The following is a 115,107-nucleotide window of genomic DNA, read 5'->3' on the forward strand; positions in this document are numbered from 1 at the left end:
GGATTAAGCACGCCTCAACATCGGTCCCATAGTCTCGCCTCACTCACTTTTCGCAAACAACGGTGGCCTATCCTGCCGGGCGAAGTGACATCAGGGGGTTCATCATGCGCATTGCGTTGCTGCTGACCGCAACCATCGTCGGCGCGCTCTTCGCCAGTCCATCCAGTGCCGGATCGCTCGATGCCGATGCAGCGCAGCCGCTGCCGCCGGGCTTCCAGAGCTACCGCGGCTACATGTTCGACGTGTCCGAGAACCGCGACCGCAAGGACGTCGACAAGCTCATGGACAATCTGAAGAGCCAGATCGACGTCGTCGAAGGCGCCGGCCTCTCGCCGCGCGTGCTGCGCTTCTTCCATACCGTTCCGATCGTTGCGAGCGAGCTCGCCTGTCTCGACGAAGGCGCCGCGACCGCGTGCTACGGCCGGGTCACGCCCGACATCCAGCGCACCGCTCCCCGGACGTTGACGGTCTGGGACCCCAGCAAGCAGCGCTGGAGCAATCCCAATGCCGTCGACCTCGCGGTCGATTCGGGCCTCGGCGTGATCATGCTGCGCCCCGACATGATGCGCTACGAGAAGGAAGCCGTGCTGCTGCACGAGATGCTGCACGCGTTTCACGCGCGGCTGCTGCCGGACGGCTACGCCAACAAGGGCGTGATCGGCTATTACGCCCTGGCCAAGTCCAAGGACCAGCTGCCCAAGGACTCCTATACGATGAAGAATCCGATGGAATTCTTTGCCGTGACCTCCAGCATCTTCCTGGCGGGAAAGAGCGAATTCCACGACCCGAAGTCGCGTGAGGCGCTCAAGGAGAAGATGCCGGACTATTACAAATATCTGGTCGGCGTGTTCGGCTTCGACCCCGAGCCGGCGGCGTCAAACGGCCCGGTTGCCTCGCTGAAGTAAGGCGCCTGCGCCAACTCACCCCGAAAGCCGCGCGAAAATGCGCGGCTTTTTTGTTTTGCCAACCGGAAGCTGCGGATGACGCCCCGCCGGGAATTGCCAAGCCGGGGCCCGATCTGCATAGTCCCGCCCGCATCGATACCGTTTTCAAGAGGATACAAGAACATGGCGGACGCCGACCTGGATGTCGTGATCCGGCAACTGGCCAGACAGCTGCATACGGGCCTGATGACCCGCGCCAAGGAGCGGCGGGATCGCTTCAACGGCCTCGCGGCCAAGGCCAAGGGCAAGGAGACGGGCGAGCGCTTCAAGATGCTGGCCAGGGCCAGCATGGAGCAGGCCACCGCCGCCGCCAAGCGCCTGCAGATGTCCGCCGACAACGTCGCCGACAGCTACGCCCGCGCGATGCGCCTCGCCGCCAGCACGCCTGTTCCGGTGAAGGCGGAAAAGAAGGCGAAGGACAAGCCTGCGAAGAAGGCCGCCAAGTCGAAGAAGGCCAAAGCGAAGAAGGCGAAGTAGGCGCGAGGTTCTTCCCTCTCCCACAGGGAGAGGGTTGCAGCGGCGAATGCAGCTCTAGATATCGTCACCGCCGCGGCGCGGCCCCCTGGGTCGGCTCGGCGCTCGCGAGTTCGGCGAGTTTGGCGCGTGCCGCATCGCGGGTGCGGGCGTCCTTGCCGGCCGGCAGCGCAAGTGCGGCTTCGAAATCGGCGCGGGCATCGTCGGCCTGGCCGCGGGCGAGGAAGGCGAGACCCCGATCGAGGCGGGCCTGGGCAACCGACGGATCGAGGCGGATCGCCGTGTTGTAGCTCAGGATCGCGCGATCGAGATCGCCGGTGCCGGCAAGCGCCAGACCGCGCTCGTGATAGGGCGCGGCGAGCTTTGGATTATGCGCAATCGCCTCGTCGTAATCCTCGATGGCGAGCGCGAGGTCGCCGTTCTGCCGGCGCGCCAGCGCCCGGTCGCGATAGAGCGTGGCGCGGTTGGGATTGAGGTGGATGGCCTCGTCGAAATCCGCGATCGCCCGCCGCCAGTCGCCATGGCGCAGCGCGATCCGGCCGCGTCCCTCATAAGCGAAAGCGATCAGCGAGCCGCGCAGCGGCGAGAAGCCGATCACGGCCGAGCAGATGTCGGGCTCGTCCTCGTCCCCGCAATTGACGACCGTATGCGTGGACAGGCCAATGAGCACGCCCAGGACGATCAGCAATGGTACCGCAGCTTTGGTCATCGTCGACGGCGACCGGCATTGGGCCGGCCACGCATCCCCTTTCGAAGAAACAGTCTCGTCGTGCTGTTACCACCGCTGCGGGCGATTCTGTGTGCGCCAGGTCACAAAGCCTGGCGCGATTTCTGGCCTGTTGCATCACCCCCAGGGTCCGCGAGCAGGACCACGCGACGACGAGCGACCCCATGGTCCCCGCGGCGGATAGTTTTCGTTGGCGCCGACGGACGGCGCCGCCCGCGCGCCGAGCTCGCCCGCGAGCTGCCGGAGCGCCGCGACGCGGTTCTGCGTCGAAGGATGGGTGGCGAACAGATTGTCCACGCCATGGCCCGACAGCGGATTGATGATGAACATGTGCGCGGTCGCGGGATTCCGTTCGGCATCATAGTTCGGCACCTGATGCGCGGCGCCTTCGATCTTCACCAGCGCCGACGCCAGCCACATCGGCTGTCCCACGATGCGCGCGCCGAGATCGTCGGCTGCGTATTCGCGCGTGCGGCTGATCGCCATCTGCACCAGCATGGCCCCGAGCGGGGCGAGGATCATCATCAGGATTGAGCCGACGATCCCCGGGCCGCTGTTGTTATCGCGGTGGCCGCCGAAGAACATGCCGAACTGCGCCAGCATCGAGATCGCACCCGCGATGGTGGCGGTGATCGTCATCAGCAGCGTGTCGTGATTCTTGACGTGGGCAAGCTCATGCGCGATCACGCCGGCAAGCTCCTCGCGGCTGAGCTGACGCATCAGGCCGGTGGTGACCGCCACAGCCGCGTTCTCGGGATTGCGGCCGGTCGCGAACGCATTGGGCTGCGCCTCGTCCATCAGGAACACGCGCGGCATCGGCAGCCCTGCGCGGCCCGCAAGCTCGGCGACGAGACCGACCAGTTCGGGCGCACTGTTCCGGTCGACCTCATGGGCGCCGTACATCGAGAGCACCATGCGATCGGAATTCCAGTAGGTGAAGAGATTGGTCGCGGCGGCAATGACGAGCGCGATCATGGCGCCCGAGGCACCGCCGATCAGATAGCCCACGCCCATGAACAGGGCGGTGAGGCCTGCGAGCAGCATTGCGGTACGAAGATAGTTCATGGCCGTCTCCTGGGGCGGCCGCGGGCGAGCCTTTGGCCGGCGCTCTTCAGGTAGGAATGACCCCGGCACCCGCGCAAGGTTTCAGGGTGCGTCGCGGAGCCGCGGCACTGGTTTGCGCTCGATCATTCCATTAAACTTCGTCAAGAATCCAAGCGTCTCCCTCCCCCGGAAACCTCATGCTCCAGATCCGATTTGCGATCGCGGCCGCCGCTCTGCTCACGCTCGCCCTTCCCGCCTCCGCCCAGTTCGTGCCGCCGTCCGGCAAGCCCGCCGTTCCCAAAACCACGGCCCCGAAGGCCACCGCCCCCTCGCCGCGCGCGGCGTCGTGCCACAATGGTGCGAGCTTCGATCGGTTCCTCGCCGACGTGAAACAGCAGGCTGTTGCCGCCGGCGTGTCGCAGCGGACGATCGCGGAGGCCTCGCCCTACCTCGTCTACGACCAGGGCATCGTCAACCGCGACCGCGGCCAACGCGTGTTCGGCCAGCTCTTCACCGAATTTGCGGGCCGCATGGCCGCGCCCTATCGCATGCAGAACGGCCAGCAGCACATCAAGACTCACGCGGCCGCGTTCGCGCGCGCGGAAAAGGAATATGGCGTGCCGCCGGCGGTGATCGCGGCATTCTGGGGCCTCGAAAGCGATTTCGGCGTCAACATGGGCAATCTGCCGACGCTGAAATCGCTGGTGTCGCTGGCCTATGACTGCCGGCGCTCGGAGATGTTCGTGGGCGAGACCATCGCCGCGCTGAAGATCATCGACCGCGGCGATCTCACACCCGACGAGATGATCGGCTCCTGGGCCGGCGAGCTCGGCCAGACACAGTTTTTGCCGGTCCACTACGTCAACTATGCCGTCGACTATGACGGCGACGGACGGCGCGATCTGCTCCGCAGCGAGGACGACGTGATCGGCTCGACCGCGAACTACATCGCCAACGGCCTGAAGTGGCGGCGCGGCGAGCCGTGGCTGGAGGAGATCAAGGTGCCGCAAAATCTGCCGTGGGATCAGACCGATCTCACCGTACAACTGCCGCGCTCGAAATGGGGGCAGCTTGGCGTCACCTATCCCGACGGACGGCCGCTGCCGAGCGACAACCTCGCAGGCTCCGTGCTGCTGCCGATGGGACGCTTTGGGCCGGCCTTCATGGCCTATCCAAATTTCGCGGCCTACACCGAATGGAATAACTCGCTGATCTATTCGACCACCGCTGGCTATCTCGCCACCCGCATCGCGGGCGCCGCACCGATGCGCAAGCCGGCACAACCCGTCGCACAACTGCCGTTCAACGAGCTCAAGCAATTGCAGCAGCTGCTGGTCCAGGCCGGCTTCAATGTCGGCAAGGTCGACGGCGTACTGGGCCAGCAGAGCCGGGCGGCGGTGAAAGCGATGCAGATCAAGTACGGCCTGCCGGCGGATTCCTGGCCGACCGCCGAGCTCCTGGCCCGGATGCGCGGCGGCACGGCGCAGGCCCAGCCGGCGGCGACGGTGCGGTAAACGACCGTACTCGCGGCTGTGCCCTCTCAGTCATGCCCCGCGAAGGCGGAGCATCCAGTATTGCAAAGGCGGCGAGATTCATCACGACCGCCGCAGCGTACTGGATCGCCCGCTTTCGCGGGCGATGACAGCGAGGGTGTGGCGCCAGCCGGCACGGTAGAATTTTCGCATCGCACAAGCCGCTTTTGCGATTGTATTTTTCCATGAGGCTCCCATGTGAGTGGCTCAGGTTTTCTCCTGAGGTTTCCCATCCATTCAAGCGAGCATCACATGTCCTTCCACGACGCCGTCGTCCCCGCGTATCTGCAAATGCTGAACAGCCTCACCGGCCTGCTCACCAAGGCTGAGGCGCATTGCGCGGCGAAGAAGATCGACCCGAGCGTCCTGCTCGGCTCCCGCCTCTTCCCGGACATGCTGCCGCTGTCGAAGCAGATCCAGATCGTCAGCGATTTCGCTGCCAAGGGCTGCGCCCGGCTGACCCATAGCGAAGTGCCCTCGACGCCCGACACCGAGACCAGCTTTGCGGACCTGAAGCAGCGGCTGGCGAAGACCATCGACTATGTGAAGTCGTTCAAGCCCGAGCAGTTCGAGGGCGCCGAGGCCAAGAATGTCACCTTCCCGGCCGGTCCCGACAAATCCATCACGATGACGGGCCAGCAATTCCTGAGCTCGTTCTCGCTCCCGAACTTCTATTTCCACGCCGCGACTGCCCACGGCCTCCTGCGTCACGCTGGTGTCGAGATCGGCAAGCGCGATTTCCTCGGCGCTAACTGACGTATCGCGCGACCGGGCAGTCGAAATTTGCTGCCGTAGCCGAAACTGCACATGAATTATGCTACGCGGCCGCCGCCGCGTAGCTCGCCTGCAGTTTCCGTATGGCTCGTCCCTTGCGCTGATTGCCGCGATGCACAAGTGTTCCGGACCTCTCACCGCCTGAAAGCATTCCCATGAGCCGTCCGACCAAATTGTTTGAGACCTACAAGCTTGGCCCGATCACGCTGGCCAACCGCCTCGTGATGGCACCACTGACGCGCAACCGCGCCGTTCCCGGCACTTTCGTACCGGGTGCCCTCGCCGCCGACTATTACGCCCAGCGCGCCTCCGCGGGGCTTCTGATCACCGAGGCGAGCCAGGTCTCACAGCAGGGCCAGGGCTACCAGGATACGCCCGGCATCTACACCAAGGACCAGGTCGCCGGCTGGCGCAAGGTCACCGACCAGGTGCATGAGCGCGGCGGCAAGATCTACATCCAGCTCTGGCATGTCGGCCGCATCTCGCATGTCGATCTCCAGGCCAACGGCGCGGCCCCGGTGGCGCCGAGCGCGATCCGCGCCAAGGGCAAGACCTTCGTCAATGGCGGCTTCGCCGACGTCTCCGAGCCCCGCGCGCTAGAGCTCTCTGAAATTCCGGGCATCATCGACGACTTCAAGCGGGCGACGAAGAATGCGCTCGAAGCCGGCTTCGACGGCGTCGAGATCCACGGCGCCAACGGCTACCTGCTCGACCAGTTCGCCAAGGACGGCGCCAACAAGCGTACCGACACCTACGGTGGCTCCATCGAGAACCGGGCGCGGCTGATGCTGGAAGTCTCCAAGGCAGTTGTGGCGGAAGCCGGCGCCGACCGCACCGGCATCCGCATCTCGCCGGTGACGCCCGCCAACGACATCGTGGATTCGAATCCGCAGCCGCTGTTCGATCACATCGTCGATGGCCTCAATGCGCTCAAGCTGGTCTATCTCCACGTCGTCGAAGGCGCCACCGGCGGCCCGCGCGACTTCGCGCCGTTCGACTATGCGAGCCTGCGCAAGCGCTTCTCCGGCGCCTACATCGCCAACAACGGCTACGACTTCGAGCTCGCCACCAAGGTGCTGGACGCCAACGCCGCCGACCTGATCGCCTTCGGCAAGCCCTTCATCTCAAACCCCGATCTGGTCGAACGGCTGAAGACGGGCGCGGCGCTGAACGACTGGGACAAGAACACGTTCTACGGCGGCGGCGCCAAGGGATATACGGATTACCCGACGCTGGCGGCGGCGAAGTAGGGGCGGCAGCGGTCCACGCGCAATCCCAATCCGTCATCCTGAGGCGTGAGCCATGCGACGCGAAGCGGCGCTTGGCGAGCCTCGAAGGATGAGCGGCCGGGATGCAGCCGGGCCTGTCGTCCTTCGAGGCTCGTCCTGCGCTGCAGGACGAGCACCTCAGGATGACGGCGATAGCTCGGCATCTCCCGCAAACGTGGCGCGGTAAAAAGAAAAAGGCCGGGATCGCTCCCGGCCTTTCGTCGTTCTGAGACCTCTGCTTACTGCAGCGAGGCGCGCTTGGGCGGGGTTGCCGGCCACGACTTGATCAGCGTGTCGTAGTCGACCGTCTCGCCCTTCGGCTTCTCGTTGGCGAGCTTGCGCTGCGGAGCGAGAGTGCCGTCCTTCTGGGCCTTGGCGTACCAGTACTCGGCCGACTCCTTCTTGTGCAGCTTCGGACCGCACTCCTTCTGCACGCCCGATTTCTCCAGACGCTCCATGACGGAGTCCTGGGCGGCGGCAAGCGAGTCCATCGCGGCCTGCGGCGTCTTCGCACCGGACGACGCATCGCCGATGTTCTGCCACCACAGCTGAGCCAGCTTCGGATAGTCGGGCACGTTGTTGCCGGTCGGGGTCCACTGCACGCGCGCGGGCGAGCGGTAGAACTCGATCAGGCCGCCGAGCTTCGGCGCACGCTCGGTGAACGACTTGTCCCAGATGTCGGATTCACGGATGAAGGTGAGACCGACATGACTCTTCTTCAGCGACACCGTCTTGGAGACGATGAACTGGAGATAGAGCCAGGCTGCCTTGCGGCGATCCGCCGGAGTGGACTTCAGCAGCGTCACGGAGCCGGCGTCCTGGTAGCCGAGCTTCATGCCTTCCTTCCAGTACGCGCCGTGCGGCGACGGAGCCATACGCCATTTCGGCGTACCGTCCGCGTTCATCACGGCGATGCCCGGCTTCACCATGTCGGCGGTGAAGGCGGTGTACCAGAACATCTGCTGGGCGATGTTGCCCTGCGCCGGCACGGGACCGGACTCGGAGAAGGTCATGCCCTGGGCTTGCGGCGGAGCATACTTCTTCATCCACTCGAGGTACTTGGTGATCGAGTAGACCGCGGCCGGACCGTTGGTGTCGCCACCACGCTCGACCGAGGAGCCGACCGGGCGGCAGCCTTCCATGCGGATGCCCCACTCGTCGACCGGCAGGCCGTTCGGAATGCCCTTGTCGCCGTTGCCGGCCATCGACAGCCAGGCGTCGGTGAAACGCCAGCCGAGCGACGGGTCCTTCTTGCCATAGTCCATATGGCCGTAGACCTTGACGCCGTTGATCTCCTTGATGTCGTTGGTGAAGAACTCGGCGATGTCCTCATAGGCCGACCAGTTCACGGGAACGCCGAGCTCATAGCCGTACTTGGCCTTGAACTTGGCCTTGTAGTCCGGGTTGGTGAACCAGTCGTAGCGGAACCAGTAGAGATTGGCGAACTGCTGGTCGGGCAGCTGGTAGAGCTTGCCGTCCGGCGCGGTGCCGAACGACTTGCCGATGAAGTCGTTGACGTCGAGCATGGGGTCGGTGACGTCTTTGCCCTCGCCGGTCATGTAGTCCGACAGCGCGATGGTCTGGCCGTAGCGGAAGTGGGTGCCGATCAGGTCGGAATCGTTGATCCAGCCGTCATAGACGTTCTTGCCGGACTGCATCTGGGTCTGCAGCTTCTCGACGACGTCACCTTCCTGGATGATGTCGTGCTTGAGCTTGATGCCGGTGAGCTCGGAGAACGCCTTGGCCAGCGTCTGCGATTCATATTCGTGGGTGGTGATGGTCTCGGAGACGACGTTGATCTCCATGCCCTTGAACGGCTCGGCCGCCTTGGCGAACCACTCCAGCTCCTTCTTCTGGTCGTCCTTCGACAAGGTCGAGGGCTGGAATTCCGCAATCCACTTCTGGATCGCGGCATCATCGGCGGCGCGAACGGGCGCCGAGACGGCGAACGCTACCGCAATGATGGCTGCCGCACTTGATACGCTCAGCAAGCTGACTTTGGTCAGCGGACCTTTGCTTCTAGACCGTCGCATGTTGTTTCCTCCGTTGCAGCGACAAACTTTTGTACAGACCCGGGTTGGTCCCGGATCTGGCCGTCCCTTCGCGAGTTTCAGACCGTGCGGAAAATGAGCGCGGCCGTGACCAGCGAAATTCCTGATGCGAGCCACAGGCTCGAGATTTCAAAACCTTCCTCGCCGATCGGCACCGTCGCAAGCGCATCGGTGCCCATGAAAGCGATCCACAAGAGGTGAATGACGGCGGCCGTGATCAGCGAGATGAACAGGCGGTCGCCGCGCGTGGTCGGGATGCTGAGCACGCCGACACGCTCGGCTTCGGGATAGACCGCCGCCAGATACGTCATCACGGCAAGCGTGCAAGCGAGCGCGACGAAGAAGATCGCCGTCGGCAGCGTCCAGGCCATCCATGCGATGGATTCCATTGATGCCTCCTCAGACCCGACCCAGCGCGAAACCGCGCGCGATGTAATTGCGGACGAACCAGATCACGAGCGCCCCCGGAATGATGGTGAGCACGCCGGCCGCGGCCAGCAGACCCCAATCCATGCCGGCCGCCGACACCGTGCGCGTCATGATCGCGGCGATGGGCTTGGCCGAGACCGATGTCAGCGTGCGTGCGAGCAGCAGCTCGACCCAGGAGAACATGAAGCAGAAGAAGGCGGCAACGCCGATGCCGCTCGCGATCAGCGGCACCAGGATCTTGATGAAGAAGCGCGGGAAAGAATAGCCGTCGAGGAAGGCGGTCTCGTCAATCTCGCGCGGCACGCCGGAGACGAAGCCTTCGAGGATCCAGACCGCCAAGGGCACGTTGAAGATGCAATGCGCGAGCGCGACCGCCCAGGGCGTATCGAACAGGCCGATCGCCGAATAGAGGTTGAAGAACGGCAGCGCATAGACCGCGGCCGGCGCCATGCGGTTCGACAGCAGCCAGAAGAACAGATGCTTGTCGCCGAGAAAGCGGTATCGCGAGAAAGCGTAGGCCGCCGGCAGCGCCACCGAGATCGAGATGATGGTGTTGAGGACGACGTATTCCAGCGAATTGATGTAACCGGAATACCAGCTCTCATCGGTGAAGATGCGCTTGTAGTGCTGCAGCGTCGGGGTATGCGGCCATAGCGTCATCGTCGAGACGATCTCGGCATTGGTCTTGAAGCTCATGTTGACGAGCCAGTAGATCGGCAGCAGCAGGAAGATCAAAAACAGCGCCATGATGACGCGTCGGCCGGGGATCGAATGCATCACACGGCTCCTTCCTGCGGCTTACGTTCGGCGCCGGCATTGGTCATGACGGTGTAGAAGATCCAGCAGACGATCAGGATGATCAGGTTGTAGACCAGCGACAGCGCTGCCGCCTTGCCGAGGTCGAACTGGCCGAGCGCGATCTTGACCAGCTCGATCGACACGAAGGTGGTGGAATTGCCGGGGCCGCCGCCGGTGACGACGAACGGCTCGGTGTAGATCATGAAGCTGTCCATGAAGCGCAGCAGCACGGCGATCAGCAGCACGCGGTTCATCTTCGGCAGCTGGATCGCCTTGAACACGGCCCAGCGCGAGGCGCCGTCGATCTGGGCGGCCTGATAGTAGGCTTCCGGGATCGACTTCAGCCCGGCATAGCACAGCAGCGCAACGAGGCTGGTCCAGTGCCAGACGTCCATCACGATGACGGTAACCCAGGCGTCGAATTCGTTGGAGACGTAATTGTAGTCGATCCCGATATGGTTGAGGACATAGCCGAGCAGCCCGATGTCGGGCCGGCCGAAGATCTGCCAGATGGTGCCAACCACGTTCCACGGAATCAGCAGCGGCAGCGCGAGGATGACGAGACAGGCCGCCACCGTCCAGCCCTGCCGCGGCATCGACAGCGCGACGACGATGCCGAGCGGCACCTCGATGGCGAGGATCACCAGCGAGAAGAACAGGTTGCGGCCGAGCGAGGCGAGGAAGCGGCCGCCGAGGTCGGTCGAGGGATCGAGCAATTCCTTGAACCAGCCGACACCATTCCAGAAGAACTGGTTGTTGCCGAACGTGTCCTGCATCGAATAGTTCACCACCGTCATCAACGGCAGCACCGCCGAGAAGGCGACGACCAGGAACACCGGCAGCACGAGGAACCAGGCTTTTTGGTTGACGGTCTTGTCCATCAGGCGGCTCCCTCCACCAGAAGGCTGTCGGCATAGACGTGGATATGCGACGGGTCGAATTTCAGCCCGGCGGTGCCGTCCGAACTGGTGAAGCCCGCCGGCGCGCGCGCCGCGAGCTTGGCGTCGCCGAGGCGCGTGCGGGCGAAACGGATGCGGCCGAGATCGTCGATGCGCTCGATCTTTGCCGAGAGCAGGCCGGGCGCGGGCGCGACCGCGTCGACGAATTCAGGACGAACGCCGATTTCGATTTTCGCGCCGGCCGGAAGCTTGTCATAGCTGCGGCCCAGCGCAATGACGTGTCCGCCGACCCTGGCTTCGCGGCCCCTCACCTCGGCTGGAATGATGTTCATGCCGGGCGAGCCGATGAAATAGCCTACAAATGTGTGCGCCGGCTTGTCGAACAGCTCGGCCGGTGTGCCGCTCTGCACGACGCGGCCGTCATGCATGACGACGACGGTGTCGGCGAAGGTCAGCGCCTCGGTCTGGTCGTGGGTGACGTAGATCATCGTCAGGTCGAGCTCGCGATGCAGCGCCTTCAGCTTGGAGCGCAGCTGCCATTTCAGCTCGGGATCGATCACCGTCAGCGGCTCGTCGAACAGCACGGCGGCGACGTCTGATCGGACCAGGCCGCGGCCGAGCGAGATCTTCTGCTTGGCGTCGGCGGTGAGCCGCGTCGCCTTGCGGTTCAGATAGGGTTCGAGATCGAGCAGGCGGGCGATCTCGGCGACGCGCTTGTCGATCTCGGCCTTCGGCACGCCGCGATTCTTCAGAGGAAACGCCAGGTTCTGCCCCACCGTCATGGTGTCGTAGATCACCGGGAACTGGAACACCTGGGCGATGTTGCGCTTCTGGGTTGACAGCGGTGTGATGTCCACACCGTCGAACAGGATTTTTCCCCGCGACGGCGTGATGATGCCGGAGATGACGTTGAGCAGCGTGGTCTTGCCGCAGCCGGAAGGTCCGAGCAGCGCATAGGCGCCACCCTGCCGCCAGGTCATGGTCACCGGCTTGAGCGCAAAGCTGTCCTGCGGCGCGTCATTGCCTGCGTAGGAGTGGGCGAGATCGACGAGGTCAATGCGGGCCATGTCGCGTCTCCCTCAAGAGCTTGGTGCCGCGACCAAACGGTCGGCGGCATCGAAGACGAAGACATCGTTGGGATCGAGCACGGCATCGAGCGTCTGGCCGGGCTCGAATTCGTGCACGCCATGCAGCACCGCAACCCAGTTCGATCCGTCGCGGGTCAAATGCACGAAGCTCTCCGAACCGGTGATTTCGGTGACCGTCACCGTGGCGTGGAAGGCGTGGCGGTCGGCCTCACCGTTGGCGAGCGCGAGCTGATGGGCGCGAAAGCCGACGCGATAGGCGCCGTCGGCCAGCGACGAATAGAGGCCGGAGGCCGGCGACGCGGCGCCACCGGCATATTGCACCGAGCCGTTCCTCTTCTCGATGCCGACGAGGTTGAGCGGCGGATCGGAGAACACCTGCGCGACGCGCAGGGTCTGCGGCTGGCGGTAGACATTCGGCGTCTCGCCGATCTGGAGCGCCTGGCCTTCCCACATGCAGACCGTGTTGCCACCGAGCAGCAACGCTTCGGTCGGCTCGGTGGTGGCATAAACGAAGATCGCGCCCGAGGCCTCGAAGATGCGCGGCAGCTCAGCACGCAGCTCCTCGCGGAGCTTGTAGTCGAGATTGGCGAGCGGCTCGTCGAGCAGCACGAGATCGGCACCCTTGACCAGCGCGCGCGCCATCGCGGTGCGCTGCTGCTGACCGCCGGAAAGCTGAAGCGGCGTACGCTTCAGGAACGGCTCGAGCCGCAGCAGTCTTGCGGCTTCCGCCACGCGCGTTTCGATCTCGTCACGTGGCTTGCCCTGCACGCGCAGCGGCGAGGCGATGTTCTCGTAGACCGTCAGCGAGGGATAATTGATGAACTGCTGATAGACCATCGCGACCGAACGCTTGCGCACATCGACGCCGGTGACGTCCTTGCCGTTGACCAGCACCTTGCCCGCGGTCGGCTTGTCGAGACCCGCGAGCAGCCGCATGATCGAGGTCTTGCCCGACAGCGTCGGCCCGAGCAGCACGTTGAGCGTGCCGCTCTCGAGCGTCAGCGAGACGTCGCGGATGTGCTCGATACCGTCGACGGTCCGGGTCACGTGATCGAGTGTCACGGTCATGAGCGGCCTCCTGCTTCCAGCAGGGGACTTTGCCGCACACCATGGGTTGCAATCCAGTCGCTCAACGCCGCGATCTCGTCGGCAGATAGTCGCAGCCCCAGCTTGGAACGGCGCCAGACGATGTCCTCGGCGGTCACGGCCCATTCGTTGGCCATGAGGTAGCGGACCTCGCGCTCGGTCAACGTCGCGCCAAAGGCCTGGCCGAGATCGGCGGCCGATTTCGCATCGCCGAGCAGCTTTGCCGCCCTGGTGCCATAGGCGCGCGCGAGGCGCCGCGCGTGCTCGTGGCTGAGGAAGGGATAGCCGCGCTGGAGCTCGGCGATCAGGCCGTCGACGTCGGACACGCCCATGTCGCCGCCGGGCAGCGGCGCCTTGCCGGTCCAGCCCTCGCGCGCTTTCGCACTGCGAAGATAGGGCGCGAGCCGTTCCAGCGCCTCTTCGGCAAGCCGGCGATAAGTCGTGATCTTGCCGCCATAGATCGACAGCAGCGGCGCGTTGCCCGGCGTGTCGAGCTCGAACACGTAGTCGCGGGTTGCAGCCTTGGCTTCGCTGGCGCCGTCGTCATAGAGCGGACGCACGCCGGAATAGGTCCAGACCACGTCCTCTGGCGTCACCGGCTTGGCGAGATATTCGCTGGCGGCCTTGCAGAGATACTCGATCTCCTCGGGCGTCGCCTTCACCTTGGAAGGATCGCCGTCATAGTCGCGGTCGGTGGTGCCGATCAGCGTGAAATCGTCTTGGTACGGGATGACGAAGATGATGCGGCCGTCCGCGTTCTGGAACATGTAGGCGCGGTCGTGGTCGTAGAGCTTTTTCACGACGATGTGCGAGCCCTGCACCAGGCGCACCTTGGCCTTTGCATTCACACCGGCGCCGCGGCCGAGCACGTCCTCGACCCAGGGGCCGCCGGCATTGACCAGCGCGCGGGCCTGGACCTGCGAGCGCGCGCCGGTCAGCGTATCGACCATGCTGACCGTCCAGACGCCTTCGGACTGGTGGATTTCGGTGGCGCAGGTGCGGGTGCGGATCTCCGCGCCCTTGTCGGCGGCGTCGCGTGCGTTGAGCACGACGAGGCGGGCATCATCGACGAAGCAGTCGGAATATTCGAAGGCGCGGCTGTAGCGATTCGGGATCAGCGGACGGCCGACCTCGTCACGCCGCAGATCGACCGAGCGGGTCGCGGGCAGCAGGTGACGGCCACCGATGTGGTCATACAGGAAGAGGCCGAGGCGCAGCAGCCACGCCGGGCGCAGGCCGGCGTGATGCGGCAGAACGAAACGCAGTGGACGTATGATGTGGGGCGCGATGCCCCAGAGGATCTCGCGCTCGATCAGCGCCTCGCGGACCAGGCGAAATTCGTAATATTCGAGATAGCGCAGCCCGCCATGCACCAGCTTGGTCGACCAGGACGACGTCCCGCTCGCCAGATCGTTCATTTCGCACAGGAAGACACTGTTGCCGCGGCCCACCGCGTCGCGCGCGATGCCGCAGCCGTTAACACCGCCTCCAATGATGGCGAGGTCGAAAATCCGCTCCAACAGACGCATCCCCCGGCGACCGCTCGTTCCTTCGAGCAGCTACTTTCGCTTTCGATTAAATCATACCGAAAACCGAAAGCAAGATGAAAGACAAGAGACGGGAAGTGAAAGCGAAACATTTTTATCGGGCAGCCGACGACGAAATCGGCAGAGGAACGGCCAAATTCGAGAGCAAATGGTCCGGATTGATCGGCAGGGGGCATGACCGGCCTCGCGGCCCGATGGGGATATTGAATGTAGAAACATATCTACATATAATTCGCGCTCGTAAGCCTAACCACGTCGTGGAGGAGCTGAAGATGGTGACCACCCTGACAAGCCGAGAGTTCAACCAGGATACAAGCGGCGCCAAGAAAGCCGCCTCGCAGGGACCCGTCTTCATTACGGATCGTGGCCGCCCGGCTCATGTCCTGCTGACGATCGAGGATTATTTGCGCCTGAGCGGCGGGCACATGAGCCTTGCCGAAGCTCTGGCGCAGGCGAACACGGACTTCGAGTTCGATCCGCCCCGCATGTCCGGCGGAGTCTTCAAGCCCGCCGATCTCGACTGATGTTTCTGCTGGACACGAATGTCATCTCCGAACTGAGGCGACCTGACAAAGCGGATCGCAATGTCGTCGCCTGGGCCGATGCGATTCCCGCTGCGAATTTTTTCATGTCGGCGATCTCGATTCTCGAAATCGAACTTGGCGCGCGCCTGATCGCGCGCAAGGACGCGGCGCAGGGGGCTGTCTTGCGCACGTGGATCGACGATCAGGTTCTAGCTCGTTTCGAAGGGCGAATCCTGGCCGTTGATACGGTAGTGGCCCAGCGTTGTGCGCAACTTCACGTTCCCAATCCGAAGGCTGAACGCGACGCTCTCATCGCGGCAACCGCGCTTGTTCACGGCTTGACGGTTATTACGCGTAATGTGGGAGATTTCGAACCTACGGGTGTGACGCTATTCAACCCGTGGAAACCAGCAGCAGGGTAGGACGCCTCCCGCTATCGCAGGCGGACGACCGAACCCGGGTCTTGAGGTGGCTCCGCTGCTGCCTCATCCGATTCCCCCGCCCCTTTCGGCATTGCCGCCATCACCTCGATGCCTTTGCTGTGGCAAATCGTGGCGAGGCGCTCGGGCAGTTCCTGATCGGTGACGAAGGTCTGGATCTGGCTGATATGGGCGATGCGCACCGGCGCGCTGCGGCGGAGTTTCGTGGAATCGGCGACCAGCATGACGCTGCGGGCGTTGGCGATGATGGCTTGCGCGACCTGCACCTCGCGATAGTCGAAGTCGAGCAGCGCGCCCTCTTCGTCGATCGCGGACGCGCCGATGATGGCGTAGTCGACCTTGAACTGCCCGATCAGCTGCGTCGCGGTCGAGCCGACCACGGCGCCATCGGCACGCCGCACCGTGCCGCCGGCGACCACCACCTCGATGCGGGGATGTCGGTAGAGCAGCATCGCGACGTTGAGGTTGTTGGTGATGACGAGGAGATCCTCGTGCGAGGTCAGCGCGCTCGCGACCTCCTCGGTCGTGGTGCCGATGTTGATGAAGAGGGAGCAGCCGTTCGGGATCAGCGAGGCGGCCGCAACCCCGATCGCCTTCTTCTCGTCGGCGGCGACGAAGCGGCGAGCTTCGTAAGCGAGGTTCTCGACACCGGACGCGATGATCGCGCCGCCATGGATGCGGGTCAGCGAGCGGCGCTCGCAGAGATCGTTGAGATCCTTGCGGATGGTCTGCGCCGAGACCTCGAACTTGCGCGCCAGCTCCTCGACCATGACGCGGCCCGAAGCACGCGCGATGTTGAGGATTTCGGCTTGGCGATGGGTCAATCCGGTCACGGCGATGGCCTCAAATCAGAAGGCCGCATGGTGCGGCGGTTCGCGGCTGCGGTCAATGCGGACGCCAATCACGATTAACGGCCGAAGCCTCTCACCACGCCATCGCGGCGGCGAGACGCGCGAGCAGATCCGGGTCGTCGAAGGCGCTGGCGGACGCGACGGCGCCTGATCCAACAAGGTCAGCATGGCTGAGGCTGGTGCGGATGCCGATGGTCGGAATGCCGGCGGCCGACGCAGATTGCACGCCGGAGCGGGAATCCTCGAACGCGACCGAGGCCGCCGCGCTGGCGCCGACGAAGCGCAATCCTTCCTGATAGGGCAGCGGATGCGGCTTGCCGTGGGGCAGTTCGTCACCGATCACGATCGCCTTGAAGCGATGCGTGATGCCGAGACCGGACAGCAGCAGCTCGGCATTGAGACGCGGCGCGTTGGTCACCGCGGCCATGGGAATGCCAGCGCCATCTGCCTTGTCGAGCAGCGCCATCAGACCAGGCAGCGGCTCGATCTGCCCGGCGACGAGCGTGCGGAAGACATGCTCCTTCTCGCCGAGAATCTCGGCGCGCTTGTCCAGCGCCTCATCGGGCAGGAAGCGCTCGCCGATCGACACATTGGAGAAACCTTGCAGCTCCCTGGAGAAGCGCGCGTGATCGAACACGTGGCCACGCGGCCCAAGCACCTGGTTGAAGGCCTTCAGGTGCAGCGGGTCGGTATTGGCGAGCGTACCGTCGATGTCGAACAGCAATGCCTTGCTCATGTGCTTGCCGAGAGCCTCGATCATTTCCGTACTTTCCCCGATGCGCGATGCATCAATGCGAAAGACGTATCAATACAGCCTCCATCGCGCAATGACGCATCGACATGACCGTCACGGACACTCGACAAAGCCGCGCGCGGCTGCAACACTCCATGCAAGATCAAGAACGGAGGAAACGATGACGATCAATCGACGCGATCTGGCTCTCTCGACCCTTGCCGTCTCAGCGCTTGCCGTCTCAGCGCTCGCTGTCACGACACCGGCGCTGGCCGCGTCAGCGGACGAGGACGCCGTGGCGAAGAAGGTCGAGGCCTTCCGCCTCGCCCAGATCGCGGCAGACCCCAAGGCGCTCGGCGCGCTGTGCTGGGACGATCTCAGCTACAGCCATTCCAGCGGCAAGGTCGAGGACAAGGCCACCTTCGTCGCCAACGCGACCGACGGAAAATCGAAGTTCCTGTCGATCGCGTATCAGGACCCCACCATCAAGGTCGTCGGCTCCGCCGCGATCGTGCGCTTCCACTGGGTCGCGGAACAGGAGATGGCGGCAGATGGGAAAAAAGTGCCGACCAACCTTCACATCCTGATGAACTGGCAGAAGCAGGGCGACGACTGGAAGCTGTTGTCGCGAGCTGCGACGAAGTTGTGATGACGATTCTGCCCCCTCCCGTTGCGGGAGAGTGTAGCTCGCCGCATGGCGGCAAGAACGGAGGATACGATGACACTGAATCGCGATCATGCTGCCACGACGGACCATGAAGCGGTGGCAAAGAACGTCGAGGCATTTCGTCTTGCCCAGATCGCGGCCGACCCGAAGGCGCTCGGCGCGCTGTGCGCGGACGATTTGAGCTACAGCCATTCCAGCGGCTTCCTCGAGGACAAGGCGGCCTTCATCGCCAACGCCACCGACGGCAAGACCGAATTCCTGTCGATTACGTACAAGGACCCGACCATCAAGATCGTCGGCCCCGCCGCGATCGTGCGCTTCCACTGGCTGGCCGAGATGATGACCGGCGGACAGAAAGTGGCGAACAGCCTTCATATCCTGATGAACTGGCTGAATATCCTGATGAACTGGCTGAAGCAGGGCGACGATTGGAAGCTGTTGTCGCGCTCCGCGACAAAGCTGTGATGAACGGCGTCATTCCGGGATGCGCCGAAAGGCGCGGGCCCGGAATCCATTCATCCACTTGTTATGTCGCATAATGGATTCCGGGTTCGCGCTATGCGCACCCCGGAATGACACCGGGACCTACGCCGCTTCCCTCACATCGCCGTTAACCAGCTTGCGGGCGGCGCGTTCGGCTTCGCGGGCGTTGCGGAAGAGCTGGCCTTCGAGGCGGTTGAACTCGTGGGACGAGGCGAAGAAGCAGTAGCCGCCCTGGCCGCGAACGACGATGCCCGCGGTCTGTGAATTGACTTCGATGATGTAGCTGTCCGGCATGGCCCGTAGATTCCTCAATGCGGGCAAATAACGACGATTTTGCCCAAAGGTTCCTGAGCGCAAATCAGTCGTTTCCACCCCGAATCGATGCGCATCTGAGTACGCCGGGACCTCATCCGTTTTATGACTGGTTGTTGGCGAAGCCGCGACGCGTTGACTCACTCGCGCCGCGTTTGGCCACGCTGCACATTTTCGTGAGATGGGGCAGAGCGCCGCGCGCGGCTACGTCGCGATCGTCGGATCGTCTCGGCGGATCGCTTGCGGACGGCCCTCGTCGTCGATCGAGACATAGGTGAAATTGCCGTCGGTCACCAGGATCGGCTGAAGCTCCCTGCGCCGCAGCGCCCAGGCTTCGAGATGCACGGTCATCGAGGTGCGGCCGACCCGCACGAGATTGGCGTAGACGGAAACGAGATCGCCGACATAGACCGCTTTGCGAAAATTCATCGCCTCGATCGCCACCGTCACGGTGCGAGATCGCGCCACCTTCGATGCGAACACGCCGCCGCCGACGTCCATCTGGCTGAGCAGCCAGCCGCCGAAGATATCGCCATTGGCGTTGGTGTCGGCGGGCATCGCCAGCGTGCGGATGCAGAGATCGCCGCTCGGTTCGGTGTCGGGCTCGTCGGTCATATGGCTCTCATTTGAAATTGTCCCAGCCCGGATCGGGCGCGAAGCGCGCGCCGAATCGCTCGGCCAGCGCACGCAGGGTGGATACGACATTCTCCACCCCGCGCGTGCGCGCATAATTCAGCGGCCCGCCACGGAAGGGCGCATACCCGGTGCCGAAGATCATCGCGCCATCGACGGCGTCGGGATCATCGACGATGCCTTCGCGAAGGGCCGCGACGCAGACGTTGGACATCGGCAGCACCAGCCGGTCGATCATCTGGTCGGTGACGCCCGGGCCGGTCCTGGGCAGCGGCGCCTTCTCCGCCTTACCGTCCTTCCAGGTGTAGAAGCCCTTGCCGGTCTTGCGACCAAGTTCGCCCCTGGCGACCTTGTCGCGCAGCCAGGCCGGCGTCGGCGGCAACAGGTCGCCGAACCTGGTGCGCAGCATGTCGCCGACGTCGAGGCAGATGTCGAGCCCGACCTGGTCGGCCAGCTCGATCGGCCCCATCGGCATGCCGAACTGTTCGGCGGCGGCGTCGATCAGGCGCTGGTCGGTCTTCTCGTCCAGCATCACCATCGCTTCCAGCATGTACGGCGTCAGCGCGCGGTTGACGAGAAAGCCGGGCGAGCTCTTCACGGGCAGCGGCAAACGGTCGATCGCGCCGACGAAGGCGAGCGCCTCCTTCATTACCTGCGCATCGTTGCCGTCATGGCTGACAACCTCGACCAGTTGCAGCCGCGACACCGGATTGAAGAAGTGAAGGCCGACGAGCCGCTCCGGCCGCGCCAGCGTCGTGCGCAAATCCTGAAGCGGAATGCTCGACGTGTTGGTCGCGAGAATCACGCCCGGCTTCATCTTCGGCTCGAGGCCGGCATAGACTTTCTGCTTGAGCTCCAGCTTTTCCGGCACCGCCTCGATGATGAGATCCGCGTTGCGGACACCCTCCCCGTCCATGTCGGGGATCAGCCGATCGAGCGCGTCACGCACCTCGGTCGGTTTGCGGATGATCTTGCCGTAGAGCTCGGCGGCGCGCCTCACCGCGCCGGCGATCGGCTCCGGCTTCATGTCGGCGAGCGAGACGCGTATCCCCTGCCCGGCTATCCAAGCAGCGATGTCGCCGCCCATGGCGCCGGCGCCGATGACGTGGACGTGCCTGATCGTATTGCCGCTACCTGCCGCCTTCTTCATCTGCTCGCGCAGGAAGAACACGCGGATCAAATTCTGCGCGGTCGGCGTCACCATCAATTTGGCGAAGGAAGCCTGCTCGGCCTTCAGCATCGCGGCCTTGCTACCGCCATGGCTCTCCCAGAGATCGATCAGCGCGTAAGGCGCGGGATAGTGCTCGCGGGGTGCGGCCTTCGCCGCCTCCGAGCGCATCCGCTTGGCCAGCAGTCCGCGCACCGGTCCGAGATTGGCCGCGCGCGTAAGCAGGCCGGGCTTGGCCCGCTTCAGCCGGCCGAACAGAACGTCTTTCACCGCGCTGCGGACATGGCGCTCCTGCGTCACGGCATCGACGAGGCCGAGCGATTTGGCGCGGCGCGCATCGATGGTGCGGCCGGTCAGCATCAACGCCATCGACTGGGTCGGATTGACCAGCGCGGTGAAGCGCGCGGTGCCGCCCAGACCGGGATGCAGGCCGAGCATCACCTCGGGGAAGCCGAATCGCGCGCCGTCGATTGCGATGCGCGACTGGCAGGCGAGCGCGACCTCGAGGCCGCCGCCGAGGCAGAAGCCGTGGATCACCGCGACCGTCTGCAGCTTCAGCGCCTCAAGATGATCGACCACGGCATGCGCGGCGCGGATCCGCGTCTCGACCAAGCCGGCGTCGGTTGCGCCGCGGAACTCGTTGACGTCCGCGCCCGCAATGAAGCCGGAAGGTTTGGCCGAGCGGATGACGAGGCCGGCGGGGCGCTCGGTCTCGATCGCCGCCAGCACGGCGTCGAATTCCTCCATCACGTCCGAGGAGAGCGTGTTGGCGCTTGCATCGGCGCGGTCGAACAGCAGCCAAGCGACACCGTCGTCATCGCGCGTCAGCTTGAAATGCTTGTAGGGGCCATCGGCCGCCGGCTGAGGCCCGAGCGTCAGCACGCGATCGCCGAGCGCGGTCATGATCTTCGAATCCATCGTCACACCGCCTCGATCAGCATGGCGCCGCCGAGCCCGCCGCCGATGCATTCGGTGGCGACGCCGCGCCGCGTGCCGAGCCGCTTCATCGCGTTGACGAGATGCAGCACGATGCGGTTGCCGGAGGTGCCGACGGGATGGCCGAGCGAGATGGCGCCGCCGTCGACGTTGAGCCTCTCACGGTCGATCTCGCCGGCCGCGCCGTCGAAGCCCAAAATCTCGCGGCAGAATCTGTCGTCGTTCCAGGCGGCGAGACAGCCGAGCACCTGCGTCGCAAAAGCCTCGTTCAGCTCCCAGGTCTCGACGTCCTGAACCGTGAGACCGTTGCGTTGAAGCAGCGGGGTCGCCGACATCACAGGACCGAGCCCCATGATGCTGGGATCGAGCGCGGCCCAGTTGCTGTCGACGATCGCGGCCTTCGGTGTCAGTCTGTGCTTTGCCACCGCCGCGTCGGAGGCGAGGATCACCCAGGAGGCGCCGTCGGTGATCTGCGAGGAATTGCCGGCGGTGACCTGGCCCCAAGGGCGCTCGAACACCGGCTTCAGTTTTGCCAGCGTTTCCGCCGTCGAGTCCGGCCGTACGCCGTCGTCGTGGTCGAAGAATTTTCCATTACGGGAGAACGCGGTCTCGACCTCGCCCTTGAGATAGCCCTGCGTCTGCGCATGCGCGAGCCGGCGGTGGCTCTCGGCGGCGTAAGCGTCGGACTGCGCGCGCGTAATGCCGAAGAGATGGCCGACGACTTCGGCGGTCTGACCCATGTTCAGATCGGTGATGGGGTCGGCCAGCCCGCGCTCCAGGCCAATGATGGGCTTGAGATCGCGCGGCCGCAGCCTGAAGGCGGCGGCGGCCTTCGCGGCGATGCCCTTCGCCATGGCAAGGCCGGCGAACCAGCGCACGCCCGAATTCGGCCAGACCAGCGGTGCGTGACTGAGCGCCTCGGCGCCGCCGGCGAGGATCATGTCGGCGTGCCCCTCGCGAATGTAGCGGTAGGCGGTATCGATCGACTGCATGCCGGAGCCGCAATTGATCTGCACGGTGAAGGCGACCATGTCCTCGCCCATACCGAGCCGGAGCGCGGCGACACGGGCCGGATTCATCTCGTCCGCGATCACGTTGACGCAGCCGAGAATGACCTGGTCGAAATCATCCGGCGAGAACGGCTGGCGCGCCAGCAGCGGCCGTCCGCATTGCACGGCAAGATCGACCGGCGTGAACGGCCCCGGCCCCGAGCGCGCTTTCAAGAACGGCGTCCGGCTGCCGTCGACGATGAAAACCGGTCGTGCCATCAGCTCGCCGCCCTCTGTTCACCGAGTTCCTGGAAGAACTGATGCACATCTCCGGTTTTCTTGTAAATCGGCGACAGCGCCTCCGGCGCGAAATCGTCGACCTCGATCACTTTTGTGACGGCTTCATGAGCCTCGGCAAGCTGCTCGCCTTCGGCTTGCGTGATCACGCCCTTGGCCACGGCGTCCTTCCAGTCGCGGACGTGCGCGGCGCGCATGCGCTTGGCGATCGCGTCGGTACCCGTGACCAGCTTGAACGCTCGCTCCAGCCGGGCGAAGCCGCCGTCGTCATCGACATGGGCGAGATCCGGCGTGAGACGCTCACGCGCGGCCGAGGGCTCCAGCACGATGCCAGCGCATTGGTGCACGACGCGGTCGGACGGGCCGAGCACGCGGGCGCCGAATGGCTGGATCACGAGCTTGAGGAAGCCGGCGACGAAGCGATTGGGCAGATTGGCGAGGATTTCCGCAAGCCTGTTTTCGATCGTCTTGAAGCCGCTCGCCATGCACCATTGCAGCACGGCAAAATCGTCCTTCTGCCGGCCCTCGTCCTGCCAGCGTTTTAGCGCGGCCGAGAGCAGGTACAGTTCGGAGAGAATGTCGCCGAAGCGCGCCGACAGCATCTCCTTGCGCTTGAGCGCGCCGCCGAGCGTGAGCAGCGCCATGTCGGCGCAGAGCGCAAACGCCGCCGAATAGCGCGAGAGCTGGCGATAGAACGGCGTGGCGTCACCTGCGTTCGGTGCCGGCGCGAAGGCACCGAATGTCCAGCTCCGGCCGAAAGCCCGCAAGAGCGTCTCGAAACTATGGCCGACGTGTTTCCAGAACGCCTTGTCGAACGCGGTGAGCCCGCGGTCGCGGTCGGTATCGGCAAGCGCGGTCATCTCGGCGAGCAGATAAGGATGCGCGCGGATCGCGCCCTGCCCGAACACGATGAGGTTACGAGTCAGGATGTTGGCACCCTCCACCGTGATGCCGACGGGGACGGCGCGGTGGAGATTGCCGAGATAGTTTTGCGGACCGTCGATCACGGCCTTGCCGCCATGGATATCCATGGCGTCGTCGACAGCGGTGCGCATCCGCTCGGTCGCATGCAGCTTCATGATGCCCGAGATGACGGCGGGATGAACGCCGGCGTTCAGCGCCGCGCAGGTGAGCCGCCGTGCCGCATCAAGCTGATAGGCGGTGGCGACGATGCGCGCCAGCGGCTCCTCGACGCCTTCGAACTTGGAGATGGAGATGCCGAACTGCTCGCGGATGCGGGCATAGGCGCCTGTGGTGCGCGCTGCGTAGACGGCACCGGCCGCCGACAGCGACGGCAGCGAGATGCCGCGGCCGGCGGCGAGCGCCGTCATCAGCATCTTCCAGCCCTGCCCCAGCCGCTCCTGCCCGCCGATGACATAGTCGAGCGGAATGAAGACATCGCGGCCCCGGTTCGGGCCGTTCTGGAACACCTGCATCGACGGCAGATGGCGGTGGCCGATCTCGACGCCGGGCAGATGAGTCGGGATCAACGCCACGGTGATGCCGAGCTCTTCCTCGTTGCCCACGAGATGATCGGGATCGTAGGCCTTGAACGCCAGCCCCAAGAGTGTCGCGACGGGACCGAGCGTGATGTAGCGCTTGTGCCAGTTCAGCTTGAGGCCGACGACCTCGCGACCTTCGAAAGTGCCCTTGCAGATGATGCCGGTGTCGACCATCGAGGCGGCATCGGAGCCGGCCTCGGGGCTGGTGAGGCCGAAGCAGGGAATATCACGGCCATCGGCGAGGCGTGGCAGCCAGCGCTCCTGCTGCTCCTTGGTGCCGAAGCGCATCAGGAGCTCGCCGGGTCCAAGCGAGTTCGGCACCATCACGGTGACGGCGGCCGCGATCGAGCGGGTCGAGATCTTGCGCACGACTTCCGAATGCGCATAGGGCGAGAAGCCGAGGCCGCCGAACTCCTTCGGGATGATCATGCCGAAGAACTTCTCGCGCTTGATGAAAGCCCAGACGTCCTGGGGCAAGTCGCGCCATTCCCAGAAGATCTTCCACTCGTCGAGCATGGTGCAGAGCGCGTCGACGGGACCGTTGAGGAAGGCCTGCTCCTCGTCGGTCAATTTGGCCGGCGCGATCTTCAGCAGCTTCGACCAGTCGGGATTGCCGGTGAAGAGATCGGCGTCCCACCAGACGTCACCGGCCTCCAGCGCCTCGCGCTCGGTGTCGGACATCGCCGGCAGCACGCCGCGCGCCCAGGAGAAGATCGGCTTGGTGATGGTGTCGCGGCGGAAGCTCATGGCGGACCTCATGCAACGGCGCGGTTGTCAGGCATTTTAGCGGAAAGTGGCTGGGGTGAGTGAACACTTCGCCGGCAAAAAGAAGCGAATTGACGCGGCCGGGCGGCCGCCCCGGGGACCTAACGGCCGGGGCGTGGGGGCAGTTCCGGGGAGGGGTTGGGGCGGGATGCCTCCACATCGTTATTCCGGGGCACGCCTCTTGGCGCGAGCCCGGAATCCATACTCCCGATCGTGGTTATGGATTCCGGGCTCGACGCTGACGCGTCGCCCCGGAATGACTGTGGCCCAGCCTTAATCCGGCCGGACCATCTCGAACATGTTTTCCGGCTTGATCTCGAAATAGTCGCCGCGGCGCCCCGCGCGCACGATCGGGCGGGCGGCAGCGGTCTGGTAGACGCCGTCCTTGATCATGGCCTTGTCGATGTGGACGGCGACGACCTCGCCGAGCGTCAGCCAGGCATCGGCTTCCTTGCCGTCGGCGCCCTTGAGGCGGACGATGTCGGACACCTTGCACTCGAAGGCGACCGGGCTCTCGGCCACACGCGGCACGTTGACGAGCTTGCCGGGCACGGCGGTGAGGCCCGCGATCTCGAACTCGTCGACTTCGGGGCCGACATGCGCGGCGGTCGCATTCATCTGCTTGGCGAGGTCCATGGTGGTCAGATTCCAGACGAACTCCCTGGTCTGCTCCATGTTCGAGACCGTGTCCTTCCAGTTGGTGGAGGAGAAGCCGATGATCGGCGGCACGTAGCAGAAGGCGTTGAAGAAGCTGTAGGGCGCCAGATTGACTTGGCCCTTGGTGTCGCGTGAGGAGATCCAGCCGATCGGCCGCGGCGCGATGATTGCGTTAAAGGGATCGTGCTTGAGGCCGTGGCCCTTGGAGGGCTCGTAGAAGTACAGGTCTTTGTCGGTCACGCGCTGTTTCTCCGTTTTCCGTCATTCCGGGGCGGTCCGCAGGACCGAAACCGGAATCTCGAGATTCCGGGTTCGATGCTTCGCATCGCCCCGGAATGACGGTCAACTCAAAACATGGGTCAGGGGCGCGGGGACAGACCCGCGATGACGAAATCGATCATCTGGTCGATGGTCGGGCCGGGCTTGGTGGTGCACTGGGCGATCATCTGGGGGTGGAAGAAGCGCATCATCGCGGTGCAGGCGCACATCGAGGCCAGCTCCAGATCCGGCGCCACGAACTCGCCGGAGGCCGCGCCCTGCGCGATCATCTGGCCGACCGCCGTGGTGATCAGCTCCATATGGGCGACGCAGACCTCCCAGTCCTCCTGCATCGCGATCTCGACCATCTCATGCAGCTTGTTGTCGCCGACATAGCGCTCGGTGTTCATGCGATGGATGGTGGTGAGCAGCTCGCGGAAGCGCGGGAGCACGGGACCCGGCCGCGCCACGATCCGCTGCGCCTCCAGCTCGACCTCGCCCATCAGCGAACGGGCCACCGCCTGATGGATCGCCTTCTTCGATTCGAAGAAGCGATAGACATTGGCGGGGCTCATCCTGAGCTCCTTGGCGATGTCCCCAACCGTGGTCTTCTGGTAGCCGATCTGGCGGAACAGCCGCTCGGCCACCTCGAGAATACGGTCCCGGGTGTCGCCTTCGATATGTTCCGAAATAAGGGCCATCAGTCAGGACTCGTTCGTCAGCAGTCTTCTCATTTATTCAGCCGCTTCAGCAAGCGGAATTGCGGAATGCTCATCGCTGCCATGCTGCGACGCAGCGGACTGGTCGGGAGTCCCCGCCTCATCCAGGCTCTTCCTGAACCAAAGTGCATAGAGGCCCGGCAGGTACAGGAGGGTCAGGAAGGTCGCGACGAACAGACCGCCCATGATGGTGATCGCCATCGGACCCCAGAAGGCCGAGCGCGACAGCGGGATCATGGCGAGGATCGCGGCGAGCGCCGTCAGCACCACCGGACGGGCGCGGCGGACGGTTGCCTCCACGATCGCCTCACGCCGGGTCAGGCCGTGCGAGACGTCAGTCTCGATCTGGTCGACCAGGATGACCGTGTTGCGCATGATCATGCCGGCGAGCGCGATCAGGCCGAGCAGAGCCACGAAGCCGAACGGGGCGTTGGCGAGGTTGAGGCCGAACGAGGCGCCGACGATGCCGAGCGGCGCGGTCAGGAACACCAGGATCAGGCGCGAGAAGCTCTGCAGCTGGATCATCAGCAGCGTCAGCATCACCATGACCATCAGCGGGAAGAGGACGAAGATCGAGGCGTTGCCCTTGGCGGATTCCTCGAACGCGCCACCCGGCTCGATGCGGTAGGCCGGCTCGAGGTGATCCTTGATCGCCTTCAGCTTCGGCGTGATCTGGCCCGTGACGTCGGGCGCCTGCACGCCGTCGACGACGTCGGAGCGCACGGTGATCGCCATGTCGCGGTTACGCCGCCACATGATCGGCTCCTCGTGGGCATACTCGATCTTGGCGATCTGCTGCAGCGGCACGGCAACGCCGTTGCGGGAAGTGATGGTGAGATCGCCGACGCCGCCGAGATCGAGGCGCTCGGACGGGATCGCGCGGGCGACCACAGCGACCTTCTCGATACCGTCGCGGATGGTCGTGACCTGCGCACCCGAGATCAGCATCGCGAGTGCCTGCGACACGTCCTGCGGGGTCAGGCCCATGGCGCGGGCGCGGTCCTGGTCGACGACCAGCTTGAGGTAGGGCGACCGCTCGTTCCAGTCGAGCTGGACATCCTTGACGTTCTTGTTCTGCCGCATGACGTCGCGAACCTGATAGGCGATCTCGCGCACCTTGTTGGCATCGGGCCCGATCACACGGAACTGGACGGGGAAGCCGACCGGCGGACCGAAATTGAAGCGATCGACGCGCACGCGCGCCTCCGTCAGCATGCCGTCGGCGACCGCGCCCTCGATCTTGGCCTTGACCCGCTCGCGCGCTTCGACGCCCTTGGCGACGACGACGATCTCGGCAAAAGCCTCGTTCGGGAGTTGCGGGTTGAGGCCGAGCCAGAAGCGCGGCGAGCCCTGGCCGACATAGGAGGTATAGGTCTCGATGTCCTTGTCGTCCTTCAGCAGCGTCTCGGCCTTCTTCACCGCCTTCTCGGTGACGTTGAAGGCGGTGCCCTCCGGCAGGCGCAGCTGGAGGAACAGCTCGGGCCGTTCCGACAGCGGGAAGAACTGCTGCTGGACATGGCCGAAGCCGACGATCGAGGCGATGAACACACCGACGGTCGCGACCACCACGGTGATGCGGTGGTTGACGCACCACTGCACGATGGCGCGCAGGCCGCGATACATCCGGGTCTCGTAGACCGCGTGCGGATCGTGATTGTGGTGCACCTTGATGTTGGGCAGCAGCATGACGCCGATATAGGGCGTGAAGATCACCGCCACGAACCAGGAGGCGACCAGCGCGATCGCCACGATCCAGAAGATGCTGCCGGCATATTCGCCGACCGCGGAATTTGCAAAGCCGATGGGGAGGAAGCCGGCGGCCGTGACCAGCGTTCCCGTCAGCATCGGAAACGCGGTCGATTCCCAGGCAAAGGACGCAGCCCGGAAGCGGTCCCAGCCCTGCTCCATCTTCACCACCATCATCTCGACCGCGATGATGGCATCATCCACCAGAAGGCCAAGCGCGATGATCAGCGCGCCGAGCGTGATGCGGTGCAGGTCGAGCGACATCGTGTTCATGACGATGAAGACGATGCCGAGCACCAGCGGGACCGACAGCGCGACCACGATGCCGGTGCGCCAGCCGAGTGCCAGGAACGAGACGAACAGCACGATGACGAGCGCTTCCATGAAGGAGTGCACGAACTCGCCGACGGCGTGCTCGACCACCTTGGGCTGGTCGGCGATCAGCTTGACGTCGATGCCCTGCGGCACGGCCTTCATGAACTCGGCGGTGGCCTTCTCGACCTCCTTGCCGAGCTCGAGGATGTTGGCGCCCTTGGCGGTGACGACGCCGATGCCGATCGCGGCCTTGCCTTCCTGGCGCACGATGAAGCTCGGCGGGTCGACATAGCCGTGGGTGACGGTGGCGATATCGCCTAAGCGGAACACGCGGCCGTTGCTCTCGACCGGCGTTTCGGCCACGGCCTTGGCACCGTCGAGCGCGCCGGTGACGCGCAGCGGCACGCGCTGCGACGAGGTCTCGACCGTGCCCGCCGGCGTCACGTTGTTCTGCTTGGCGAGCGAATCGAACAGCGCCTGCGGCGTGATGCCGAGGGTGGCGAGCTTGGCGTGGCTGAATTCGACGAAGATGCGCTCGTCCTGATTGCCGTAGACGTCGACCTTGGTCACGCCCGGCACCTTCAGCAGGCGCTGGCGGAAGCCTTCGGAGACCTTCTTGAGCTGGGCGTAATCGGCGCCGTCGCCGGTCATCATGTAGAGAATGGAATCGACGTCGGAGAACTCGTCGTTGACGACGGGCCCGAGGATGCCCGAGGGCAACTGGCCCTGCACGTCGGCGAGCTTCTTGCGCAGCAGATAAAACAGATACGGCACGTCCTTCGGCGGCGTGGAGTCGCGGAAGGTGACCTGGAGCGCGGTAAACGCGGGCTTGGAATAGGTCTGCACCTTCTCGAAATAGGGCAGCTCCTGGATCTTCTTCTCGATGGGATCGGCGACCTGCGTCTGCATCTCCTGCGCGGTCGCGCCCGGCCATATCACGGAGACGTTGACCACCTTCACGGTGAAGAACGGATCCTCGGCTCGGCCGAGCTTCTGATAGGAGAAGAAGCCGGCGACGCCGAGCACCAGCATCAGGAAGAGAACCAGCGTCTGATGGCTGACGGCCCAGGCCGAAAGGTTGAAGCGCTTCATCGCTCTCTCCGAAAAACGATCCAGTTGCAAAAACGACAGCCACTCTGTTCAGCCGTCGTCGCGAGGCAGCGAAGCAATCCAGGGGGCTGGGCAGGTTCTGGATCGCTTCGCCGCTTCAGCCTTCGCATTTGCGCTCGGGCCGAAACTCACCTCACACGACGAAACTCGTAAAAACGCCTTAGAACGAAAGGGACGACACGATACGCACCTTCTGGCCCGGATCGAGCTTCTGAACGCCGAGGGCCACGATCTTGGCACCCTCGTCCACACCGCTGGTGATGATGACGTCGTTGCTCTCGTAGGACTTCACCACGACCGGCTTCAGCGTGACGGCGCCATTGTCGTCGACGACGTAGAAGGAGGGCTTGCCGCCTTCGTTGAACAACGCCGACAGCGGCAACCGCGCGACGCGTTCGGTGGCGGCATCCGACAGCGTCAGCGTCGCGGTCATGCCGAGCGACACCTTGTCGTCGGCCTCGGGCAGCGAGAACTTCGCGAGATAGGTCCGCGTGGCGGAATCCGCGGTGGGCGCGATTTCGCGCAGCTTGGCCGCGTACTTCTTGCCCGGCTCCGACCAAAGAGTGACGCTGGCGGCGCCCGACTTGGCACGTCCGACCAGCGTCTCAGGGATCGCGACGACCGCTTCCTTTTCGGCAAAGCGGGCGACGCGGATCGAAGTCTGGCCTGCGGCAACCACCTGGCCGGGCTCGATCAGCGTTGCGGTGACGACGCCACGGGCGTCGGCGTTGAGCGTCGCGTAGGAAAGGGAATTCTTGGTCAGTTCGACCGAGCGCTCGGCCCGGTTCAGACGCGCGCGGGCCTCATCGGCGGCGGCGCGGCTCGAATCCAGCTGGGCATCGGTGGTCCAGCCCTTGGCCTTCAGATCCTTGGCGCGCTGCTCGGCAGCGGCGGCCTGGGCCAGCACGCCGGTCGCGGCGGTCTGCTCGGCGACGGACTGCTCGGCCTGGAGCTTCAGATCGACCTCGTCGAGGGTCGCGAGCGGCTGGCCAATCTCAACGGTCTGGCCGACTTCGACCAGGCGCTTGGCGACCTTGCCGGCAACGCGGAAGCCGAGATCGCTCTCGATCCGGGGCCTGACGGTACCTACGAAGCTGCGCTCCGGCGTCTCGGCATCATAATGCGCGGTCGCGACCAGAACCGGCCGTGGCGGCTCGGCCTTTTCAGCGACGGTGTCATTGCACCCAGCCAGCGCGGCGGCCATCAAGGCCAGCGACACACCCGCCAAGAGCCTGGAATAGCTGGATAAAACTGACCGAACGAACATCGGAGGACACTCCTGCGGCTGCAATGCATGGAATGTCGACTAATCACTGACGAAAGTCAATAATCGTCAGTCATCAGGAAAGCGTGATCGTTAACGCATAGTAACGTCTGCATTCGACCGAGCCGCTAGCCTCAGGAATGGTCGATTGAAGGCTCAAGCTACATGCCGCGCATGACGCAGGCGTTCACGCTGGCGAAGGTCCGATTGTTCCGGCCCGTCTTGCCGTTGTTGGAGCATTTGGACCAGAGAGCTTCGACGTCCTTGACGCCGCGCTTCTGCCCGGGGCTCGCCGATGGCGGGGGTTCGCTCGCCGCGCTTGAGATCGACGAACTCGAACCCGGCCGCTTTCAACGCGGCGGCCATTGCCTCGGCGTCGTTGGAGGGGTTGGTGAGCTTGACGACGTTCTGATAGGACGAATTGCCGATAACGAGCGCGACGCGTTTGGCCGCCAGCGCCGGTTCGGCAAAAAGCATCAGAGCGCAAAGCGCCGACGCGACAATGCTCGCGCCCCACATCAAAGAAAAATCTCCCTCACCGGCAATGTCCCGACCCTAGCACCGAGACTCACGGAACGCGACACATCCTGTGAAAAAGTGTGAGCGCCATCACATTGCGAGGCGCTCATCTCCACCGTTCAGGCCGCTCGGGGTGGCGGCGGGCGTCCTCAGCCTCCCTGTCCGGCAAACTCGTGCTTGCTGTCGTGGCCGCCGATGAAGACAAGAATGCCGGCCAACAGCGGCAGCACGGCAAGCACGAGCAGGCCGGTCGAGGTCTGCCCGGTGGCTTCCTTGACCCAACCGATCAGATAGGGCCCGCCGAAGCCGGCGAGATTGCCGATCGAGTTGATCAGCGCGATGCCGCCGGCGGCGGCCGTTCCGGAGAGCCAGGCGGTCGGCAGGGTCCAGAACACGCCGAAGCAGCAGAACACGCCGATCGCGGCCACCGTCAGCACCACCATCGTCATGGTGGGATCGGTGAGATAGGAGGACACGCCAAGCGCAACGGCGGTCAGCAGCAGCGGCGCGCCGACATGCATCACGCGCTCGCGCGTGGCATCGGAATGCCGTGCCCACAGGATCATCGCGATGGTGCCGAACAGATACGGGATCGCGGTGACGAAACCGGTCTGCGCGTTGGTGAGACCGAACGCTTTGACGATCTGCGGCAGCCAGAACTGCATGCCGTAGAGCGCGCCGACGAAGCCGAAATAGATCAGGCTGAGCGCGATCACCTTGGGCGACGACAGCGCCTCGCCGAGCGACAGGTGCTTTACCGCCTGCTTGGCCGCGATTTCGGAATCCAGCTTCGCCTTCAGCCAGGCCTTCTGCTCGGCCGAGAGCCAGTCCGCCTTCTCCGGCTTGTCAGTCAGGTAGAACCAGGTGACGATGCCGAGCAGCACGGAGGGGATGCCCTCGATGATGAAGAGCCATTGCCAGCCTTTGAGACCCATCGCGCCATCGAGCCCGAGCAGGAGACCCGAGACCGGCGCACCGATCACGGTCGAGACCGGCACGGCGATGGCGAAGGCCGCGAGGAAGCGGGCCCGATATTCGGCCGGATACCAATAGGTGAGATAGAGGATGATGCCGGGAAAGAAACCGGCCTCTGCCACGCCGAGCAGGAAGCGCAGCACGTAAAAGCTGGTGACGCCGCTCGTGAGCGCCATCAGCGCCGAGATGATGCCCCAGGTCACCATGATGCGGGCGATCCAGCGGCTGGCGCCGAACTTCTCCAGCGCCAGATTGCTCGGCACCTCGAAGATGAAATAGCCGATGAAGAAGATGCCGGCGCCCCAGGAGAAGATCAGCGGCGTGAACTTCAGCTCGGCGTTCATGGTCAGCGCGGCGAAGCCGAGATTGACGCGGTCGAGATAGGAAAAGAAGTAGGCCAGCACCAGGAACGGAATCAGGCGCCAGGAGATGGCGCGGATGGTCGAGGTCTCGATGGCGCTCTTGGCAGCGCCGGAATAGGTCGTGGTCTGGCTCATGGCTTTCCCCCGGGGTTGTTGCTTTTATGGGCTGATCCGGGGTTTTCAGCATCGCGGGCAAAGAGTCAATGGAGCAAGGGGGGCAAAGGCGCGCTAGCGCCATGCCCACCATTTCTCTTCACTTGCTACGATGGTGGGCACGCTCCGCTTTGCCCCCACCAGTCCGACGCCGTGGCGAGCAGCCTTCACTCCGCCAATTGAAACCGCGCAAAGCGATCGAGTTCTTCCTCGATCACGCGCTTTAGCTCCCTGCGCCCCGCGGTCTTCTTCCCCTGCCCGACCCAGGTCCATTTCTGCATCAGCAGCTTCTTTGCCTGCCGGTCGGTCTTGAGGTCGAGCGCGGCAACGATCTCGTCGCCGACCAGCACGGGCAGTGCGAAATAGCCGAGCTTGCGCCTGGCCTTCGGCACATAGGCTTCGAACAGATGGTTGTAGCCGAAGATGAGATTGGTGCGCTTGCGCTGGATGACCAGGGGATCGAACGGAGAGAGGATGTGGACGAGGTCCGGCGACACTTCGCCGGGCTCCAGCGCCGCGGGCGCTGCCCAATGCTCCTGCCTGCCGGCGCCGTCGATCGCGACATGCACGAGCTCGCCGCGGCGGACGCGTGAGGCGATCAGGCCCGCCACCGCCGGCTTGCTGGGCGCATCGAGGTGGCAGATCGAATCCAGGCTGACCACGCCCTGTGACCGCAGCGCGCGATCGAGCAGATAGGCCGTGATCTCCTTTGCCGACGCCGGCTTCGGCAGCCTGTCCCAGCCGAAATGGCGCGTCATCAGCTCATAGGTCTTGAGCATGCCCTGGCGCTCGCTGACGGTCGCGACGCCGGTATAGAAGGCGAGCTGCAACGCGCGCTTCGAGGGCTTTCGGCTCTGCCAGAGATGCTCCTTCTCGGTGAGCACGTCGTCCTCGATGTCGCGGATCGTCAGCGGGCCGGCGCGCAGGAGCCGCATCACCTTGCGCGTGTCGGCCGGCGTCACCGAGGCGTACCATCTGTGGCCCTCGCGCCGGTGCTCGCGCATCGCCGGCAGGAAGAAGCGAAAATCGTTCGAGGGAACGTAGGACAGTGCATGCGTCCAATATTCGAATACGCTCCGGTCGACGCTCTGGGCCCGGCGCAGGTCGTCGCGGCGGTAGGACGGAATACGGCTGAACAGGATGTGGTGATGACAGCGCTCGATCACGTTGATGGTGTCGATCTGCACATAGCCGAGATGGGCGACTGCATCCGTCACGGCAGCCGCGCCTTCCCCAAACGGAGCGCGCGCATCCAGCCGCTGGGCATGCAGCCAGATCTGCCGGGCCTGTGTCGTGGTGAGCGGGATCGGTTTCGGCGCGCGTGACATTGCGGGAGATAATGTAGCCGGATTCGCGCCGGGGAAAAGCAGACGCCGAAGAAGCGGCCAAGGAAAACCGCGCTGCCAGCTGCTGACAGCGCGGCCTGATGGTGTGCTTCGCGCTTACTTCATCATCATCGACTTCTGCGCCTTCATGTAGTGCACGCAGGCGCTCTTCATCTTGCCATTGCTCATGTCGGTGTTGGCCATGGCCATTTCCTTGTTCGCCGCCATCTTGGCCGGCGTGTCGGCTGTGCCGCCCATCATGGCGGCCGACTTCATCATGTTATCGCTGGTGCACGCCATCATCGCGGCGGATGCGGGTGAAAATGAAAGAGCGAACGCGACAAAGGCTGCGGACGTGAGCAAGATCTTCATCGAAAAGTCTCCTTGAGTAAGACGAAACCGACGTGGCGTCGGCTATCGCAACTACGTATTTTCCAGCAATTTGTTTCGTGGAGGAAATATTTTCCTTGGTGCGGTGCGAAGGCGAAGGGATCGGCGACCGCCTTTTGGCGGTCTGCGCGCGAGGTTCCGAAGCAGAAGCGGCCCGAGCTCGGGCCGCTTCGCACCTTGCGGCTTCTCACGTCACCGCCGGAACAGGCCGCCCATCATGTGACCGAAGAGATTGCCGGGGCCAGCCATGCCGCCTCCGCCATGCGCGCGGCGGCTGCCACCGCCGGAGGAGCGGCGGCGCGCGGGCTCGTCAGTGGAATCCTCAGAGGCCACGCGGCTGGAGACGATCTCCGACTGCATCGCCTTGTGCTGGAGCTTGTTGAGATAGCCGGTCGTGGGATAGCCGCGCGCGGCCTGCCAGCGCCTGATCACGGACCGGGTCTCCTCGTCGAACTTGCCGGTCACCTTGATGTCGAAGCCGAGACCGGTGAGGCGGCGCTGCACGTCGCGGCGCTGGTTCTTGTCGAGGCCGATCTGGTCTTCGGCGACCTGATCGGCCATGTCCGTGAAGGTCGCGGGATCGATTCCTGCGGTGAGATTGCGCGTCGTCGTGGACGGGCCGTCCTGAAGCGCGGCGATGCGGGCGAGCGCCAGCGGCTTGAAGGTGCCGTTCGGATAGTTGGTGAGATAGGCGTTGAGCTCCTCGACCTTGTTGGTGTCCTTGATCGAGCGCCAGAACTCGAGCTCGACTTCGCCAGCCTGGGCGACGGTCGCGGGCGCAGCAGCGTCCGACGCGGGCGCGGCGGCCGGGTTGAGAAAAACCGCGCCGGTGAGATTGGTGTGGCCCCAGGGCAGCTGCGCCTTGTTGGTCTCGTCGTTGACCTGGGCACGAACCTTGGTCATGGCCTGCTGGATCTCGAGGCCGGGAGCCGCGATGTTGGCAAGGAGCGCGCGGGTAAAGGGGCTGTTTGTGCCGGCCTCGCCGTCGAGCGCGGTCTGGCCGGGGCCGGTGGCGAACGCGATCAGCGTGCCCTCTCCGGACTTCATCTCGGCAAGACCGCTGGCCACGTTGACGGAGCGCGTCGCCTTGGCCGAGCGAATCTTTGCGGCGAAGGGATTGTCGCGGCAGGCGTCGAGGAACACCAGCTTCACCTTGGCATCGGCCATGGTCTGCTCGAGCGTCAGGTCGACATTGATGGCGGCGCCGAGCTTGACGTCCATCTCGGATTTGAGGTCGGCATCGACCGGCAGCAGGTAGTTGGAGCCGTTTACCGCGATGCCGTGGCCGGCATAGAAGAACAGCGCCACATCCGCGCCTTCGCTCTTCTTGCCGAATTCGAGCAGCTTCGCCGTCATGGCGTCGCGGGTGAGGTTGCTGCCCTCGACCACGTCGAAGCCGACATTGCGCAGCACCCGCGCCATCGACTTGGCGTCGATCGCCGGATTCGGGAGCTGCGGGACATTCTTGTAGGCGGCGTTGCCGACCACGAAGGCGACACGCTTGTCCGCGAGCGCCGCGTTACCAGTGAAGACAAAGGCTGCGAGAGACATTGCCGCGAGCAGGAAACGCATGGTCTTTCTCCCCAGATCAAGAACCACCGACACAGCCAGTGTGACGTCTTTCACGCAAGCCGAACGTGATCTAGATCACGTTCAGCTGTCACAAATCGAACCGGCCGCAATAAAGACGCGACGACAGCTCTTCGCCTGCCCGGACCGGCCCCTCCGCGAAAGCGAAGCGCTCAGGTTGCGGGGCCCAAAACACTGCGAAATGCGCTAGGATGAATCCGGAAGTCTTGGTCGCCACCGTGACCAGGATCACATCAAGGCCTTTGAACCTTCCCTATGCTCGCAGCATCAAATCGCCATCAGGCGTAACAGCGAGGATACGACAATGACCCGTTTTGATAAGTTTTTTGGACTGAAGGCGATAACCGTTGCCGCCGCGCTGTCGATGACGGCAGGGCTGGCTTTGGCCGGCGACAACAACATTTCGTCCGACAAGATCCTGGATGCGTTGAAGCCGAAGCCGGCAACGCGCGGCCTGTCCGTCGGGCCACAGGCCGATCCGGCAGTGCAGGCCAAGGAATCGACCTTCCTGAACACGGTGCGCAACCGCTCCACCCGGTCGCTCTCGACGGGCGAACGTGAGCAGATCGCCGAGCTGGCTGCGACCAAGCCGAAGATCGATCTGGAAATCCAGTTCGACTACAACTCGGCCGACATCGCCAAGACCTCGGTGCCCTCGGTACAGGCGCTCGGCAAGGCCCTCTCCGACCCGTCGCTGAAGGGATCGACCTTCGTGGTCGCCGGCCACACCGATGCGGTCGGCACCGAAGAGTACAATCAAGGCCTGTCCGAACGCCGAGCCGACACCATCAAGAAATATTTGGTGCAGAACTACGGCCTCACCGGCACCGATCTCGTCACGGTCGGCTACGGCAAGACCAAGCTGAAGGATACCGCCAACGGCGCCGACCCGATCAACCGCCGCGTCCAGGTGGTGAACATGGAAGCCAAGACGACGGCGTCCAAGTAACCCCAATTGATCGCCAATGAAGCGCGCCGCCTGCCGTAACCCGGCAGGCGGCGATTTCATATCCAGCTCTGGAACAGCATCAGCCGATTGAAGGTCTGCATCGACGTCCCGACGAAGGCCGCCGAGATCGGCAGCATCACCGCGAAGCCGATGGCGGCGACGCCGACATAGGCCCACAGCAGCCAGCGTGGCAGCCCGTCTCTTCGCAGCACATAGACCAGCGCGAGCGACGCGATCGTTGCGGCCGGCAGATAATAGTAGATGAAGCCCAGCGTACGCGGCAGCAAAGCCCAGGCCAGCCAGCAGCCGAAAAAGAACATCACAATCAGGAATGCATCCCAGCGGCGCGTGACGATGAAATCGCGCAGCACGACCGCGAGTGCGGCCAGCGCCGGCCACAGCACCAGCGGGTTGCCGAGAAAGACGATCGCCGAGACATTATCCTCTGTCGTCTTGTCGAACAGGAACCACACCGGCCGGGCGAGCAGCGGCCAGGATGGCCACGAGCTCATATAGGTATGGCCGGCGATCGCGGTGGTGGTGTTGTCGGCAAAGATCCGGCGCTGCGCCTCGATCAGATCCGGCAGCGACACTCCATGGAGCGGAACGAACGCGGCAAGATATGTCATCGCTGGCAGGACGGCGAAGCAGAGCGCGGCATGCTGCACCCGAAAGTCGGGCCAGAGATCGGGGCGATACCAATCGCCCGGCCTCGCGTCGGCGAACAGCGTGCGCCAGCCCTGCATCAAGCGGATCACCGCAACGATGACGATGCAGATTCCGAGCGGAAACAGCCCGCTCCATTTGCAGGCCGCAGCAAGACCGAACAACGTACCCGCCAGCGCGAACAACGCATGCGGGCGCGGCCTTCGAAAGCCATGCATGAAGGCTGCGACCGCGAGCAGGCTGAAGCCAAGCGCAAAGATGTCGAGCATCGCGATACGCGCCTGCACGTAGAGCATCTGGTTGAAGGCCGCGATCAGTGTTGCGGCGATCGCGGGTCCTTGTGCCGAGAACAGCGCAAGCCCGCACAGATAGATCGCGACGATCGCGAGCGCGCCGAACAACGTCGCCGGATAGCGCCAGCCGAGCGCGTTGTCGCCGAAGGCCGCGATCGACGCCGCCATCAGCTCCTTGGCAAGCGGCGGATGCATCGGATTGAGCATCGGCTGCGACATCGCTGGCGCGAGCATCTGCCGTGCCGCGGGCACGTAATGCACCTCGTCGAAAACGAACTTCTCCGGTGTCGTCAGGCCGATCAGCAGCGCAAGATGGGCAATCAGGAAAATCGCGACAGCCAACACTGCGCTCCGCGACATCTTCGGAACTGCAGGCACATTGTGCGACATTTGTTGGGACGTTTTGCGTGGCAAATCTGCTTCACCGCGGAGAAAAATATGAATGGCGCTTTTCATTGAACGCATTCTGCCGCAAGTGTCACTAAGCATAACGCAGGTCCCGCACCGCTTGTGATAATTTCGCCACATCAGAAGCGCGCGCGATCCGGTACGATCAGGGACACATCGATCGGTTGCGAAATGAATTTGCGTTTCTGGCTTTTCCCCACTCTGTTGTCGGCCGTCGTGTGCGCGGCGCCTTGTGCGCAGGCGCAGACGCGCGTCGGCGAAGCCGTCGTAATCCAGAACGAAGTCGTGCGCGTCGCCGCGAGCACGACACCGATCAATGTCGGCGACAGCATGCTGCGCGACGAGACAGTGCGCACCGGCGCCGACAGCGCGGCGCGCTTCGTCATGGCCGACAGCACCAACCTGTCGCTCGGGCCGAGCGCGACGCTCAAGCTCGACCGCACCGTCTTCAACGACGAGCACAGCTATCGCGACGTCGCGATCCGCATGACCACGGGCGCTTTCCGTTTCGTCACCGGACATTCGGAGAAGACCGCCTACAAGATCACGACGCCGCTCGCGACCATCGGCGTGCGCGGCACCACGCTCGACATCCTGTCCCAGCGCGGGCGCTCCGTCGTCGTGCTTCAGGACGGTGCGGCCAGCGTCTGCACGACCGGCGGCCAGTGCGTGCAGCTCACCCAGCCGGGCGACACCGCGATCATCACCTCGACCGGCGGCAAGGTCAGCATCACCAAGACCAACACGCCGCCCTGGACCTTCGCCGCCAACTGCGCCGCGAGTGCCGGGCTGTGCTCGGTCAACCAATATGCCGGCGCCTCGCCGACCATCACGCCCGCCGTCAATGACGACGGCATGCTGTGCGGGCGGTGACGATGGCAACATTCAACTTCAGGCGCCTCATCCTCGCCGCTGCACTCGGCGCAACGGCTGCGTTTGCATGTCTCGCGTTCGATGCACGGCAGTCGGCCGCGCAGGCGGCTGAATGCGAGTCCGGGTGCGGTGAGCCGAATCCCTACCCGACCTATTCGCCATCGCCGTACCCATCGCCGACACCGACGCCCTCTCCTTCGCCGAGCCCCTACCCGTCACCCTCGCCGAGCCCCTATCCGCCACCGTCGGGCCCGACCGGCGCCGATTCCAGCGGCAATTCGATCGGCGGCCTCGCCGACCAGCGCTTCAACCAGATGATCACCAACCGGGTGCTCGGCGCGGTTCTGCTCGGGGTCAACGAGCAGGTCAATTGCAGCGACTGCATCAGCGCGTTCGGCTCCGCCGGTTCGTTCTCGGCCGGCATCCACGGCCGCAAGGAGCTGACCAACAATCTGTCGCTGCTCGCCGGCATCGCCTACACGCAATACAATGAGGGCGGCTACAAGATCACCAGCGCCCCGATCGGCGCCTTCGCGCTGCGCTACGACTTCACGGACTGGGGCTCGTCACGCCCGTTCTTCGACGTCGGCACGATCCTGACGCCGTGGGAGAAGGCGCGCTACACCCGCAGCTACAACACCAGCCTCGGCCCCGTGAGCGTCACGGGTTCGACCAACGCCTCGAACTACGCGGTCTACGGCCGCGCGGGTTGGATGAGCCGGGTGTCGCCACGCGACGAGGTCGCTGCTTCCATCGAGGTCTGGCAGCTCTGGCAACGCGTGTCCGGCTACAGCGACAGCGCCGTGGCGTTCAATCCGTTCGACGCCACCATTGCGACCGGCACCGATCGCACCAGCCTGGTCAAGATCGGCGGCCAGTGGACGCATCTCTTCGGCAGCAACATCGAGACCAACATCAACGGCGGCTGGGTGCAGTCCTTCGCCAGCCATAGCGGCATCGTCGCCACCGTGACCGGCGACGGCACGGTGGTGCCGACCATGGGCAACCAGGGCTGGTTCGAATATGGCGGCCGCCTCGGCTTCCGCGTGCAGAAGGGCTGGATCGTGGATCTCTTCGCCAACGGCACGCTCGGCCCGCAGCCGGTGGGGAACACCATCCACGGCGGCGTGGGGCTGAGGATCAATTATTGAGGGCAGCCCCGGACACAGTCTCGTAGGGTGGGCAAAGCGGAGCGTGCCCACCCTCTTCTCGATTGAGGATGGATGGCGGACACGGCGAAAACGCGCCTTTGCCCACCCTACGATACTGAGTATGCGGCGAGGCTAAGCCCGCATCACGCTGCCGACTTGCCCTCGAACGCGCGGCCCAGCACGTCCACATCCAGCTTCACCATCTTCATCATGGCCTGCATTGCGCGCGCGGCCGCCGCCTTGTCGGGGCTCGACAGGAAATCGAACATCACCTTCGGCACCACCTGCCAGGACACGCCCCAGCGATCGCTGATCCAGCCGCACTGCTGCTCCTTGCCGCCATGAGCGAGGAAGGCATCCCACACGCTGTCGACCTGGGCCTGATCGTCGCAATGGATCATCAGCGAGATTGCGTGGGTGTATTCCACCTTCATGCCGCCATTGAGCGCGACCAGCGGCTGTCCAGCGACCGTGAACTCTACGACGAGCACGGAACCCGCTTTGCCGGACGGGTTGTCCGCGACGTTGCGCTGGACGTGCGTGATCTCCGAATTCGGGACCAGCGAGACGTAGAATTTCGCGGCTTCCTCGGCATCGCCGTCGAACCACATGCAGGGCACGACCTTGGACATGGAAAAGCTCCTCTCCGGTGGGTCCACCCCGAGGACGAGCGGGCCTGACGCAATCCGACAGGCCCGACCGATTATTTTCTACTTCTTCTCGTTGGGATCCCGATGCACCGGGTCGATCCACAGCACTGTCTCGGGCTTTTCGACTGGCTCGATGTCGAGGTTGATCGCGACCGCCTCGCCGTCGCTGCGCACCAGCACGCATTCCAGCACCTCGTCCGGGCTGGCGTTGATCTCCTGATGCGGGACGTAGGGCGGCACGAAGATGAAATCGCCGGGGCCGGCCTCGGCGGTAAACTGCAGGCTCTCGCCCCAGCGCATGCGCGCCTTGCCCTTCACCACGTAGATGACGCTTTCGAGATGGCCGTGGTGATGCGCGCCGGTCTTGGCGTCGGGCTTGATGCTGACGGTGCCCGCCCACAATTTCTGCGCGCCGACACGCGCGAAATTGATCGCGGCCGCGCGGTCCATGCCCTTCGTCGACGGCACGTTGGTATCGAGCTGGTTGCCGGGAATGACGCGCACGCCGTCATGTTTCCAGCGATCGTCGTGATGATCGTGGTCATGGTGGGAATGCGTGTGATCATGGCCGGTCATGGGTCTTGCTTTCTGTTGGTTCCGTGCGCGCGAAACTAACCAAAGCCGCGACATCAAGCCATACCAAAAAGGGAACCCAGACAGCCGTCAGCTGTTATCCCCGCGAGCAAACTGGAAGGAGAGTTTCATGGGTAGCACCAGCGACAAGATCAAGGGCACCGCCAACGAGGCAATCGGCAAGGCCAAGCAGGGTATCGGCGAAGCCACCGGTTCCGACCGCCTGAAGGGCGAAGGCGTGGTCCAGGAAGTGAAGGGCAAGGGCCAGCAGGCCATGGGCGACGCCAGGGACGCCGCGAAGGACGCGATCGATCGCGCCGCTGCGGCGGCAAAGCGCGCCGCGGAGTAACGCGCGTCAAGCTGAAAGCGAAAAGACCGGCCCAAGGGCCGGTCTTTTTGTTTGCAGGGTTATTTCACAGCGAGCAATTCGACGTCGAACATCAAGGTCGCATTCGGCGGGATGACGCCGCCGGCGCCGCGGGCGCCGTAGCCGAGCTGCGGCGGGATGATCAGCGTGCGCTTGCCGCCGACCTTCATCGTGGCGACGCCCTCGTCCCAGCCGCCAATGACGCGGCCCTTGCCGATCGGAAACTCGAACGGCTCGTTGCGGTCGACGGACGAGTCGAATTTTTTGCCCTTCTGGCCGTTCTCATAGAGCCAGCCGGTGTAGTGCATCACACAGATCTGGCCGGGCTTCGGCGAGGCGCCGGTGCCGACAACGCTGTCGATGGTCTGCAAGCCTGAAGCTGTGGTCATGGTCTTTCCTGCGGTCTGGGCCGAGGCCGTGGTGGAAACGAAGTCGGACACGCCGCCGATCACGGTGATCGCGAGAGCCGACATGATGGCGAGGAGTGCGCGCTGGAAACGCTGCATTAGGCACCTTCCGTTTGAGGCGGGAGGTGTCTAACCCAACAAGGAAACCGTTTCCAGCCCCGCACCCATCAATAGCCGAGCGCGCAGCCGTCCTTGCGCGGATCGGAACCGCCGGTGAGCGTGCCCTTGTCCCAGTCGATCCAGATCGCCTGGGCGCCGCCGAGCGGCCCGACCACGCTGGTGGTCTTGTGGCCGAGCTTCTTCAGCCCCTCGACGATGTCAGCCGGGACGCTGTCCTCGAGCTGGTACTGGCCCTCGTAGTGCAGGCCGCGCGGCATGTCGATCGCTTCCTGCACGTCGCAGCCGTAGTCGAGGATGTTGGTCAGGACATGGGTCTGGCCGGTCGGTTGATACTGGCCGCCCATTACGGCGAACGGCATCACGGAGCGGCCGCCCTTGGTGAGCAGACCCGGCATGATCGTGTGCAGCGGGCGCTTGCCGCCCTCGATGCAGTTGGGATGGCCCGGCTGGATGCGGAAGCCGCCGGCGCGGTTCTGCAACAGCACACCGGTCTTGTTCGAGACGATCGCCGAACCGAAGGAATGCGCGACAGAGTTGATGAACGAGCAGACGTTGCGGTCCTTGTCCACCACCGTGATGTAGATGGTCGAGGGGTTCATCGGCGGCGCGACGTTCGGCAGGTCGAGCATGCCGTCCATGCGGATCTTGCTGATGTACTCGTCGGCAAAGCTCTTTTCGAGCATCTCGGCGACGTTGATCTTCATGTGCTCGGGCGAGGCGACGTGCATCTCGCGGTTCATGTAGGCGATGCGCGCGGCTTCCGCCTCGAGATGGAAGCGCTCGACGCTGACGGGCGCATACTTGGTCAGGTCGAATCGCGACAGGATGTTGAGCATCAAGAGCGCGGTGACACCCGGGCCGTTCGGCGGGCACTGCCAGACGTCATGGCCCTTGTACATGGTGCCGATCGGCGTCGTCGTCTCGGTGGTGTGCGCGGCGAAGTCGTCGAGCGTGTGCAGGCCGCCGATGCCGCGCAGGGTCTCGACCATGTCTTCCGCGATCGCGCCCTTGTAGAAGGCGTCGCGGCCGTCCTTGGCGATCGCGCGCAGCGTCTTGCCGAGCTCGGCTTGGCGGATGACGTCGCCGGCCACCGGCGGCTTGCCGCCCGGCAACAGGTAACGCGCGGTGTTGGTGCCGTTCTTCAGCTTCTCGAACTGGTTCTTCCAGTCGAAGGCGATGCGGGGGGCAACGACATAGCCCTCTTCCGCCGCCTTGATCGCCGGCTGCAGCAGGCGGTCGAAGCCGAACTTGCCGTGGTCGCGCAGCACGGTGGCGAAAGCGTCGATCACGCCGGGGATCGAGACCGCGTGCGCCGAGGTCAGCGGCACCGAGGTAATCTTGCGCTCGAGATACCAGTCCGCATTGGCCGCCTTGGGTGCCCGGCCGGAGCCGTTATAGGCGATGATCTTGCCCTCGCCGCGCGGCTGGATCAGCGCAAAGCAGTCGCCGCCGATGCCGGTCGATTGCGGCTCGATCACGCCGAGCACGGCAGAACCCGCCACCGCTGCGTCCACCGCCGTGCCGCCCTCGCGCAGCACCTCGATCGCGGCGAGCGACGCCTGCGGATGCGAGGTCGCCACCATTGCGTTGGTGGCGTGGACCGTGGACCTGCCGGGGAAGTGGAAGTTTCTCATCGAATTCTGCTCTCTCAAGGCGCTCTTGTAAGGCTCTGTTGGGCCCGGGGCTAAGTCTTGAGGCGCGCGGGTCGCGCCACCTCGGAAAAACCGCGCCTACATGACACATTCCGGCCCGTCCGGGCAATGCTGGCATACCAGAGAAAATGGCTGCCATCCGCTGGGCGTATGGACCTGTCGCGCCCCCCGCGCGATGCGGGTTTTCTGGGCGGCGGACGCCTGCTAAACGAGCCGGCATGATCTACAAGGTCGCCGCCTTCTACCAATTCGCCGCCCTGCCCGATTACCGCGAACTGCGCGAGCCGCTGCGCGCGTTCTGCGCTGGGCTGGCGCTGAAGGGCAGTGTGCTGCTGGCTCAAGAAGGCATCAACGGCACGATTGCCGGAGCGGTTGAGGCGATCGACGCCTTCGCCCATGAGCTCGCACACGGCGAAATGTTCGGCGGCCGACTGAACAATCTCGAATTGAAGTTCTCGACTGCGGAAGCCATGCCGTTCGGCCGGCTCAAGGTGCGGCTGAAGAAGGAAATCGTCACGCTCGGCGACGCGGCCGCCGATCCGACGCGGCAGGTCGGCACCTATGTCGATGCGAGCGAATGGAACGCGCTGATCTCGGCGCCCGATACGCTGCTGCTCGACACCCGCAACGCCTTCGAGGTGGCGATGGGGACGTTCGAGGGCGCGGTCGATCCTGATATCAAGAGCTTTGGCCAGTTCAAGGATTTTGCCGCCGAGCAGCTCGATCCGGCAAGGCACCGTAGGATCGCCATGTTCTGCACAGGAGGCATCCGCTGCGAGAAGGCGAGCGCACATCTGCTCGCGCGCGGCTTTGCCGAGGTCTATCACCTCAAGGGCGGCATCCTGAAATATCTGGAAGAGGTGCCGGAGGCGGAGAGCCGTTGGCGCGGCGAATGTTTTGTGTTCGACGAGCGCGTTGCGCTCGGCCACGGTTTGCGCGAACGGGACAAGGAGCACGGCCGTGACGAGTGAGACCAAGATGCTCAGCGAGCGCGTCGACGCGCTGGAGACGCGCATCGCCTATCAGGACGACACCATCGAGACGCTGAACCAGACCATCACCGCCCAGTGGAAGCAGATCGACGTTCTGACGCGGAAGGTCGCAGAGCTTGGCGAGCGGCTGCAGGAAGCCGAGGCGAACGCGCCGGGAGCGGCCAACGAGCGCCCGCCGCACTATTGAACGAATCTACTGTCCGGACGCCTTCGGCAGCAGGCGGGCGACCTCACCCGCCATCATCAGGCGGTCGCGGCCGGCATCCTTGGCGGCATAGAGCGCCTGATCCGCGGCCTCGACGAGCGTGCCTACGCCTGCGGTGCGCTCCAGCGCCGGCCGGCAGGCCGCGCCGCCGAACGACGCGGTGACGCAGCCCGACAGGCGGTTGGTGCTGTGGACGAGGCCCGCCTCGCTGATGGCCTTCCGGACCCGCTCGCCGATGCGGGCGCAGCCCGCGGCGTCGGTGTTCGGCAGCAGCACGGCGAATTCCTCGCCGCCATAGCGCGCAGCCAGGTCGCCGGCGCGATGCATCTCGGCCGCGATAGCCTGCGCCACCACGCGCAGACAGGCATCACCTGCGGGATGGCCGTACTCGTCGTTGTAGGACTTGAAGTGATCGACATCGATCATCAGCAGAGCGAGGCTGGAACGTTCGCGATAGGCGCGCGCCCATTCCTCCCTGAGCCGTTCGTCGAAGCAGCGCCGGTTGGCAAGCCCGGTAAGACTGTCCTCGATCGCGAGCGTCTCCAGCCTGGTCTCCAGCTTCTTCTGCTCGGTAATATCGCGCGTGATCGCAACCACGCCGTCGACGAGCCCGTTGTCCTTGCGCGTCACCCGCATGTTCGATTCGAGCCAGACCTCGCCATTGTGGCGATGCGTGTTGCGATAGGTGACCCGCGCCTCCTCCTTCTCGCCGCGCTTCATGGCGTCGACGACGGACCGGACCTGCGGCAGGTCCTCCGCATGGATGCCAGCAAGCGCGGGGGTTCCGATCAGCTGGGCGGCGCGCCAGCCGACGACACGGATCGACGAGGGGGAGACATAGCGCAGCAGCTCGTCCAGCCCGATACGCGTGACCATGTCGCTGGAGCCCTCCGCAAGCAGGCGGAAATGGGCTTCCTTCTCGACCAGCGCCGCAGCCATGCGCTGGCCCCGTTGCAGATGCCGCACCAGAACCGCGCCGATGACGGCAATCAACATGACCAGTGCGAGCACGAAGAGCATGCGGGAGATTGCCGCGGCGCGCCACGGTGCCAGCAGCTCGTCCTTGTCGACGGTGGCGAGCAGGACGAGCGGGTAGCGGCCGCTGCGCTTGAAGAAGCTGACCCGTTCGACGCCATCCAGCGACGACTTGAAATGATAGGTGCCGCTCGGCCTTTGCAGGCTTGCGTCGCGGAACAATGACGTGTCGGCGACGCTGCGGCCGACGAACTTCTCGTTGTTCGGGTTGCGCGCGATAATGGTGCCGTCGCCATACATCAGCGACACCGAGCTGTTGCGGCCGATCTCGAACTGCTCGTAGAAGTGCGAGAGATATCTGGAGCCGATGGTCGCGAGCATCACGCCGCCGAAGCTGCCGTCCGGCTTGTTGAAGCGGCGCGACAGGGTGACGACCCATTCGCCATCGAGCAGGCTCTTTACGGGACGGCCGACATAGGCCTCCCGCTTCGCGGATAGCTGATGATAGCGGAAGAACGCGTCGTCGCTGAGCGTCGAGGCGATCGTCCCCGGCGAAGTCAGCCAGTTGCCCTGGTCGTCGATCACGGCGAGGCTGTGGACGCGCTCCATCGCCTTTTTGCGCACCTCCAGGACGTTGCGCAGCTTCGTGATCGTTGCGGGATCGACGCCGTCCATCTCGAGCCGGCTGACGGTGCCGACGACGCCGGAATCGAGCAGGTCGAGACTGTCCTCGGCATGCTGGGTCAGCGAGCGGGCGACGTTCGCCATCTCGGTCTCGGCGCCCTTGAGCACCGCATCGCGGGCAGCCCATTCGCGCCAGCCGCTGACGCCGAGGATCGTCGCACAGGTCAGCACGACAAACGCCGCCGCACGCAGCGGCAGGCGGCTCCATCCGGCTCTCTGGGTAGCAGCGCTCATACGGCAGACTTCTCCGATCGTTCGGAAACTCTGCCGCTTCTGTTATTGAACCCTGAAACGCTTGCCGGCATTCGCAGGGATATCCGGGTTTTCCCGTACTCCTACGGACTGAAGCGTCGATGGATCGCTAACAATGCGTTAGCGACCCTATCGGAAACCGGCGAGGCACTGCGGCTGAAGATCGCCTCAGCTGAACATCGCCTTAACCTTGGCCCAGAGCGACGGATTGTCTGCATCCGCGTCGGCCTTCGATGGCGTCGGTTGGGTGGCGCTCACGGGGTCTGACGCCGGGAAAGAATCTTCGAGCCCGGTTTCGAGCCGGGCATGTCGATCGGCGGCCAGCGCCTTGTTCAGATCGTCGGCGTGCTTGTCGTGCGGCGCGGGATTGAATGTCTCAGCCATGGAATTCCTCCTCCATTGGCGGGTCAACGCGGCGCATTTGCACTGGTTCCACTGTTCCGCTCGAGCCTCCGGCAGTGTATCAGGAACCTCAACCTGCATCAGGACGGTCCGTGCCCCAGTCTGCGACAAAGCCCTTCATCGACGTGCTCTCCGGCCAGCGCCAACCCGTCCCGCCCGTGTGGATGATGCGGCAGGCCGGCCGCTACCTGCCGGAGTATCGCGAGGTTCGCGCCAAGGCCGGCGGCTTCCTCGATCTCTGCTTCGACCCGGAGCTCGCCGCCGAGGTCACGCTGCAACCGATCCGCAGGTTCGGCTTCGACGCGGCGATCATCTTCTCCGATATCCTGGTGATCCCCTACGCGCTCGGCCGTTCCGTGCGCTTCGAGGTCGGCGAAGGTCCGCGCCTCGAGCCGCTCGATGATGCCGCCAAGGTCGCGACGCTGGCGCCGCTGGCCGACTTCGGCAAGCTTCGGCCGGTATTCGACGCGCTGAAGATCGTGCGCAGTGCGCTCGACCCCAGGACCGCGCTGATCGGCTTCTGCGGCGCGCCGTGGACGGTCGCGACCTACATGGTCGCCGGTCACGGCACGCCCGACCAGGCACCGGCGCGGATGATGGCCTATCGGCATCCGGATGCGTTCGCAAAAATCATCGACGTGCTGGTCGAGAATTCGATTCAATACCTGCTGGCGCAGCTCGCCGCCGGCGCAAATGCCTTGCAGATCTTCGACACCTGGGCCGGCGTGCTGCCGCCGGCCGAATTCGCGCGCTGGTCAGTCGAGCCGACCCGGCGCATCGTGGAGGGCGTCCGCGCCAAGGTGCCGGATGCGAAGATCATCGGCTTTCCCCGCGGGGCCGGCGCGCAATTGCCCGGTTACGTCGAGGCGACCGGCGTCAACGCCGTCAGTATCGACTGGACCGCGGAGCCTGCCTTCATCCGCGAGCGGGTGCAGAGCCGCGTCGCGGTGCAGGGCAATCTCGATCCGCTGGCGCTGATCACCGGTGGCGCCGCGCTCGACCGCGCCGTGGACGACGTGCTGGCGAGTTTTGCGCAAGGGCGCTTCATCTTCAATCTCGGCCACGGCATCCAGCCGGAGACGCCGATCGCCCATGTCCAGCAGATGCTGAAGCGGGTCCGCAATTATCGCGGCTAGGCCGCCGCGGCGCGCTCCGGCGCGTGTCTTGACCCGAATACCCCCAGCAGGAGCTGGGCGCTGGTCTTGACGCCGGCCTTCCGCAGGATATTGGCCCGATGATCCTCGACCGTGCGCGGGCTGAGACCCAATTGTCTCGCCATGACTTTTGTCGACATGCCCGCGAGCATGTGATCCAGGACTTCCCGTTCGCGCCTCGTCAGCCGTTTCGCGTGCTTGAAATGCGCCGCCGGACTCGCTGCGGAACGCGCGCCCGCGCAGGCCGTCTCGATCCGTTCAACCAGCGTATCCGGCCGGAACGGCTTCTCGATGAAGTCGACCGCGCCGGAGCGGAGCGAACGCACGGCCGTGGGGATATCGCCGTGACCGGACATCATCAGGATCGGCGCCGGATAATCCTGATCGCGGAGCTCGCTCAATGTTTCCAGGCCCGACTTGCCGGGCACGCACACATCCAGGAGAATACAGACCGGCGAGTTCTGCCGGGCCTCGGCCTGAAGCGCCTCGCCGTCCGCGAAGAAAACGGATCGATATCCGGCCCTCTCGAGCAGGGCCTTCAGCATCATCCGCATCGTCAAATCATCTTCGAGAATGAAGACGTCGTTGGTACTCATCGTTCTTGTCCCTGCGCTGTAACCGGGATCGCTATGCGCCAATCAGGTCGCCGGGAAAAGCAGAAGATGCCGGGACAGTTCTCCATCGGATAACGACGAGCCTGTCCAGCAGCCCATGGCATTAGGTTGAAATTAAAACCCCTCCGGCGAAGGCCGGACCGCCCCCGCAAAAAAACGGGAAAACAACCCCATGCAAAGTAGAAATCATTGAAGAATTTGGTCCGGCGCGACTTCAGGGCCCGCAGCGACGACGTTTGACACGTCGGGCAAAACAGACGCACGATAGTACGATCGCACCGATCTCACCTGCAGGCGGCTTACCTTGGCCGGCTGCGCTCGATGATCTCGGCGGCGCCCTTGCCCAGCAGATCCAGCCCCACCGCACGGCCGAGCTCACGCGGGCGATTGGCGGGGCCTGTGCGTGAGGCTTCGATGATGGTGTTGCCGGAGAGGTCGAGCACCGATGCGGTCAGCGACATCTGATCGCCCGTGATGGTCGAAAAACCCGCCACCGGCGAATTGCAGTGACCGTTGAGCACCCACAGCACCTCGCGCTCGGCATCGGCGCAGGCGCGTGCCGCAAGATCGTCGATCGACGCAAGAATGCGCCGCGTCTGCCAATCCTGCGCCGCGCACTCGACCGCGACGATGCCCTGCCCCGCCGCAGGCAACATCTCCGCCGCGGTGAACTCATAGGCGATGCGATGGGAAAGACCGACGCGATCGAGGCCGGAACGCGCCATGATCAGCGCGTCCGCGGGCCCCACCGCGCCGCCATCCGGCAGGCGCTGCTTCTCGCCATTGTCGAGCTTCCGCACGCGCGTGTCGGCGGCGCCGCGGAAGTGGATCACTTCGACGTCCGGGAACAACCTTCGCGCATAGGCCGCGCGCCGGACGGCGTTGGTGCCGATCTTGAAACCCTTGCCGCCGGACTGACGCAGCGCCTCCAGCGTCACGCCATTGCGCAGCACCAACGCATCGCTGGCGGGATCGCGCGACAGCGTGGCGCCGATGACGAGGCCGGGCGTGTCCTCGTTACCCGGCATGTCCTTCAGCGAATGCATCGCCGCCTGCAACTCGCCCGACAGGACCGCGGCGCGGATCTGCGCCACGAAGGCGCCGCCCTTGCCGCCGTGCGGCAGCAGCTTGCCGGTCTGGTCGAGATCGCCCGTGGTGTCGAACTTGACGATCTCGACATCGAGATCGGGCATGGCGGCGGTCAGGCGGCGCGCGATCTCTTCCGTCTGTGCCAGCGCCATCGCGCTCTTGCGTGTGCCGATCCTCAGTCGCGTAGCCAAACCGTCTGCTCCTTCTCGCGCGGGTTTACCGCGCATCCTCCAATATCATGTCCGAGGCCTTTTCGGCGATCATGATGATCGGCGCGTTGGTGTTCCCCGACACGAGGTCCGGCATGATCGAGCCGTCGACGATTCGAAGGCCTTCGAGCCCCCTCACCTTCAGCCGCTGGTCCACCACCGAAAGTGCGTCGTTGCCCATACGACAGGTCGAGGTCGGATGGTAGATGGTGCTGCCGCGCTCGCGGCAATAATCGAGCAATTCGGCGTCCGTAGATACCTTCGCCCCGGGATCGTACTCGCCAGCCACGAACGGCTGCATCGCCGGCGCATTCAGTATCTTGCGCAGGATCTTCAGACCTTCGACGTTGGTGGTGCGGTCGGTCTCGGTCGACATGTAGTTGATGCGGATTTCCGGTGGCACCGTCGGGTCCGCGCTCCTGATGCGCAGGGAGCCACGGCTCTCGGGACGGAGCTGGCACACCGACGCCGTGAAGCCGGAGAAGTCATGCAGCCTCTCGCCCATCTTGTCGGTCGAGAACGGCAGGAAATGCACCTGAATGTCGGGCGAAGCGAGCCGCGGATTGGTCTTGAAGAACGCGCCGGCCGTGCCGGCCGCGATCGTCAGCCAACCCTTCCGGAACAGCGCGTAGCGTGCGCCGGCGAGCGTGCGGCGGATCGGATTGTTGACGGTATCGTTCAGCGTGATCTTTTGCGAGCAGCGCATCACGATGCGGACCTGCATGTGATCCTGGAGATCGTGGCCGACGCCCTGCGCGTCCAGTACGACATCGATGCCGTGCTGGCGCAGGAGATCGGCCGGGCCGACGCCGGAGAGTTGCAGAAGCTGCGGCGAGTTGTAGGCACCGCTCGACAGCACGATCTCCCTGCGCGCCCGCGCGCGGCGCACGGTTGCGCCCTGCCGGTATTCGACGCCGACGGCGCGGCGACCTTCGAACAGAACGCGCTGACCGAGCGCCTCGGTCTCGACCTTGAGATTGCCGCGCGTCTTTGCCGGACCGAGATAAGCCACCGCCGTCGAGGCGCGACGACCGTTGCGCGTGGTGGTCTGGAACAGGCCGACGCCTTCCTGCGTGGCACCGTTGAAATCGGGGTTATAGGGCAAGCCGTTCGCGACCGCGGCGTCGATGAAGGCCTTCGACAGCGGATCGGTCACGACCATGTTGGAGACCGGCAGCGGGCCGCCGGTGCCGTGATATTGATCGGCGCCGCGCGTCTGGTTCTCGGCCTTCTTGAAATAGGGCAACACGTCGTCATAGCCCCAGCCGGTGTTGCCGTGCTGACGCCAGCGGTCGTAGTCCTCGTGCTGGCCGCGGACATAGAGCAGTCCGTTAATCGAGCTCGATCCACCCAGCGTCTTGCCGCGCGGCTGGAACACCTGGCGGCCCTTCAGCTCGGGCTCCGGCTCGGTCTGGTACATCCAGTTGACTGTCTTTTCCTTGAACAGCTTGCCGTAGCCGAGCGGCACGTGGATCCAGATGTTGGAGTCCTTCGGGCCGGCCTCGAGCAGCAGCACGCTGTGCCTGCCGTTCGCCGACAGGCGGTTGGCGAGCACGCAACCGGCGGAGCCGGCGCCGACGATGATGTAGTCGAATTCGGGGTCGGACGGTATGAGGGCGGAAGTTGCGTTCATGCGCTAAAGTCTTCTTGTTGATGTGGGCGTTTCCGTTGCGTGATTAGCACAATCATGCACGCAGACGCAGCGCCTCGACCAGCGACTTGAACGCACGGGCATATTCCGCGCCCGCCCTTGCGATATCGGCGCGCCCGGCGCAGGCGACGGCCGCTTCCGTGACCGCGCCGAGCAGCAGCCGCGCCAACGGCTCGACCGGCTGTTTTGCGATCAAGCCGGCCTCCATCGCCACCGCGATCGCACGCGGCAGCTTGCCGCCGAAGTGCTGTGCGTCGATCTCGCGCCAGCGCTCCCACCCGAGCACGGCGGGGCCATCACGCAGGATGATCTGGCCGGTTGGCCCCTTGGCGGTCGCGGCAAAATAGTGCTGGGTGCCGGCAACCATCGCGGCGAGCACATCCTTCTCGGCGCGTGCGGTGCTGTCGATCTCGGCGACGAGGTCGCGCGAAACGGCATCGAACACCGCCTCGAACACCGCCTCCTTGGTCCTGAAGTGATGATAGACAGCGCCTTTGGCGACGCCGGCAGCTCCCGCGATTTCGTCCATCGTGGTGGCGGCAAATCCCTGCGTCCCGAACAGGCGGCGCGCCGCTGTCAGAATCGCCTCGGATGTCGCAGCCCGCCGCTCCGCCTGCCTTGCCATCGCTTCCGTCTAATCGGATTCGCCGGACGCGGCCAGTTGACTTTTCGACTATTGGTCGGTAATTACCGACTAACAGTCGGTTCTTATTGAGGTGAGCCATGCCGAGCCGTGACCTCGTTGAAGCTTTTGCGCAGCGGCTGGAAGCCGGAGATTTCATCGGCGCAATAGAGCGGTTCTACGCGCCCTCCGCAGCGACCTACGAGAACAACGCCGCCCCGACGGTCGGCCGCGACAAGCTCGTCGCCAAGGAGCGCGGCGTGCTGGCGGCCTCGAAGGAGGTCAAGGCCGCGCGCGTCGGCCCCAGCCTGATCGAAGGCGACCACGTCGCGACACGCTGGACGTTCAGCTTCACCAACGCTGAAGGCGTCATCCGAACGTTGGATGAGATCGCTTGGCAGACGTGGCTGGGCGATCAGATCGTCGAGGAGCGGTTCTATTACGATCCGAAGCAATTGGGGCGGTGATCGCATTCCGGACACCGGTGTCATCGCCCGGCTCCAGCGGGCGATCCAGTACTTCGAGACGATTGTAATTCAATCGATAAGCCACGGCGTACCGGATGCCCCGGCCAGCCAGGGCATGACAGCGGAGCGAGTGGCGATCATGTTTCCGCGCGTTACAACCGTAACGTGGGACGCCGCATTTGTATCGATTTGTTATCGATACTCCGTGACCAACACGCAGAAGTGGTCGCGGCGATCGCCGCAAGCGGGGATAATTCATAGTTCGTCAAATGTTTGCGGCGAATTCTCCGGATCGAGCCGGACAAACGGCCCATGCTGCTGCAGGCTCTGGAATGCGGACTCAACTGACCAGCTATTTCGCGCGGCTGTTCGCCGGCGATCTGTCGGCTTTTGGCGGTCCTGCAACCGACGAAGCCGTCGCCGGCCATATCCGCGCCGAACAGATGTCGCTGGTGCTCGGCTATTCGGTCGGCATCATGCTCGCCAATGCCTGCAACGCGGCCGTGCTTGCCATCGCGCTGTGGCATTCGCCGGACTGGAAATTCGCGCTGGGCTGGGCAGTGATCGTGGCCGGTGCCGCGATCGCGTTCGGCCTGCAGTCCCACGCCTCGCGCCGAATCACCAAGCCGCAATTCGTCTCGCGCCGGGCCATGCAAAGGCTGGTGCGCAACGCCTTCGTCCTCGGTGCCGCCTGGGGCATCGTTCCGGTCGCCTTTTTCGCGAATGCCGCAACCGGCGGCCAGCTCGTCATCACTTGTCTCTGCTCGGGCATGCTGGCCGGCGGTGCGCTGGCCTTCGCCACGATCCCGATCGCCGCGATTGCCTTTACGACGCCCATCTTCATCGGAATCGCGATCTGCCTCAGCCGCGACGGCGACCCCGCCTATGTTCTGATGGCCATCCTCGTGGTGGTCTACGGGTCGGTGCTGCTGCGCGCGGTCTTCGTCAATTCCATCGGGTTCGCGCGGCGCGTGATCCGGCAAGTCGAGGCCGAGCGCACGGTGCGGCAGGATCCGCTGACGCTCCTGCCCAACCGCTTCGCCTTCAACGAGACGCTGGATGCCGCGCTGAAGCGCCTCAGCCTGTCCGGCGAGGAATTCGCGGTGCTGCTGCTCGACCTCGATCGCTTCAAGGAGGTCAACGACAGGTTCGGCCATCCCGCCGGCGACGAATTCCTGGTCCAGGTCGCAAGCCGCCTGCAGCGCTGCACGCGCGCAGCCGAACACGTCGCGCGCATCGGCGGCGACGAGTTCGCGCTGGTGATGGCCAATCTGGCGCGGCCCGAAGACGCCCTCGATATCGCCGAGCGCTTCGTCAGCGCCTTCACCGAACCGTTCATGATCGAGGGCTGCGAGATCCCGGGGGCGACCAGCGTCGGCATCGTGCTGGCGCCGCGCGACGGCGACACCCAGCTCGACATCATGAAGAACGCCGACACCGCGCTCTATCGCGCCAAGAAGGCCGGACCGGGGACGGTGTGCTTCTTCGAGCAAGCCGACGACAAGGCCTCGCGCGACCGCAAGGCGCTGCAAGCGGATCTCGAAGGCGCGGTTGCGCGCGACGAGCTGTTCCTCGTCTTCCAGCCATTCCTGGATCTGGGCGAAAATCGCATCACCGGCTTCGAGGCGCTGCTGCGCTGGCAGCATCCGCAGCGCGGATTGATTCCGCCGAACGAATTCATCGGGATCGCCGAGGAGACCGGGCTGATCCACGAGATCGGCGAATGGGTGATCCGGCGCGCCTGTATGACGCTGGCCGACTGGCCGGAGGAGATCAGGATCGCAGTGAACTTTTCCGCGGCGCAGTTTCACAACTCCGGTATCCTCCAGACCATCGTGCAGGCGCTTGCGGATGCGCAGATCGCCCCGCAGCGGCTCGAGATCGAGATCACGGAATCGATGCTGCTGTCGAAATACGGCTCGGCGGCGTCGATTCTCAACGCACTGCTGGAGCTGGGTGCCACGGTCGCGCTCGACGATTTCGGCACCGGATTCTCGTCGCTGACTTATTTGCGCAAGCTGCCGTTCAGCCGCATCAAGATCGACCAGTCCTTCATCCGCGACATGCTGGTGCAGCCGGACTGCGCGGCGATCGTGAAATCGGTGATCGGGCTCGCGCGCGACCTGCGCATCGGCGTGGTCGCCGAAGGCGTCGAGACCGCGGACCAGCTCGAATATCTGCGCCAGATCCAGTGCGACGAGGTCCAGGGCTATCTGATCGGCCGGCCGGTGTCGGCAGATGGCGTCCTGGCGCTGCTCGATGCGAAGACGATTCGCGCGAACTACGCTGCGTAAGCTCGGCATCAAGCGCCCGAATTAACCACCAACTCGATCCAATTTTAACAAGACAGCAACACTGCTTGTAAGCGTGAGCCGAGCAGATCAACGTGCTGGTATTGCCGTTTTCCGGGCTTCGGCGGACCGGGAAACTGACTTCGTAAAGCGCGATCGCAATCGCTGCGATCGTTCGATTGGAAGTTACCGTTTCATTCGGAGCATCTCGCCATGATCGAACGTCGTGCGATGAAGCGCATACAGATCAACCGGGCGGCGCGGCTGTCATTCGGTGAAATTCCTGGAACTCATCCATGCTTGGTGCGCGATATCAGCGCCTTGGGGGCATGCATCTCCACGCCGTACTACATATTTGCCGACGAATTCGCGTTGTCGTTCGACGGCCATTCCGGAATCTTCATCTGCCGCGCCGTGTGGAGGAAGGCGACGCTGTGCGGCGTGTGCTTCCTCCTGCGTCGTCGTTCGCCGAAATTGGCGAACGATCCAGCAAATCCACAAACGTGGGGCGACGAAGCGTCGGCATAGCTCCCGTCCGCCCCGAGGGCGGAGCTGACAGAGCACGCCTCCGCGAGCAGAACGCGGAAATACACGCTCCGCAACCTTCAGATCGCGTCCGCCCGCAGCAGCGTGTCCACGGTGATGGTGCCGCGGGCGCGGGAGACGCAAGCGCAGATCTTCTCGTTGCTCTCCTTCTGGTGGTCGCTGAAGAAGACATCGCGGTGGTCGATCTCACCCTGGACATCGACCACGTCGATGGCGCAGAGGCCGCATTCGCCGCGCTTGCAATCGTACATCACGTCGTGGCCGCTGGCATTGAGCACGTCGAGCATCGAGCGCTCGCGCGGGATTTCGAGCTCGACGTCCGAGCCCTTCAATCGCACGCGAAACGTCTCGGTCGGCAGCGTGCCGCTGGAGCCGAAGGTCTCGTAGCGAAGGTCGGGAAGTGGATGACCGGCGCCGATCCAGGCGTGGCGTGCGGCATCCAGCATCCGCATCGGGCCACAGAACAGCGCCAGTGCATTTTGCGGCAGTGACGCGAACAGTGCGTCGAGGTCGAGCCGCCTGCCCTCGTCGCTGGCATGGACGATCAGGCGGTCGCCGAGCATGGCCGCAAGATCGTCGAGATAGGCAGCCTCGCTACGCGAGCGCACAGCATAGTGCAGCGTGACGTCGGCGCCACGCCGCGCCAGCGCCTGCGCGGCGCCGAGGATCGGGGTGATGCCGATGCCGCCTGCGATCAGGCAATAGTGTTGGCGCGTCCAGTCGACCGCGAGCAGCGAGGCCGGCTGCGTGATGTCGAGCCGCGCGCCCGGTGCGAGCTGCCACATGTAGCGCGAACCGCCGCGGGAATCCTCCGCGCGGCGCACCGCGATCTTGAGGCCGCGCGGCGTGGCTTCGCCGACCAGCGAATAGGATCGCGTCTCCGGCAGGCCGTCGATGGTAACGCTGACATTGATGTGACTGCCGACCGGATAGGCCGTGCCGTCGAACCGATCCGGCAGGATCAGGAATTCGCGGATGCCGGGCGCGAGGTCGCGCGTCGAGACGAGCGTCGCCGGAATCCAGGTTTCAATGAAGCGCATGGTGACTGCCCTAGTCGGTTGCGGCCCTGATCAGCGCGAGCGCCGGCAGGAGGTCGAGATGGGTCCGGTTGCGCAAGGCCAGCCGTAAATTGCGCACGGCGAGCCGAGCATGCTCGCGCATCACGGCCTCGGCGCGCGCGCCTTCGCGGTTCTCGATGGCGTCGATCACGACGCGGTGGTGCTCCTGCCCGATGATCAATATCTGCTGCGCCTCGGGCAGCGCCGACTGCGCCATCACGAAGCCGCTTGGGGATGCAAACGGCAGCGCCGAGGCGCGGTCGATCTGGCGGATCAAGGGCGGGCTGCGCGACAATTCGGTCAGCAGCGCGTGGAAGCGCGCATTCAGCGTGACATAGGACGAGAAGGCATCGACCGAGATAGGCACCTGCCGCAGCAGCTCGTCGATCGCCGCGAGACATTCTTTCAACGGCTCGAGCTCCCGCGCGGAGACGCCGCGCTCGGCGGCGAAGCGCGCGGCGAGGCCTTCCAGCGTGCCGCGCAGCTCGATGGAATCGGAGATGTCGCGCTCCGAAAACGCCTTCACCATGAAGCCGCCGGAGGGGATCGCCTCCAGCAGCCCTTCCTCCTCCAGCCGCACCAGTGCCATGCGCACCGGGGTGCGCGAGGCGCCGGTGGTCTCCACCGCCTGCAGCTCAGAGATGCGCTCGCCGGGCCGCAACGCGCCCGACAGGATCTGGTCGCGCAGCGCCAGCTGTGCCTTCACGGTTTGCGAGACGGAGCGGTCGACCTCGGCCATGATTTACTCCGCGGCCTGGAGGCGTTGCGGCGCGCTTTCCTTCGCCACCATCTTGTCAATCAGCTTGCGCGACCACATCGCGCCGGCGTCGATGTTGAGGTTGTAGAAGATGCGATCGGGATTCTCGTCCATCGCGCGCTGCTGCGCCTCGAGGATCAGCTCGTCCTCGCGGAAGATGCCGGAGACACCCTCGCGGATCTCGGTGGTGATGCGCTGCTCGCCAAGCTGGTAGTTGCGGACGAAGGCCCAGAAATAGTGACAAGTCTTCTCGGTCTCGGGCGTGATGGTGTTGAGCACGAAGCCGTTGACGCCCTGCGAGCGATCGCCTTCCGGCGCGCCGGTGCCTGTCGGCGCCACGCCGACATCGATCGCGATGGTGCACGGCGCCTCGAAACGGATGATCTGCCAGCGGTCGACGAGACCGGACTTGCCGAGCTGCTTGGCCCAGAACGGCGGCGGCTCGATGCCGCGCATCCAGCGCGTCACCGTGACCGTCTTCTCGCCGTGGGTGACGTCGAACGGCGCTTCGGCGACCGCGTCGTTGCCGATCGAGGAGCCGTGCACGAAGGTCTCGTGGGTGAGGTCCATGAGATTGTCGAGCACGAGGCGGTAGTCGCAATTGACGTGGATGGTCTTGCCGTCGCCGGCCCAGGCCGGATCATGGTTCCAGTGCATGTCGGGAACGAGCGCGGGATCGGCCAGCGCGGGATCGCCCATCCAGAGCCAGACGTAGCGGTGGCGCTCGACCACGGGATAGGCGCGGACGCAGGCCGACGGGTTGATGGTCTCCTGCGAGGGCATGAAGGTGCAGCGGCCCTGCGCGTTGTATTTGAGGCCGTGATAGCCGCAGACGACGGTGTCGCCCTCAAGCCGGCCCTTCGACAGCGGCACCAGCCGGTGCCAGCAGGCATCCTCCAGCGCGGCCACCGCGCCGTCGGCCTTGCGGTACATCACGATGTGCTTGCCGCAGATCGTCCGCGGCAACAGCGCCGGCTTGACCTCCGCGTCCCAGGCCGCGGCGTACCAGGCGTTCATGGGGAAGGGTTTTGTCACCGGCGATCTCCCAAGGCTTATGTATGCGTTATGTATACAATAACGGGGGGGGGAATCGTTCAAGGCCATAAATGGCTTATCTAATTACCTTTATGCCAATTGATGTATACACTCCCAACCGCGAGTCATTCCCCGCGAAAGCGGGGAATCCAGTACGCCGCGGCTGTCATCGGTTCACACAACTGCCGCCGCGGCGTACTGGATCACCCGCTTGCGCGGGTGATGACGGCTGTTGATGCGGCAGGCCCTCCCTTGGAGGGGCCAGCGAAAGCGCGCTTGGTTTGGACTTACCCCCCAAACACCTTCTTCAACCCCGCCTGCGCCTCATCCTGAATCCGCTTCAGGTGCTCGGTGCTGCGGAAGCTTTCGGCGTAGATCTTGTAGACGTCCTCCGTCCCCGACGGCCGCGCGGCGAACCAGCCGAAATCGGTTTCGACCTTGATGCCGCCGAAGGGTTGGCCGTTGCCGGGCGCCTTGCTCAGCGTGGCACGGACGGGATCGCCGGCGAGATCCTTCAGACCGAGCTGCTCGGGCGTGACGGACTTCAAAATGTTCTTTTGCGGCGTGGTGGCGGCGACGTCGATGCGCGCGTAATGGGGCACCCCCAACTCGGCGGTGAGATCGCCAAACAGCTGGCTCGGATCGCGGCCGGTCTTCGCCATGATCTCGGCGGCGAGCAGGCCGAGGATGATGCCGTCCTTGTCGGTGGTCCACACCGTGCCGTCGCGGCGCAGGAACGAGGCCCCTGCACTCTCCTCGCCGCCGAAGCCGAAGCCGCCGCTGACGAGGCCGTCGACGAACCATTTGAAGCCGACCGGCGTCTCGACCAGCTTGCGGCCGAGTTTTTTGGCGACGCGGTCGATGATCGAGCTCGACACCACCGTCTTGCCGATCGCGGCATCCTTGCCCCAGTTCGGGCGGTGCGCGAACAGATAGGAGATCGCGGTCGCCAGATAATGGTTGGGGTTCATCAGGCCGCCGGTACGCGTCACGATGCCGTGGCGGTCGGCGTCGGTATCGTTGGCGAAGGCGACGTCGAAGCGGTCGCGCATCGCGATCAGGCTCGCCATCGCGTAAGGCGAGGAGCAGTCCATCCGAATCTTGCCGTCCCAGTCCACCGTCATGAAGCGAAAGGTCGGATCGATCGCCTCGTTCACGACGCTGGCCTTCAGGCCGTAGCGCTCGATGATCGGGTGCCAGTAATGCACGGCGGCGCCGCCGAGCGGATCGATGCCGATATTGATGCCGGCGGATTTGACCAGGTCGAGATCGACGACGTTGCCGAGATCGGCGACGTAGGGCGTGACGAAGTCGTAGGCGTGCACGTTCGCCGACTTTTTCGCCTTGGCATAGTCCATCCGTGCGACGCCCTTGAGGCCGTCGGCAAGATAGGCGTTGGCGCGCTTCTCGACCACGCCGGTGACGTCGGTGTCGGCCGGGCCGCCATGCGGCGGATTGTATTTGTAGCCGCCGTCCTCCGGCGGATTGTGCGAGGGCGTGACGACGACGCCATCAGCCAGACCGGACGTGCGACCCTTGTTGTAGGTCAGGATCGCGTGCGATATGACAGGCGTCGGCGTGTAGCCGCCGTCCTTGTCGATCATGACGTCGACACCGTTGGCCGCGAACACCTCGACGGCGCTGACCAGCGCCGGCTCGGCCAGCGCATGGGTGTCGATGCCGATGAACAACGGACCGGTCAGCCCCTTCTCCTTGCGGTAGTCGCAAATCGCCTGCGTGGTGGCGAGGATGTGCCCTTCGTTGAACGTATTCTTGAACGAGGTGCCGCGATGGCCGGAGGTGCCGAACGCCACCCGCTTCGCCGGATCCGCCACATCAGGCTTGCCGGCGAAATAGGCCGTCACCAGCCGCGGAACGTTGGTGAGCGCGTCCGGCGAGACCAGCTTGCCCGCCGCGGGATGAACATCAGCCACTGAAATATCCTCGTTCTGCCTACAGAGATTGCGGAGCAGCATAGCATCGGCCGGGCCACCGCCAAGGGCACAACATCGGTGATGGGAACGGCGTTCCTTCCGAGGGCAAAGTGCCAATCCCGTCATCCTGAGGCGCGAGGCACACCGCGCAACGCGCGGCGTGCGGAGCCTCGAAGGATGTACGGCCTGGATGCAGCCGGGCCGTCGCCCTTCGAGGGCCGCTGAAGGAGCGGCCACCTCAGGGTGACGGTGATGGATTCGGGGCATCAGGCGCGAAGACATGCTACGCTCCGCAACCATCGAGGCCTTTCGAATCGCCCCATGATGCTCCTGCGAAAACTGCTTCTGCTGATCGCCGGCCTCGTTCTGGCCGGCGCGCCGGCGCGCGCCGCGGAGTTCTACACCGAGGACCTCCGCATTCCGATGGCGGAGGCCGGGCCGCAGGGGCTGGAGGCGTTCCTGGTCCGCCCCGCAGGCGCGAAGCGCTATCCGCTGGCGCTGCTCAGCCACGGCTCGCCGCGCAGCTTCGACGACCGCGCGACCATGACGGCGCACAAATATTACGGCATCGCGCTCGAATATGCCCGGCGCGGCTTTGCCGCGCTGATCGTGATGCGGCGCGGCTACGGCACCTCGCCGGGCGGGCGCATCGACAGCATCGGCGGCTGCGCCAATGCCGCTTATTTGCCGGCAGCCGCTGTTGCGGTCGCGGATTTGCGCGCCGCGATCGATGCGATGGGGCGCAGGGCCGACGTGACGACGACAGGCATGATCGCGGCCGGCCATTCCGCCGGCGGACTCGCCACCGTCGCGCTGACGGCGCAGGCGCCGCCCGGCCTCGTCGCAGCGATCAACTTTGCCGGCGGCCGCGGCTCGCGGGACGACGACGATGTCTGCAATCCGGATGGACTGGTGCAAGCCTTCGCCACGTTCGGAAAAACATCGCGCGTGCCGACGTTGTGGGTCTATGCGAGCAACGATCTGTTTTTTGGCCCCGATCTCGCGCGCCGTCTCTATGACGGGTTTCGCGGCAGCGGCGGTCACGCAAAGTTCATTGCGGCCGCGCCTTACGGCGACGACGGCCATTATCTCTATTCGGTGATGGGGCGGCCGCAATGGACACCTTATCTCGACGCCTTCCTGCGCGAGCGCGAACTCAGCCACGACATCCTCGGTCTGCCCGATCCGCTGCCGCCGCCGGGCCAGCTCAATGCGGCGGCGCGCGCCGAATTCTCGCGCTATCTCGCCAGCACGACGCCGCACAAGGCTTTCGCGGTGTCGCCCAATGGCGGCTACGGCTGGCGTTCGGGGCGCACCACGGCCGAGGACGCGCAACGTGATTCGCTGAACGCCTGCATGAAATGGTCGCCAAGCTGCACGCTCTATGCGGTCGATGACCGTCTCGCGGGGGCTGCGCAGAGGACCTCGACGGACCAGAGCGCCCGCGCGCGATAGGCGCGAGAGCGATCCGGTCTTGCAATGGGTGAAGCTAGAGCCGTTCGCTGAGCGCGAGCTTGTAGCCGACGCCGGTGACGGTCGCGATCACGGGCGTGCCGCTGCCGACGAGCTTGCGGCGCAGCCGCGCCACCAGCGCATCCACGGTGCGGATGTCGACCTCGGCCTGGCGGTTGCTGACGACCTCGATCAGATAGTCACGGCTTAGCGGCCTGCCGTCGGCACCGACCAGTGCCGCCAGCAGGTCGAACTCGGCGCGCGTCAGCGCCACCGGCTTGCCATCGCTGCCGAGCAGCTCGCGCCGCGTCAGGTCGATGATCCAGTCGCCGAAGGCGATCGAATTGTGATTGCGCGCAGCCTTGCGGTCGATCGAGCGGCGCCGCAGCACGCTGCGTGCGCGCGCGAGCAGGTCGCGCAGATTGATCGGCTTGGTGACGTAGTGGTCGCCGGCGATCTCGAGGCCGAGGATGCGATCGACGTCCGTGTCGCGGCGGGTCACGAAGATAATGCCCGCATTGCTGGTCGCCTGGATCTCCTTGGCGAGTTCGAAGCCGTCGCCGTCGGGCAATTGCACGTCGAGGAAGACTAGATCGGTGCGCGCGCGCAGCGCCTGGCGGCACTCCGCGCAGGAGCCGGCGGCGACCACGTCGAAATTGTTCTCGCTGAAATAACCAACCAGCATCGTGCGCGTCACCGGATCGTCTTCAACGACGATCAGCCGCTCGCGGCCAGCCGGACGCAATTCCTGAAGCGCGGAATCAGTCAAATTGTTGGATGTCCTGTGTGCTTGCGACCCGGCCTGAAAATTCAAGTCGCCGCGCAGCGCGCTGTCCTGTGAACGAACATTCACGACTTATTCGAGCCCCCGAAATTGCCTGCCAGAATACTAGGCGTGTTGTGCCGGCCAAACAATATTGGTCATGGCTTTGGAACATTAAGTATGAATTGCCCCACAATTCTCATCCCGCGCATCATCACGCAGGCTTGGCCCGCGCGAGCCTCGACAAGCCGCCTCGACACCGCCGATCCCGCACATTCGACCCCGAACGCAACCGCCGGTTAACGTAAAGAACGCGTTTGGCTTCGGAAAAGCCGGCCGCACCTCTATTGTCCCCGCAGGTCCGAAATCGGGAGCAGGCGTGATGCAGGGGCAGGCCCGGTTGGCTGCCGGTCAAATCGAGGACGGTGCAACGCGCCTCAGTCGTTCGCACAGCCTCGACTTCCTGCGCGGTCTGGCCATCCTCGGCGTGGTGGCGATCCACGTTTCGCAATCTTTTCCTTCGAACATCCACGCCGTCGACTACGCCTTCATGTGCGGCTGGACCGGCGTCAACGTGTTCTACTTCGTCAGCGCCATCACGATGTGCCTGATGTGGACGCGGCGCCTCGAGGCGAACCCCACGCGCAAATTCTACATCCGCCGTACCTTGCGGATCGCGCCGCTGTTCTGGCTCGCGATCCCGTTCTACCTCGTCGTCAACGGCACGGGTCCCAGCGCCAACGCCCCCAATGGTATCGGACCGCTGCAGGTGATCCTGACCGCGACTTTCCTGCACGGCTTCTGGCCTGACAGCGTCAATAGCGTCGTGCCGGGTGACTGGTCGATCGCCGCGGAGATGACTTTCTATCTCATCTTCCCCTTCCTGATCACAGCATTCGGATCGCGCCGCCATCTCTATCTTGCGCTGGCGATCGTGCTGCACCTCATCAATGTCGACCTGTTCAAGCCGTGGGCTTTCGAGCTGTTCTCGGCCTATTACGGACCGGGCAACGATTCCTTCGTCTGGAGCACGCTGCACATCAGCTTTCTGAACCAGTTGCCGGTCTTCCTGGTCGGCTGCGCGCTGTTCTTCTCGCTGCGCGACGGCTTTGCAAAATCGGACGCCGCGATCTACGCCGCCTTCATCGCGCTGTCCTTCATGGCCAATCGCGCGTCCGGCGCGCACGAATTCAACTATCTGATGATCAACCTCGCGCTTGGCGCGGGTGTGGTCGGCTGCATCCGCTTCGCGATCCGCTGGCAGCCGATCGAGGCGCTCGGCCGCAATTCCTATTCGATGTATCTGTCGCACTTCGCGGTGATCTTTGGCCTGCGCCAGATCTGGCCGTTCGCCGACGGGCTGGTCTCGCTGCTGATCGTCTATGCCGTCACGACGGCGCTCAGCTATCTCGTCGCGCGCGCGACGTGGCATCTGGTCGAGCGGCACGCGCAGGATCTCGCGCATCGCCTGACGGCTTCGACGGCCAAGACCACACGCGCGGAGCCGGTCACTGTACCAGGCGTCGCCCTGAACGGCCGCAGCGCCGGCGCGTGAGCCGTCTCAGGACGATCCCACCTCGATCCGGTACGACAGCTCTTCCTTGGCGCCGGCCGCGATATGCATCAGGCCCGGCTTGTCCCTGAACTCGCCGTCGAAGTCCCTCGGACTGGCATAGCCGCGCCAGGGCTCGATGCAGAGGAACGGCGCGCCGGAGGGTTTCGACCAGACGCCGAGCTCGCGAAAGCCGCGCCATGACATTTTGAGCCAGGGCCCGGCGCCCTCCCCGGCCGCATAGCGGACCGCATGGCTGTTGACGGGATCGAGGATCACCGCGTCATTAGCGAACAGGGATTCCGATAGGGAAAGCACTGTGCCTCGGACCGGGCTCGGATCCGTTGCCGCGAGCAGGAGGCCGCCCTCGACCCGGCGAATCGGAGACGGTTCCTCGGTCGTGAACGTCAGCGCGTAGCTCTCCTTCGGCACGCCAGCCTGAAGTGGCCAATTGAAGGCGGGATGACCACCGAGTGACACCGGCAATGTCTCGCCGCCAGTATTGATGACCGTGAGGGAGAGATCGAGACCTTGATCGTCGATCGCATAGCTGGCCGTCAGGCGGAACGCGAACGGATAGACTGCGCGCGTCGTCTCGCTGTCTTCGAGCGCCAGCGTGCAACGGTTCTCGCCGCGCTCCACCCACGCAAAGCGGCTGTCACGCGCAAAGCCGTGCTGGGTCATCCGGTAGGTCTTGCCGAGGTGCCGCATCTCGTCATTGGCGAGACGCCCGACGATCGGAAACAGCAGCGGCGCGTGGAGTGCCCAGGCGGGACCTGCCTGCCAGACGAATTCGGTGCCGCTGCCATCCTTCAACGAGCACAGCTCGGCGCCGTGCGCCTTGATGGTCGCGGTGAGTGAGCCGCTGCGGATCGTATGCGTGTCGTCAGTCATGACGGTCTCCATGGCGGCGACGAGGCGTGCGATCGGATCATATCGCAACGGAGGCCACTCCGCCCGCCTCGCGACGGAGCGACGAAAAGTCGCGAAAGCCCGTCGCTCCGCTGGAGGTCTGCTAGGCCCGGGACGACGACCGCCCGACGCTCTCGTAGACGAAGCCGGCCGCAGCCATCTCTTCGGGACGGTAGATGTTGCGGAGATCGACGACGATGGGCTGGGCCATGGTCGCCTTCAACCGGTCGAGATCGAGCGCGCGGAACTGCACCCATTCGGTGACGATGACGAGCGCGTCGGCGCCTTGCGCGCAGGAATAGGCATCCTCGCAATAGGTGATGCTGGGGAGTTCACCCTTGGCCTGCTCCATGCCGACCGGGTCGAACGCCCGCACCTTCGCGCCCATGTCAATCAGGCCGGTGACCAGCGGGATCGACGGGGCGTCGCGCATGTCGTCGGTGTCGGGCTTGAAGGTGAGGCCGAGCACCGCGACGGTCTTGCCGCGCAAGCTACCGCCGAGCGCCTGGCTCACTTTTCGCGCCATCGCGCGCTTGCGGTTCTCGTTGACCGCCAGCACGGATTCGACGATGCGCAAGGAGACGTCGTAGTCCTGCGCGATCTTGATCAGCGCCTTGGTGTCCTTCGGGAAGCACGAGCCGCCGAAGCCGGGACCGGCATGCAGGAACTTGGTGCCGATGCGGTTGTCCAGGCCAATGCCGCGCGCGACCTCCTGCACGTTGGCGCCGACTTTCTCGGAGAGGTCCGCGATCTCGTTGATGAAGGTGATCTTGGTCGCGAGGAACGCGTTCGCGGCGTATTTGATCATCTCGGCGGTGCGCCGTTCCGTGAACATCAGCGGCGCCTGGTTCAGTGACAGCGGGCGATAGATGTCGCCCATCACCTTGCGGCCGCGCTCGTCGGAGGTGCCGACCACGACGCGATCGGGAAACTTGAAGTCGCGGATCGCCGCGCCCTCGCGCAGGAATTCGGGATTGGAGGCGACGACGACGTCGGCCTTGGGATTGGTCTCGCGGATGATGCGCTCGACCTCGTCGCCGGTGCCGACCGGCACGGTCGACTTCGTCACCACCACGGTGAATCCGGACAGCGACTGCGCGATCTCTTTCGCGGCGGCGTAGACATAGGACAGATCGGCGTGACCATCGCCGCGGCGGGAGGGCGTACCGACCGCGATGAACACGGCGTCGGCATCCGCCACCGGCTTCGACAGGTCGGTGGTGAAGTCCAGACGCTTGGCCTTGACGTTGGTCGCGACCAGTTCATCGAGGCCGGGCTCGTAGATCGGAATCTCGCCGCGATGAAGCGCCGCGATCTTCTTCTCGTCCTTGTCGACGCAGGTGACGTCGTGACCGAAATCCGCAAAGCAGGCTCCGGACACCAGTCCCACATAGCCCGTTCCGATCATCGCGATGCGCATGAAAAACTCTTTCCGTTGAAGACGGATGTTCCACTGAACACCCTAGACGATTTCTCTATCCGACCGCGCGCCCAACATTCGGGCAGATTGCCGCGCGACCAAAGGCACACCAGCCACGCGGCACGCAGGTGCCGCCGATCACGCGATCAGACGCCGTGGTACTTTCGATACCATTCGACGAAGCGGCCGAGGCCATCTGCAAGTGATGTCGAAGGCGCGAAACCAACGTCGCGCTGGAGCGCGGAAATGTCGGCGCGCGTCTCCAGGACGTCGCCTGCCTGCATTGGCAGCAGCTCGCGGATCGCGGGCTTGCCGATGAGCTTCTCCAGCGTTTCGACGAACTCGATCAGATTGACCGAGCGGTTGTTGCCGATGTTGTAGACGCGATACGGCGCGTAGCTCGACGAATTTTCCGGCGCTTCCGCGTTCCACGCGGGATTCGGCGTCGCGGGACGATCGAGCGTGCGGATCACGCCTTCGACGATGTCATCGACATAGGTGAAGTCGCGCCACATGTCGCCATTATTGAAGATCTTGATCGGCTCATTGGCGAAGATCGCGCGCGTGAACAGCCAGGCGGCCATATCGGGCCGGCCCCACGGTCCGTAGACGGTGAAGAAGCGAAGGCCAGTCACTGGCAGCTTGTGAACATGCGCGAACGTGTGCGCCATCAGTTCGTTGGCCTTCTTGCTTGCCGCATAAAGGCTGACGGGATGGTTCACCGAATGCTCGGTCGAATATGGCAAGGTGCGGTTGGCGCCATATACGGAACTCGACGAGGCGTAGACGAGATGCGCCAGACCATGACGCCTGCCGGCCTCAAGCACGGTGACGAAGCCGTCACAATTGGCGCGGATGCTGGTAATGGGATCGTCGATCGACGCGCGCACGCCAGGCTGCGCCGCCAGGTGCACGACCCGGTCGGGCGCAACCTCGTCGAAAACGCGCGTCACCGCGGCAAAGTCTGCGAGATCGATCTCGTAGAATCTGAACCCAGGACGGCGCTCGAGCGTTGCGAGGCGCGCACGCTTCAGCGCAGGATCGTAATACGGCGTGATCGCATCGATGCCGACGACCTGCTCTCCACGCGCCAACAGCCGTTCACAAACGTGCATTCCGATAAAGCCGGCAGCACCGGTAACGATCACTGGCCGCAAAGTTGTCATCTCGTTCATTCCGCGAAGCAATGCCAGACCAGGACATGAGAGGCAAGGTTTTGACGATTGCGACAATCATCAAATCAGGCGGCCCATGTAAGCGCATCGAAATGTGTAGGAAACATGATGGCGTCATGCATACTCGCATGCTATCCGCCTGCGAGGATGCTCTGACGATAGCGCCACATGTGCTACACGTCATAGATCGTATATTCGGCGCGAATGCTTAGTCTCGAGGCACTGCTCGCGTAGGACACCTGCGAAGAACAAGACACCCACGAAGAAAAAGATCGGCTTTGAAACTCTCCATCAACGGCAGGTTCCTGTCACAATCGCTCACGGGCGTGCAACGCTACGCTGCCGAAATCGTCAAAGCGATGGACCGCCTGCTCGCGAGCGGAGAGGCTCCGCAGCAACTGCTGGATGCAGAATGGCAGATCCTTGCGCCCCCGAATGCGCAGACGCTCGCCGGTCTTCGCCGCATTCAAATCAAGCAGGTCGGATCGCTGCAGGGGCACGCGTGGGACCAGGTCGATCTGGCGCGTGCGGCCGCCGGGACGCGCCTCGTCAGCCTCGCCAACTCCGGGCCGGTTCTCCACCGCGACCATCTCGTCGTGATCCACGATGCGCAGGTTTTCAGGCGGCCGGACTTCTTCAGCTGGCGCTACCTCGCTTTGCATCGCACGCTCGGCCATTTACTGGCGCGCACGGCAACGATCGCAACAGTTTCGGCGTTTTCACGCAACGAACTTGCCGAGGTGCTGTCGCTCGATCCCGCTTCGATTCCCGTCATTGCGAACAGCGCGGAACATTTCGCTTCCGTCGAGCCTGATACCTCGATCATCGATCGACTGCATCTTGTACCCCATCAGTTCTTCCTCTTCGTCGGCTCGATGACGAAGAACAAGAATGTCGACACTGCCATTCGAGCGGCCGAGCGGCTCGGCCGGACTGATTTTCCGCTGGTCGTCGTCGGCGGCGACAACAGCAAGGTATTTGGAGGCGCCGCCGCCGCGCAGAAGGCCGGAATCGTCATTGCTGGCCGCCTGAAGGACGAGGAGATCGCGGCGCTGTTCTCCCGGGCAACTGCGTTCGTGTTTCCGAGCCTCTATGAGGGCTTCGGGGTGCCTCCTCTGGAAGCGATGTTCTTCGCCTGTCCGGTCATTGCGAGTTCCGCCGATGCCGTGCGCGAGACCTGCGACGATGCCGCCGTCTATTTCGATCCGCTCAACGCGGAGCAGCTATCGGCCCGGATGCGCGAAAGAATTGAACTCGGCAGGATTTCGCCGGCGGAACAGGAGAAGCAGCGACAACGACTGTCGACGTATTCCTGGGCCAAGTCCGCCGCAGCGATGCTCGAATTCCTCGCCAGCCCCGCTTCCCACACCGCATCCGGCCGCGCGGCACGATGACGCGGCCCAAATATTGCTGCTTAGAGGCGTTACACGCGCTGTCTGCAAGAGAAGGAAGGACTAACCGTTGTCCAGCGGCCTGAAAGTTCTGCATGTCGCCGAAACGGTCAGGGGCGGCATCGCCACCTACCTCAACGAGCTGCATCCGCATCAGAGCGCGAGCTTCGGGCGTGGAAACGTCAATTATGTCGTTCCGTCCGACCATCGCGACGATCTGGTGAACATCGAGGATGATGCCGTCACCACGTTTCCGCGCGACGGCCGCAACGCGATCGGCCTGTTTCGCATGCTGTTTGCGACCATGCGCGCGGTCCGGCAGTTGCGGCCTGACATCATCCACCTTCACTCGTCGTTCGCCGGGCTCGTGGTGCGCCCGGTGCTCTGGCTCACCTATCGGCGTTCTCGCATCGTCTATTGCCCGCACGGATGGGCGTTCGGCCGCGAGACCGGCCGCCTCAGCCGCGAAGTCACCAAGTTCACCGAGCTCGTGCTGTCGAAACTCACGCATCGCATCGTCTGCATCTCCGAAAGCGAGCTGACCGATGCAAAACAGGTCGGAATCGCGGACAATCGCCTGGTTCTTGTGCACAATGGCATTTCCAAGCAGCGCCCGGCGCTCGACGACAAGGGCGCGGCGCCGTGGCGGTCTGACAAGATCAAGGTCCTCTTCATCGGCCGGCTCGACCGCCAGAAGGGCTATGATCTGCTGATCGAGGCTGCGCGCGCGCTCGGCGACAAGCTCGACGTGCGCCTGATCGGCGCCTCCGTCGTCAGCAAATTCCGCAGAAGCGACCTGCCGGCCAACATAACGTTTCTGGGCTGGATGAACCGCAACCAGATCGAGGCCGAGCTCGAACAGGCCGACATGGTCGCCATTCCTTCGCGCTGGGAGGCATTCGGCCTCGTCGCGATCGAGGCGATGCGCGCGGCCAAGCCGATCATCGCCTTCCGCATCGGCGCGCTGCCGGAAATCGTCGAAGATAATGCGACCGGCGTGCTGTGCGACGAAGTCTCAGCCGAAAAACTGGTTGAAGGTTTTCAGCGCGCAACCAGGCTTGACCTGCCCGCGGTCGGCCGGGCCGGATATGAGCGCTTTACCCGCCTCTACGACATCGAGCAGACCCACCGCACCCTGAGCCAGGTCTATTCCGACGTGCTGCATGTTCGGATCAGCGAATCCGGGCAGCGGACGAAGCTGCAATCCGACCTTCCGAACAATCTGCGATCGTAGCGGCCGGCCGATCAGGCCAGCCGGCGAGCCTCGTCTGGCGCGAATTCGGCGTCGATGACGCGCTTGTCCGAGAACGACCACGCGATCGCGAACATGACGACCATCGCGCAGACGAGAAAACCGGCCGCGAACAGCAGTGATCCGGTGTGCAACATCGTCTTGGCCTTCCCTTTTTGCTTGACCGACCACTAGCCGGATCAGGATTAGGAAGACCTTACGGACACCAGCGCGACGCCAGCTTCCAAATCTAAGCGTTAATGGAGGCGAAATCCCGTCGCAGAAAATTGGTCCGATGCCCCGGCGAGAACATCCGCTCGAGCGCCATGCCTGCCGCAGGATGACGAAAACACAACGCAGGGTCGGCCGGAATCGAATCCGATACTGGAAGTTTACGGCGACCTCATCTCGTGACGATGCCGTCGCATGTCAGGTTCAACGCCGCACACCGCTCACAAGTTCAAACGCGGCCCCAATCGTGACATCGATCTGACACGTGTATGTCCAGTTCGCGAACTGCTTATTAAAGAGGACGTGCCGCACAAGAATTAAACAGCGATTTGCGCGTGTATCTCGGTTCACAAGTTGCAATAAGGTCACAGCCATAAGTGCTTTACCATAAAGTCGAAGAGGTAGCAGTGACTCCGCAGCACGATGATTGGTACGGTGATTCAGATTTTAGATGAGTACGAGGGAATGCTGGTGGCTAACGCCGAACGTTTTAATTTTGATTTCGGGATTAGCCGAATCCTGGCGGTGGCTGCGATCAGCATCTCCCTGGCGGGTTGCGGAGGCTTCATTCCGTTAGACGCTCCGGATGCCGTTTCCACGCAAACAAATGCTGCGCTCGTCACCGAGCCGACCGCGCCGCTCGCCTACGCCCTGATGCCGGTCAATCCGGCGATCCTGCAGGCGACCAACGCTTTCACGGACTCCTCCGGAATGGTGTTCTCCCGCCTCCCGGGCGGCAACTACCGCGACGTCACGATCGGCATCGGCGACATCGTCACCGTGACCGTGTACGAAGCGCAGGCAGGCGGCCTGTTCATTCCACGCGAAGCGGGCGTCAGGCCCGGCAACTTCGTGGACATTCCGCGGCAGCAGGTCGACCAGTCCGGCAACATCAACATTCCGTACGCCGGATCAATCAAGGTCGCGGGACTGACGCCGCGCGCCGTGTCGAACATCATTCGCGAGCGCCTCAAGGACCGCGCCATCGACCCGCAGGCGGTCGTGAGCGTGGCCGAACAGCGCGGCAACCAGATCAGCGTGCTCGGCGAGGTCAATTCGCCGCTCCGCTTCCCGGTCGACCCGGGTGGAATTCGTCTGATGGGCGCGATCGCGCGCGCCGGCGGACCGAAATACCCGTCCTACGAAAGCACGATCACGATCAAGCGCGAGGGCCGGACCTACAGCGAGACGATGTCCTCGGTGGTGCACAACCCCAACGAGGACGCGCTGCTCGCGCCGGGTGACGTCGTCTTCCTGACCCGCATTCCGCGCGTCTACATGGTGTTCGGCTCGACGCCGTCGCCGGGATCGATCGGCGGCACCAACAACCGTCGGTTCTCGTTCGAGAACGACAACATGTCGCTGGCTGAAGCCATCGCGAAGGCAGGCGGGCTCGACGGCAATCGCGCGGACTCGAAGTCGATCTACGTCTACCGTTTCGAGCCCAAGCCGCTGCTGGAGAAGATCGGAGTCGCCGTATCCCAGTTCCCGACGAAGACGGTCCCCGCCGTCTACAAGTTCGACATGAGCAAGCCCGATGGCTGGTTCCAGGCGGATACGTTCAGGATGCGCGATCACGACGTGATTTCGGTGGCGGAATCGCCGTCGACCGAATTCATCAAGCTCATGAACCCGCTGAATGCGGCAACCACCAATGCGGACAACATCAGCACGATCATCGTGAACTCCAAATAGCCCAACTCGGCGCGCTCAATGACGAGCGCGCAAACAAGGCGGCGGCGTCACCCCATTGGGGCCACAGAAGAGGAGTAGCCCCGTCGGCTTGACGCGAGCAGGAGTTGAGACGAGCGTGACTGAGCAAAAGAGGAAACGCGCACTGCGTCGTTTCCGGATGCTGATTTGCGGGCTCTGCGCCGCGGCCGCATTCTCGTATCCTGCGAACGCGCAGAATGCGAAGCCCCTCGATCAACGCTTCCTGCTGGGCGTCGGCACTCATCAGGGCCTGGGCGGCATCACCAGCGCCCGCGGCTACGTGCCTGCGACGGCCATCAAGCAGATGAGGGAGCTCGGGGTCACCTCGTTCCGCGACGACTTCCCCTGGTCGGATTTCGAGCTGCCCGGCAAGCGGCTCGGCTTCAATGCCCTCAACGGCCGCCTCGAGACCCAGATCAGGACAAGCGGCGGAATCCCGCTGCTCATTCTCGGGACCGGCCATCACCTCGTTCCGAACTCCGATCCACCGACGACCGACGAAGCGCGCCAGAGATTCGTCACCTATGCCGCGGCGGCCGCGCAGGCGGTCGCCTTGCGCCAGCCCATCTTCGAATTGTGGAACGAGTACAACCTCCGAGCACGCGCGGAGCCACAATTCACCGTCGAAAATTACGTTGCGCTCGCCCGTCTGGTGCAGCCCGCGGTCAAGCAGGCGGTACCATCCGCGCCCTTCGTGGTTGGTGCGCTCGGCGACGATCCGGGCTGGAAGTTTACCGACGCCCTGCTCAAGACCGATCTTCTCGGCATCGCGGACGGCATGTCGATCCACATCTACAACCATTGCTCTGCTCCCGCAGGACGCACCGCAACGGAAGCGATCGAGCGGCTGGAGACGTTTCATCAGCGCGTCGCGCAGGCGACCGGCAATCCCGGCTATCCGATCTATCTGACCGAAACGGGCTGGCCGACTCCGAGCGCGAAGTGCGGCGTCAGCGAGCAACTCGCCGCCGACAACATGGCGCAGATCATCCTCTGGGCATCGACCGCGGGTCCCTGGCTCAAAGGGATATGGCTCTACGAGCTGAAGGACAGCGGAACCAAGCCCGGCGAACTCGAGGACAATTTCGGCATTTATCATTTCGACAATTCGCCGAAGCCCGCCGTGTGTTCCATTCGCGAGAGCTGGGCCTTCATCCGCTCCAGCCTGAAGGCGACGCGAAGCACGCCAGCCCCTGGCGTCGTGCAGATCCGCAGCGACAGCGGATCAGAAACGAAACTGGCGCTTTGGTCGGACACTCCCTCGAAGCGCTTCGAGGTGCGATTAAAAAATGCGGAACCGAATGCCGAGATCAGCTATGTATGTCGGCAAGCGTCAGGCCCTGCCGCTGGCGCCTGGACGGCGCTATCGACGACGCCGCTGCTGGTCAGCGTCAAGGGCACGGCCGTGCCGGATTTCGAGATTCGGCCATCGAACTGACGCTGCGGCGCACTGCTGAATCCGGGGCTATCCTTGAAGATACTGATCGCTAACTCGCTCTATCCGCCCGAAATCATTGGCGGCGCCGAGGTGTCTGTGTCGCTGCTCGCACAGGCACTCGCCCAGCGCGGCCACCAGGTGTCGGTGGTATGTCTTCAAAACAAGCAGGAGCGCACCATCGACGAGCTCAAGGGCGTGCGCGTATACCGTGTGCCGATGGACAACGACTACTGGCCGTTCGGCACCGACAGGAAGCCCTCTTCGATCCAGCGCCTGAAATGGCATCTCAAGGACACCTGGAATCGCAAGTCCGCGGCGCGTTTCGCCGAAATTCTCGACATCGAGAAGCCGGATGTCGTCCACACGAACAACCTCACGGGATTTTCCGTCTCGCTGTGGTCGGAGGCCAAGCGGCGCAACATCAGGATCGTGCACACGCTGCGCGACTATTCCCTGCTCTGCAAACGCTCGACGCTATTCCGAGGGGATGCGACGTGCGCGCAGCGCTGCACGGCCTGCGTGGCCATGACGTCGCCCTATTTGCTGGCCTCACGCATGGTCGATGCCGTGGTGTCGAACAGCCAGTTCGTGCTCGACCAGCACACCAAGCTGAAATATTTCCCCCGCACCGACAGCCGCGTCATCTTCAACATCGCGGACCCAAGCTCGGTGGCGCCCTCGCCAGCTTCGAGCTCGGATGACCTGATATTCGGGTTCATCGGCCGGCTCGAGGCCGAAAAAGGTATAGAAGTAGTTCTAAAGGCCACCGAACAGCTTCCCGGCGAGGGCTGGCAACTGAAAATTGCCGGAAAGGGTCTCGAGGACTACGTGCAGGGGCTAAAAAGCCGCAGCAGAGGGAACGTCGAATGGCTTGGCTTTGCCAAGTCAGCCGAATTCTATGCCAGCATCGACGTCTGCCTGGTGAGTTCGGTCTGGCCGGAGCCGCTGCCGCGAACGTTGATCGAAAGCATCAACGCAGGCCGGGCGACTATTTGTTCGACAGCGGGAGGGATTCCCGAGATCGCGGGGTTTTCCAACATGATTGGGTCCTACGAACCCAACGATCACAAGCGACTGGGAGAATTGATGCTGAAGGCGATAGAGGAGAGATCACACTGGAAAATCGCCCGGCCTCCGCAGCCGGGATTTGCCGAGAGGTTTTCAGCGGATTCCGTGACAGGACAATATTTGGACGTCTATTTGAATAACAATAGAACCAACCGGCAATAGGCCGAAACGGAGATATCAGCAAAAGCCATTTGGCAGGATAGCTGGACAGACCTTTTCGATGAAAATTCTTATCACGTCATCCCTCTATCCCACACCGCTGGCTCCGAAGGTGGTCGGGGGCGCGGAAACGTTCGTCCGCCGCCTCGCCGAGACCCTGGTCGGGCAGAGCGACAGCGTGGAAGTGATACGTGCTGCGTCCGCATCGAACCAGCAGATGGAGACCTGCAACGGCGTCGACGTGTATTCGGCCCCCGTGCACAACATCTACTTCCCTTTCGCCAAGCAGCACAGCGCGCCCGTGCGCGGCATCTGGCACGCGATCGAGGACTGGCAAACGATGTCGGAGCTCGTTGCCAACAGGATCAAGGCCTTCAAGCCGGACATCCTGCACTCGAACAATCTCTCCGGACTGACGACGGCCGTGTGGCGAACCGCGGCAGAACTGGGCATTCCCGTCCTGCACACGCTTCACGACTATTACCTCACCTGCCCCCGCTGCTCGCGGTTTTCGGACGGACATGCCTGCGAGGCGAGCTGCATGAGCTGCCAGCTCCTGACCTTTCGCCGTCGCGGGGCGACGCGGCACCTGGACGCCGTCGTCGGCGTCAGCCAGCGCATCCTCGACATCCACACCCAGCTCGGCCTCTTCACGCAGACGCCGCTGAAGATCGTCATTCGAAACGCTTCGACGGCCGACGTCGGCAGCGAACCGACGGCGATGACCAACGGCACCGTCACGTTCGGATTCATCGGGCGACTGACCGAAGAGAAAGGCATCTACAATCTGGTTCGCGCCATTGCGACGATTCCGCCTGACCGGATCCGGCTCGTGATCGCGGGCCATGCGTCCGAGAGCGAGCGCATGCACATCAAGGAACTCGCCCCGAATGCACGGATCGAATTTCTTGGCTTCGTGCAACCGAAGCAGTTTTACGAACAGGTGAACGTCGTGGTTGTACCCTCGATCTGGGAAGATCCAAGCCCCCTCGTCGTCGCCGACGCGCAGGCGGCCTGCAAGCCCCTGCTCGGCACGCCCTTCGGTGGCATCCAGGAGTCGATCGAGCCCGGCGTGACCGGCTGGTTGACGTCTCCCGATCCCGCCTCGATCGCCAAGAGTATTTCGGCGATTCTGGATGCGCCCCAGCAGGTCGTGGAGATGAGCGGACGATTGAAGTCCGGCATCAACAAATGGGCCTTTGACGACGTCGTCGCCGGCTATCGCAACGTCTTCGAGCAGCTGACGCGCGGCCGCGGCATGCCTCGCACATAGCGGAGGCCGACGCAGATGTCGCCGACGCCCCTCAATCATCCCGCCATGCCCTCTCTCACGCGTCGTCAGACATGATCAGCCTGCTCGCATTCGGCAGCTACATCTACCAGAGTGCGTCCGCAATCATCCTGATCTTTGCCGTCAGCCATATCCTCTCGCCGGCCCAATACACCTCGTTTTCGCTGGCGCTGGCGACCAGCCAGCTGTTTTGCGTCTTCGTGTTCGAATGGCTGCAACTGGCCGGCGTACGCTTCCTCGCCGCTGCTTCCGGGGCGGAGGCCGCGCGTCTGCGCTTCTCGCTGTTCACGGCGGGACTGCTCAGCGCGCTGGTTCTGTTGCTCGTCGGCGGCGTGGCGGGACTGCTGGGCACGCTCGAGACCAGCGTCGTCGCCCTCGCGCTGGCGATGGCCGTGTTGCAAGGCGCCACCGACCTGTATTTCATGATCGTCCGGGTATCCAATCGGCTGGGGACCGCATCCGCCCTCCTGATCCTGCGCGCCAGCGTGCTTCTGGCCGCCGCCGTCGCAGCTGCTCTGCTCCATGGCACGGCGGTAGCAGCCCTGTGCGGCATCGCCGCGGGCTATGGCGCGGTGCTTCTCATGAGCCTGGTCGTGCACCGCACCTCGTTCCAGCGCGCGTCGCGACATGCCATGCTGACCGATTGGGGGCATTTCTGCCGATACGGCATCATGGCCGCGGCCGCTTCGGTCATTCATCTCTCCGTACCTGTCACGCTGCGCCTGATCGTGATCGCAACGCTCGGACGGACGTCGACGGGAGCGGCCGGCTTCTCGATGGCCATCGACCTCTTACAGCGCCCGTTCTCCGTTCTGGTGGCCGCCATTCACACCGTCTGCTATCCCAATGTGGTCGTCCAGTTCGAGCGCAATGTCGACGGCGAAGTGCGCCGGGCGACCGCCCGCATGCTCGAGTTCATCCTGTGTGCGACGATCGTGATGCTGGGCGGACTGATCGGCCTTCTCCCCGATGCGGCGCATCTGTTCGTCCCGGCCGATCTACTGGTCGATTTCCTCAACGCAGCGCCGGTCGCCGCGATCTTCTACTTCCTCCACACTCACCTTCAGGCCACGCTTGCGGTGGTCCCGCATCTGACCAAATCGGCCGCGCGGCTGGTGGTCGTCGCGGCATGCCAGTTGCTGCTCGTGTCGGCGGCATCCTCGATCGGAGCGCTGCTGCACATATCGGTCGCCGGACAGATCGCGAGCGCGGCATTGGCTACCGCACTCATCATTCTCTTCGCCAGCGGCCCGCTGATCCGATTCCGGGCCGCACCGCGGGCACCGCTCATCGTGGAAGCAACCGTTGCGGCCGCCGCGATCGCCATGCTCGCGGCAGCTCCGTCCGATTCCCTGCTCTGGCTCGCGGGCAAGGTCGCCTTTGCCGGCCTTGCCGTCGTCCTGGTGACGTGGCGAGGCGATCTGCTGGCCTCGGCGCGCGGCTAGAATCAGGCCTTCACCGGATGAGCGAGCGGATTGCCGCTGGCATCGCCGGTCAAACCGTAGATCTTGAGGGTCGCGTCGACCATGGGGCCGACACCGAAATATTGCTGGGCACGCGCCAGGGCTTTGCGCGACAGCACGGCACGCATCGCGGGATCGGCCACTTTCTCGAGCGCTCCCACGAGCGCATCAACGTCCTCGAACGGCACGATGAAGCCGGTCTGCCCCTGGATGATCTGGTCTGAGGCGCCTCCCGCCGGAGTCCGGACCGGCACCAGTCCGGTCGCCATGGCTTCGGCCACACCGAGCGGGAATCCCTCGAAGCGGCTCGGCAGCGCGAACACGTCTGCGGCCCAGAGGATTTCGCGGACGTCTCCCATGAAGCCGAGGAATTTGAACGTCTCGTTGTCTTTGTCGCCGGCGAAGGCAAACGACTTGATTTCCTTCTCGCGCTCGGCACCGCCGCTGCCGACGAAATAGCACTTGATGTCGATCGGCGACGGGCTGGCGCTGTCGCGGATCTTGCGCGCCGCCTTGATGAGGAGGTCGTGTCCCTTCACCCAGGCAAGACGAGCCGCCAGCAAGCACATGAACTCACCCTCGGCGACGCCGAATTTCGCGCGCGCATCGCGGCGCTCGACATCGGACGGCGGGCGGAAATGCACCGTATCGACGCCGCCATAGACCTTCGCGATCCGGTTCTTGCCGAACAGCACGTAGCGGCGGAGATGCCGAAGCGATTCCTCCGACATCAGGATGAGGGTGTGCGGAAAGAAGAGGTTGAAGAACAGGACCTGGGCTGCGCTGAAGGTCGACTGCGGCGCATTCTGCACCTTCTCGATATTTCCGAGCACCGAGGGATGATAGGTCGCGACGCAGCGCGCGCCGGTAAGCAGCGAGAGCAGCCTGCCCCACATCAGCATGCCGAGCCCATGGACGTTGATCACGGTGATGTTGTTCTTCCGGATCACCTTCACCAGCTGCATGAAGATCGACAGCGAGGGCAGCTTGCGAAGCCCGGGAACGACGTGCCATTCCTTGACGGCCGCGGCCAGCTTCTGGCGCTTGTATTCGGATTTCTCGTCCGAGCGCACGGCGCCGGAGACCAGATGGATCTGTACGCCGCGAGCATGCAGTCCCGTAGCCAGGGTCTCGCAATAGGATGCAATCCCGTCATTGCAATTCACGACCTCAACCAGAAACATCACATTCGGGGCGGGATCTTGCATGAGAATGGCCTTACTCCGTTCAAGCGACGACACGTCCAATCGTCAGTGCTTAGCGGCAAATTTCATGCCGCACCAGCGGTTTGCCCGCGACAGCATTGCTGCGCGTAACATGCTGACGTTGCGGATCTGCGACACTCCCTCCCGGCACCAGAAATGGCTTCAGAAGCCTCGTTTCTGGAGTTCGGCGGCTTCCGCCGGCGTGAGCTTGCCCCCGGCGAAACGCGACACGAGGTAGAGCGCGACTTTCGGACGATTCAGGTCGTACATCAGGCCGAAGCGGTTTTCCGGAGGCTTCTTGCCGGGTTCGTCGACGATCTCGTAGATGCTGACGCTGTCGATCGCGACCTCCTTCTGGTCGCGGATCGCCGTCAACATGTTGTTCAAATTCTGTAGACAACGCTCGGTTGCAGGGTCCCCGGGCGCGTTGCCATAATCGGGCTTGTAGATCTCGCCACAATTGACCTCGTTGAAGAGGACGTGCCGGCGATAGGACGCGAGCTTCTTGAAAAGATCGAAGCGCGGGTTCCAGCCGTTCCAGGCCTGGTGGGGATTTTGCCCGAGTACCTCATAGTAGTGATACGAGATCAGGTCGTAGCGAACGCCGCGTTGCTCCATGAAATCGAGAAAGCCGAACATGGTGGACGTCGTGTTCAGGATCTTTTTCAGATGCAGCCCGCTCTCCTGGTTGATCCGGTCGATCGCGTCGGACGCTCCGCGCAGGACCGCCGCCCAGTCCTCCATGGCCGGCATCTCGAATTCCGCGGCCGTCATTCCGCTGCCAAAGAGGCGCTTGCCGTTCTTGTCGAGCGCAACGAGGTTGATCTCGTTCTCCAATTCCCATTGGTCGATATCGTTCTTGAATTGCCGCACGAACTCATAGGTCCGATTGTATCCCTGCTGATAAAGAGCCTCCCGATCACCGGCAGGATACCGTCCGCTATCGGTGCGATCGCCCCAACGGAAGGGAAAGCCGAAGACCGCCTGAAGCTTTATTCCGTAAATCTTCGCGAGCCGGACGGCGTTCTCCAGCATCGGACCTTCTGTCTGCTCCTTATCTTTCGACAGATTGACGCCGATCCTGAACAGCGTGAAGCCGCGTTCCTTCATTACGCGAAAGGCGGGCTCGGGATCTCTTCGCATCGCCGATGGACTGCTCACGCCCCATTCGAGCGCATTGGCAGGCAACGACGTTGACGCACTCATCGCTGCGACAAAAAGGACCACACTGATCTGCCTGAGATGGTTCCATCGCATCCGTTGCCGACTCCTCGTTGCTTCGGAATAGTTCGAAAGACTCCGGTCGCGTGCTCCACGCCGAACAGATGTCACATTCGAAATTCGATCCGTGTCTGGCAGTCGTTCGCTTCTAAGCAATTCGATCTGCTCTGGCCATAGGCTTAATGGCCTTTAACGCAATCGAACCAACGCTGCCTGCACGGCAAGCAAATGCGTTTCGATTAGGCAGTGGCACAACATCGATCGAACATCGTCGTTGCATCGCCATGCCGACGTCACGCTGACAGCACATTAGTGTGGTGATTCAGAGATCAATCAGTCCAAGCAGATTCGTTGACGGGTCGGCATCGTGCAGGACGCTTCGGCGAGAATTCTCCGGGGTGCCTCGATTTTTACTGATCTCCCCAACTCGAAAAAGAGAGATTGGCCGATACGACAGACACAAGCGGCAACTAAATCTCGCACTCCAGAAAAGGCTTTGGAATACCGATGACTACCGCATCACCTGATCAGACGATTCTGTCGGCGAGCACCTTTGTCAGTTCCATCGGCGTCAATACCCACGCTGGCTATTCGTGGGGCGGGTACAACAACCTCGCCCTCGTGGAGGACGATCTCAAATATCTCGGCGTCACGAAGCTGCGCGACGGGCTCGCTTCGAGCCCGTCGGCACAACCGATCCTCGATGGTCTCGCGAAAGACGGCTACACATTCGACTTCGTGGTTCAGTCGAATGTTCCAGCCGGCGGCGCGTCCGCGCTTCAGGCCTATCTGGATGCGGTCAAGGCGTTCGAGACCAGCCATCCCGGCAGCGTGATCGCGCTCGAGGGCCTGAACGAGGTCAACGTCTACGCATTCAGTTACGGCGGAACCCTGACCGTCGAGGCGGCGGCGCAGTTCCAGGTCGCCTACTACAACGCCATCAAGGCCGATGCCACGCTCAGCAAGATTTCGGTCTACAACTTGTCGTTGGGCTACAACGACTCTACCGACTACGCAAAGCTCGGAGACCTGTCCGGCGCAACCGACTACGCCAACTCCCACGCCTATGTCAGCACGAGCCTGACCCCCGCCGCCGCTCTCCAGGCCCTGCTCGGCAATGCGACGTCGGTCACCGGCACCGATCCGGTCGTGATCACCGAGACCGGCTACACCACCAAGAGCGACACGCCTTATATTGGCGCCAACGAGAACGTGCAGGCGAAGTCGATCCTGAACACGCTGGTCGATGCCTACAAGGACGGCGTCAGCACGACCTATCTCTATCAGTTGCTCGACGCCTCGGCGGACAACGATCCGTCCAACCCTGAATCGCACTACGGCTTGTTCAACAGCGACGGAACCCCGAAGCTCGCGGCAACCGCGATCCACAATCTGACGACGATCCTGGCCGACGACGGCAAGGGAGGCCACACGCCGACCGCCTCGCTGGACTATGCGCTCGACGGCCTGCCGGCGAGCGGGAACAGCATGGTGCTCGGCAAGAGCAACGGCGCCTACGAGCTGGTGGTCTGGGCTGAACCCAAGATCTGGAACGACGCTACCGACACCGAGATCTCGAATCCGACGACGTCGGTCACAGTGAATCTCGGCAGCGTCCACCATCTGATCAGCGTTTACGACCCGTTAAAGGGCACGTCGCCGATCGCTACCTATACCGACGTCAGCCAGATCGTGATTCCGGTCTCGGACCATCCACTGATCATCGAAATTGATGCTCCAGCGGGCGGAGGTGCAGGGGCGCCGGCCGTGACCGATGTCAGCGGAACCGCCGCCGACATCGTCTCGCAGATGTCCGAGCTGAACACCTCGAGCGCGCTCAAGACGATCACGCTCACCGATACCCATGTCCTTCCGGTCGCGTCCGAAGCGACCATGAGCTACATGATCTCGCACTACTCGAACGCGCTGGCGGCCATCCAGGGCGGCTATCAGTTCTCCGTCACAAACTCCACCTCTGCCTGGAGCGTGACCAAGGTCTACGACTCCACTGCCAAGCTGCTCTCGACCAGCACGTCCAACTTCACGAACGGCGTCATCACCAGCAAGGTCACCGTCAACAGCGACGGATCGTCCGATAACCTGGCCTACAGCGGCGGCAAGCTCGTCAGCGACGTCGTCATTTCGGCTGACGGCAACAAGGATACCAAGACCTACGATACGAGCGGCAACCTGATCGCGGACATGGCCCAGAACAAGGATGGCTCGTCCTCGAACACGCTGTATTCGGCTGGCGTCAAGACCAAGGCCTACATCACCAACGCCGACGGCAGCCACGACAACTATTACTACAACATCACCGGTCAATCCTACACCAGCGAGCACGATCATCTCGATGCGAACAACAAACTGCTGTCGGTGAGCCGCACGCATGCCGACGGCACCATGGCCTACAGCCAGATCCTCAACGCCGACGGCAGCAAGGTCACGACCCTGTACGACTCGACGGGCCACAAGACCTCGGTCGTGACCGTCACCTCGACGGACACCACGACCAACTTCTACACCACCGCAGGCGTGCTGAAGCAGACGGTCGTGCAGACCACCAGCGGCAACGTGACGACGACGAACTACAACGGCTCTCTGCTCGCGTCGGTCTACGTGGTCAACGCCGACGGTTCCAAGGACTCAAAGCTGTACGATTCCGAGGGCGTCATCACGAGCGACTTCGTCCAGAACAAAGACGGCTCGTCCTCGAACACGGTCTATACCGCGGGCGTCAAGACCAAGGCCTATGTCACCAACGCCGACGGCAGCCACGACAATTACTACTACAATATCACCGGCCAGTCCTACACCACCGAGCACGATCATCTCGATGCGAGCAACAAGCTGCTGTCGGTGAGCCGCACGCATGCCGACGGCACCATGGCCTACAGCCAGGTCCTCAACAGCGACGGCAGCAAGGTCACGACCCAGTACGACTCGACGGGCCACAAGATCTCGGTTGTGACCGCCACGTCGACGGCCACCACGACGAATTTCTACACCACCGCCGGCGCGCTGAAGCAGACGGTCGTGCAGACGACCTCCGGCGACACCACCACGACGAACTACAACGGTGCGCTGCTGGTGTCGGTCTACGTGGTGAATGCGGACGGTTCGAAGCAGTCGAAGCTGTACGACTCCAACGGCGTCATCGCGAACGACCTGGCCCAGAACAAGGACGGCTCGTCCTCCAACACGCTCTATACCGCCGGCGTCAAGATGAAGGTCTACGTCACCAACGCCGATGGCAGCCGCGACAACACCTACTACAACATCACCGGCCAGTCCTACACCACCGAGCACGACCACATCGACCCCAGCGGAAAGCTGCTGCTGGTCAGCCGCACCCATGCCGACGGCACGATGGCCTCCAGCCAGGTGCTGAACAGCGACGGCAGCAAGGTCACGACCCAGTACGACTCCACGGGTCACAAGATCTCGGTCGTTACCGTGACGTCGTCAGCGACCACGACCGACACCTACGACGCGTCGTCCGGAGCGCTGAAGCAGGAGATCGTCAAGGCGAGTTCCGGCACCACCACCACGACGAACTACAACGGCGCGCTGCTCGCGTCGGTCTACGTGGTCAATGCCGACGGATCGAAGGACACCAAGCTGTACGATTCCAGCGGCAAGATCTCCAGCGATCTGATCCAGAACAAGGACGGCTCGTCCTCCAACACGGTCTACACGGCCGGCGTCAAGATGAAGGTCTACGTCACCAACGCCGACGGCAGCCACGACAACACCTATTACAACATCACCGGCCAAAGCTACACGACCGAGATTCAGCACACCACCGCCGCCGGTACGCTCACGACCTTGACCCGGCTTCACGCCGACGACACGCTTGCCTACAAGCAGGTGATCAACAGCGATGGCAGCAAGGTGACCGACCTCTACGACAGCACCGGCCACAAGACGAGCGAGACCCTCAACGCCACCGACGGATCAACCACGACGGATACGTACAATTCGTCGGGCTCCGTCACCCAGCATATCATCAAGACCGCCGGCGGCGACGTGACGACGACGAATTACGTAAATGGCTTGAACTCGTCGATCTATGTCGTCAATGCCGATGGCACCAAAGAGACAGAGCTGTTCGACAGCAATGGCAGCCTGACCAGCGACTACGTTCTGAACAAGGATGGATCGAACTCGACGACTGTCTACACGGCGGGCGTCAAGACCAAGGCGTATATCAACAACGCCGATGGCAGCCACGACAACTACGCGTACAACATCACCGGCAAGAGCTATGTGACGGAGCATCAGCACCTCGACGCCTCGAACAAGGTGACGCTGCTCGAACGCTCCCATGCGGACGGAACCCTCGACTACACTCAGATTCTCAAGTCGGACGGCAGCAAGATCACGGATGTCTACGACAGCGCCGGGGTCAAGACGACGGAGACCATCAACAACGTCGACGGCAGCTCCGATATCTTCAAGTTCAAGATCTCCGGTCTGCCGGGCGCTGTCGAGCACGACAGCTACAATTCCAGCGGCTCGCTGCTCGCGATCGACGTGGCCAACAGTGACGGCACCCACAGCGTCACCGCGGTCAGCACCGGACTGACGCTGAACGGCGGTGGCGGCAACGACGTCTTCTCCGCGGCGCCGGGCACTACGACCATCATGTTCGGCGGCGGCAACGACCAGATCAAGAGCTTCCATGCCGGAACAGCGTCCAACCACGACACGATCGAAATCCTCAAATCACTGGTGGCCGACTACAGCCACCTGCAGATTTCTCAGTCAGGCTCGGACACGCTGATCCAGCTCACGTCAGCGGATTCCATCCTGCTGAAGAACGTGAATTCAGCGACGCTCGATCACGGCAACTTCCTGTTCGTTTGACACACAGACGTCTGGCACAGAAACTGCGCCGGCAGGTTCGCCTGCCGGCGCAGTCTTTCGGACAACAGGAAGAGCGACTTCAGTGCGGCCGGAAAACTGCGGCCGGGCCGGTGCCGAATGCCGGGCCGACAGTCATTTCCGTACGGCCGCGTCCTCAATGACTGGACGATCGGGCGCCGGCATACGCAATCGTGCAGGCCATTTGATTTTCTTGAGAAGCTTCCTGGCACCCAGCGCCGGACGTTCGACAAACCACCATGAAAAGGCTGCGAAGCAAACGGTCGCAACGATCGCGGCCACGGACCCCAGGTTCAGACCCGGCCACAAATGAGCAAAGGCCTGCTGAAGCGGAAATCCGTACAGATAGACCCCGTAAGAGTAATCTCCGCTGAGCACAATTTGATTCCTGGCGGGATTCGAAACGCCAAGGAACACTGTGACATACGTCGCCGGGAAGGCGACGAGAAGGTCGCCATTGGGAAGGCGGAGCAGGAGATACGTCACCACCACGCAAACACCGAACAGCGCAAAAGACCATTTGATCTTGCTGGCGTAGAAGTAAAACAGAACACCAACCAGGAATGAGATCGGCAATACGCCGGCCTTGGCAATCAGAGGCGACTTGGCCTCATGGACGCTATACCAATAAAATGCGAAAGCATGAGCTGCGACAATTGCGACGATCAGCAATGTCCTGCTCTTTTTCAAGCCTGCGAACGCCAGAGCTCCGAGCACGATGTAGCAATCCAGTTCCCAGGGAACCGTCCACAGCTGCTGATTGACCATGTTCGGCCGCGGGTTATCCAGAAAGACGCCGGGCAGCGTGAAGTGGATCCATCCAACGATGTTCAGAAGGTAGGCCCAAAATTTCGGATGCGAGAAGTATTCCGAAAGCGGCAGGGCAGTGAACAAGGCCCCGATCACGAACGCGCTCAAAAGCACTTCGACGATAAGCGCCGGCGCAAGCCTGATCACACGAAGTGCAAAAAACTCCGGCAACGTCGGCGTGCGCACCAAGCTTCCAGCGACCAGGAAGCCACTCAGTGCGAAAAACATAGGCAATATGCAGGCCGCAAACGGGCGAACGGCAGGCGTAAGATAGGCGTTGGCGGCCTCGTCACCTATACCCGTCTGGAAAACGTGCACTGCGACTACGCTTAAAGCGAGTGCCAGTCTGAGGTAGTCGAATCCAGTGGGCCGCCCGTTGGCCGCTGCAATCTTGTCCTCAAGCATCATCGCGATTTTTCCAGACTAGCATTTGACTAAAGACATAATGATTACAGATGAGCCGCAATGCAACATCAATGGAAGCGATCAGCAATGCAGCTGCGCGTTGATGCGAGTGTTTGCGACACACATTCAAATTTCCGGCGTCCAGCCTCACGTCCGCTCGGGCACGTGTGGTCACCAGCTTTGCACGCGAAGTGAATCGCCCGGAAATTGCCGCGACAATTTTGTCTAAACCGCGCCGCCATCGCGAGGCGCGCACTACATTCGCGCCTGCTGGATTGGTTATCCTCGCTCGCGAGCGATCGCCTCCTGCCACCGACGAACAAGCGAACGGCAGGATTCTTGCGCTCGTCCCGCTGCTTCAGGCGCGCACGCGTCCCGGTGCTTCCGTGCGCACGACCCGCGCCGGTGCGCCTGCAACAACAGCATCTGGTGGAACATCACGTGTCACGACCGCATTGGCCGCGACCTTGACGCCCGCGCCCAGGGAAATCGGACCGACCAGCACGGCGCCGGTATAGATGACCGCATCGTCGCCGATAGTCGGACAGCCCGGCTCGTCCCATGCACGCCGGCCGAGGGTCACGTTGTGATACAGCATGACGGAGCGCCCGATCCGCGATCCCTCGCCGATCACGACGCCCGTCGGATGCGGCAGGATCAGTCCCGGGCCGATCTCCGCGAGGACCGAGATGTAGCAACCTCGCCGCATCAGCGCGCGCACGAGCAGCCACGTGATCTGATGCCCCCAGCGAGTCTGGAAGCGCAGCATCTTGGCGACGCGCCAGGTCGTGATCACGGCAAAGCCGGGGCTCGTGAGCAAGGCGATGAAAGCTGCGCCAATGCCGGACTTGCCAGTATTCGCCATCAGGTCCTCGCGCCACGGAATTCCCGCCTGGCGTTCGTCACCCATTCCCGCTCCTGAAGACATCCGCCAATCTCAACTAACTTACCGAGGGAAGACTTGCCTGAACAGGCGGAGCCGATCCGCCGAGCAGCGACTGCACGCTGCGCCAGATCCGGCGCCTGAATACCACGTAACTGCCGAGCACGATCAGCGCATAGACGACCGTCGCGATCAGCCAATGCGACAGGCTTGCGACGTCGCCCTTGGTCGCGACCAACGCGCACAATGCGCCGAGCGAGGTCGCCACCGTGGCCGGCATCAGGGCGCCGAACAACGACGTATAGGAGATCGCGCAATTGCGGGCTCCAATCATCAGCATGAAGGCGCAAACCAGGATCGATACGATCAGGTACACGATTGCAACGGCCGTGAGCCCGAACGGCAACGCCACGACGAAGGCAAGGATCATGCTGGCACTGTTGGCGGTGCTCACCCAGAACTGGAGCCGGGCCTTGTCGTGGGCAAGCAGGATCGGCCCGGCATAGGCCGCAATCGACTGCGCCGCGCCAGCAGGCGCGAGAATGGCAATCAGCGGCAGCACCTCCTGCCAATGCGGCGAGAGGAACGTCGCAACGGGATATTTCAATCCGAAGGTCAGATAGATCATCGCCGGGAACGTGATCATGGCCGTCATGCCGAGGACAGCGCAGATCGCGGCCTTGCGCCGTTCCTGCTCTCCGTCACCGTTCATGCGGCTCAAGGTCGCCATGAGAACGCCCCCGCCCGGCCAGGAGAGGATCATCAGCGGCAGCGTCATGAACTGGAACGCGAGACCGAACAGGCCGACAGCAGCCGCGCCCAGCTTGGCGCCGATCATGAGATTGCCGACGTTTCTCGCCGTGAAGTTGAGGACGTTCGAAGCAAGCACCCAGCCGCCGAACGACAGCATCAGGGCGACGCTGCGCCATTTGAAGCACAGATGGATGTGGCGCCTGGTGTTCACATAGAACGCGACGGCGCGCACCGCCTGCATCAGGACATAGTACGCGATCAGCGCCCAAATCCCCCATCCGAGCAGGGCTCCGGCCACGCCCACCGTCGCGGAAACCAGGGCCGCACCAGCCTCGATCAGGGCAACAGTGCGATATTGCAGGGAGCGCTCCAGCACCGCGCGCGGGCCCATCGCGGAAATCGACAGGACGACCGAGCCGGAGAGAGCCGCCAGCACCGACGGCAATCCCGGCATGTCGACGGCGGCCCCCAGCGGCTTCGACAGCACCGCCAGCATCAGGGCACAACCGATCCCAATCGCGACCATCAGCGTCGTCGCCGCACCGGCCTCCTCCTTCGTGAGCGACGTCCGCTGGATCATCGCACTCGACAGCCCGAGGTCGGTCAGCATGGAAATGAAGGCGATGAACGGCAGCGAAAACGCCACGAGCCCGAATTCCGTGGGCGTCACGAAATAGGTGATCAGCAGCGTGATGAGGAACTGAACGGCCGACTTCACGACGTTCACGCTCGACATCGAGAGCAGATTCTTGATGATCATGACGTCACCCGTGCGTGATCGGTTTCAATAGGGTGCGCTCAGGCGACATAGCGCGGTTCACGACGCACTCCGAACAACAGGCCTCGCAGCACCGGATCGAGCAGACGGCGAAGTCTCACTTCGATCAGTTCGTAACTGACTGTCCCCGCAACAAGTGCGGCGATCAAACCAAGACCCGCAAACCCCGCCCAGAGAAGCCAGAGATTCACGCCGTGCGCGGCCAGCTTCACGCCGGCTATCTGCAGCGGGAACAGCGCGAAGGGATGGACCAGATACAGGCTGTAGCTGATCTTCCCGAGGAACTGCAGGAATTTGCCGCTCAGGGCGACGGCGACGCCGGAGTCTGGAGCAAGGACCATTCCAAACAGCAGCGCGCCGGGAACCAGCCCCACCAGCGGATGCAGATATTCAATCGAGACGTACATCGCGGCGCCGCAGAGAATACCCGCCAGCACGCCCGGCCAGCCCGCGATACGGATCCGCAGGTCGACGAAGCTGAACAGCAGTCCAACCAGAAAGAACGCGGCGATGGGCCGATAGATTATGCCCGCGACGGCGAGCGCGACAAACGGCGCAGCCAGGACCCAGTTCCTCGCCGCCGCCATGAAGGCAAGCGCGAAGAGGATGTAGAACGCCCATTCATAACTGAGGGTCCAGGCATTCTGCTGACCAATCGGCAATCCCAGCGCATCCGGCAGGAAAGCGAGATTGACGAAGAACAGCTTGAGGTAAGTCGGCAGGTCGGTCCCCTTGAAGAACTTGTAGCCGACCAGCGGCCCGATCGTGAACAGGATCACGTGTAGAATCACGAACACCGGAAGGATGCGCAGGCCGCGATCGAGAAAAAACTTTCCGACGAGGCGGTGGCGCACGAGGCTCGCCGGGATCAGGAAGCCGCTGATCATGAAGAAGAGCTCGACGCCATGTCCGCCCATGTTGATCGTGGCCTCGAGCCACGACCAGATCGGCGGCAGAAAGCCCGCGAGCAGCGGCATGTCCTGAAGATGGACGATCAGCACGCTGAGCGCGGCGATGCCGCGCAGCCCCTGGATCGCCTCCACGAAATTCTTGCTGTCTCCGCTCACCACTGCGATCCGCTACCAGGACAAGAGAAAGTTCCGGACCAGAGCCCGGGCTGCACATCGCAGCTCATTGCACACGGCAACACGGCCTTCACGCCGGTCGTGAAACCATATCGTCGACGTCGGGCGAGAGCGGCGCCGCACTCGAGGCGATCCCGTCATCTCTTTCCTTTTTCCGCGCGAAGACACCGCTGAATACCACGCTCAGCATGATCAAGCCGCTTGCCGGACCATAGGCCAGAACCGTGATGGTGAAGAGATTCATCGCGACCGCGAAAGAGAGCTTGTAAATGTCCCTTGTCCTTGCGACCGCGAGGATGACCAGGATCACGAACACCACGAAGATCGGCCCGAACATCAGATACGTGCCGAGATAGAAATTATCCACCGGCACGTAATAGCTGAGCTTGTTCGAGAACAGTAGCTGCGGATAGTTGAAACATCCGAGGCCGCAGCCGGTGAAGAAGCCCACCGGCATGAGATCGGCCATGTAGACGAATGGCAGTTGCCAACTGTTGTTGACGCGGTCCTGCAGGCTATACAAGCTGCGGGACACGCTGACGAGCGAACTGCCGGAGAACAGGGCCATCAGTACCGCGGGTACGAGGATCGACAGGAACGAAAGCAGCGCCATTCGGCGCAGCATGGGAAACTTCTCGCGCTCGGGCAACAGCCGGACGATGACCAGACAAACGACGTAGATCGCCATCACTCCCAGCGAGGTCTTGCTGGTCGTCAGCTTGATCGCATAGAGGCCGACCGGCGCCCAAAGCAGGCACCACAGCAGGCTGCGGCGCACGGACGTCACCACATAGGTGATGAACACAAAGAAGGCGGCCATCGTGCTGTCGGCCGCCAGGCCGGCCAGCCGCGTCTCCGATGCCGCCCACCAGAGCCTGCTCGCTTGCCGCGTCCCTCCGAAAGTCTCGTAGGCGAAACCGACCCACGGCAGCTGAACACGCGAGGACAGGACAATCCCGAAGATCGTGATGTAAAAGAGGGGATGAATCCAGGCCAGCAATCGCCGGTACTGGCCGAAATCGCGGCCGCAGAAGCAGAAACCCACGAACACCGGCGCGATCATCTTGAATGAAGAGATCATGCCGGTGAAGTAGCCGAGGAAGACGTATCCGAGATAAAGCGCAAACGCCATGTAGAACAGCGTCAGGATCGCAACCAGGCTCTTCCCTACCAGGATGTAGCGCTGGATGAACGCGAGGATGCACACCATCGCGAAGATGTCGGGCAGGAACCAGATGGGGTCGATCTTGGCGACCGCCAGGTAGTAGCGCAACGCGCCGGCGAGCGCGTCGCGATAGAAGTAGAGAACAAGAGCGATCGCCTCGATATTGAAGGTCGAACCGCTCGCCTGCGCGCCGTCGTCGATGGGTTGTTCCACAAAGCGGAAGCCCGGACCGGCAAGCGCTGAAGATGATGGATGCGCGGCCATCGATTCACTCGGCCGCCGCGAGCGACTTGGCTGGACCGGGCCTGAGCAGCCCGAGGACCAGCCGCGAGCCCGGCATTTCGATGGTGGCGTAGGTCAGGTTCGAAAGCGCGAGCACCGCGCCGACGAAACCGACGAGCAGCACCGACGCAGGCAGGCCGGGCAGCAGACCATCCAGCGACTGGAAACGGGCCGCTCCCACGCCGCGCGCGAAATATTCGAGCAGGACGAGCACCAGCGCGTGGACCATGTAGATCGAATACGACCGCTTGCCGAGCCATACCAGCGGCTTCACCGTCAGCAGTTCAGGCAAGGGGCGATGGGGGAACACCATCAGCGAACCGAGCAGGATCGCAAAGACCACAGGCGCGACGAAGCTGATGGCCGGCAGCCATCCGACCACCGAGATGATCACGATCGCCGTGGCTGCTGCGCCGATCTGCACGACCGACTGAAGCAGCGGACTCGCGCCCGGCCGCACCATTGTCACGGCGCGAACCGTCAGCACGCCGAGAAAGAAGCTGAGGACGCAGCGAATGATGCCGAACTGGTAATGGAAATCGAGGCTTTCCATTCGCAGCACGAACAGGATGATGCCGAGACTACCCACGACGAGCAAGACCGACAGGGCGTAGACCAACCGGATGCTCCTCGCGGCCTGCGCCGCGAGGACCACGGCTGCGAATACGAGGTAGGTGTAGAACTCCGCGCTGATGCTCCAGCTCGGCCCGTTCCAACTGAGATAGCTGATGATGCCGGACGCCTGCAGCAGTAGCAGGTTCACGACGAAGGAAACATAATTGTTGACCGCAATCTCGGGCGGCGCGAAATGCAGAACGCCGATCGCCACCAGGCCTAGCTTCATCAACCGGAACGACAGGAACGCGAGCAGCATCGCCAAGTGAAGCGGATAGATTCGCGCAATACGGCGCGCGACGAAGTCACGGAAGTCGAACCCACCGAATTCCGATTTCACGTAGCTCATCGAAATGACGATGCCGCTGAGCACGAAGAACAGATCGACGCAGAGCCAGGAATTGTGGAAGAACGCGACGTCGATCCATGCCCGGTTCGGCAGGACCGTATAGAGTGTCTCCGAGCCGACAAAATGGTGAACGACCACGCACAGAGCCGCAAGACCTCGAACGCTGTCGAGCGGCACGTAGTGCGCTTTTGGCTTGTGAACCGGCAAGGCAGAGCACCTGACAATGAGCTAGAGCAAAAATGCTGCGTCGCAGCATAATGCCTTTCTTCGACCTGCGGTTCAACCGCTAACCGTCCAATTGAACCGAGATTTACCGAGATGCTTAGCGCTCATCGTCGCGAGATGTCCGGCTGTTGCACCCATTGAGGTAAACGCGCCGATCGTGCTGAAATCGTGGCCGGATGCGCATTAACTTGATCTCGCGTGAAGTTCTGATAGCTCCATCGCCGCTGAGTTGAACGACAGAGGGGCCATTGGGCGCGATATCGCGATTTTTCGCCACAGCCGTGTTCGTGCTGGCGCCGCTTCCGCTTGGATCCCTTGACCTCGCGTGGATTTGTTTCTGGAATTTTCTGCTCGTATGCAGCCTGCTGACCGCGGATCTTTCGGCTGTGAGCCGTCGCAACGCTGCGTTGCTGATTCCGTCGGCAGTGGTGGTCGCAATGGTGGGCATCCTCGTCGCGCTTCAGATGTGGAGCAGCGCTCCCCCTGCACACTCTGCAACCGTCTGGGAACTGCCGCGGCAGATTTTCGGCATTGCACTGCCTGACCGCCCCTCCGTTACCGCGCGCGGACCATGGCTGGCGTTCGGTTCGGTACTCTTGATGTCGCTGGCATTCACCCGTGCCGTGATCCTTGCAAGCGATGCGGGAGCCGCGCGCTCGCTGCTACAGGTCATGGCATGGGCGGGCTTCCTGTATGCGCTCTACGGAATTATGGCGGAGCTGATCGCGCCCGACATGATCCTGTTCAGGCAGAAGGAGGCCTATCTAGGCTTTGCCACCGGAACCTTCGTCAACCGAAACACGTCGGCGACGTTCTGGGGAACATGCGCCCTGTTGTTTCTGGTGCCGCTCCTGCGCTCGATGCACCGCCGCCAGGACGGCGAGCCGCCGACGTCACAAGATTTGCGGTCGCGGCTGGGACAGATCTTCGCTACCTCGGCGGCGCTCGGCGCTGGATTTGCAATCTGCACGATTGCACTTGCCATGACGGGATCGCGGGCGGGCCTGTTGCTGTCGGTCGGCGCGTTCGTGCTGGCCATCATCCTTTATCTCATGCCTCTCGAGCTCGGCGGATCGCGGAAATGGCTCCTCCTCGGCGGGTCGGCGGCAGCGGGGCTCGTGCTTCTGCAGCTCGTGGGCGGCCTCGTGGCCGGCCGAATCGTCGAACACGGCCTGATCGACCCTCAGCGGCTTGCAGCCTATCAGGCATCGGCGGGGATCATCGCCGATCACCCGCTGCTCGGTATCGGACTGGGCAATTTCGAGGCTGTCTTTTCCAGCTACAGGCCTGTCGCGCTAGGCAGCCTCGGCATCTGGGACCGCGCTCATAGCACCCCGCTCGAAATTGCCGTGGAATTGGGCATTCCCGCCTTCGCTTTGATCGCGGCGCTCAGCCTCTGGTATTTTTACCATCTGTTTACCGGAAGCTTGCGCCGAAAGCGTGATCGCTTCATACCCATCATCGGTACGAGCGTCGCCGTATTGGGAGTGTCACATAGCTGCATCGATTTCTCGCTGCAAATTCCCGGCTACGGTGTGTTTTTCGCAGCCATCGTCGGGTGCGGCCTCGCGCAATCGCTGCCATCACAATTTCGAAAAGAACGTGGCAATTCCGTGCAAGTCGAGTTAAAGTCAACATAATTGGAATGGGCAGGGCAATGAGTTGGAATTCTGGTAGGCGCTTCGTTGTGGTCGTCGGAGCACTCGTATCGCTCGCCGGGATGCCGTCGGCATTCGCCGCGACCGGCGTCAGTGCGGGCTGTGTCGCCAATTCCGGCATCGTTTCAGCGGAACGCGCTACCGAGTTTCTCGCCAACCCGAGCGGCCTTCTGGATCAGTTCAAGGACGGACAAGGCGGCCTCGCCTCGGCTGTCCGCGACCTCCTGACCGCGCGTCCCGAGACCGTCGATGGCATTGCCTCGTTGGCGAAAGCCAGCAGCGCGGATCAAAGCCGCGCCATCGGCGCCGGCCTTGGCACTGCCGCCTCGACCTGTGTCCTGTCGCAGCCTGGCGTTGCGCAGCTGATCCAGGAGGCGGTTCTCAAGACGGAGAATCCCGACCTTATCACGTCGTTCACCAGCATCACCGGCGATATCCCGACCGAGGTGACGGCGGGCGCGGATCCGACCGGCGAGACCACTGCCGGAGGCGGGCCGGGCTCGACCGCCGCAGAGGCGCGCGCAGGCGCGTCAAGCGCGACCGAGCCCACGGTCGTCAATCAGAGCGGTGCCGGTGCGGCGCCTCAGACGCTGTTTGCAGCGACGTCCACCGCAGTTCTGACCTCCGTAAGCCCGTCGCGCTGACAGCTCGAACCGCCGCATCGTCGGCGGTCGATTAACCAAACTGCCCCGGCCGGTCCCGTGACCGGCCGATTTAGCTACAATTGTAAAGTTCCGCGGAACCAAAGTTCAAATCGTTTGTGGGATACCCGTAGCGTCAAAAAAAACGCGAGACGGGGATGTCATGAGCTGGATAATCAAATCGCTGGTTGCGATTGGGGTCGCATCGGCCGGCGCAGCGGCCAAGGCCGATGCATTGAACGATGGTTTGCCGAATCAGGCAACGCGCGCATTCATCAGCGAATACGACAATGCGCTGGCGCCGCTGCAATTCGTCAAGTTCTGCATGAATTACGACGCCGAATGCGCGGCTGATAGCGCCGAGCGAACCCTGCCTTCAGGCGACCGTGCGATGAGCGCGCTGCGCGAGGTCAACAGTTCGGTCAACGCATCCATCAGCCCGATGCAGAAATCCACCAATCCGATGGTGGCACGCTGGACGGTTTCGCCGTCCGCCGGCGATTGCAACGATTATGCGGTCACCAAGCGCCATCAATTGATCGAGATGGGCTGGCCCAAATCGGCGCTGCGGCTTGCAGTTGTCCTGACGGGCGGCAGGGGCCACCTTGTGCTGGTCGCGCGGCTTGCCGACGGCGACTTCGTTCTGGACAATCTGTCCTCGTCCGTGCGGCCGTGGAACGCAGCGGATTACGAGTGGATCTCGATGCAGTCGGGCGGCAACCCGCACTTCTGGGTCGCGGTCGGCGAGCGCGGCGAGCGTCTCCGCGCGACGCGTCTCGCGATGCTGCGGACGGTCGAGTAAATCGCGACAGGTTTCGTTCCAGCTACCAATCGCAGGTTGCAGGAGGCGCGAGAAGATGGTCCCCAGACCATCCCTCGCGCCTTTGTCATTGTATGTCGATCCTGCATGGCACCTGCCTAAGATTCGTGCTTAAGGCATGCCGGCACGTGCAATCATTTTCCAAATCTGCGCCGGATCACGGCGAGAGCTTCGTTCATGTTGAATCGGCGTTCGAAGCCCATGCGATTGGCAATTCGGTCCGCGCTGGGGTATATTTTGCGCCGCACAAGAATTTGACATAGTTTCGGGTCATCAAAGACCTACGGTCGAAATCGATACGCATATCAATAATTCGCAACGAGATATGAGCGCGATCCTCCTCAAACTCGATACCTTGTTGCGTGGCTCCTTTCGAGCCTCGCGGATCAATGCGATCGTTTCCGGTGTGCTGGCTGCTTCGCTTGCCGTGCCGGCTTCGGCGCAATGCGTCGATCGCTCCGAGCGCGCCCCTTCGGCTGCGGTCAGTGCTTTTGTTTCGGATCCGTCGGTGCTGTTGCGGCTGTCAAAGAACGATCGTGACAAGCTTTCGGGCCGGCTGACCGGACTGCTGGTGACCGACATCGCCGCACTCGAGCCGGTCAGGGACATGTTGCGCGAGGCGAGCCAGGCCGATCGCATCGCGATCGGCGCCGGGCTTCACCGTGCCGAAGAGCGTTGCATCGCGACCAAGCCCGATGTCGCGCGCAGGATCAGTGACTTCGTTACCAAGCTGCACGACGGTTCCGTGCTCAAGGGATATCTCGCAGACCAGGACGCGGCGATGGCGCCTGCTCCGGGGAGCCCCGCTCCATCTACGGCCAATAGCGTGCCGGCAGGTTCGAGCTCGAACGCCGGCCTGATGTCGGGTGAATGGAAGACCGAACTCGCTGATCCATTCAAACCCGTTCCCCTTCCCGAGTGACAAGATCCCGAGATGTTTCAGCCACGAGACCAGTTTCCGCATCGCCCGAAATACGCCATTGAGGTCGGTGGCACGACGCTGAGCGCCGAGCGCGCTCTGGACATCGTGCGTCGCCAATGGCCGCTGATCGTCGCCATCGTGGCTGGCGCGCTCGCGCTCGTTCTCGTCTACCTGATCAGCGCGACGCCGATGTACACGGCGAATGCGCGCATCCTGATGGACACGCGTCAAACCCAGGTGCTGGACAAGGACAGCGGAACGGCCAATGCGCTGATCGACCCGGGATTCGTCGACAGTCAGGTCGAGATTCTCCAGTCCGACGATCTGCTCCTGTCGATCGTTCGTCGCCTGAAGCTCACCGAAGATCCGGAGTTCAACGGCTCCGAGCCCGGATTGCTTCCGCTGATCATCGGCAAGGTCATGTCGCTGTTCGGTTCGGACGGCCCTCCCAGCAAGGAACGGGTCGAACGGGGCGCGGTCGAGCTGGTGCAGAAGAACCTCAAGGTCGAGCGCGTGCTGACGACCTATGTGCTGTCGCTGAACTATCGCTCGATCAATCCGAACAAGGCGGCGCAGATCGCGAACGCAGTCGCTGACGCCTACATCGTCGGTGCGTTGGAAGCGAAGTACCAGTCGACCAAGCGCGCGGGCGAATGGCTCCAGCAACGCAGCGCGGAGCTGCGTGAACAGGCGACGGCGAGCGACCGCGCCGTGCAGACGTTCAAGGCACAGAACAACATCGTCGGCACCAGCCGGGGCCTGATGAGCGAGCAGCAGCTTGCGGACGTCAACTCGCAGCTCATTGCCGCGCATGCCGCAACCGCGGAGGCCAAGGCTCGCCTCGACCGGATCGAGGCGCTGCTCGACAAGGATCTCGTCCAGCCGACGGTAACGGATGCCCTCAACAACACCGTGATCACGCGCCTGCGTGCCCAATATCTCGACCTGGCGGCGCAGTATGCCGACTGGTCGAGCCGTTACGGAAAGACCCACCAGGCGGCCATCAACCTCGCCAACCGCATGGAAGAGCTGCGCAAGGCGATCGCCGACGAAGTGCGCCGTATCGCGGACGCCTATCGCAGCGAGTACGAGATCGCCAAGAGCCGCGAGACGGCGCTCGAGGAAAATCTGAAGAATCTCGTGACCCAGGCCGGCAGCACCAGCCAGGCGCAGGTCAAGCTGCGCGACCTCGAGAGCGCGGCCGACACCTATCGCAACCTCTACAACAACTTCCTCGAAAAGCTCCAGAACGCGACGCAGAACCAGAGCTTCCCGATCAGCGAAGCGCGCATCATCAGCACGGCGGTCAAACCGGACAAGAAGAGCTCGCCCAAGACCCTGCTGGCGTTGATGGGCGGCCTGTTCGGCGGTCTCTGCTTCGGCTTCGGCGCCGCCTTTACACGAGAGCTGCTGAGCGACGTGCTGCGGTCTCCGAGCGATGTCGAGGATCAGCTCGGGGTGAAATGCCTCGGCGTCCTTCCGGACATCCGCCCGGCAAGGGCTGCGGCGGATCAACCTGAAGGAGACGTTTCAAGCTACGTCGTCGAGCACCCGTTCTCGCGATTTGCGGAAACACTTCGGAACATCAAGGTCTCGATCGACGTCGCGCGCCTCTCGCGCGAGGTCAAGGTGATCGGAATCCTGTCGTCGCTGCCGAAGGAAGGAAAGACCACGGTGGCCGCCAATTTCGGTCATCTGGCCGCATTGACCGGCCATCGCACGCTGCTCATCGACGGTGACCTCCACACCCGGTCGCTGACGAGAGCGCTGGCCCCCCATTCCAAGACCGGCCTGGTCGAAGCCCTCAAGGATCCGCGCGCGTTCGGCTACCACATCCAGCGCAGCAAGGAGAGCGGGCTCGACTTCCTGCCGTCTGTCGTCGCATCGCGCATGGTGAACTCGGCGGATGTGATCGCATCCAAGTCGATGGCCGACCTGCTGGCGGTGGTGCGCGAGGAGTATGAGTACATCGTGATCGATCTGGCGCCGGTGATGCCGGTGTCGGACGCCAAGGCCGTCAGCCATCTCGTCGATGCGATGGTTTACGTGATCGAATGGGGCCGCACGACCCGCAGCGCGCTTCAGGAGTCGATGGCCAGTTCCGAAGGCATCCAGAAGAAGCTCTTGGGCGCCGTGCTCAATCGCGCCAATCCGAAGATGCTCAAGCGGATCGAGGCGTACAAGGGCTCGCACTACAACAGCTATTATGTCGAGGGAGCCTAGCAGCACCACCGCGCCGCCGGCAGAGGCAGCGGGATCCGCGTTTCGCTGGCTTCTGCGCGGCTCGACGGTCGCTCTCTCGGCGGTTGCACTGGCCTGGATCATATCCGTTGCCCCCGATGCGACCGATCCCGCCGTTCCCCAGATTGCCGGGCGCGTTTCGCGCGGCGAAAGATATGAGCTCGATCGGCTGAGGCGGATCGTCGAGGGCAATTTGCCGGCCGCAAGGCGGCTATGCAGCGCCAAGACGCTGCGCGAACTCCTGCTGTTGCAGCTCGCGATCGCCGACGAATCGACGCGCGCCGGCGACCTGAGACAGGCCGATATCGATGCGGATGGCGTCGAGGCCACGAGCCGCACATTGCTCGCGTGCGCGCCAACCGAAGGACTGGGCTGGTTCGGCGCCTATTGGGCTGAAATCCGCCAGGCAGGCTTTGGACCGCGGACGGCGGGATTGCTGGGTCTTTCCTATCGCTTCGCGCCGCACGAAGCCTGGCTCCAGCTCATTCGCGCGCCTCTGGCGCTTCGCGTCTTCACCGCAGCGACACCCGAGCTGAAGAATTACGCCGCTCAGGATTTCGCCGATCTCTTCCAGGCGCGCTTGTTCCCAAGCGCCGCCACACTCTATCAGGCGGCCGCCGCGGCAGCTCGCCCCGAGTTGCTCGAACGGACATGCGGTGCCCCGCAAATCGATCGAGAGCTCCTGATGCATTTCGTCACGGAAAAGGGACTGCAGATTCGCCACCGCTGCTATCCCTTCGAGGATCGACCGGACCATCTGAAGGAATGATGCGGCGACGAGGGCGTCGAAGCCTTTGGACTTCGCCGGGCCCCAGAGCAGGCCCTGGCAAACCTGGATTCAGAGGACAGTGGCGGAGGCTAGTAGGCTTCCTGATGGATCAGCGCCAGCGCGGTCTTCAAGATGATCCTGATGTCGAGCCAAATGCTCCAGTTGCTGACGTACCAGACATCGTACTCGACCCGCTTTTCCATCAAGTCGATGGTGGGCGTCTCGCCGCGGAAGCCGTTGACCTGGGCCCAACCGGTCAGACCTGGCTTCATGTGATGACGGTACACGTAATTGCTGATGATCTGATCGTAATAGTTGTCATGCGCCAGCGCATGCGGGCGCGGCCCGACCAGCGACATCTCGCCGCGAAGCACGTTCCAGAGCTGCGGCAGTTCGTCGATGCTGGTCCGCCGCAGCACGCGGCCGACGCGCGTCACCCGCGCATCACTCTTTGTCGCCTGCGTGACGGTATGACCGTTCTCCGCCACCGTCATGGAGCGGAACTTCCAGATCTCGAACTGCTTGCCGTTGAAGCCGCGCCGCGACTGCCTGAAGATCACTTTGCCCTTTGAATCGAGCTTGATCATGATCGCGGCCGTTACCAGCAGCGGCGCCAGCAACAGAAGTGCGAACGACGCCAGCCCGATGTCGAGGCAGCGCTTCTGCGCCCTCTCGAATGCATTCAACGGTGCGCGCTGGATCTCGATCGCGACCGTGCCGCTGACAGGCTGGAACGGACGAGAGACCAGATCGGCAATGGGGAAGTCCGGCAGCAGCCGAATCGGCTGAGGAACCACGCGCAGGTGCTGGCTCAACTTCTGGAGAAGGGGCATTTCGTCCCAGTCGATCACCAGGAGATATTCTTCCACGTCCGCGGCTCGCGCCTGGCGGGTGATGTCGCGGATCTCGCGATCCCAGTTGGCGCCCTCTTCGGACGGCTCGAGCACGAAATGCCGCACGACGTTGAAGCCGTGCTTGCGCAGATCCTTGAAACGAGTGGAGGTGAAATCGAGCGGCTTGAGGCTGAGCAGCACGACCTTGCGGTCGACCAGGCGGCCCCTCGCATAGCTTGACGTCAGAGCCATGCGCCAAAATACGCGCAGCCCGCCCAAGGCGATGCCACCGGTCGCGGCGAAGAGCAGCGTGGTTCCGCGCGACAGATCCGCGGACGATTTGAGCAGAAACGCCTCGACCGCGAGAATCGTCAGAGAGATCAGCCAGACCGCCAGCACCTTGCGCAGCTGCCAGACCGTGCTCAGCAGGCGGTGGTGGTCGTACACGCCCTGGAAATAGGCGATGGTCACGAACACAGCGCCGACGACGAGCCCTGCTCCAACGGAAGAATCCTGCTCGGACACGAGCACACGATACAGACCGCTCGCCACGAAAGAGCTGAGCAGCACCGCAACGAAGTCACCGGCGATCAAGGCAACCTGGAGAGGCCGTTGGAGGGCACCGCGCCGGTTCGATATGGCCGAATAATAGTTTTCCGAACCGTAAGTTGCTACAGCCATCCGAACCTCGCTGCCTCGTCGCTCCATTCGCAATCAAGAATTGCGAGCAAATCGATTCAAATTTTCGACGTGCGCCGAAGTATATCTTAACTAAACAAAGCGACATTGCGGCAGTGCAACGAAAAAATCAAATCGATTTTTATGCAACACAGCGTCGCGGCAAGTGAATGCTCAAACTACTGTCACACACGTGACAACTATGCGGGCATTGCGCAGCGTTTCGCACCAAATCGCGTCATTTTCGCACAGCATTTTCGCGCGCATTTGAACGGCTGTTCAACCATGCCGCTTAAGCCGGTATTAGGCCGCAGCCATTAACACTCGAGACCAACTCGGGGAGTTGCGTCGTGAGTACGGTTGCCATTTTCAGTCTGCTGATCGGATCGTTGCTGGGAGGGCGATTCCGGATCTTCGTCCTGCCGCCCGTCATCGTTCTCGGTGCGGCGATCCTCGGCGCGGGCTCCGCCTGGCAGGGGCAGGCGTCAGCTCACATCGTTGTTACGATCCTGGTCTTTGCGTCGGTGCTGCAGCTCGGCTATTTCTGCGGCGCGGTCCTGGTCCGCTTGCGCGCATCGGCCTATCGCGGCAAGGCCGCGCCATCCTTCGACAGCCAAAGCTTCGGCTAACCCGGGCAGCAAACGCGAAAACCGGTGATACGCAGTGCCGGCCGATGATCGGCCGGACACACAAATGAGCGTTTATCAGCCGAAGCGGGGAAAAAAGCGACGCATGGCACCCCGATTTCGCCAATAGCATATTGACATCATGGGCGAAGCTCTCTGAAAGAGTTGGACCCCATGCCCATGATCGCGCCCAAAGATTCGCCCCGGCCGAAGCTACCGAACGGCGTGCGTATCTATGCGATGAGCGACATCCACGGCTGCGCACATCTGCTCGAGCAGATGTTGGCGGTCATCGATGCCGACATGGCGAACAGCCGGCCGTATCGCGCGATCGAGGTGTTCCTCGGCGATTACGTCGATCGCGGCCCCGACTCGCGTCATACTCTTGATCTCCTGATCGGGCGCAGCCGGCGCCGCAACACGGTCTTTCTCAAGGGCAACCATGAAGCCTATTTGACCTCGGTACTGGAAGATCCCTCCCGCGCCACCGAATGGTTTCAGTTCGGCGGGCTCCAGACCCTGATGTCGTACGGCGTGTCGGCCGCGCCCGGTCTTGGCAAGGACGAGTTGTCCGAGCTGGTGCGCGAGCTCTCATCCGCGATGCCGCCGGAGCACATCGCGTTCCTGCGCCAGTTGCGGCCGACCTTCACATGCGGGGACTTCTTCTTCGTCCATGCGGGAGTGCGTCCGGGAATTCCGCTCTCCGAACAGCGCGAGCAGGACCTGCTGTGGATCAGGGACGAATTTCTCCAGAGCAAGCGGCGCTTCGGCAAATATGTCGTGCACGGCCATACGCCGGTTCGGCAGGCCGAGTTGCTGGAAAACCGAGCCAACATCGATACCGGGGCCTATGCCACCGGAAATCTGACGCTGCTCACCATTCAGGGCAACAGCATGCTGGCGATCTAGCCGCCGCGCTCATGTGCCGTTCCGACTTTCAAGTGAGCTTGCTAATTGGTGGAGCTTGCCGGAGGCCGGAATTCCGGGAAGCGACTCAGCATCGCCGCCTTCAGGAACTTGAAATGCGAGATCGAGGCGCCGAGCTCCTTGAGCCGGCGCTGGCCGTTCAGGATTTCCTTGTCGAACAGATCCTGGTGGTGATTGTCGAGCGCCTCGCGCTCCAGATATTCGTCGTCGCCATTGCCGAAGGTCACGGCCGCACGCGCCAGCACGTCCTCGACCCGACGGTTCAAGCCCGACTGCTCGCGCTCCGCCGCATGCAGGGCGTCATCGATCGCGATCATGATGGCTTCGATGCGCGTGCGATCGGTTTCAGCGTCGCGCTCGGGCGAGCGCGCGCGGAACGTCTGTTCTCCCCCGAAACGGTCTTTCAGGAAGTTATGGGTGCGGGCCCGCAGGAAGAGCTGAAACATGCGTGCATTTTCCGGTTCGAGGCGCCAGACCGGAAAATGGGCCCGGGATGGTTAATAAAGGTTGAATTCTTTGCGCCGCTCGGTGCGGCTTTGCGCCATCCAGGCCTTCCAGGCGCCCTCGTGCTTCTCATAAAGCTCGTGCCGGCGCTGCTCGCCGGCATCCGGCCACACATCGCGGCTGTCGGCGGCAGCCTGCCCCTGATCGGACACCTGCTCACTATCGAGCCGCTCGAATTCGAACGTCTCCTCGGGTGTGAGGCCGATCAGGACACGGCGGCCTCCCCCATCGACGAAATACCGCCGCGGCGCGTTGTTCGTCGGGCTCGTCATGGTGCCTACCCGCAGCCTCGTCATGATCCCCTCCCCGCCACCGTCATTCTCGCCGCCACGGAACGTCGACACGCCGGTTGCAAATCATCGAAATGCTCGCCGCAGCGAAAAGCGAAATCAGGATCGCAACCAGCATCATTCGGGATTCGCCCTAGTGACCGAGCGTCTTCTCTCATGCCGTGACAGTCTCATCTTCGAGTTGTGTCGAGATCATGATGACCGCCGCTGATTTTCCCGTCATGCTAGGGATTTTTTGGGCAGCACCTTGCACGCGAAGTGACCCCACGCGCTTCAACCGAATATCCAGAAGAACAGCCTCACCAGCAACAGCGTGATGAAATACACCCAGCCCGCCATCGCGATCAGCGCAACGCTGAAAAAGGCGCCTTCCAACGCCCGCTCTCTGATCTTCGTGAGAGGAAGTGCCGCTCGCGCCTTGTGAAGCATCTCGGTCTTCTGATTTGTTTGTGGCCGTACGCGCGACCATAGCCGATCAAATTCGACGATCTCGTGACGCGCTGTCTGGAAGACGCGCAATGCTGCTCGTCGAAATCGACGGCGCACGCATGCGTTGCGTTGGATCCATTCTCGTTCGAAGCAGCTGCGATCGAGCCGCGCCGCGATTCAATTCCGATTGATCTCCGAATTCGCGCCGCGCCACCGCATCAGCAGTCGCTGCTCGGCGACAACATCTCTTGCGGCAACAAACAGCCGGAGATACCGAGCGAGGCCACCGCAGGCGGCACCCGGACCGCATGTTCGGATATTCCGTCAACACTCCGAGCGAAATGCGTGGTCGAACTCGATGCGACCGGACGCGCATCGTCCATCGCGGAGAAGCTGGCGCAGTCGCACGCCTGGATTGCGCGACCGCGCGCTGGTTCTGCGACAACCGGACGCGGCATCTGAACATGCATGATCGCGGCCGTCGGAACGCACGCATCGGTCTTGGTTAGCGAATCCCCGTGGTACTACGGAGCGCCGCGTAGCTATTTTGTCGCGGTAAGGTTGAGCAGTTAGCTTAATCCGCGTTGTTTGTTGCGAACGTCGCGAGATCGCATATCCATCTCCTCACCGGGCTCCCCCAGGCCCGGCCCCACCCAAGCAAAGCCGTCGAGCGAACGTGGGTCCGCTTGGCGGCTTGCCGTTGTGTCGACGAGAGGATGAATTCGGTTATGGCGCGCAGGCCCTGGTCGTTCAAGGAAGACCGCCGGCTGATGGAGTTGGCCAAGTCGTCGGCTTCGCTGGAAGAGGCGGCGAAAACTCTCGGGCGCTCGCCCGATGCGGTCAAGCGCATGGCCTTGCGCCTCGGCCTGACGCTGAAATCCAAGGGATCCAAGAAGACCTAGCGTCCGTTGCTGGTTGTACACGACTTTTTCATGGACGGGCGCGCCTTCCTCTTCAATCGATCAATGGAAGATGGCGATCGACACGGTCGACAGCCTTCAGCGCTCTCGATCTCTCCGCGTCTGGATGTTAGACTATCCAACGATGAAGATTGAACGTCGTCCCTTTTCGACGGAGAACGGTCGCCGGACCGGCTTCGATCTCCGCTCGATGGTTTGTTGGAGGAATGCACCATGTTGTCCCGCGCACTCGCCGTAGCTTTGCTTCTGGCTCTGCCTTCAATGGCTCTGCCCTCGGTGGCGTCGGCGCAAGTCCCAGTGCGGTTTGGATTTCCGAACGGCGCGCCGTGGTGCGCTTTTGGTTTCGACTGCCGGTTCCTGGATTACCGGGAATGCGCGGACTGGATCTTCGACCCCGCACGAAATTGCCTCAAGAATCCGTACTTCGCGGCTCACTACCCGACCAATGTCGACAAGGGCTGGTCCTACAATCGGCGTTGATCGTCGAACCCGGCAAGCGGATTTGTGAAGCCATCAGGCGCGCGGCTTAGCGCCTGATGGGGGCGGCATGGTTCGTCGATGCCGGGAATTTGGGCAGGAACGATCGCCTGCCCGCTGCCTGAAAGTGGAGCTCTCGGCCGCGCTCTGCATTGTTCGCGAAAGTCATGCGAGAGGCGGAGCCGTCATGGCAAGCACCTTCTTTATCGTGATGTCGATCTGGCTCGGCATCAACATCGTCTTCGTAGCGGCGCGGCTGTGGCTGACGGGGCCGAAGAACTGGCAGATTGATTCCTGCTCCCGCCGACTCAGCACGATCTGCGTGAAGCCGCGACTGCGCCGTCACGCTTGACGTCATCCGGACGAGCATGGGTCGTCGCAACCGATCCGCGGCCAGCCTGTGTGCCCCGGTTCATGCTCTCGAAGGTTCATGAACCTTAACGATGTTCTTGGCTTTCGAAAGCGACCGGCCGGCCGACCGGTTATGCTGGCGCCATGCGCCGCAACCATTTCATCGCAGCTGCAGGGATCTGCCTCGCGCTCATCATCTACGCCACGCTCGCCAAGCTCGCGGGCAGGCCGGCGCTGATGGGCCATGCAGAGGCCTATTGGGTCGTCGTCATTGAACGCTTCAGCGCCTACGGCCTGTTGGGCTTCCTGCTGTCCTTCCTGCTCCCGGGGCGGGTCAAACTGGCCTGCGCGTTCGTGGTCGCCGTCGCAGTCGGGTTAGAGGTCCTGCAGGCGGTGACGCCGGATCGTCACCCAGAGGTCATCGATGTCCTGCAAAAGGCCGCCGGCGGCACCGTCGGCGTCCTTCTGGCCCAGACCATCCTGGCTTTCCTGCCGAGGCCACCGTCCTGAGGCGGCCGACGACACGGCAGAATTACGCAACTCCGCGCCGCAATCCCGACTGATCGGTCGAGAGAACTCCGGACATCTGCCGATGGGCATCGCGCAATGCCGTGATCGCATCGTCAAGGTCGAACTCGGCTTCACGAATGGTCTCGAAAAACCGGGCCATCAAGGCGAGGTTCAGCTTGACGCGGGTGTTTCCGTCGCGGCTCTTGCGGCGATCAAGCGAAAGATGCAGCGCCTGCATCCTGGCCTCGGCAGCGCTACAACCGCTGAGTGCCGCGAGTTCGTCATATGTCATCCAGATTTGAGGCATGTCCCTGTCCGCCTTTTTGTTATGGTCCCCAACCTAGATTTCACGTCTAAATGCACTCTTGCCGCGGCGCGGGTGCGGCGCGTTTTCGCGACAACAGCGTCAATGCAACGCTAAGACATCGGGGCTTTGGGCGGCGTGAAGGGATGACGCGGCCGGGAACGGCTGTCGTGGCCCTTGGGCAGCCTGTCGACATTGAGCTTCACGACCGCGCATCGGGCGTCGGAGGCCGGCGCGTCGTCCTGGCTGTAGATCAGCGTCGCCTCGAACTTGACGTCCGGCACTTCCCTGGCCGTGCCCGAACAGTTCGCAACCAGGCCGTTGCACACCCCCGTGAGTTTGACCTCGACCGCGTCCGGCCCAAACACACTCGGCGGACCATCAGCGTGTCGATTTACAGTCAGGACGGCAGAGAAATGCTGCTCATCGACACGGTAGGATCCACCATAGGTAAAGAAGCTGTCGTTGCCCGAGATCCGCCCCTCGGTCAGATCCACCATGCCGGTGCCTTGACCACGCGGGGTCCTGAACCAGGCAGCGTATTTGCCGTCCTTCAACATGGAAAATTTCTCGATGCGAAAATTGACTTGTATTTGCGACCAACTCTGGGGCGCGGCAATGACCGAGCTGCCAACCCTTTAGGGAAGGTTAACGCTCCGAAAACCCAATCCATCGAATTGCCGCCAACGCATGACGCCGACGACGAAAGAGTCAGAACAATTCTATGCCGTCATCCGCAGTCTCGACCGCCTCGACGCGGCGCGTAGTGGCAATCGAAGCGAGCCCAAGCGTCTGCAAAAATTCTCGGTGGACCTCCCGCTCGCGCTCCATCGTGTAGCGCGCGAAGAGACCGTCGAGCATCGCCTGATCTTGTGGCTCAGGCCGCGGCCGCTGAGCGCCGCCACTCGCCGTCTCGAGACGCGCGGCGACCGTGGGCAAGGCTGCGGAGCTTTCACCGAGCGAGTTCATCAGGCCCTGGGCCGAATTCATCAGGCCCTCGAACTCCGCGCCTTCGTCGACGAGCCGACTCATCAGCTTGCCGAGCCGCTCATTGCCGACCTCGACCTCGCGCAGCGCCTGAAGGATCTGCGGCTCGAGCTTGGCGAGCTGCGTAGGATCGCCCTGCACGCGGAGCTCCTTCAGTTCGTTGGCCGACCGCTCGATGCCGTCGAGCACGGGCCGCAGGCGTCCCGCGCCCGCCGAGACCTGGTCGGCCGTCGCCTTCAGCTCGTTGGCGATCACGACGAAAGCGCTGCCTCGGCTGCCGAGATGACTTGCCTTGAGGCCGGCATTCATGCCGATCAGCGTGATGTCGACGGACGCCTCGGCAAGCCCCGCGATCGCCTGGCGGAATTTCGTCAGCGTATCCTCGACGATCGCGAGTGCCTCGTCGACGGAGCGGCCCGCACCCTCGCAGGTGGCGATCAGGGTCGAGGCATGCGCCAGCGTCTGCTTGATGCGCGACAGGAACGAGGACGAGCCGCCGTCCCCGCCGCCGAACAGCGTGCGGCCGTGGCCGACGACATTGCCCGCATCGTGCAGAATGGCGGTCAGCGCGCGAACGATCTGGCCGATGTCGCCGCCGAATTCGCGCTGGGCATCCCTGAGCAGCGCCGCCTGCAACTGACAGATCGCGCGCGCGCCATCGTCGCTCGTAACCGGCTCGGGAACGAGGCTCGGCGAAGATCCCGACGCAAGGCCGAGGCCGTGACAGACATGCTCGAGGCGCTGGCGCGTGCTGTCGCCGGCCTGAAGCGAAATGATCGCGCTGCCGACCGCTTCGGCGATCTTCCTGATGCTGGCACTCGCGAGGTCGGCGAGCTGGCTGCCGTTGCAGCGCTGGTCGCGCAGGCCGGAATAGGCTTCACCCAGCTCGGCGCTCTCCGACACCAGCTTATTCCGGTAACGGCTCTCGAACTCCTTCTGCCGGCCGGATGCGGTCGCCACCGCTTCCGACAGGCGCTGCTGGTCCCGCGCGCAGCCATCGATCGAGCCCTGCACGGCCTTGCCGAGATCGTAGGCCTCCTGCGTGAAAGCGAGAAAGCCCTCGCGATCACCGTCGAGCGAGGCCGCCTCGATCCGCGCGCTGCGCGCGATGATGGTGATCATCCCGATGTGCTTGAACAACGGCTTGAGCAGCGACGACGCCTCGGCCGTGCTGGTGCCGATCGACGCAAGCAGGGCGCTCTCGGCCGGCAGCGCCTGCGCGAGCTCTCCGAGCCGCGCGGCAATCTCCTGCAATGCGGTGGCGGCGCCCTCGATCTCGGCGCCGGAGAGCTCCTCCGAGAGCGTCGCGAGGCCCTGGTTCAACTCCTTGAAGATGAGGTGGCCGCGCCCAAGCTCGTGACCGACCCGCGAGAAGACGTCCTCGATCCGAGACGAGACATCCTCGATCGCGGCGGTCGTCTCAGTCATCGTATTGGCCGGAATGGCGGACATTGCGATCAACCCGTCAGTGCCGCGTGCCCGGCCTGGTACCAGAGCATGATCTCGCGCGGAATATGGTGCAGCGAGACGACCTTCTCGACGCCGCCGTGGGCGATGGCTTCCTTGGGCATGCCGAACACCACGCAGCTTTCTTCGTCCTGCGCGCGCGTCGAGGCACCGAGCTTGCGCATCTCCAGCATTCCGCGCGCGCCGTCGTCGCCCATGCCGGTCATGATGACGCCGAGCGCGTTGGCGCCGGCATGCTGGGCGGCCGAGCGAAACAACACGTCGACCGAAGGACGATGCCGCGACACCGGCGGACCGTCCTTGATCGAGATCTGGTAGCGCAAGCCGATGCGCTGGAGCAGCATGTGCCGGGCCCCCGGAGCGATATAGGCGCAGCCCGGCAACACCGGCTCGCCGTCCTCGGCTTCCTTGACCCGGATCTGGCAGACACTGTCGAGGCGCCGGGCAAAGGCCGCGGTGAAGCCCGCCGGCATGTGCTGGACGATGACGATCGGCGGGCAGTGCGGCGGCAGCATCTCGAGGACGTCGTTGAGCGCTTCAGTGCCCCCGGTCGATGCGCCGATGCACACGATACGCTCGGTCGTCGGCCGGACCTTGCCCTGTACGGGAGGCGGGATGATGGCGTCGGCCGTCAGCCTCTTCTCGATCGTCCGGCGCTCCGCGCGCGGACGCACCCGCGCGCGAGCGGCCGACTTCACGGCCTCGCGTAGCCGCGTGGAGCATTCGAGCAAGGCCTGCCGCGTGTCGATCTTCGGCTTGGGCACGATATCGACGGCGCCAGCCTCGAACGCCTCGAACATCACGTCCGAGCCTTCTTCGGTCAGCGAAGAGCAGATGATCACCGGTATCGGACGTTGCGACATGATCTTGCGCAGAAACGTCATGCCGTCCATGCGCGGCATTTCCAGGTCCAGGATCATGACGTCGGGGATCTCGTTCTGGAGACGTCGCGCCGCCGCAAACGGATCGGAAGCCGCTCCCATCACCTCGATATCAGGGTCGTCGTTGAGGATCGTTTGCAGGATTTGGCGCACAGACGCCGAATCGTCCACGATCAATACGCGAACTTTCTCCTTCGGCATCTCGCGCGGCTCCAATCAGACCTGAAAAATGGTTGGCTGAACTTGCTTCAAATCCGGGACAGAACTGTGAATCATTGATTCCGAGTGCCCGACGAGTAAATACCCGCCCGGCCGCAAATGGCTGCAAAGCTGCTGAACGACCTTGCGCTGGGTCGGCTTGTCGAAATAGATCAACACATTGCGGCAGAAGATGATGTCGACATCCCGATCCACCGGATAGGATGCGTCCATCAGGTTCATCCGCATGAAATGCGTCATGCGCCGCAATTCCGGCACCACCCGCACCTCGCCGCGGGACTTATCCCTCGACGACAGGAAATATCTCTTCAGGAACGGCTCGGGCACCGGCGCGAGCACGTCACGGGTGTAGATCGCAGTGTTGGCGAGGCGCAGCACCGCGGTCGAGATGTCGGTCCCGAGGATGCGATACTGGAAGCGTGATCCGTTCCGCGTCATGTCGTCGAGCACCATCGCCGTCGTGTAGGCCTCCATGCCGGTCGAGCTCGCCGAGCTCCAGATCTTCAGGTTCGCGTTCTTGCGGCCATGCGATTTAAGCAAGGCCGGGACTGCAACGTCCCGCATGAAAGTGAAGTGCTGCGGCTCGCGGAAGAAATCGGTCTTGTTGGTCGTCACCACATCGATGAGATGAGTGAGCTCTGTGTCGAAATGTTCGGTCTCGAACAGGTTGTCGACATACTCATTGAGATCGGAGAAGTTCAGCGCGCGCACGCGCTTGTGCAGCCGTCCCTCCAGCATCAGCCGCTTGCCTTGCGGCAGCTTGATGCCGACCTGCCCCTCGATCAATTCGGCGATGGTCCGGAAGTGGCGGTCCGACAGATGGACGGCCGTATCCTGCACGGCGGGCATCATGACTGAATGCCCCGATCCGCGATGGCCGCCTGCACTGACTGTCGGGCCGAACGGGCCATCTTGGATCCTACGCGTCTACGCCAGTTACTGAAAACGGATCGGCCCACCGGTGAAGGAATGGGCCGGTCCTTCGAGGAGTCCTAGCGCTGGAACTCGGCGTCCCGATCATCCTCGCCGTCGTTCATGTCGAAAGCGAATCCGCCGCCGGCAACCTTCATCGCACGCACCGGCTTGGCCTGTGGTTTCCTGGCCGGACGCTCGACGGCGGCCATCGTGGCAGCCTTGGTGCGAAGCTGGTTCACTGCCCGGTCGATCGGCGCGGGTGCCTGGCTGCGTCCCTGCTCGATCCGGAAATAAGCGATGGTCGACTGAAGCTGCTCGGCCTGCGAGGCGAGTTCCTCGGAGGTCGAGGACACCTGCTCGGACGCGCTGGCGTTCTGCTGGCCGACCTTGTCGAGCTGCTGGATCGCCTGGTTGATCTGGGCCGAGCCGACGTCCTGCTCGCGGCAGGCAGCGGTGATTTCCTCGACGAGTTCTGCGGTCCTCTTGATGTCGGGGACGAGCTTGGAAAGCATATTACCTGCTTCCTGCGCGACCTTGACGGTTTCGGTCGACAGCGTGCCGATCTCGGCAGCGGCCGCCTGGCTGCGTTCGGCGAGCTTGCGCACTTCGGACGCGACCACCGCAAAGCCCTTGCCGTGCTCGCCGGCACGTGCGGCCTCGACCGCCGCGTTGAGCGCGAGCAGGTCGGTCTGGCGCGCGATCTCCTGCACGATCGTGATCTTCTCGGCGATCGTCTGCATCGCGTTGACGGCGCGGCCGACCGCGGCGCCGCTGGCTTCGGCGTCCTTGGCGGACTGCGCCGCGATCTTCTCGGTCTGGTTGGCGTTGTCGGCGTTCTGCTTCACGTTCGAGGCCATTTCCTCCATCGACGAGGAGGCTTCCTCGGCCGACGAAGCCTGCTCGGTCGCGCCTTGCGACAGCTGCTCGGCGCTCGCGGAGAGCTCCTGGCTGCCGGCGGAGACGTTCTGAGCCGCCGTCAGCGCTTCGGACACGATCTGCCGGAGTTTTTCCACCATGCGCTCGAGCGCCAGGCCGAGCGTGTCCTTGTCCGACAGCGGCTTGGCCTCGACGGTGAGATCGCCCTGCGCGATCTTATTGGCAAGCGCTGCCGTAGCATTGAGATTGGCGGTCATCGCGTTCAGCGATTTGACCAGATCGCCGATCTCGTCGTTACTGGAGGTATCGATCTTATGGCTGAGATCACCGATCGCGACGGCATCCGCCAGATCGACTGCCTTGGCGAGAGACCGGCTGATGTTGATCGAGATCCAGACCGCGCCGATCGCGGCGACGATCAACGAAACCACGACCAGCACAATGAGGATCAACTGGGCGCGACGGCTGTCTTCATTGGATTGCGCGGCCTGCTCGGCCATCTGCCGCTTCGTGTTCACGACATAGGCTCCCATCGCCTCGGTCGCATCCGCGACCACCTTGCGCCCGTCTCCCATCGAGCGTTCGGTAGCCTTCGCCTTGTCCGTCTTTGCTAGTCTGATCGTCTCTTCCTGATAGGCGTTCATCCTGACGTAAGCGCTCGAAAAGTTGTCGAGCAGCTTCTTGCCACCTTCGCTGGCGAGCGCGTAGACCTCGTCCCTGATCTTCGTCGCCTCGTCGCGGAGCTTGGCTGCGACAGCGGCGAATTCGTCGGCCTCGGCCGGCGTTCCCAGGATTGCGTTCTTCTCCGCCCTAAGCTGCTGCCAGATGATCTTCTCGACGTCGGCCGCCTTCTCCATCCGCTTGGCGCGCATCACCATGGATTCCGCGGTGGCGGCCATGTCGGACAGCTTCATGTAGCTTACGGCGCCCGCGACCATGAATAGAAGGATGACGGCTCCAAACGCGCTGGCAAGCTTGGCTTTTACAGTGAATCTCATGTCAGTCTCGTTGTTTTCAAATGGGGGTGCTTACGCTCGACCACGCACGTACAAACTCAGGCGGCGCGGGACGTATCCGCGGCCGCGTTACGTCCTTCCGGGATCTCGTCATGCGCCATCAGTTTGGCGAGATCGAAGATCACGACGAATTTCTCGCCCTTGCGGCCGATGCCGGCCGCATAGTCCGACTGCCACTTGCCGCCGACTTCCGGGATGGGCTCGATCGCCTGCTCGTCGATGTCGGTCACCTCGAACACGCAGTCGGCGACGAAGCCGACACCGACCAGACGGTCCTTCATCGGCACGTCGAGAATGATAATACGGGTTGCTTCGGTCGCCGCTACGGCCGGAAGGCCGAGCTTGGTCCTGAGATCGACGATCGGATAGCCGCTGCCGCGCACGTCGATCATGCCAAGCAGGAAGTCGGGCGCGTGCGGAAGCCGCGAGATCGGCCTCATGTCCAGGATCTCACGGACATTGCGGATACTGATGCCGAACGTCTCGCCGGCGAGCCCGAGCGTCAGATATTGCGAGGTTGCGGCCATGATGAAGTCCAGGGTGAGATCCGGGGTCAGATCGGTTTCAAATCGGTGTCAACGCTGGAAGTCGGCGTCGCGGTCGTCTTGGCCGTCATGCATATCGAAAGCGAAACCGCCGCCATTGGCGACCTTCATCGCGCGCGCCGGCTTGCGGACAGGCGCGGGCTTTTTCGTGCCCCGGTCCGCCGCGGCCATGTGGGCGGCCTTGGCACGGAGCTGGGTGACGGCGCGATCGATCGGTGCGGGTGCGGCGCTCTCGCCGCGGCCGGAATGCTCGATGCGGAAGAACGAGATGGTCGACTGAAGCTGTTCGGCCTGCGAGGCGAGTTCCTCGGAGGTCGAGGACACCTGCTCGGACGCGCTGGCGTTCTGCTGGCCGACCTTGTCGAGCTGCTGAATCGCCTGGTTGATCTGGGCCGAGCCGACGTCCTGCTCGCGGCAGGCGGCGGTGATCTCCTGGACCAGCTCGGCGGTCTTCTTGATGTCGGGCACCAGCTTGGACAGCATGTCGCCGGCTTCCTGCGCGACCTTGACCGTTTCCGTCGACAGCGTGCCGATGTCGGCGGCCGCGGCCTGGCTGCGCTCGGCGAGCTTGCGCACTTCGGAAGCAACCACCGCAAAGCCCTTGCCGTGCTCGCCGGCACGCGCGGCCTCGACCGCGGCGTTGAGCGCGAGCAAATCGGTCTGGCGCGCGATCTCCTGCACGATCGTGATCTTCTCGGCGATCGTCTGCATCGCGTTGACGGCGCGGCCCACGGCGACGCCACTGGCTTCGGCGTCCTTGGCGGACTGCGCCGCGATCTTCTCGGTCTGGTTGGCGTTGTCGGCGTTCTGCTTCACGTTCGAGGCCATTTCCTCCATCGACGAGGAGGCTTCCTCGGCCGACGAAGCCTGCTCGGTCGCGCCCTGCGACAGCTGTTCGGCGCTGGCAGAGAGCTCCTGGCTGCCGGCGGAGACGTTGTGTGACGCAGTGAGAGCCTCCTCGACGACCTGCCGAAGCTTTTCGACCATCA

General features: G+C 63.4%; 107 protein-coding genes (1 of these 107 only partly in view). 42 read left to right on the forward strand and 65 right to left on the reverse strand.

Going from position 1 to position 115,107, the window contains the following annotated elements:
* The first annotated feature begins 104 nt into the window (after positions 1-104).
* Entirely contained in the window at positions 105-905 is an 801-nt protein-coding gene (locus F8237_RS07680) for a zinc-dependent peptidase (protein WP_162005920.1), read from the forward strand.
* Between the two features lie 162 nt (positions 906-1,067).
* Complete coding sequence (locus tag F8237_RS07685) at positions 1,068-1,421, forward strand: hypothetical protein (RefSeq protein ID WP_151643385.1); 354 nt, start codon at positions 1,068-1,070, stop codon at positions 1,419-1,421.
* 64 nt (positions 1,422-1,485) lie between these two features.
* Here F8237_RS07685 and F8237_RS07690 read toward each other — a convergent pair whose 3' ends face one another.
* Positions 1,486-2,127 (reverse strand): tetratricopeptide repeat protein, encoded by a 642-nt coding sequence (locus tag F8237_RS07690; RefSeq protein WP_151643387.1) that lies wholly within the window; start codon positions 2,125-2,127, stop codon positions 1,486-1,488.
* Between the two features lie 135 nt (positions 2,128-2,262).
* On the reverse strand, positions 2,263-3,210 hold the full coding sequence (gene htpX / locus F8237_RS07695) for a zinc metalloprotease HtpX (protein ID WP_151643389.1): 948 nt from the start codon (positions 3,208-3,210) through the stop codon (positions 2,263-2,265).
* Positions 3,211-3,386: 176 nt separating this feature from the next.
* On the opposite strand from htpX, the gene F8237_RS07700 reads away from it, so the two are divergent.
* From F8237_RS07700 to F8237_RS07710, 3 genes are all read left to right on the forward strand, one after another.
* Complete coding sequence (locus F8237_RS07700) at positions 3,387-4,703, forward strand: lytic murein transglycosylase (RefSeq protein WP_151643391.1); 1,317 nt, start codon at positions 3,387-3,389, stop codon at positions 4,701-4,703.
* A gap of 270 nt (positions 4,704-4,973) precedes the next feature.
* A complete protein-coding gene (locus tag F8237_RS07705; protein WP_151643393.1) occupies positions 4,974-5,477 on the forward strand; it encodes a DUF1993 domain-containing protein in 504 nt (167 codons plus the stop codon).
* Positions 5,478-5,650: 173 nt separating this feature from the next.
* Complete coding sequence (locus tag F8237_RS07710; protein WP_151643395.1) at positions 5,651-6,745, forward strand: alkene reductase; 1,095 nt, start codon at positions 5,651-5,653, stop codon at positions 6,743-6,745.
* Between the two features lie 257 nt (positions 6,746-7,002).
* Here the strand turns inward: F8237_RS07710 and F8237_RS07715 are convergent, their stop codons facing one another.
* The 7 genes from F8237_RS07715 to glpD all read right to left on the reverse strand — a co-directional run bounded on the left by F8237_RS07715 (position 7,003) and on the right by glpD (position 14,643).
* A complete protein-coding gene (locus tag F8237_RS07715) occupies positions 7,003-8,796 on the reverse strand; it encodes an ABC transporter substrate-binding protein (protein ID WP_151643397.1) in 1,794 nt (597 codons plus the stop codon).
* Between the two features lie 77 nt (positions 8,797-8,873).
* Positions 8,874-9,203 (reverse strand): DUF2160 domain-containing protein, encoded by a 330-nt coding sequence (locus tag F8237_RS07720; protein ID WP_151643399.1) that lies wholly within the window; start codon positions 9,201-9,203, stop codon positions 8,874-8,876.
* Between the two features lie 10 nt (positions 9,204-9,213).
* A complete protein-coding gene (locus F8237_RS07725; protein WP_151643401.1) occupies positions 9,214-10,020 on the reverse strand; it encodes a carbohydrate ABC transporter permease in 807 nt (268 codons plus the stop codon).
* Positions 10,020-10,922, reverse strand: coding sequence for a carbohydrate ABC transporter permease (locus F8237_RS07730; protein ID WP_151643403.1), 903 nt, complete (start codon positions 10,920-10,922; stop codon positions 10,020-10,022). The genes F8237_RS07725 and F8237_RS07730 overlap by 1 nt, the downstream gene beginning before the upstream one ends.
* Positions 10,922-12,007, reverse strand: coding sequence for an ABC transporter ATP-binding protein (locus F8237_RS07735; protein ID WP_151643405.1), 1,086 nt, complete (start codon positions 12,005-12,007; stop codon positions 10,922-10,924). The genes F8237_RS07730 and F8237_RS07735 overlap by 1 nt, the downstream gene beginning before the upstream one ends.
* Before the next feature lie 12 nt (positions 12,008-12,019).
* Entirely contained in the window at positions 12,020-13,096 is a 1,077-nt protein-coding gene (locus tag F8237_RS07740; RefSeq protein WP_151643407.1) for an ABC transporter ATP-binding protein, read from the reverse strand.
* The gene (gene glpD / locus F8237_RS07745; RefSeq protein ID WP_151643409.1) at positions 13,093-14,643 is read right to left on the reverse strand and encodes a glycerol-3-phosphate dehydrogenase; all 1,551 of its coding nucleotides are present in this window, start codon (positions 14,641-14,643) and stop codon (positions 13,093-13,095) included. Before glpD ends, F8237_RS07740 begins: the two co-directional genes overlap by 4 nt.
* A gap of 290 nt (positions 14,644-14,933) precedes the next feature.
* Here glpD and F8237_RS07750 point away from each other — a divergent pair, with 290 nt between their 5' ends.
* Complete coding sequence (locus F8237_RS07750; RefSeq protein WP_151650490.1) at positions 14,934-15,185, forward strand: type II toxin-antitoxin system Phd/YefM family antitoxin; 252 nt, start codon at positions 14,934-14,936, stop codon at positions 15,183-15,185.
* Positions 15,185-15,607 (forward strand): type II toxin-antitoxin system VapC family toxin, encoded by a 423-nt coding sequence (locus F8237_RS07755; RefSeq protein ID WP_151643411.1) that lies wholly within the window; start codon positions 15,185-15,187, stop codon positions 15,605-15,607. Before F8237_RS07750 ends, F8237_RS07755 begins: the two co-directional genes overlap by 1 nt.
* Positions 15,608-15,618: 11 nt before the next feature.
* Here the strand turns inward: F8237_RS07755 and F8237_RS07760 are convergent, their stop codons facing one another.
* Positions 15,619-16,458: a DeoR/GlpR family DNA-binding transcription regulator gene (locus F8237_RS07760; protein WP_151643413.1), complete on the reverse strand. Its 840-nt coding sequence runs from the start codon at positions 16,456-16,458 to the stop codon at positions 15,619-15,621.
* A gap of 91 nt (positions 16,459-16,549) precedes the next feature.
* Complete coding sequence (locus F8237_RS07765; protein WP_151643416.1) at positions 16,550-17,236, reverse strand: HAD family hydrolase; 687 nt, start codon at positions 17,234-17,236, stop codon at positions 16,550-16,552.
* Between the two features lie 154 nt (positions 17,237-17,390).
* Between F8237_RS07765 and F8237_RS07770 the strand changes: the two genes are divergently transcribed.
* Together F8237_RS07770 and F8237_RS07775 are read left to right on the forward strand one after the other, a co-directional pair.
* Positions 17,391-17,858, forward strand: a complete 468-nt coding sequence (locus F8237_RS07770) for a nuclear transport factor 2 family protein (protein ID WP_151643418.1) — start codon at positions 17,391-17,393, stop codon at positions 17,856-17,858.
* A 45-nt stretch (positions 17,859-17,903) separates the two neighbouring features.
* Positions 17,904-18,341 (forward strand): nuclear transport factor 2 family protein, encoded by a 438-nt coding sequence (locus F8237_RS07775; RefSeq protein WP_374761602.1) that lies wholly within the window; start codon positions 17,904-17,906, stop codon positions 18,339-18,341.
* Between the two features lie 120 nt (positions 18,342-18,461).
* Here the strand turns inward: F8237_RS07775 and F8237_RS07780 are convergent, their stop codons facing one another.
* From F8237_RS07780 to F8237_RS07845, 14 genes are all read right to left on the reverse strand, one after another.
* The gene (locus tag F8237_RS07780) at positions 18,462-18,653 is read right to left on the reverse strand and encodes a hypothetical protein (RefSeq protein WP_151650491.1); all 192 of its coding nucleotides are present in this window, start codon (positions 18,651-18,653) and stop codon (positions 18,462-18,464) included.
* A 222-nt stretch (positions 18,654-18,875) separates the two neighbouring features.
* Positions 18,876-19,286 (reverse strand): acyl-CoA thioesterase, encoded by a 411-nt coding sequence (locus tag F8237_RS07785; protein WP_151643422.1) that lies wholly within the window; start codon positions 19,284-19,286, stop codon positions 18,876-18,878.
* A gap of 7 nt (positions 19,287-19,293) precedes the next feature.
* Positions 19,294-21,390, reverse strand: coding sequence for a 3-hydroxyacyl-CoA dehydrogenase NAD-binding domain-containing protein (locus tag F8237_RS07790; protein ID WP_162005921.1), 2,097 nt, complete (start codon positions 21,388-21,390; stop codon positions 19,294-19,296).
* Between the two features lie 2 nt (positions 21,391-21,392).
* Entirely contained in the window at positions 21,393-22,676 is a 1,284-nt protein-coding gene (locus F8237_RS07795; RefSeq protein ID WP_151643426.1) for an acetyl-CoA C-acetyltransferase, read from the reverse strand.
* The gene (locus tag F8237_RS07800; RefSeq protein WP_162005922.1) at positions 22,676-24,943 is read right to left on the reverse strand and encodes an acyl-CoA dehydrogenase; all 2,268 of its coding nucleotides are present in this window, start codon (positions 24,941-24,943) and stop codon (positions 22,676-22,678) included. Before F8237_RS07800 ends, F8237_RS07795 begins: the two co-directional genes overlap by 1 nt.
* A gap of 291 nt (positions 24,944-25,234) precedes the next feature.
* Entirely contained in the window at positions 25,235-25,858 is a 624-nt protein-coding gene (locus F8237_RS07805) for a flavin reductase family protein (protein WP_151643430.1), read from the reverse strand.
* A gap of 119 nt (positions 25,859-25,977) precedes the next feature.
* Entirely contained in the window at positions 25,978-26,577 is a 600-nt protein-coding gene (locus F8237_RS07810) for a TetR/AcrR family transcriptional regulator (protein ID WP_151643432.1), read from the reverse strand.
* Between the two features lie 33 nt (positions 26,578-26,610).
* A complete protein-coding gene (locus F8237_RS07815) occupies positions 26,611-29,748 on the reverse strand; it encodes an efflux RND transporter permease subunit (protein ID WP_151643434.1) in 3,138 nt (1,045 codons plus the stop codon).
* Positions 29,749-29,926: 178 nt separating this feature from the next.
* Positions 29,927-31,033, reverse strand: coding sequence for an efflux RND transporter periplasmic adaptor subunit (locus F8237_RS07820; protein WP_151643436.1), 1,107 nt, complete (start codon positions 31,031-31,033; stop codon positions 29,927-29,929).
* A 153-nt stretch (positions 31,034-31,186) separates the two neighbouring features.
* On the reverse strand, positions 31,187-31,549 hold the full coding sequence (locus tag F8237_RS07825) for a caspase family protein (protein ID WP_151643438.1): 363 nt from the start codon (positions 31,547-31,549) through the stop codon (positions 31,187-31,189).
* A 149-nt stretch (positions 31,550-31,698) separates the two neighbouring features.
* Positions 31,699-33,021 carry an MFS transporter gene (locus tag F8237_RS07830; RefSeq protein WP_151643440.1) on the reverse strand — a complete coding sequence of 441 codons (1,323 nt, stop codon included), beginning with the start codon at positions 33,019-33,021 and terminating at the stop codon, positions 31,699-31,701.
* Positions 33,022-33,206: 185 nt separating this feature from the next.
* On the reverse strand, positions 33,207-34,367 hold the full coding sequence (locus F8237_RS07835; protein WP_151643442.1) for a winged helix-turn-helix domain-containing protein: 1,161 nt from the start codon (positions 34,365-34,367) through the stop codon (positions 33,207-33,209).
* Positions 34,368-34,481: 114 nt separating this feature from the next.
* On the reverse strand, positions 34,482-34,736 hold the full coding sequence (locus F8237_RS07840) for a hypothetical protein (RefSeq protein WP_151643443.1): 255 nt from the start codon (positions 34,734-34,736) through the stop codon (positions 34,482-34,484).
* A 210-nt stretch (positions 34,737-34,946) separates the two neighbouring features.
* Positions 34,947-36,326 (reverse strand): caspase family protein, encoded by a 1,380-nt coding sequence (locus F8237_RS07845; RefSeq protein ID WP_162005923.1) that lies wholly within the window; start codon positions 36,324-36,326, stop codon positions 34,947-34,949.
* A 322-nt stretch (positions 36,327-36,648) separates the two neighbouring features.
* On the opposite strand from F8237_RS07845, the gene F8237_RS07850 reads away from it, so the two are divergent.
* Positions 36,649-37,293 carry an OmpA family protein gene (locus F8237_RS07850; protein ID WP_151643448.1) on the forward strand — a complete coding sequence of 215 codons (645 nt, stop codon included), beginning with the start codon at positions 36,649-36,651 and terminating at the stop codon, positions 37,291-37,293.
* A 56-nt stretch (positions 37,294-37,349) separates the two neighbouring features.
* On the opposite strand, the gene F8237_RS07855 is transcribed toward F8237_RS07850, so the two are convergent.
* On the reverse strand, positions 37,350-38,780 hold the full coding sequence (locus F8237_RS07855) for a phospholipid carrier-dependent glycosyltransferase (protein ID WP_151643450.1): 1,431 nt from the start codon (positions 38,778-38,780) through the stop codon (positions 37,350-37,352).
* A 51-nt stretch (positions 38,781-38,831) separates the two neighbouring features.
* Between F8237_RS07855 and F8237_RS07860 the strand changes: the two genes are divergently transcribed.
* Positions 38,832-39,533 (forward strand): FecR family protein, encoded by a 702-nt coding sequence (locus F8237_RS07860; RefSeq protein ID WP_162005924.1) that lies wholly within the window; start codon positions 38,832-38,834, stop codon positions 39,531-39,533.
* A 2-nt stretch (positions 39,534-39,535) separates the two neighbouring features.
* Positions 39,536-40,684, forward strand: a complete 1,149-nt coding sequence (locus F8237_RS07865; protein ID WP_162005925.1) for a hypothetical protein — start codon at positions 39,536-39,538, stop codon at positions 40,682-40,684.
* A gap of 143 nt (positions 40,685-40,827) precedes the next feature.
* On the opposite strand, the gene F8237_RS07870 is transcribed toward F8237_RS07865, so the two are convergent.
* Positions 40,828-41,316 (reverse strand): VOC family protein, encoded by a 489-nt coding sequence (locus F8237_RS07870; RefSeq protein ID WP_151643456.1) that lies wholly within the window; start codon positions 41,314-41,316, stop codon positions 40,828-40,830.
* A 78-nt stretch (positions 41,317-41,394) separates the two neighbouring features.
* Positions 41,395-41,910, reverse strand: a complete 516-nt coding sequence (locus tag F8237_RS07875) for a cupin domain-containing protein (protein ID WP_143843701.1) — start codon at positions 41,908-41,910, stop codon at positions 41,395-41,397.
* A gap of 127 nt (positions 41,911-42,037) precedes the next feature.
* On the opposite strand from F8237_RS07875, the gene F8237_RS07880 reads away from it, so the two are divergent.
* The gene (locus tag F8237_RS07880; protein ID WP_151643458.1) at positions 42,038-42,256 is read left to right on the forward strand and encodes a CsbD family protein; all 219 of its coding nucleotides are present in this window, start codon (positions 42,038-42,040) and stop codon (positions 42,254-42,256) included.
* A gap of 59 nt (positions 42,257-42,315) precedes the next feature.
* Here the strand turns inward: F8237_RS07880 and F8237_RS07885 are convergent, their stop codons facing one another.
* Positions 42,316-42,780, reverse strand: a complete 465-nt coding sequence (locus F8237_RS07885; RefSeq protein ID WP_151643460.1) for an FKBP-type peptidyl-prolyl cis-trans isomerase — start codon at positions 42,778-42,780, stop codon at positions 42,316-42,318.
* A 68-nt stretch (positions 42,781-42,848) separates the two neighbouring features.
* Positions 42,849-44,435, reverse strand: a complete 1,587-nt coding sequence (gene ggt / locus F8237_RS07890) for a gamma-glutamyltransferase (protein ID WP_151643462.1) — start codon at positions 44,433-44,435, stop codon at positions 42,849-42,851.
* Between the two features lie 236 nt (positions 44,436-44,671).
* Between ggt and trhO the strand changes: the two genes are divergently transcribed.
* Both trhO and F8237_RS07900 read left to right on the forward strand, forming a co-directional pair.
* Positions 44,672-45,424 (forward strand): oxygen-dependent tRNA uridine(34) hydroxylase TrhO, encoded by a 753-nt coding sequence (gene trhO, locus F8237_RS07895; RefSeq protein ID WP_151643463.1) that lies wholly within the window; start codon positions 44,672-44,674, stop codon positions 45,422-45,424.
* A gap of 7 nt (positions 45,425-45,431) precedes the next feature.
* Positions 45,432-45,632 (forward strand): SlyX family protein, encoded by a 201-nt coding sequence (locus tag F8237_RS07900; RefSeq protein ID WP_374761605.1) that lies wholly within the window; start codon positions 45,432-45,434, stop codon positions 45,630-45,632.
* A gap of 6 nt (positions 45,633-45,638) precedes the next feature.
* On the opposite strand, the gene F8237_RS07905 is transcribed toward F8237_RS07900, so the two are convergent.
* Both F8237_RS07905 and F8237_RS07910 read right to left on the reverse strand, forming a co-directional pair.
* The gene (locus F8237_RS07905; protein ID WP_151643467.1) at positions 45,639-47,543 is read right to left on the reverse strand and encodes a sensor domain-containing diguanylate cyclase; all 1,905 of its coding nucleotides are present in this window, start codon (positions 47,541-47,543) and stop codon (positions 45,639-45,641) included.
* A 186-nt stretch (positions 47,544-47,729) separates the two neighbouring features.
* Positions 47,730-47,945 (reverse strand): hypothetical protein, encoded by a 216-nt coding sequence (locus F8237_RS07910; RefSeq protein WP_151643469.1) that lies wholly within the window; start codon positions 47,943-47,945, stop codon positions 47,730-47,732.
* A 110-nt stretch (positions 47,946-48,055) separates the two neighbouring features.
* Between F8237_RS07910 and hemE the strand changes: the two genes are divergently transcribed.
* A complete protein-coding gene (hemE, locus tag F8237_RS07915; protein ID WP_151643471.1) occupies positions 48,056-49,099 on the forward strand; it encodes a uroporphyrinogen decarboxylase in 1,044 nt (347 codons plus the stop codon).
* Here hemE and F8237_RS07920 read toward each other — a convergent pair.
* From F8237_RS07920 to F8237_RS07935, 4 genes are all read right to left on the reverse strand, one after another.
* On the reverse strand, positions 49,096-49,713 hold the full coding sequence (locus tag F8237_RS07920) for a response regulator transcription factor (RefSeq protein WP_151643473.1): 618 nt from the start codon (positions 49,711-49,713) through the stop codon (positions 49,096-49,098). The two genes, hemE and F8237_RS07920, sit on opposite strands and share 4 nt — an antisense overlap.
* A gap of 317 nt (positions 49,714-50,030) precedes the next feature.
* Positions 50,031-51,011, reverse strand: a complete 981-nt coding sequence (hemC, locus tag F8237_RS07925; RefSeq protein WP_151643475.1) for a hydroxymethylbilane synthase — start codon at positions 51,009-51,011, stop codon at positions 50,031-50,033.
* A 25-nt stretch (positions 51,012-51,036) separates the two neighbouring features.
* Complete coding sequence (locus tag F8237_RS07930) at positions 51,037-52,662, reverse strand: GMC family oxidoreductase (RefSeq protein WP_151643477.1); 1,626 nt, start codon at positions 52,660-52,662, stop codon at positions 51,037-51,039.
* 52 nt (positions 52,663-52,714) lie between these two features.
* Complete coding sequence (locus F8237_RS07935) at positions 52,715-53,305, reverse strand: TetR/AcrR family transcriptional regulator (RefSeq protein ID WP_151643479.1); 591 nt, start codon at positions 53,303-53,305, stop codon at positions 52,715-52,717.
* Between the two features lie 98 nt (positions 53,306-53,403).
* Between F8237_RS07935 and F8237_RS07940 the strand changes: the two genes are divergently transcribed.
* From F8237_RS07940 to F8237_RS07955, 3 genes are all read left to right on the forward strand, one after another.
* Complete coding sequence (locus F8237_RS07940; protein ID WP_151643481.1) at positions 53,404-53,769, forward strand: nuclear transport factor 2 family protein; 366 nt, start codon at positions 53,404-53,406, stop codon at positions 53,767-53,769.
* 332 nt (positions 53,770-54,101) lie between these two features.
* Positions 54,102-56,063 (forward strand): putative bifunctional diguanylate cyclase/phosphodiesterase, encoded by a 1,962-nt coding sequence (locus F8237_RS07950; protein WP_151643485.1) that lies wholly within the window; start codon positions 54,102-54,104, stop codon positions 56,061-56,063.
* Positions 56,064-56,273: 210 nt separating this feature from the next.
* Complete coding sequence (locus tag F8237_RS07955; RefSeq protein WP_151643487.1) at positions 56,274-56,588, forward strand: PilZ domain-containing protein; 315 nt, start codon at positions 56,274-56,276, stop codon at positions 56,586-56,588.
* A gap of 77 nt (positions 56,589-56,665) precedes the next feature.
* Here the strand turns inward: F8237_RS07955 and F8237_RS07960 are convergent, their stop codons facing one another.
* The 4 genes from F8237_RS07960 to pgm all read right to left on the reverse strand — a co-directional run bounded on the left by F8237_RS07960 (position 56,666) and on the right by pgm (position 61,390).
* Positions 56,666-57,646, reverse strand: coding sequence for a PDR/VanB family oxidoreductase (locus F8237_RS07960; RefSeq protein WP_151643489.1), 981 nt, complete (start codon positions 57,644-57,646; stop codon positions 56,666-56,668).
* Between the two features lie 10 nt (positions 57,647-57,656).
* A complete protein-coding gene (locus F8237_RS07965; RefSeq protein WP_151643491.1) occupies positions 57,657-58,403 on the reverse strand; it encodes a GntR family transcriptional regulator in 747 nt (248 codons plus the stop codon).
* A 3-nt stretch (positions 58,404-58,406) separates the two neighbouring features.
* Positions 58,407-59,456, reverse strand: coding sequence for an aromatic ring-hydroxylating dioxygenase subunit alpha (locus tag F8237_RS07970; RefSeq protein WP_162005926.1), 1,050 nt, complete (start codon positions 59,454-59,456; stop codon positions 58,407-58,409).
* Between the two features lie 287 nt (positions 59,457-59,743).
* Complete coding sequence (gene pgm, locus F8237_RS07975) at positions 59,744-61,390, reverse strand: phosphoglucomutase (alpha-D-glucose-1,6-bisphosphate-dependent) (protein ID WP_162005927.1); 1,647 nt, start codon at positions 61,388-61,390, stop codon at positions 59,744-59,746.
* 321 nt (positions 61,391-61,711) lie between these two features.
* Here pgm and F8237_RS07980 point away from each other — a divergent pair, with 321 nt between their 5' ends.
* Positions 61,712-62,845: an alpha/beta hydrolase family protein gene (locus F8237_RS07980; protein ID WP_151643494.1), complete on the forward strand. Its 1,134-nt coding sequence runs from the start codon at positions 61,712-61,714 to the stop codon at positions 62,843-62,845.
* Positions 62,846-62,879: 34 nt separating this feature from the next.
* Here F8237_RS07980 and F8237_RS07985 read toward each other — a convergent pair whose 3' ends face one another.
* Positions 62,880-63,695, reverse strand: coding sequence for a response regulator transcription factor (locus F8237_RS07985; RefSeq protein WP_151643496.1), 816 nt, complete (start codon positions 63,693-63,695; stop codon positions 62,880-62,882).
* A gap of 292 nt (positions 63,696-63,987) precedes the next feature.
* Between F8237_RS07985 and F8237_RS07990 the strand changes: the two genes are divergently transcribed.
* On the forward strand, positions 63,988-65,160 hold the full coding sequence (locus F8237_RS07990) for an acyltransferase family protein (protein ID WP_151643498.1): 1,173 nt from the start codon (positions 63,988-63,990) through the stop codon (positions 65,158-65,160).
* A gap of 6 nt (positions 65,161-65,166) precedes the next feature.
* Here the strand turns inward: F8237_RS07990 and F8237_RS07995 are convergent, their stop codons facing one another.
* From F8237_RS07995 to F8237_RS08005, 3 genes are all read right to left on the reverse strand, one after another.
* Complete coding sequence (locus tag F8237_RS07995) at positions 65,167-66,051, reverse strand: aldose 1-epimerase family protein (RefSeq protein ID WP_162005928.1); 885 nt, start codon at positions 66,049-66,051, stop codon at positions 65,167-65,169.
* A 121-nt stretch (positions 66,052-66,172) separates the two neighbouring features.
* Entirely contained in the window at positions 66,173-67,489 is a 1,317-nt protein-coding gene (locus F8237_RS08000; RefSeq protein WP_151643501.1) for a UDP-glucose dehydrogenase family protein, read from the reverse strand.
* Positions 67,490-67,635: 146 nt separating this feature from the next.
* Positions 67,636-68,655 carry an NAD-dependent epimerase gene (locus F8237_RS08005; protein WP_151643503.1) on the reverse strand — a complete coding sequence of 340 codons (1,020 nt, stop codon included), beginning with the start codon at positions 68,653-68,655 and terminating at the stop codon, positions 67,636-67,638.
* Positions 68,656-68,942: 287 nt separating this feature from the next.
* Here F8237_RS08005 and F8237_RS08010 point away from each other — a divergent pair, with 287 nt between their 5' ends.
* Positions 68,943-70,058, forward strand: a complete 1,116-nt coding sequence (locus F8237_RS08010) for a glycosyltransferase family 4 protein (protein ID WP_162005929.1) — start codon at positions 68,943-68,945, stop codon at positions 70,056-70,058.
* A 67-nt stretch (positions 70,059-70,125) separates the two neighbouring features.
* Positions 70,126-71,289 (forward strand): glycosyltransferase, encoded by a 1,164-nt coding sequence (locus F8237_RS08015; RefSeq protein ID WP_151643505.1) that lies wholly within the window; start codon positions 70,126-70,128, stop codon positions 71,287-71,289.
* A gap of 11 nt (positions 71,290-71,300) precedes the next feature.
* On the opposite strand, the gene F8237_RS36245 is transcribed toward F8237_RS08015, so the two are convergent.
* Positions 71,301-71,444: a hypothetical protein gene (locus tag F8237_RS36245; protein ID WP_167527463.1), complete on the reverse strand. Its 144-nt coding sequence runs from the start codon at positions 71,442-71,444 to the stop codon at positions 71,301-71,303.
* A gap of 598 nt (positions 71,445-72,042) precedes the next feature.
* Between F8237_RS36245 and F8237_RS08020 the strand changes: the two genes are divergently transcribed.
* The 5 genes from F8237_RS08020 (at position 72,043) to F8237_RS08040 (ending at position 78,631) form a co-directional block, all read left to right on the forward strand.
* A complete protein-coding gene (locus tag F8237_RS08020; RefSeq protein ID WP_244626092.1) occupies positions 72,043-73,212 on the forward strand; it encodes a polysaccharide biosynthesis/export family protein in 1,170 nt (389 codons plus the stop codon).
* A 115-nt stretch (positions 73,213-73,327) separates the two neighbouring features.
* A complete protein-coding gene (locus F8237_RS08025) occupies positions 73,328-74,668 on the forward strand; it encodes a glycoside hydrolase 5 family protein (protein WP_162005930.1) in 1,341 nt (446 codons plus the stop codon).
* Between the two features lie 33 nt (positions 74,669-74,701).
* Positions 74,702-75,898: a glycosyltransferase family 4 protein gene (locus F8237_RS08030; RefSeq protein WP_162005931.1), complete on the forward strand. Its 1,197-nt coding sequence runs from the start codon at positions 74,702-74,704 to the stop codon at positions 75,896-75,898.
* A gap of 58 nt (positions 75,899-75,956) precedes the next feature.
* Positions 75,957-77,168, forward strand: a complete 1,212-nt coding sequence (locus F8237_RS08035; RefSeq protein ID WP_151643511.1) for a glycosyltransferase family 4 protein — start codon at positions 75,957-75,959, stop codon at positions 77,166-77,168.
* Between the two features lie 71 nt (positions 77,169-77,239).
* The gene (locus tag F8237_RS08040; RefSeq protein WP_151643513.1) at positions 77,240-78,631 is read left to right on the forward strand and encodes a hypothetical protein; all 1,392 of its coding nucleotides are present in this window, start codon (positions 77,240-77,242) and stop codon (positions 78,629-78,631) included.
* 2 nt (positions 78,632-78,633) lie between these two features.
* Here the strand turns inward: F8237_RS08040 and F8237_RS08045 are convergent, their stop codons facing one another.
* On the reverse strand, positions 78,634-79,857 hold the full coding sequence (locus F8237_RS08045) for a glycosyltransferase family 4 protein (RefSeq protein ID WP_151643515.1): 1,224 nt from the start codon (positions 79,855-79,857) through the stop codon (positions 78,634-78,636).
* Between the two features lie 159 nt (positions 79,858-80,016).
* Entirely contained in the window at positions 80,017-81,231 is a 1,215-nt protein-coding gene (locus tag F8237_RS08050) for a glycosyl hydrolase 53 family protein (protein WP_244626093.1), read from the reverse strand.
* Between the two features lie 351 nt (positions 81,232-81,582).
* Here F8237_RS08050 and F8237_RS08055 point away from each other — a divergent pair, with 351 nt between their 5' ends.
* Complete coding sequence (locus F8237_RS08055; protein ID WP_151643517.1) at positions 81,583-85,944, forward strand: RHS repeat protein; 4,362 nt, start codon at positions 81,583-81,585, stop codon at positions 85,942-85,944.
* A gap of 132 nt (positions 85,945-86,076) precedes the next feature.
* Here F8237_RS08055 and F8237_RS08060 read toward each other — a convergent pair whose 3' ends face one another.
* The 6 genes from F8237_RS08060 to F8237_RS08085 all read right to left on the reverse strand — a co-directional run bounded on the left by F8237_RS08060 (position 86,077) and on the right by F8237_RS08085 (position 93,294).
* The gene (locus F8237_RS08060) at positions 86,077-87,180 is read right to left on the reverse strand and encodes an acyltransferase family protein (protein ID WP_151643519.1); all 1,104 of its coding nucleotides are present in this window, start codon (positions 87,178-87,180) and stop codon (positions 86,077-86,079) included.
* Positions 87,181-87,535: 355 nt separating this feature from the next.
* Complete coding sequence (locus F8237_RS08065) at positions 87,536-88,087, reverse strand: serine O-acetyltransferase (protein WP_151643521.1); 552 nt, start codon at positions 88,085-88,087, stop codon at positions 87,536-87,538.
* A 31-nt stretch (positions 88,088-88,118) separates the two neighbouring features.
* Positions 88,119-89,573 (reverse strand): lipopolysaccharide biosynthesis protein, encoded by a 1,455-nt coding sequence (locus F8237_RS08070; protein WP_151643523.1) that lies wholly within the window; start codon positions 89,571-89,573, stop codon positions 88,119-88,121.
* 38 nt (positions 89,574-89,611) lie between these two features.
* Positions 89,612-90,658, reverse strand: coding sequence for an acyltransferase family protein (locus F8237_RS08075; protein ID WP_162005932.1), 1,047 nt, complete (start codon positions 90,656-90,658; stop codon positions 89,612-89,614).
* Positions 90,659-90,746: 88 nt separating this feature from the next.
* Positions 90,747-92,105, reverse strand: a complete 1,359-nt coding sequence (locus F8237_RS08080) for a hypothetical protein (RefSeq protein WP_151643527.1) — start codon at positions 92,103-92,105, stop codon at positions 90,747-90,749.
* Positions 92,106-92,109: 4 nt separating this feature from the next.
* Positions 92,110-93,294 carry an acyltransferase family protein gene (locus tag F8237_RS08085; protein ID WP_151643529.1) on the reverse strand — a complete coding sequence of 395 codons (1,185 nt, stop codon included), beginning with the start codon at positions 93,292-93,294 and terminating at the stop codon, positions 92,110-92,112.
* A 266-nt stretch (positions 93,295-93,560) separates the two neighbouring features.
* Between F8237_RS08085 and F8237_RS08090 the strand changes: the two genes are divergently transcribed.
* From F8237_RS08090 to F8237_RS36835, 6 genes are all read left to right on the forward strand, one after another.
* Positions 93,561-94,952 carry an O-antigen ligase family protein gene (locus tag F8237_RS08090; protein WP_151643531.1) on the forward strand — a complete coding sequence of 464 codons (1,392 nt, stop codon included), beginning with the start codon at positions 93,561-93,563 and terminating at the stop codon, positions 94,950-94,952.
* Between the two features lie 47 nt (positions 94,953-94,999).
* Positions 95,000-95,614 (forward strand): hypothetical protein, encoded by a 615-nt coding sequence (locus tag F8237_RS08095; protein WP_244626094.1) that lies wholly within the window; start codon positions 95,000-95,002, stop codon positions 95,612-95,614.
* A gap of 160 nt (positions 95,615-95,774) precedes the next feature.
* A complete protein-coding gene (locus F8237_RS08100) occupies positions 95,775-96,413 on the forward strand; it encodes a transglutaminase-like cysteine peptidase (RefSeq protein ID WP_151643535.1) in 639 nt (212 codons plus the stop codon).
* 343 nt (positions 96,414-96,756) lie between these two features.
* Positions 96,757-97,353, forward strand: a complete 597-nt coding sequence (locus F8237_RS08105) for a hypothetical protein (RefSeq protein WP_151643537.1) — start codon at positions 96,757-96,759, stop codon at positions 97,351-97,353.
* A 12-nt stretch (positions 97,354-97,365) separates the two neighbouring features.
* Positions 97,366-99,576, forward strand: a complete 2,211-nt coding sequence (locus F8237_RS08110) for a GNVR domain-containing protein (RefSeq protein WP_151643539.1) — start codon at positions 97,366-97,368, stop codon at positions 99,574-99,576.
* Positions 99,577-99,841: 265 nt separating this feature from the next.
* On the forward strand, positions 99,842-100,363 hold the full coding sequence (locus tag F8237_RS36835; protein WP_244626095.1) for a hypothetical protein: 522 nt from the start codon (positions 99,842-99,844) through the stop codon (positions 100,361-100,363).
* Between the two features lie 89 nt (positions 100,364-100,452).
* Here F8237_RS36835 and F8237_RS08120 read toward each other — a convergent pair whose 3' ends face one another.
* Positions 100,453-101,877 (reverse strand): undecaprenyl-phosphate glucose phosphotransferase, encoded by a 1,425-nt coding sequence (locus F8237_RS08120; RefSeq protein ID WP_151643543.1) that lies wholly within the window; start codon positions 101,875-101,877, stop codon positions 100,453-100,455.
* 347 nt (positions 101,878-102,224) lie between these two features.
* Between F8237_RS08120 and F8237_RS08125 the strand changes: the two genes are divergently transcribed.
* Both F8237_RS08125 and F8237_RS08130 read left to right on the forward strand, forming a co-directional pair.
* Positions 102,225-102,503 carry a hypothetical protein gene (locus tag F8237_RS08125; protein ID WP_162005934.1) on the forward strand — a complete coding sequence of 93 codons (279 nt, stop codon included), beginning with the start codon at positions 102,225-102,227 and terminating at the stop codon, positions 102,501-102,503.
* A gap of 171 nt (positions 102,504-102,674) precedes the next feature.
* Positions 102,675-103,409, forward strand: a complete 735-nt coding sequence (locus tag F8237_RS08130) for a metallophosphoesterase family protein (RefSeq protein ID WP_151643547.1) — start codon at positions 102,675-102,677, stop codon at positions 103,407-103,409.
* Between the two features lie 41 nt (positions 103,410-103,450).
* Here the strand turns inward: F8237_RS08130 and F8237_RS08135 are convergent, their stop codons facing one another.
* The 3 genes from F8237_RS08135 to F8237_RS36250 form a co-directional block, all read right to left on the reverse strand.
* Positions 103,451-103,873: a hypothetical protein gene (locus F8237_RS08135; protein WP_151643549.1), complete on the reverse strand. Its 423-nt coding sequence runs from the start codon at positions 103,871-103,873 to the stop codon at positions 103,451-103,453.
* 51 nt (positions 103,874-103,924) lie between these two features.
* A complete protein-coding gene (locus F8237_RS08140) occupies positions 103,925-104,227 on the reverse strand; it encodes a hypothetical protein (RefSeq protein ID WP_244626096.1) in 303 nt (100 codons plus the stop codon).
* Positions 104,228-104,494: 267 nt separating this feature from the next.
* On the reverse strand, positions 104,495-104,650 hold the full coding sequence (locus F8237_RS36250; RefSeq protein ID WP_167527464.1) for a hypothetical protein: 156 nt from the start codon (positions 104,648-104,650) through the stop codon (positions 104,495-104,497).
* Positions 104,651-104,713: 63 nt separating this feature from the next.
* Between F8237_RS36250 and F8237_RS35880 the strand changes: the two genes are divergently transcribed.
* The 5 genes from F8237_RS35880 to F8237_RS08160 all read left to right on the forward strand — a co-directional run bounded on the left by F8237_RS35880 (position 104,714) and on the right by F8237_RS08160 (position 106,908).
* Positions 104,714-105,112 carry a hypothetical protein gene (locus F8237_RS35880; protein ID WP_154696353.1) on the forward strand — a complete coding sequence of 133 codons (399 nt, stop codon included), beginning with the start codon at positions 104,714-104,716 and terminating at the stop codon, positions 105,110-105,112.
* 266 nt (positions 105,113-105,378) lie between these two features.
* A complete protein-coding gene (locus F8237_RS36255; protein ID WP_015688137.1) occupies positions 105,379-105,552 on the forward strand; it encodes a hypothetical protein in 174 nt (57 codons plus the stop codon).
* A 231-nt stretch (positions 105,553-105,783) separates the two neighbouring features.
* A complete protein-coding gene (locus F8237_RS08155; protein WP_151643555.1) occupies positions 105,784-106,050 on the forward strand; it encodes a hypothetical protein in 267 nt (88 codons plus the stop codon).
* Positions 106,051-106,234: 184 nt separating this feature from the next.
* Entirely contained in the window at positions 106,235-106,399 is a 165-nt protein-coding gene (locus F8237_RS35885) for a hypothetical protein (RefSeq protein ID WP_154696354.1), read from the forward strand.
* A 143-nt stretch (positions 106,400-106,542) separates the two neighbouring features.
* Positions 106,543-106,908 (forward strand): VanZ family protein, encoded by a 366-nt coding sequence (locus F8237_RS08160; RefSeq protein ID WP_151643557.1) that lies wholly within the window; start codon positions 106,543-106,545, stop codon positions 106,906-106,908.
* 22 nt (positions 106,909-106,930) lie between these two features.
* Here F8237_RS08160 and F8237_RS08165 read toward each other — a convergent pair whose 3' ends face one another.
* The 8 genes from F8237_RS08165 to F8237_RS08200 form a co-directional block, all read right to left on the reverse strand.
* Positions 106,931-107,146, reverse strand: a complete 216-nt coding sequence (locus tag F8237_RS08165; RefSeq protein WP_244626097.1) for a hypothetical protein — start codon at positions 107,144-107,146, stop codon at positions 106,931-106,933.
* Positions 107,147-107,325: 179 nt separating this feature from the next.
* Positions 107,326-107,772 (reverse strand): hypothetical protein, encoded by a 447-nt coding sequence (locus F8237_RS08170; RefSeq protein ID WP_151643561.1) that lies wholly within the window; start codon positions 107,770-107,772, stop codon positions 107,326-107,328.
* A 151-nt stretch (positions 107,773-107,923) separates the two neighbouring features.
* Complete coding sequence (locus F8237_RS08175; protein ID WP_151643563.1) at positions 107,924-109,651, reverse strand: chemotaxis protein; 1,728 nt, start codon at positions 109,649-109,651, stop codon at positions 107,924-107,926.
* Positions 109,652-109,656: 5 nt separating this feature from the next.
* Positions 109,657-110,748, reverse strand: a complete 1,092-nt coding sequence (locus F8237_RS08180; RefSeq protein ID WP_151643565.1) for a protein-glutamate methylesterase/protein-glutamine glutaminase — start codon at positions 110,746-110,748, stop codon at positions 109,657-109,659.
* Between the two features lie 15 nt (positions 110,749-110,763).
* Positions 110,764-111,618 carry a CheR family methyltransferase gene (locus F8237_RS08185; protein WP_151643567.1) on the reverse strand — a complete coding sequence of 285 codons (855 nt, stop codon included), beginning with the start codon at positions 111,616-111,618 and terminating at the stop codon, positions 110,764-110,766.
* 140 nt (positions 111,619-111,758) lie between these two features.
* On the reverse strand, positions 111,759-113,555 hold the full coding sequence (locus F8237_RS08190; protein ID WP_151643569.1) for a methyl-accepting chemotaxis protein: 1,797 nt from the start codon (positions 113,553-113,555) through the stop codon (positions 111,759-111,761).
* 56 nt (positions 113,556-113,611) lie between these two features.
* Positions 113,612-114,100, reverse strand: a complete 489-nt coding sequence (locus tag F8237_RS08195) for a chemotaxis protein CheW (protein WP_151643571.1) — start codon at positions 114,098-114,100, stop codon at positions 113,612-113,614.
* 48 nt (positions 114,101-114,148) lie between these two features.
* Positions 114,149-115,107: the 3' portion of a methyl-accepting chemotaxis protein gene (locus F8237_RS08200; RefSeq protein ID WP_151643573.1), read on the reverse strand. It continues 739 nt past the right edge of the window; only the last 959 of its 1,698 coding nucleotides appear in the window; the start codon falls outside the window, past its right edge; it ends in the stop codon at positions 114,149-114,151.

This window comes from Bradyrhizobium betae (assembly GCF_008932115.1).
GTDB classification, from domain to species: Bacteria; Pseudomonadota; Alphaproteobacteria; order Rhizobiales; family Xanthobacteraceae; genus Bradyrhizobium; species Bradyrhizobium betae.

What these genes read in the sequence shown, in the direction of transcription:
- F8237_RS07680 (WP_162005920.1), top strand. Translation starts at nt 105, where the DNA reads ATGCGCATTGCGTTGCTGCTGACCGCAACCATCGTCGGCGCGCTCTTC.
- F8237_RS07685 (WP_151643385.1), top strand. Translation starts at nt 1,068, where the DNA reads ATGGCGGACGCCGACCTGGATGTCGTGATCCGGCAACTGGCCAGACAG.
- F8237_RS07690 (WP_151643387.1), bottom strand. Translation starts at nt 2,127, where the DNA reads ATGACCAAAGCTGCGGTACCATTGCTGATCGTCCTGGGCGTGCTCATT.
- htpX (WP_151643389.1), bottom strand. Translation starts at nt 3,210, where the DNA reads ATGAACTATCTTCGTACCGCAATGCTGCTCGCAGGCCTCACCGCCCTG.
- F8237_RS07700 (WP_151643391.1), top strand. Translation starts at nt 3,387, where the DNA reads ATGCTCCAGATCCGATTTGCGATCGCGGCCGCCGCTCTGCTCACGCTC.
- F8237_RS07705 (WP_151643393.1), top strand. Translation starts at nt 4,974, where the DNA reads ATGTCCTTCCACGACGCCGTCGTCCCCGCGTATCTGCAAATGCTGAAC.
- F8237_RS07710 (WP_151643395.1), top strand. Translation starts at nt 5,651, where the DNA reads ATGAGCCGTCCGACCAAATTGTTTGAGACCTACAAGCTTGGCCCGATC.
- F8237_RS07715 (WP_151643397.1), bottom strand. Translation starts at nt 8,796, where the DNA reads ATGCGACGGTCTAGAAGCAAAGGTCCGCTGACCAAAGTCAGCTTGCTG.
- F8237_RS07720 (WP_151643399.1), bottom strand. Translation starts at nt 9,203, where the DNA reads ATGGAATCCATCGCATGGATGGCCTGGACGCTGCCGACGGCGATCTTC.
- F8237_RS07725 (WP_151643401.1), bottom strand. Translation starts at nt 10,020, where the DNA reads ATGCATTCGATCCCCGGCCGACGCGTCATCATGGCGCTGTTTTTGATC.
- F8237_RS07730 (WP_151643403.1), bottom strand. Translation starts at nt 10,922, where the DNA reads ATGGACAAGACCGTCAACCAAAAAGCCTGGTTCCTCGTGCTGCCGGTG.
- F8237_RS07735 (WP_151643405.1), bottom strand. Translation starts at nt 12,007, where the DNA reads ATGGCCCGCATTGACCTCGTCGATCTCGCCCACTCCTACGCAGGCAAT.
- F8237_RS07740 (WP_151643407.1), bottom strand. Translation starts at nt 13,096, where the DNA reads ATGACCGTGACACTCGATCACGTGACCCGGACCGTCGACGGTATCGAG.
- glpD (WP_151643409.1), bottom strand. Translation starts at nt 14,643, where the DNA reads ATGCGTCTGTTGGAGCGGATTTTCGACCTCGCCATCATTGGAGGCGGT.
- F8237_RS07750 (WP_151650490.1), top strand. Translation starts at nt 14,934, where the DNA reads ATGGTGACCACCCTGACAAGCCGAGAGTTCAACCAGGATACAAGCGGC.
- F8237_RS07755 (WP_151643411.1), top strand. Translation starts at nt 15,185, where the DNA reads ATGTTTCTGCTGGACACGAATGTCATCTCCGAACTGAGGCGACCTGAC.
- F8237_RS07765 (WP_151643416.1), bottom strand. Translation starts at nt 17,236, where the DNA reads ATGATCGAGGCTCTCGGCAAGCACATGAGCAAGGCATTGCTGTTCGAC.
- F8237_RS07770 (WP_151643418.1), top strand. Translation starts at nt 17,391, where the DNA reads ATGACGATCAATCGACGCGATCTGGCTCTCTCGACCCTTGCCGTCTCA.
- F8237_RS07775 (WP_374761602.1), top strand. Translation starts at nt 17,904, where the DNA reads ATGGCGGCAAGAACGGAGGATACGATGACACTGAATCGCGATCATGCT.
- F8237_RS07780 (WP_151650491.1), bottom strand. Translation starts at nt 18,653, where the DNA reads ATGCCGGACAGCTACATCATCGAAGTCAATTCACAGACCGCGGGCATC.
- F8237_RS07785 (WP_151643422.1), bottom strand. Translation starts at nt 19,286, where the DNA reads ATGACCGACGAGCCCGACACCGAACCGAGCGGCGATCTCTGCATCCGC.
- F8237_RS07790 (WP_162005921.1), bottom strand. Translation starts at nt 21,390, where the DNA reads ATGGATTCGAAGATCATGACCGCGCTCGGCGATCGCGTGCTGACGCTC.
- F8237_RS07795 (WP_151643426.1), bottom strand. Translation starts at nt 22,676, where the DNA reads ATGGCACGACCGGTTTTCATCGTCGACGGCAGCCGGACGCCGTTCTTG.
- F8237_RS07800 (WP_162005922.1), bottom strand. Translation starts at nt 24,943, where the DNA reads ATGAGCTTCCGCCGCGACACCATCACCAAGCCGATCTTCTCCTGGGCG.
- F8237_RS07810 (WP_151643432.1), bottom strand. Translation starts at nt 26,577, where the DNA reads ATGGCCCTTATTTCGGAACATATCGAAGGCGACACCCGGGACCGTATT.
- F8237_RS07815 (WP_151643434.1), bottom strand. Translation starts at nt 29,748, where the DNA reads ATGAAGCGCTTCAACCTTTCGGCCTGGGCCGTCAGCCATCAGACGCTG.
- F8237_RS07820 (WP_151643436.1), bottom strand. Translation starts at nt 31,033, where the DNA reads ATGTTCGTTCGGTCAGTTTTATCCAGCTATTCCAGGCTCTTGGCGGGT.
- F8237_RS07825 (WP_151643438.1), bottom strand. Translation starts at nt 31,549, where the DNA reads ATGTGGGGCGCGAGCATTGTCGCGTCGGCGCTTTGCGCTCTGATGCTT.
- F8237_RS07830 (WP_151643440.1), bottom strand. Translation starts at nt 33,021, where the DNA reads ATGAGCCAGACCACGACCTATTCCGGCGCTGCCAAGAGCGCCATCGAG.
- F8237_RS07835 (WP_151643442.1), bottom strand. Translation starts at nt 34,367, where the DNA reads ATGTCACGCGCGCCGAAACCGATCCCGCTCACCACGACACAGGCCCGG.
- F8237_RS07840 (WP_151643443.1), bottom strand. Translation starts at nt 34,736, where the DNA reads ATGAAGATCTTGCTCACGTCCGCAGCCTTTGTCGCGTTCGCTCTTTCA.
- F8237_RS07845 (WP_162005923.1), bottom strand. Translation starts at nt 36,326, where the DNA reads ATGCGTTTCCTGCTCGCGGCAATGTCTCTCGCAGCCTTTGTCTTCACT.
- F8237_RS07850 (WP_151643448.1), top strand. Translation starts at nt 36,649, where the DNA reads ATGACCCGTTTTGATAAGTTTTTTGGACTGAAGGCGATAACCGTTGCC.
- F8237_RS07855 (WP_151643450.1), bottom strand. Translation starts at nt 38,780, where the DNA reads ATGTGGCGAAATTATCACAAGCGGTGCGGGACCTGCGTTATGCTTAGT.
- F8237_RS07860 (WP_162005924.1), top strand. Translation starts at nt 38,832, where the DNA reads ATGAATTTGCGTTTCTGGCTTTTCCCCACTCTGTTGTCGGCCGTCGTG.
- F8237_RS07865 (WP_162005925.1), top strand. Translation starts at nt 39,536, where the DNA reads ATGGCAACATTCAACTTCAGGCGCCTCATCCTCGCCGCTGCACTCGGC.
- F8237_RS07870 (WP_151643456.1), bottom strand. Translation starts at nt 41,316, where the DNA reads ATGTCCAAGGTCGTGCCCTGCATGTGGTTCGACGGCGATGCCGAGGAA.
- F8237_RS07875 (WP_143843701.1), bottom strand. Translation starts at nt 41,910, where the DNA reads ATGACCGGCCATGATCACACGCATTCCCACCATGACCACGATCATCAC.
- F8237_RS07880 (WP_151643458.1), top strand. Translation starts at nt 42,038, where the DNA reads ATGGGTAGCACCAGCGACAAGATCAAGGGCACCGCCAACGAGGCAATC.
- F8237_RS07885 (WP_151643460.1), bottom strand. Translation starts at nt 42,780, where the DNA reads ATGCAGCGTTTCCAGCGCGCACTCCTCGCCATCATGTCGGCTCTCGCG.
- ggt (WP_151643462.1), bottom strand. Translation starts at nt 44,435, where the DNA reads ATGAGAAACTTCCACTTCCCCGGCAGGTCCACGGTCCACGCCACCAAC.
- trhO (WP_151643463.1), top strand. Translation starts at nt 44,672, where the DNA reads ATGATCTACAAGGTCGCCGCCTTCTACCAATTCGCCGCCCTGCCCGAT.
- F8237_RS07900 (WP_374761605.1), top strand. Translation starts at nt 45,432, where the DNA reads ATGCTCAGCGAGCGCGTCGACGCGCTGGAGACGCGCATCGCCTATCAG.
- F8237_RS07905 (WP_151643467.1), bottom strand. Translation starts at nt 47,543, where the DNA reads ATGAGCGCTGCTACCCAGAGAGCCGGATGGAGCCGCCTGCCGCTGCGT.
- F8237_RS07910 (WP_151643469.1), bottom strand. Translation starts at nt 47,945, where the DNA reads ATGGCTGAGACATTCAATCCCGCGCCGCACGACAAGCACGCCGACGAT.
- F8237_RS07920 (WP_151643473.1), bottom strand. Translation starts at nt 49,713, where the DNA reads ATGAGTACCAACGACGTCTTCATTCTCGAAGATGATTTGACGATGCGG.
- F8237_RS07930 (WP_151643477.1), bottom strand. Translation starts at nt 52,662, where the DNA reads ATGAACGCAACTTCCGCCCTCATACCGTCCGACCCCGAATTCGACTAC.
- F8237_RS07935 (WP_151643479.1), bottom strand. Translation starts at nt 53,305, where the DNA reads ATGGCAAGGCAGGCGGAGCGGCGGGCTGCGACATCCGAGGCGATTCTG.
- F8237_RS07940 (WP_151643481.1), top strand. Translation starts at nt 53,404, where the DNA reads ATGCCGAGCCGTGACCTCGTTGAAGCTTTTGCGCAGCGGCTGGAAGCC.
- F8237_RS07950 (WP_151643485.1), top strand. Translation starts at nt 54,102, where the DNA reads ATGCGGACTCAACTGACCAGCTATTTCGCGCGGCTGTTCGCCGGCGAT.
- F8237_RS07955 (WP_151643487.1), top strand. Translation starts at nt 56,274, where the DNA reads ATGATCGAACGTCGTGCGATGAAGCGCATACAGATCAACCGGGCGGCG.
- F8237_RS07960 (WP_151643489.1), bottom strand. Translation starts at nt 57,646, where the DNA reads ATGCGCTTCATTGAAACCTGGATTCCGGCGACGCTCGTCTCGACGCGC.
- F8237_RS07965 (WP_151643491.1), bottom strand. Translation starts at nt 58,403, where the DNA reads ATGGCCGAGGTCGACCGCTCCGTCTCGCAAACCGTGAAGGCACAGCTG.
- F8237_RS07980 (WP_151643494.1), top strand. Translation starts at nt 61,712, where the DNA reads ATGATGCTCCTGCGAAAACTGCTTCTGCTGATCGCCGGCCTCGTTCTG.
- F8237_RS07990 (WP_151643498.1), top strand. Translation starts at nt 63,988, where the DNA reads ATGCAGGGGCAGGCCCGGTTGGCTGCCGGTCAAATCGAGGACGGTGCA.
- F8237_RS07995 (WP_162005928.1), bottom strand. Translation starts at nt 66,051, where the DNA reads ATGACTGACGACACGCATACGATCCGCAGCGGCTCACTCACCGCGACC.
- F8237_RS08000 (WP_151643501.1), bottom strand. Translation starts at nt 67,489, where the DNA reads ATGCGCATCGCGATGATCGGAACGGGCTATGTGGGACTGGTGTCCGGA.
- F8237_RS08005 (WP_151643503.1), bottom strand. Translation starts at nt 68,655, where the DNA reads ATGACAACTTTGCGGCCAGTGATCGTTACCGGTGCTGCCGGCTTTATC.
- F8237_RS36245 (WP_167527463.1), bottom strand. Translation starts at nt 71,444, where the DNA reads ATGTTGCACACCGGATCACTGCTGTTCGCGGCCGGTTTTCTCGTCTGC.
- F8237_RS08035 (WP_151643511.1), top strand. Translation starts at nt 75,957, where the DNA reads ATGAAAATTCTTATCACGTCATCCCTCTATCCCACACCGCTGGCTCCG.
- F8237_RS08040 (WP_151643513.1), top strand. Translation starts at nt 77,240, where the DNA reads ATGATCAGCCTGCTCGCATTCGGCAGCTACATCTACCAGAGTGCGTCC.
- F8237_RS08045 (WP_151643515.1), bottom strand. Translation starts at nt 79,857, where the DNA reads ATGCAAGATCCCGCCCCGAATGTGATGTTTCTGGTTGAGGTCGTGAAT.
- F8237_RS08055 (WP_151643517.1), top strand. Translation starts at nt 81,583, where the DNA reads ATGACTACCGCATCACCTGATCAGACGATTCTGTCGGCGAGCACCTTT.
- F8237_RS08060 (WP_151643519.1), bottom strand. Translation starts at nt 87,180, where the DNA reads ATGATGCTTGAGGACAAGATTGCAGCGGCCAACGGGCGGCCCACTGGA.
- F8237_RS08065 (WP_151643521.1), bottom strand. Translation starts at nt 88,087, where the DNA reads ATGGGTGACGAACGCCAGGCGGGAATTCCGTGGCGCGAGGACCTGATG.
- F8237_RS08070 (WP_151643523.1), bottom strand. Translation starts at nt 89,573, where the DNA reads ATGATCATCAAGAATCTGCTCTCGATGTCGAGCGTGAACGTCGTGAAG.
- F8237_RS08080 (WP_151643527.1), bottom strand. Translation starts at nt 92,105, where the DNA reads ATGGCCGCGCATCCATCATCTTCAGCGCTTGCCGGTCCGGGCTTCCGC.
- F8237_RS08100 (WP_151643535.1), top strand. Translation starts at nt 95,775, where the DNA reads ATGAGCTGGATAATCAAATCGCTGGTTGCGATTGGGGTCGCATCGGCC.
- F8237_RS08105 (WP_151643537.1), top strand. Translation starts at nt 96,757, where the DNA reads ATGAGCGCGATCCTCCTCAAACTCGATACCTTGTTGCGTGGCTCCTTT.
- F8237_RS08110 (WP_151643539.1), top strand. Translation starts at nt 97,366, where the DNA reads ATGTTTCAGCCACGAGACCAGTTTCCGCATCGCCCGAAATACGCCATT.
- F8237_RS08120 (WP_151643543.1), bottom strand. Translation starts at nt 101,877, where the DNA reads ATGGCTGTAGCAACTTACGGTTCGGAAAACTATTATTCGGCCATATCG.
- F8237_RS08130 (WP_151643547.1), top strand. Translation starts at nt 102,675, where the DNA reads ATGCCCATGATCGCGCCCAAAGATTCGCCCCGGCCGAAGCTACCGAAC.
- F8237_RS08135 (WP_151643549.1), bottom strand. Translation starts at nt 103,873, where the DNA reads ATGTTTCAGCTCTTCCTGCGGGCCCGCACCCATAACTTCCTGAAAGAC.
- F8237_RS08140 (WP_244626096.1), bottom strand. Translation starts at nt 104,227, where the DNA reads ATGACGAGGCTGCGGGTAGGCACCATGACGAGCCCGACGAACAACGCG.
- F8237_RS36250 (WP_167527464.1), bottom strand. Translation starts at nt 104,650, where the DNA reads ATGCTTCACAAGGCGCGAGCGGCACTTCCTCTCACGAAGATCAGAGAG.
- F8237_RS36255 (WP_015688137.1), top strand. Translation starts at nt 105,379, where the DNA reads ATGGCGCGCAGGCCCTGGTCGTTCAAGGAAGACCGCCGGCTGATGGAG.
- F8237_RS08155 (WP_151643555.1), top strand. Translation starts at nt 105,784, where the DNA reads ATGTTGTCCCGCGCACTCGCCGTAGCTTTGCTTCTGGCTCTGCCTTCA.
- F8237_RS35885 (WP_154696354.1), top strand. Translation starts at nt 106,235, where the DNA reads ATGGCAAGCACCTTCTTTATCGTGATGTCGATCTGGCTCGGCATCAAC.
- F8237_RS08160 (WP_151643557.1), top strand. Translation starts at nt 106,543, where the DNA reads ATGCGCCGCAACCATTTCATCGCAGCTGCAGGGATCTGCCTCGCGCTC.
- F8237_RS08165 (WP_244626097.1), bottom strand. Translation starts at nt 107,146, where the DNA reads ATGCAGGCGCTGCATCTTTCGCTTGATCGCCGCAAGAGCCGCGACGGA.
- F8237_RS08170 (WP_151643561.1), bottom strand. Translation starts at nt 107,772, where the DNA reads ATGTTGAAGGACGGCAAATACGCTGCCTGGTTCAGGACCCCGCGTGGT.
- F8237_RS08175 (WP_151643563.1), bottom strand. Translation starts at nt 109,651, where the DNA reads ATGTCCGCCATTCCGGCCAATACGATGACTGAGACGACCGCCGCGATC.
- F8237_RS08180 (WP_151643565.1), bottom strand. Translation starts at nt 110,748, where the DNA reads ATGCCGAAGGAGAAAGTTCGCGTATTGATCGTGGACGATTCGGCGTCT.
- F8237_RS08185 (WP_151643567.1), bottom strand. Translation starts at nt 111,618, where the DNA reads ATGATGCCCGCCGTGCAGGATACGGCCGTCCATCTGTCGGACCGCCAC.
- F8237_RS08190 (WP_151643569.1), bottom strand. Translation starts at nt 113,555, where the DNA reads ATGAGATTCACTGTAAAAGCCAAGCTTGCCAGCGCGTTTGGAGCCGTC.
- F8237_RS08195 (WP_151643571.1), bottom strand. Translation starts at nt 114,100, where the DNA reads ATGGCCGCAACCTCGCAATATCTGACGCTCGGGCTCGCCGGCGAGACG.